Annotated in this window: 109 protein-coding genes and 1 tRNA gene (2 of these 110 only partly in view); 60 read left to right on the top strand and 50 right to left on the bottom strand. The window is 38.6% G+C overall.

The genetic code is table 11. The features are described 5' to 3' along the window. Positions 1-394 carry the 5' portion of a hypothetical protein gene (locus tag B4Z90_RS24985; protein ID WP_286803623.1) on the bottom strand. 71 nt of this gene lie to the left of the window's left edge, so 394 of the gene's 465 nt are visible here — the first part of the coding sequence; the start codon lies at positions 392-394; its stop codon lies beyond the left edge, outside the window. Positions 395-556: 162 nt separating this feature from the next. Further along, on the bottom strand, positions 557-802 hold the full coding sequence (locus tag B4Z90_RS24980; protein ID WP_286803622.1) for a helix-turn-helix domain-containing protein: 246 nt from the start codon (positions 800-802) through the stop codon (positions 557-559). 105 nt (positions 803-907) lie between these two features. Here B4Z90_RS24980 and B4Z90_RS24975 point away from each other — a divergent pair, with 105 nt between their 5' ends. Together B4Z90_RS24975 and B4Z90_RS24970 are read left to right on the top strand one after the other, a co-directional pair. Further along, complete coding sequence (locus B4Z90_RS24975) at positions 908-2,065, top strand: energy transducer TonB (RefSeq protein ID WP_286803621.1); 1,158 nt, start codon at positions 908-910, stop codon at positions 2,063-2,065. 115 nt (positions 2,066-2,180) lie between these two features. Then, complete coding sequence (locus tag B4Z90_RS24970; protein ID WP_286803620.1) at positions 2,181-2,723, top strand: hypothetical protein; 543 nt, start codon at positions 2,181-2,183, stop codon at positions 2,721-2,723. A gap of 20 nt (positions 2,724-2,743) precedes the next feature. On the opposite strand, the gene B4Z90_RS24965 is transcribed toward B4Z90_RS24970, so the two are convergent. The 6 genes from B4Z90_RS24965 to B4Z90_RS24940 all read right to left on the bottom strand — a co-directional run bounded on the left by B4Z90_RS24965 (position 2,744) and on the right by B4Z90_RS24940 (position 8,314). Continuing rightward, the gene (locus tag B4Z90_RS24965) at positions 2,744-3,532 is read right to left on the bottom strand and encodes a rolling circle replication-associated protein (protein ID WP_286803619.1); all 789 of its coding nucleotides are present in this window, start codon (positions 3,530-3,532) and stop codon (positions 2,744-2,746) included. Positions 3,533-3,664: 132 nt separating this feature from the next. Further along, the gene (locus B4Z90_RS24960; protein WP_286803618.1) at positions 3,665-4,936 is read right to left on the bottom strand and encodes a tyrosine-type recombinase/integrase; all 1,272 of its coding nucleotides are present in this window, start codon (positions 4,934-4,936) and stop codon (positions 3,665-3,667) included. 109 nt (positions 4,937-5,045) lie between these two features. Next, positions 5,046-6,146, bottom strand: a complete 1,101-nt coding sequence (locus B4Z90_RS24955; protein ID WP_286803617.1) for a Nif3-like dinuclear metal center hexameric protein — start codon at positions 6,144-6,146, stop codon at positions 5,046-5,048. Beyond that, a complete protein-coding gene (locus tag B4Z90_RS24950; RefSeq protein WP_201639951.1) occupies positions 6,136-6,621 on the bottom strand; it encodes a hypothetical protein in 486 nt (161 codons plus the stop codon). The genes B4Z90_RS24955 and B4Z90_RS24950 overlap by 11 nt, the downstream gene beginning before the upstream one ends. 22 nt (positions 6,622-6,643) lie before the next feature. Next, positions 6,644-7,399, bottom strand: coding sequence for an alpha/beta hydrolase (locus B4Z90_RS24945; RefSeq protein ID WP_286777418.1), 756 nt, complete (start codon positions 7,397-7,399; stop codon positions 6,644-6,646). A gap of 204 nt (positions 7,400-7,603) precedes the next feature. Then, positions 7,604-8,314 (bottom strand): SAM-dependent methyltransferase, encoded by a 711-nt coding sequence (locus tag B4Z90_RS24940; RefSeq protein ID WP_070562678.1) that lies wholly within the window; start codon positions 8,312-8,314, stop codon positions 7,604-7,606. A 149-nt stretch (positions 8,315-8,463) separates the two neighbouring features. Here B4Z90_RS24940 and apaG point away from each other — a divergent pair, with 149 nt between their 5' ends. The 4 genes from apaG to B4Z90_RS24920 all read left to right on the top strand — a co-directional run bounded on the left by apaG (position 8,464) and on the right by B4Z90_RS24920 (position 14,782). Next, positions 8,464-8,850, top strand: a complete 387-nt coding sequence (apaG, locus tag B4Z90_RS24935) for a Co2+/Mg2+ efflux protein ApaG (protein WP_046673176.1) — start codon at positions 8,464-8,466, stop codon at positions 8,848-8,850. A 355-nt stretch (positions 8,851-9,205) separates the two neighbouring features. Continuing rightward, positions 9,206-11,071: an ABC-F family ATP-binding cassette domain-containing protein gene (locus B4Z90_RS24930; protein WP_286803616.1), complete on the top strand. Its 1,866-nt coding sequence runs from the start codon at positions 9,206-9,208 to the stop codon at positions 11,069-11,071. A 93-nt stretch (positions 11,072-11,164) separates the two neighbouring features. After that, positions 11,165-13,024 carry a tRNA uridine-5-carboxymethylaminomethyl(34) synthesis enzyme MnmG gene (gene mnmG / locus B4Z90_RS24925; protein ID WP_070562672.1) on the top strand — a complete coding sequence of 620 codons (1,860 nt, stop codon included), beginning with the start codon at positions 11,165-11,167 and terminating at the stop codon, positions 13,022-13,024. Positions 13,025-13,102: 78 nt separating this feature from the next. Further along, positions 13,103-14,782, top strand: coding sequence for an Ig-like domain-containing protein (locus B4Z90_RS24920; RefSeq protein WP_286779519.1), 1,680 nt, complete (start codon positions 13,103-13,105; stop codon positions 14,780-14,782). 48 nt (positions 14,783-14,830) lie between these two features. Here the strand turns inward: B4Z90_RS24920 and B4Z90_RS24915 are convergent, their stop codons facing one another. Both B4Z90_RS24915 and nadB read right to left on the bottom strand, forming a co-directional pair. Next, on the bottom strand, positions 14,831-15,337 hold the full coding sequence (locus B4Z90_RS24915; protein ID WP_286803615.1) for a gamma carbonic anhydrase family protein: 507 nt from the start codon (positions 15,335-15,337) through the stop codon (positions 14,831-14,833). A 5-nt stretch (positions 15,338-15,342) separates the two neighbouring features. Beyond that, entirely contained in the window at positions 15,343-16,935 is a 1,593-nt protein-coding gene (nadB, locus tag B4Z90_RS24910) for an L-aspartate oxidase (protein WP_159333483.1), read from the bottom strand. A 3,158-nt stretch (positions 16,936-20,093) separates the two neighbouring features. On the opposite strand from nadB, the gene nadA reads away from it, so the two are divergent. After that, on the top strand, positions 20,094-21,089 hold the full coding sequence (nadA, locus tag B4Z90_RS24905; protein WP_070562663.1) for a quinolinate synthase NadA: 996 nt from the start codon (positions 20,094-20,096) through the stop codon (positions 21,087-21,089). Positions 21,090-21,314: 225 nt separating this feature from the next. After that, the gene (gene thiL / locus B4Z90_RS24900) at positions 21,315-22,367 is read left to right on the top strand and encodes a thiamine-phosphate kinase (protein ID WP_159333484.1); all 1,053 of its coding nucleotides are present in this window, start codon (positions 21,315-21,317) and stop codon (positions 22,365-22,367) included. Positions 22,368-22,400: 33 nt separating this feature from the next. On the opposite strand, the gene B4Z90_RS24895 is transcribed toward thiL, so the two are convergent. Next, positions 22,401-23,189 carry a segregation and condensation protein A gene (locus tag B4Z90_RS24895; RefSeq protein WP_159333485.1) on the bottom strand — a complete coding sequence of 263 codons (789 nt, stop codon included), beginning with the start codon at positions 23,187-23,189 and terminating at the stop codon, positions 22,401-22,403. 159 nt (positions 23,190-23,348) lie between these two features. Here B4Z90_RS24895 and dxs point away from each other — a divergent pair, with 159 nt between their 5' ends. Together dxs and dnaA are read left to right on the top strand one after the other, a co-directional pair. Then, complete coding sequence (dxs, locus tag B4Z90_RS24890) at positions 23,349-25,277, top strand: 1-deoxy-D-xylulose-5-phosphate synthase (RefSeq protein WP_159333486.1); 1,929 nt, start codon at positions 23,349-23,351, stop codon at positions 25,275-25,277. Positions 25,278-25,822: 545 nt separating this feature from the next. Continuing rightward, a complete protein-coding gene (dnaA, locus tag B4Z90_RS24885; protein WP_046672557.1) occupies positions 25,823-27,247 on the top strand; it encodes a chromosomal replication initiator protein DnaA in 1,425 nt (474 codons plus the stop codon). Between the two features lie 149 nt (positions 27,248-27,396). Here the strand turns inward: dnaA and B4Z90_RS24880 are convergent, their stop codons facing one another. From B4Z90_RS24880 to B4Z90_RS24850, 7 genes are all read right to left on the bottom strand, one after another. Then, positions 27,397-27,798, bottom strand: coding sequence for a hypothetical protein (locus tag B4Z90_RS24880; protein ID WP_070562646.1), 402 nt, complete (start codon positions 27,796-27,798; stop codon positions 27,397-27,399). 54 nt (positions 27,799-27,852) lie between these two features. Beyond that, positions 27,853-28,236, bottom strand: coding sequence for a hypothetical protein (locus B4Z90_RS24875; RefSeq protein ID WP_112375167.1), 384 nt, complete (start codon positions 28,234-28,236; stop codon positions 27,853-27,855). A gap of 346 nt (positions 28,237-28,582) precedes the next feature. Further along, the gene (locus B4Z90_RS24870) at positions 28,583-28,951 is read right to left on the bottom strand and encodes a hypothetical protein (RefSeq protein WP_286803613.1); all 369 of its coding nucleotides are present in this window, start codon (positions 28,949-28,951) and stop codon (positions 28,583-28,585) included. Positions 28,952-29,112: 161 nt separating this feature from the next. After that, entirely contained in the window at positions 29,113-30,162 is a 1,050-nt protein-coding gene (lpxK, locus tag B4Z90_RS24865; protein WP_070562637.1) for a tetraacyldisaccharide 4'-kinase, read from the bottom strand. Then, entirely contained in the window at positions 30,159-30,629 is a 471-nt protein-coding gene (locus B4Z90_RS24860; RefSeq protein ID WP_070562634.1) for a gliding motility lipoprotein GldH, read from the bottom strand. Before B4Z90_RS24860 ends, lpxK begins: the two co-directional genes overlap by 4 nt. Before the next feature lie 53 nt (positions 30,630-30,682). Then, complete coding sequence (locus B4Z90_RS24855) at positions 30,683-32,056, bottom strand: PSP1 domain-containing protein (protein WP_172462425.1); 1,374 nt, start codon at positions 32,054-32,056, stop codon at positions 30,683-30,685. 10 nt (positions 32,057-32,066) lie between these two features. Next, complete coding sequence (locus B4Z90_RS24850) at positions 32,067-33,209, bottom strand: ATP-binding protein (protein WP_070562628.1); 1,143 nt, start codon at positions 33,207-33,209, stop codon at positions 32,067-32,069. A 209-nt stretch (positions 33,210-33,418) separates the two neighbouring features. On the opposite strand from B4Z90_RS24850, the gene dnaN reads away from it, so the two are divergent. The 9 genes from dnaN to B4Z90_RS24805 all read left to right on the top strand — a co-directional run bounded on the left by dnaN (position 33,419) and on the right by B4Z90_RS24805 (position 40,700). After that, positions 33,419-34,540 carry a DNA polymerase III subunit beta gene (gene dnaN / locus B4Z90_RS24845; RefSeq protein WP_046672565.1) on the top strand — a complete coding sequence of 374 codons (1,122 nt, stop codon included), beginning with the start codon at positions 33,419-33,421 and terminating at the stop codon, positions 34,538-34,540. A gap of 13 nt (positions 34,541-34,553) precedes the next feature. Further along, positions 34,554-35,216 carry a DedA family protein gene (locus tag B4Z90_RS24840; protein WP_083295820.1) on the top strand — a complete coding sequence of 221 codons (663 nt, stop codon included), beginning with the start codon at positions 34,554-34,556 and terminating at the stop codon, positions 35,214-35,216. A gap of 27 nt (positions 35,217-35,243) precedes the next feature. Beyond that, on the top strand, positions 35,244-35,891 hold the full coding sequence (locus B4Z90_RS24835) for a DedA family protein (RefSeq protein ID WP_286803611.1): 648 nt from the start codon (positions 35,244-35,246) through the stop codon (positions 35,889-35,891). Positions 35,892-36,058: 167 nt separating this feature from the next. After that, positions 36,059-36,631: a CAP domain-containing protein gene (locus B4Z90_RS24830; RefSeq protein WP_070562622.1), complete on the top strand. Its 573-nt coding sequence runs from the start codon at positions 36,059-36,061 to the stop codon at positions 36,629-36,631. 95 nt (positions 36,632-36,726) lie between these two features. After that, positions 36,727-37,590 (top strand): YicC/YloC family endoribonuclease, encoded by an 864-nt coding sequence (locus B4Z90_RS24825; RefSeq protein ID WP_286803609.1) that lies wholly within the window; start codon positions 36,727-36,729, stop codon positions 37,588-37,590. Between the two features lie 2 nt (positions 37,591-37,592). After that, complete coding sequence (gmk, locus tag B4Z90_RS24820) at positions 37,593-38,162, top strand: guanylate kinase (RefSeq protein WP_070562620.1); 570 nt, start codon at positions 37,593-37,595, stop codon at positions 38,160-38,162. 4 nt (positions 38,163-38,166) lie between these two features. Next, on the top strand, positions 38,167-38,742 hold the full coding sequence (gene nadD, locus B4Z90_RS24815; protein WP_070562618.1) for a nicotinate (nicotinamide) nucleotide adenylyltransferase: 576 nt from the start codon (positions 38,167-38,169) through the stop codon (positions 38,740-38,742). Positions 38,743-39,044: 302 nt separating this feature from the next. Beyond that, positions 39,045-39,800 (top strand): hypothetical protein, encoded by a 756-nt coding sequence (locus B4Z90_RS24810; protein ID WP_139144915.1) that lies wholly within the window; start codon positions 39,045-39,047, stop codon positions 39,798-39,800. Between the two features lie 60 nt (positions 39,801-39,860). Further along, entirely contained in the window at positions 39,861-40,700 is an 840-nt protein-coding gene (locus B4Z90_RS24805) for an SUMF1/EgtB/PvdO family nonheme iron enzyme (RefSeq protein WP_083295818.1), read from the top strand. Positions 40,701-40,726: 26 nt separating this feature from the next. On the opposite strand, the gene B4Z90_RS24800 is transcribed toward B4Z90_RS24805, so the two are convergent. Genes B4Z90_RS24800 through kduI form a run of 3 tightly spaced genes read right to left on the bottom strand, consistent with a single transcriptional unit; the run spans position 40,727 to position 43,465 of the window. Then, complete coding sequence (locus tag B4Z90_RS24800) at positions 40,727-41,491, bottom strand: SDR family oxidoreductase (RefSeq protein ID WP_172462444.1); 765 nt, start codon at positions 41,489-41,491, stop codon at positions 40,727-40,729. Between the two features lie 5 nt (positions 41,492-41,496). After that, positions 41,497-42,618 carry a DUF4861 family protein gene (locus B4Z90_RS24795; protein WP_070562610.1) on the bottom strand — a complete coding sequence of 374 codons (1,122 nt, stop codon included), beginning with the start codon at positions 42,616-42,618 and terminating at the stop codon, positions 41,497-41,499. 1 nt (position 42,619) lies between these two features. Next, positions 42,620-43,465, bottom strand: a complete 846-nt coding sequence (kduI, locus tag B4Z90_RS24790) for a 5-dehydro-4-deoxy-D-glucuronate isomerase (protein ID WP_070562607.1) — start codon at positions 43,463-43,465, stop codon at positions 42,620-42,622. 585 nt (positions 43,466-44,050) lie between these two features. On the opposite strand from kduI, the gene surE reads away from it, so the two are divergent. The 8 genes from surE (at position 44,051) to B4Z90_RS24750 (ending at position 52,318) form a co-directional block, all read left to right on the top strand. Continuing rightward, a complete protein-coding gene (surE, locus tag B4Z90_RS24785; RefSeq protein WP_046672576.1) occupies positions 44,051-44,851 on the top strand; it encodes a 5'/3'-nucleotidase SurE in 801 nt (266 codons plus the stop codon). Further along, complete coding sequence (locus tag B4Z90_RS24780; RefSeq protein ID WP_070562604.1) at positions 44,841-45,101, top strand: hypothetical protein; 261 nt, start codon at positions 44,841-44,843, stop codon at positions 45,099-45,101. The genes surE and B4Z90_RS24780 overlap by 11 nt, the downstream gene beginning before the upstream one ends. Before the next feature lie 48 nt (positions 45,102-45,149). Further along, entirely contained in the window at positions 45,150-46,019 is an 870-nt protein-coding gene (locus B4Z90_RS24775) for a menaquinone biosynthesis family protein (protein ID WP_070562601.1), read from the top strand. Between the two features lie 257 nt (positions 46,020-46,276). Beyond that, the gene (gene secA / locus B4Z90_RS24770; protein WP_286803607.1) at positions 46,277-49,564 is read left to right on the top strand and encodes a preprotein translocase subunit SecA; all 3,288 of its coding nucleotides are present in this window, start codon (positions 46,277-46,279) and stop codon (positions 49,562-49,564) included. Positions 49,565-49,584: 20 nt separating this feature from the next. Beyond that, positions 49,585-50,043 carry an SPOR domain-containing protein gene (locus B4Z90_RS24765; protein ID WP_088159759.1) on the top strand — a complete coding sequence of 153 codons (459 nt, stop codon included), beginning with the start codon at positions 49,585-49,587 and terminating at the stop codon, positions 50,041-50,043. Between the two features lie 13 nt (positions 50,044-50,056). Next, entirely contained in the window at positions 50,057-51,247 is a 1,191-nt protein-coding gene (locus B4Z90_RS24760) for a M20 metallopeptidase family protein (RefSeq protein ID WP_286803605.1), read from the top strand. A gap of 7 nt (positions 51,248-51,254) precedes the next feature. Beyond that, positions 51,255-51,833: a hypothetical protein gene (locus tag B4Z90_RS24755; RefSeq protein WP_070562597.1), complete on the top strand. Its 579-nt coding sequence runs from the start codon at positions 51,255-51,257 to the stop codon at positions 51,831-51,833. Further along, positions 51,830-52,318, top strand: coding sequence for a GNAT family N-acetyltransferase (locus B4Z90_RS24750; RefSeq protein WP_070562594.1), 489 nt, complete (start codon positions 51,830-51,832; stop codon positions 52,316-52,318). Before B4Z90_RS24755 ends, B4Z90_RS24750 begins: the two co-directional genes overlap by 4 nt. Positions 52,319-52,327: 9 nt before the next feature. On the opposite strand, the gene B4Z90_RS24745 is transcribed toward B4Z90_RS24750, so the two are convergent. Then, positions 52,328-53,632, bottom strand: a complete 1,305-nt coding sequence (locus B4Z90_RS24745) for a M20/M25/M40 family metallo-hydrolase (RefSeq protein ID WP_286803603.1) — start codon at positions 53,630-53,632, stop codon at positions 52,328-52,330. Between the two features lie 247 nt (positions 53,633-53,879). Between B4Z90_RS24745 and B4Z90_RS24740 the strand changes: the two genes are divergently transcribed. From B4Z90_RS24740 to B4Z90_RS24730, 3 genes are read left to right on the top strand one after another with little or no spacing between them, the layout of a single operon-like run. Further along, positions 53,880-54,194, top strand: a complete 315-nt coding sequence (locus B4Z90_RS24740; protein ID WP_070562591.1) for a rhodanese-like domain-containing protein — start codon at positions 53,880-53,882, stop codon at positions 54,192-54,194. A gap of 1 nt (position 54,195) precedes the next feature. After that, positions 54,196-54,495, top strand: coding sequence for a hypothetical protein (locus tag B4Z90_RS24735; RefSeq protein ID WP_046672585.1), 300 nt, complete (start codon positions 54,196-54,198; stop codon positions 54,493-54,495). A 1-nt stretch (position 54,496) separates the two neighbouring features. After that, entirely contained in the window at positions 54,497-54,727 is a 231-nt protein-coding gene (locus B4Z90_RS24730; protein WP_070562589.1) for a DUF6358 family protein, read from the top strand. A 32-nt stretch (positions 54,728-54,759) separates the two neighbouring features. Here B4Z90_RS24730 and gcvT read toward each other — a convergent pair whose 3' ends face one another. From gcvT to B4Z90_RS24700, 6 genes are all read right to left on the bottom strand, one after another. Beyond that, a complete protein-coding gene (gcvT, locus tag B4Z90_RS24725; protein WP_070562585.1) occupies positions 54,760-55,842 on the bottom strand; it encodes a glycine cleavage system aminomethyltransferase GcvT in 1,083 nt (360 codons plus the stop codon). A gap of 80 nt (positions 55,843-55,922) precedes the next feature. Further along, positions 55,923-56,741 carry a DUF6929 family protein gene (locus B4Z90_RS24720; protein WP_046672588.1) on the bottom strand — a complete coding sequence of 273 codons (819 nt, stop codon included), beginning with the start codon at positions 56,739-56,741 and terminating at the stop codon, positions 55,923-55,925. Beyond that, positions 56,735-57,427: a pseudouridine synthase gene (locus tag B4Z90_RS24715; protein ID WP_070562582.1), complete on the bottom strand. Its 693-nt coding sequence runs from the start codon at positions 57,425-57,427 to the stop codon at positions 56,735-56,737. Before B4Z90_RS24715 ends, B4Z90_RS24720 begins: the two co-directional genes overlap by 7 nt. Position 57,428: 1 nt before the next feature. Further along, a complete protein-coding gene (locus tag B4Z90_RS24710) occupies positions 57,429-57,797 on the bottom strand; it encodes a DUF4359 domain-containing protein (RefSeq protein WP_070562579.1) in 369 nt (122 codons plus the stop codon). Positions 57,798-57,937: 140 nt separating this feature from the next. Beyond that, positions 57,938-58,435: a DUF4112 domain-containing protein gene (locus B4Z90_RS24705; RefSeq protein WP_070562577.1), complete on the bottom strand. Its 498-nt coding sequence runs from the start codon at positions 58,433-58,435 to the stop codon at positions 57,938-57,940. A 2-nt stretch (positions 58,436-58,437) separates the two neighbouring features. Continuing rightward, positions 58,438-59,154, bottom strand: a complete 717-nt coding sequence (locus B4Z90_RS24700; RefSeq protein ID WP_046672592.1) for an SIMPL domain-containing protein — start codon at positions 59,152-59,154, stop codon at positions 58,438-58,440. Between the two features lie 162 nt (positions 59,155-59,316). Between B4Z90_RS24700 and B4Z90_RS24695 the strand changes: the two genes are divergently transcribed. Continuing rightward, on the top strand, positions 59,317-59,508 hold the full coding sequence (locus B4Z90_RS24695) for a cold-shock protein (RefSeq protein ID WP_046672593.1): 192 nt from the start codon (positions 59,317-59,319) through the stop codon (positions 59,506-59,508). A gap of 175 nt (positions 59,509-59,683) precedes the next feature. Then, the gene (locus tag B4Z90_RS24690) at positions 59,684-59,878 is read left to right on the top strand and encodes a hypothetical protein (protein ID WP_046672594.1); all 195 of its coding nucleotides are present in this window, start codon (positions 59,684-59,686) and stop codon (positions 59,876-59,878) included. A gap of 151 nt (positions 59,879-60,029) precedes the next feature. Here B4Z90_RS24690 and B4Z90_RS24685 read toward each other — a convergent pair whose 3' ends face one another. From B4Z90_RS24685 to B4Z90_RS24675, 3 genes are all read right to left on the bottom strand, one after another. Then, complete coding sequence (locus tag B4Z90_RS24685; protein WP_070562574.1) at positions 60,030-60,518, bottom strand: DUF805 domain-containing protein; 489 nt, start codon at positions 60,516-60,518, stop codon at positions 60,030-60,032. Positions 60,519-60,750: 232 nt separating this feature from the next. Then, positions 60,751-61,473 (bottom strand): DNA repair protein RecO, encoded by a 723-nt coding sequence (gene recO, locus B4Z90_RS24680; RefSeq protein WP_070562569.1) that lies wholly within the window; start codon positions 61,471-61,473, stop codon positions 60,751-60,753. Then, entirely contained in the window at positions 61,457-61,708 is a 252-nt protein-coding gene (locus tag B4Z90_RS24675) for a hypothetical protein (RefSeq protein WP_046672596.1), read from the bottom strand. Before B4Z90_RS24675 ends, recO begins: the two co-directional genes overlap by 17 nt. Positions 61,709-61,925: 217 nt before the next feature. On the opposite strand from B4Z90_RS24675, the gene rpmB reads away from it, so the two are divergent. The 9 genes from rpmB to B4Z90_RS24630 all read left to right on the top strand — a co-directional run bounded on the left by rpmB (position 61,926) and on the right by B4Z90_RS24630 (position 70,519). Then, a complete protein-coding gene (rpmB, locus tag B4Z90_RS24670; RefSeq protein WP_046672597.1) occupies positions 61,926-62,159 on the top strand; it encodes a 50S ribosomal protein L28 in 234 nt (77 codons plus the stop codon). 76 nt (positions 62,160-62,235) lie between these two features. Continuing rightward, entirely contained in the window at positions 62,236-62,418 is a 183-nt protein-coding gene (gene rpmG / locus B4Z90_RS24665; protein ID WP_002998409.1) for a 50S ribosomal protein L33, read from the top strand. 51 nt (positions 62,419-62,469) lie between these two features. Further along, the gene (locus tag B4Z90_RS24660; protein ID WP_070562566.1) at positions 62,470-62,631 is read left to right on the top strand and encodes a DUF4295 domain-containing protein; all 162 of its coding nucleotides are present in this window, start codon (positions 62,470-62,472) and stop codon (positions 62,629-62,631) included. A 139-nt stretch (positions 62,632-62,770) separates the two neighbouring features. Further along, a complete protein-coding gene (ftsY, locus tag B4Z90_RS24655) occupies positions 62,771-63,733 on the top strand; it encodes a signal recognition particle-docking protein FtsY (protein ID WP_046672598.1) in 963 nt (320 codons plus the stop codon). Between the two features lie 18 nt (positions 63,734-63,751). Next, positions 63,752-65,089, top strand: a complete 1,338-nt coding sequence (gene rimO / locus B4Z90_RS24650) for a 30S ribosomal protein S12 methylthiotransferase RimO (protein ID WP_070562563.1) — start codon at positions 63,752-63,754, stop codon at positions 65,087-65,089. 362 nt (positions 65,090-65,451) lie between these two features. Further along, complete coding sequence (gene bshC / locus B4Z90_RS24645) at positions 65,452-67,041, top strand: bacillithiol biosynthesis cysteine-adding enzyme BshC (protein WP_070562559.1); 1,590 nt, start codon at positions 65,452-65,454, stop codon at positions 67,039-67,041. A gap of 340 nt (positions 67,042-67,381) precedes the next feature. Next, positions 67,382-67,675, top strand: coding sequence for a carboxypeptidase-like regulatory domain-containing protein (locus B4Z90_RS24640; protein ID WP_254667657.1), 294 nt, complete (start codon positions 67,382-67,384; stop codon positions 67,673-67,675). Positions 67,676-67,798: 123 nt separating this feature from the next. Then, on the top strand, positions 67,799-68,605 hold the full coding sequence (locus B4Z90_RS24635) for a hypothetical protein (protein WP_254667656.1): 807 nt from the start codon (positions 67,799-67,801) through the stop codon (positions 68,603-68,605). A gap of 36 nt (positions 68,606-68,641) precedes the next feature. Continuing rightward, positions 68,642-70,519 carry a hypothetical protein gene (locus tag B4Z90_RS24630; RefSeq protein WP_286803600.1) on the top strand — a complete coding sequence of 626 codons (1,878 nt, stop codon included), beginning with the start codon at positions 68,642-68,644 and terminating at the stop codon, positions 70,517-70,519. Between the two features lie 151 nt (positions 70,520-70,670). Here B4Z90_RS24630 and ctlX read toward each other — a convergent pair whose 3' ends face one another. Then, on the bottom strand, positions 70,671-71,621 hold the full coding sequence (gene ctlX / locus B4Z90_RS24625; protein WP_070562556.1) for a citrulline utilization hydrolase CtlX: 951 nt from the start codon (positions 71,619-71,621) through the stop codon (positions 70,671-70,673). A 575-nt stretch (positions 71,622-72,196) separates the two neighbouring features. Here ctlX and gcvP point away from each other — a divergent pair. From gcvP to B4Z90_RS24610, 3 genes are all read left to right on the top strand, one after another. Next, positions 72,197-75,070 (top strand): aminomethyl-transferring glycine dehydrogenase, encoded by a 2,874-nt coding sequence (gene gcvP / locus B4Z90_RS24620; protein WP_286803598.1) that lies wholly within the window; start codon positions 72,197-72,199, stop codon positions 75,068-75,070. 205 nt (positions 75,071-75,275) lie between these two features. Further along, positions 75,276-75,932: a hypothetical protein gene (locus B4Z90_RS24615; RefSeq protein WP_286709765.1), complete on the top strand. Its 657-nt coding sequence runs from the start codon at positions 75,276-75,278 to the stop codon at positions 75,930-75,932. Positions 75,933-76,158: 226 nt separating this feature from the next. Further along, positions 76,159-76,986 (top strand): N-acetylmuramoyl-L-alanine amidase, encoded by an 828-nt coding sequence (locus tag B4Z90_RS24610; RefSeq protein WP_286709764.1) that lies wholly within the window; start codon positions 76,159-76,161, stop codon positions 76,984-76,986. Between the two features lie 72 nt (positions 76,987-77,058). Here the strand turns inward: B4Z90_RS24610 and idi are convergent, their stop codons facing one another. The 7 genes from idi to B4Z90_RS24575 form a co-directional block, all read right to left on the bottom strand. After that, complete coding sequence (gene idi, locus B4Z90_RS24605; RefSeq protein WP_286709763.1) at positions 77,059-77,598, bottom strand: isopentenyl-diphosphate Delta-isomerase; 540 nt, start codon at positions 77,596-77,598, stop codon at positions 77,059-77,061. Positions 77,599-77,674: 76 nt separating this feature from the next. After that, positions 77,675-78,988 carry a nicotinamide mononucleotide adenylyltransferase gene (locus tag B4Z90_RS24600; RefSeq protein WP_201639933.1) on the bottom strand — a complete coding sequence of 438 codons (1,314 nt, stop codon included), beginning with the start codon at positions 78,986-78,988 and terminating at the stop codon, positions 77,675-77,677. A gap of 79 nt (positions 78,989-79,067) precedes the next feature. Beyond that, positions 79,068-79,610, bottom strand: a complete 543-nt coding sequence (locus B4Z90_RS24595) for an NUDIX hydrolase (RefSeq protein WP_201639932.1) — start codon at positions 79,608-79,610, stop codon at positions 79,068-79,070. Then, positions 79,610-81,346 (bottom strand): phospho-sugar mutase, encoded by a 1,737-nt coding sequence (locus B4Z90_RS24590; RefSeq protein WP_286803597.1) that lies wholly within the window; start codon positions 81,344-81,346, stop codon positions 79,610-79,612. The genes B4Z90_RS24595 and B4Z90_RS24590 overlap by 1 nt, the downstream gene beginning before the upstream one ends. A gap of 32 nt (positions 81,347-81,378) precedes the next feature. Beyond that, positions 81,379-82,062, bottom strand: coding sequence for a hypothetical protein (locus tag B4Z90_RS24585; protein ID WP_286767693.1), 684 nt, complete (start codon positions 82,060-82,062; stop codon positions 81,379-81,381). 17 nt (positions 82,063-82,079) lie between these two features. Continuing rightward, complete coding sequence (locus B4Z90_RS24580; protein ID WP_286803595.1) at positions 82,080-82,844, bottom strand: enoyl-CoA hydratase/isomerase family protein; 765 nt, start codon at positions 82,842-82,844, stop codon at positions 82,080-82,082. A 36-nt stretch (positions 82,845-82,880) separates the two neighbouring features. Further along, the gene (locus B4Z90_RS24575; RefSeq protein WP_286803593.1) at positions 82,881-85,553 is read right to left on the bottom strand and encodes a carboxypeptidase-like regulatory domain-containing protein; all 2,673 of its coding nucleotides are present in this window, start codon (positions 85,551-85,553) and stop codon (positions 82,881-82,883) included. A 124-nt stretch (positions 85,554-85,677) separates the two neighbouring features. On the opposite strand from B4Z90_RS24575, the gene purD reads away from it, so the two are divergent. From purD to B4Z90_RS24560, 3 genes are all read left to right on the top strand, one after another. Next, a complete protein-coding gene (gene purD / locus B4Z90_RS24570; protein ID WP_286803592.1) occupies positions 85,678-86,952 on the top strand; it encodes a phosphoribosylamine--glycine ligase in 1,275 nt (424 codons plus the stop codon). An 89-nt stretch (positions 86,953-87,041) separates the two neighbouring features. After that, positions 87,042-87,113 (top strand) — tRNA-Glu (locus B4Z90_RS24565). Between the two features lie 308 nt (positions 87,114-87,421). Continuing rightward, on the top strand, positions 87,422-88,732 hold the full coding sequence (locus tag B4Z90_RS24560; protein WP_286775220.1) for a site-specific integrase: 1,311 nt from the start codon (positions 87,422-87,424) through the stop codon (positions 88,730-88,732). Positions 88,733-88,821: 89 nt separating this feature from the next. On the opposite strand, the gene B4Z90_RS24555 is transcribed toward B4Z90_RS24560, so the two are convergent. Further along, positions 88,822-89,439, bottom strand: a complete 618-nt coding sequence (locus tag B4Z90_RS24555) for a hypothetical protein (protein WP_165309385.1) — start codon at positions 89,437-89,439, stop codon at positions 88,822-88,824. 319 nt (positions 89,440-89,758) lie between these two features. On the opposite strand from B4Z90_RS24555, the gene B4Z90_RS24550 reads away from it, so the two are divergent. Both B4Z90_RS24550 and B4Z90_RS24545 read left to right on the top strand, forming a co-directional pair. Continuing rightward, complete coding sequence (locus B4Z90_RS24550; protein WP_165309386.1) at positions 89,759-89,899, top strand: hypothetical protein; 141 nt, start codon at positions 89,759-89,761, stop codon at positions 89,897-89,899. Next, entirely contained in the window at positions 89,896-90,090 is a 195-nt protein-coding gene (locus B4Z90_RS24545) for a DNA-directed RNA polymerase subunit alpha C-terminal domain-containing protein (protein ID WP_165309387.1), read from the top strand. Before B4Z90_RS24550 ends, B4Z90_RS24545 begins: the two co-directional genes overlap by 4 nt. 180 nt (positions 90,091-90,270) lie before the next feature. On the opposite strand, the gene B4Z90_RS24540 is transcribed toward B4Z90_RS24545, so the two are convergent. Both B4Z90_RS24540 and B4Z90_RS24535 read right to left on the bottom strand, forming a co-directional pair. After that, entirely contained in the window at positions 90,271-90,552 is a 282-nt protein-coding gene (locus B4Z90_RS24540; RefSeq protein ID WP_286775221.1) for a hypothetical protein, read from the bottom strand. A gap of 31 nt (positions 90,553-90,583) precedes the next feature. Then, complete coding sequence (locus tag B4Z90_RS24535) at positions 90,584-91,609, bottom strand: hypothetical protein (RefSeq protein WP_286803591.1); 1,026 nt, start codon at positions 91,607-91,609, stop codon at positions 90,584-90,586. A 425-nt stretch (positions 91,610-92,034) separates the two neighbouring features. On the opposite strand from B4Z90_RS24535, the gene B4Z90_RS24530 reads away from it, so the two are divergent. The 4 genes from B4Z90_RS24530 to B4Z90_RS24515 all read left to right on the top strand — a co-directional run bounded on the left by B4Z90_RS24530 (position 92,035) and on the right by B4Z90_RS24515 (position 95,334). After that, on the top strand, positions 92,035-92,724 hold the full coding sequence (locus B4Z90_RS24530) for a hypothetical protein (RefSeq protein WP_286803589.1): 690 nt from the start codon (positions 92,035-92,037) through the stop codon (positions 92,722-92,724). After that, entirely contained in the window at positions 92,721-93,809 is a 1,089-nt protein-coding gene (locus B4Z90_RS24525; protein ID WP_286803587.1) for a hypothetical protein, read from the top strand. Before B4Z90_RS24530 ends, B4Z90_RS24525 begins: the two co-directional genes overlap by 4 nt. 401 nt (positions 93,810-94,210) lie before the next feature. Then, positions 94,211-94,951 (top strand): MauE/DoxX family redox-associated membrane protein, encoded by a 741-nt coding sequence (locus tag B4Z90_RS24520; RefSeq protein ID WP_286803585.1) that lies wholly within the window; start codon positions 94,211-94,213, stop codon positions 94,949-94,951. Between the two features lie 26 nt (positions 94,952-94,977). Then, entirely contained in the window at positions 94,978-95,334 is a 357-nt protein-coding gene (locus B4Z90_RS24515; protein WP_286803583.1) for a hypothetical protein, read from the top strand. A 52-nt stretch (positions 95,335-95,386) separates the two neighbouring features. Here B4Z90_RS24515 and B4Z90_RS24510 read toward each other — a convergent pair whose 3' ends face one another. Genes B4Z90_RS24510 through B4Z90_RS24500 form a run of 3 tightly spaced genes read right to left on the bottom strand, consistent with a single transcriptional unit; the run spans position 95,387 to position 101,409 of the window. Next, positions 95,387-96,775 carry a RagB/SusD family nutrient uptake outer membrane protein gene (locus tag B4Z90_RS24510; RefSeq protein WP_286803581.1) on the bottom strand — a complete coding sequence of 463 codons (1,389 nt, stop codon included), beginning with the start codon at positions 96,773-96,775 and terminating at the stop codon, positions 95,387-95,389. 8 nt (positions 96,776-96,783) lie between these two features. Next, positions 96,784-100,002, bottom strand: coding sequence for a SusC/RagA family TonB-linked outer membrane protein (locus B4Z90_RS24505; RefSeq protein WP_286803579.1), 3,219 nt, complete (start codon positions 100,000-100,002; stop codon positions 96,784-96,786). 18 nt (positions 100,003-100,020) lie between these two features. Then, a complete protein-coding gene (locus B4Z90_RS24500; protein WP_286803577.1) occupies positions 100,021-101,409 on the bottom strand; it encodes a TlpA family protein disulfide reductase in 1,389 nt (462 codons plus the stop codon). A gap of 653 nt (positions 101,410-102,062) precedes the next feature. Here B4Z90_RS24500 and B4Z90_RS24495 point away from each other — a divergent pair. Further along, positions 102,063-102,446, top strand: a complete 384-nt coding sequence (locus B4Z90_RS24495) for a helix-turn-helix domain-containing protein (RefSeq protein WP_286774733.1) — start codon at positions 102,063-102,065, stop codon at positions 102,444-102,446. Positions 102,447-102,724: 278 nt separating this feature from the next. Here the strand turns inward: B4Z90_RS24495 and B4Z90_RS24490 are convergent, their stop codons facing one another. The 5 genes from B4Z90_RS24490 to B4Z90_RS24470 all read right to left on the bottom strand — a co-directional run bounded on the left by B4Z90_RS24490 (position 102,725) and on the right by B4Z90_RS24470 (position 106,543). Then, on the bottom strand, positions 102,725-103,072 hold the full coding sequence (locus tag B4Z90_RS24490) for a helix-turn-helix domain-containing protein (RefSeq protein WP_286774734.1): 348 nt from the start codon (positions 103,070-103,072) through the stop codon (positions 102,725-102,727). A 465-nt stretch (positions 103,073-103,537) separates the two neighbouring features. Beyond that, positions 103,538-104,515, bottom strand: a complete 978-nt coding sequence (locus B4Z90_RS24485; RefSeq protein ID WP_286774735.1) for a DUF5712 family protein — start codon at positions 104,513-104,515, stop codon at positions 103,538-103,540. A gap of 5 nt (positions 104,516-104,520) precedes the next feature. After that, positions 104,521-105,075, bottom strand: a complete 555-nt coding sequence (locus B4Z90_RS24480; RefSeq protein WP_286774736.1) for a BfmA/BtgA family mobilization protein — start codon at positions 105,073-105,075, stop codon at positions 104,521-104,523. Positions 105,076-105,377: 302 nt separating this feature from the next. Further along, positions 105,378-105,656, bottom strand: a complete 279-nt coding sequence (locus B4Z90_RS24475; protein WP_286774737.1) for a helix-turn-helix domain-containing protein — start codon at positions 105,654-105,656, stop codon at positions 105,378-105,380. Positions 105,657-105,787: 131 nt separating this feature from the next. Next, a complete protein-coding gene (locus B4Z90_RS24470; protein ID WP_286774738.1) occupies positions 105,788-106,543 on the bottom strand; it encodes a hypothetical protein in 756 nt (251 codons plus the stop codon). A gap of 121 nt (positions 106,544-106,664) precedes the next feature. Between B4Z90_RS24470 and B4Z90_RS24465 the strand changes: the two genes are divergently transcribed. The 6 genes from B4Z90_RS24465 to B4Z90_RS24440 all read left to right on the top strand — a co-directional run. Next, complete coding sequence (locus B4Z90_RS24465) at positions 106,665-107,360, top strand: hypothetical protein (RefSeq protein WP_286774739.1); 696 nt, start codon at positions 106,665-106,667, stop codon at positions 107,358-107,360. A gap of 593 nt (positions 107,361-107,953) precedes the next feature. Beyond that, on the top strand, positions 107,954-108,559 hold the full coding sequence (locus B4Z90_RS24460) for an RNA polymerase sigma factor (protein ID WP_286774740.1): 606 nt from the start codon (positions 107,954-107,956) through the stop codon (positions 108,557-108,559). Between the two features lie 48 nt (positions 108,560-108,607). Beyond that, entirely contained in the window at positions 108,608-109,798 is a 1,191-nt protein-coding gene (locus B4Z90_RS24455) for a FecR family protein (protein WP_286774741.1), read from the top strand. Between the two features lie 316 nt (positions 109,799-110,114). Beyond that, positions 110,115-113,375, top strand: coding sequence for a SusC/RagA family TonB-linked outer membrane protein (locus B4Z90_RS24450; RefSeq protein ID WP_286803576.1), 3,261 nt, complete (start codon positions 110,115-110,117; stop codon positions 113,373-113,375). A 32-nt stretch (positions 113,376-113,407) separates the two neighbouring features. After that, entirely contained in the window at positions 113,408-115,210 is a 1,803-nt protein-coding gene (locus B4Z90_RS24445; protein ID WP_286774743.1) for a RagB/SusD family nutrient uptake outer membrane protein, read from the top strand. A gap of 3 nt (positions 115,211-115,213) precedes the next feature. Continuing rightward, positions 115,214-115,343, top strand: partial view of a DUF6454 family protein gene (locus B4Z90_RS24440; RefSeq protein ID WP_286774744.1) — the 5' portion only. 809 nt of this gene lie beyond the right edge of the window; 130 of the gene's 939 nt are visible here — the first part of the coding sequence; its start codon is at positions 115,214-115,216; its stop codon lies off the right edge, out of view.

Genomic DNA, 115,343 nt, shown 5'->3' with positions numbered 1-115,343 from the left:
GTGTCTTATCAGGATTAAAAATGGATGTTATCCCTTTAATCACCCCTTCCTGAATATGTTCTTTAATCACAATCAACGCTTTATTATCTATAGAAGAGGAATCACTATCAATTAGGCTATCTATATCATATTGCTTTATCTCTTCGGTTATTACATATCCTTGTTCAATATAATTTTGATGCGACCTCTCGATTTTTTGGATTGCCTTGCGAACCATTTCAAGGATGGTATTATAATGTACTCCCCTAAATGGAGTAAAATCATCCTTATAATCTAAATGTATCTTCTCAAAATGCTTTAACCTTTCTAAAACATATAAAGCATTTGAATTTTCTATACGAAGATCATGTACTATCTCGAAGTAAAAACCAACAGTGGTACTTAAAATATACATATCATATAATATTATTGTCGAACTTCCATAACAACATATATCCCAATCATATATATACTTTTAATATAGAGCAATTCTTTTAAAAACGCTAAATAAACAACAAAGACATGTTTATCTAGACAAAAGCTCTATTTCTAAAAATAACCCCCTTTTCGCACACACTTATATAAAATATGTCTCTGGCAAAAAATCCTTTGGAGAACATTCAAAAATCTTTGCCAATTTATTTAAATGATTAAGATTATACTTTGCTGGATATTTAGGGCTTTCAACATGACCAATAAACCCAATGGATAAATCTAATAAATAAGCCAATTGAGCCTGGGAAATACCTCTTTCCTCACGCATAAATTTAACTTTACGAATCACGTATAGTTCTATTTCTGACTTATTTTTCTGATCGCTCATTGAGCAACCAATAAAAGCAAAAACTAACTTTTGATCACTTATAAATATATAAGTGTTTTATATTATTTAGTACATTTACTCCATCAAATTAAAATCTATTTTACTATGAGATGTTTAACATTGCTATTTATCTATTTTAGTAGCACACTAATTGCATTTTCGCAGATTAATTATCAAATCAAGGATGCTATTGGATTATTGATAAGCAACCCACAATTTATTGAAAGCGCTATGCAATCCGATGGTTATCAATATACCGGAACAGAAATGGACAAATTCCACACTTATAAAAAATTGGACAATCCACTATTCGAATTAACCTATACTTCTAACAATGATCGTATAAATGTGCTTAATTGGTCAGAAGATCTTAACCAAGAAAATTATAATTCCATAATAACAGAATTAAAATCACTTGGGTTTTCAAAATTTGGGAATAGTCTCAAATCAGAGCACTTCAATACAGCTATGCTTTCTTTCGAAAACCTTCGGATGAACTGTGTTATCTCTATGATTCAAAAACAAAATGAGAACTTAATTACCTTAACGATTGGGAGAAAAGACAATAATAAACCCCTGATATGTCCAAATCAATTGACAACATTTCAAGGGAGAAAAATATTTACAGATGGTTTAGAAGGATGGAATCTAGACATCACAATATCTGGAGAACAAATTTCTATTAAAAACACCCCTCATCCAAATAACGCAGATGCCAAAAGAGAACATCATTCCAATTTTATTATCAAGGGATATATAAAAAATGGAATCATCTATTCAACAATACCTGAAGAGGGGGCAAAAGAAATTCATCCATCTGTTTACAAATACTTCAAAGGAAACATGTATGAATCAAATATTGAAAATGGTTACAACAAATATTCTGTCGATAATAAGGTCTCAAAGCCGAAAATACCTATAATTGCGAGAAACAAAACACTGTCTATTGATAATGTGATAGATAAAGATACATTTCTCGTTAATTCGGCTGAAATTCCGGCAGAACCAAAAGAAGGAATAAAAAGCTTAAAAGCCACACTATCTAAAATAATATATTCTACACCCAAAAATCAGGGCACACCCCAACTATTATCTATCTACTTTATTGTTGAAAAAACTGGAAAATTGAGCAACTTTAAAATATTAAAAACTTCCTCGGGAAATATTGGTGAAAAATGTATTGAATATTTGAAAACTACCGAATTTAGACCTGCAATACAGAATGGAAGAAGTGTTCGGCAAGAGTATTATATACATTTATAAATGACTAGGAATTATAACTTTATCACAGAAAAAACACATTGAAATCACCAAATTAGATAATTATTCATAACTTGAATGATTATTAAACTATTAAATATCATTAAAACATATGTGCATGGACCTTCCTCAAAATTTTTGGACCGAAGTTTTACCTACGTGGATTCAAGCTTTGGCAGCTTTCATAGGTATACCATTTTTAATTTATAACCTAATTTTAGTAAATAAGCAATTATCACTTCAGAGGAAAGAACACATAAACTCTCATAGGCCACAATTAAGAATTAGTAGCATACAAACCGAGAACAATATAACTTATATAAATATTGAGGTCTCTAATAACGACGCTGTTAACATCTATATCGAAGGCTCAAAAATGGAAAAATATGAATTAATTGATTTCGGAGAATTTTATAAAATACTTTTCCCTAGAGTTGATAAAGGATCTTCATTCTCAATCAAATACAGATTAAAACAAGAGGTAATTGCCACTCAAGAGAAAATAAATAATCAATCTGAATTTATGAAAGAACTTTTAGCATATCATGGCATGAGTTTCAATCTAAGATATGAAAATGATTTGGGACATAGCTTCAGATCAAGAATATTTGGAACTGCCTTATTTCAATCCTTTCAAATTGAGCATGAAAAATTTGTATAAATTAGTATGTTACTATTACTTTAACCTATATTCTCAAATTTCACATCCCACTGGATTAAATTTCTTTCATGGAAATCAATATCCTTCGTGATATAATTTAATACCTTCGCTACACCCTCTTTTCCCTTCTTGATTTTAAGCACCTTGCTTATTCCTAATTTCCACTTATTTTTAAGGTATATATGAACGTTTTTAATATCCTGGTCTATTATATTAAAAGCAATATGAGCGTGCCACATTTGGCTGCTATTTCGCTCATATGCAACAACATAATTTGAATATACTTTTTTGCCATTTCTTGACAATGAATTAATGAAGTTTTTCACATATTGCTGCAATTGGATAAGGCTAATATTTCTTTGACGTCCAACATAATCTTGTTGAATGAAATCATTATAGTCATTTAAACTATATACACTTTCTTTGTTATTCAATCTGAATGATGGATCAAATGTCAATGTTTGAAAGAAATTAAAATCACACTTATCAAGAAGAAAACTAGCAAATGTATGTCTACAATCATTATTTGACATCATTCCTATAGATTTATCAATATCCTTCTTATATTGTTCAACCTTTCTTTCATAATACCGATGATTTATGTCTTGCTTTGCTTTTTTCCTTTCATCTTCATTCAGATATTTAGGTTTTGCTCCACATTTCAAATTTCTTGTTTGCACTTTTACAACATTGGTTTTAACACGTTTTGTTAATACAACCTTTGCTTCATCAGTGGATAATGTCGTTACATAATCATTATTGTGCTTAATGTTTATAATTTTGTGATTTTTTAAAAGCTTATAAATCATTTTATTCTGATTTAATCTTACAGATATTATATAGCTCTCTTTATCAAGATAACTACCCGCTTTTTTTAAAAATCGTTTTTTATATCCGTTAAAAAAAACGGATCTGACGCTTTGAATTTTTTAAATAACTTATTATAAATCAACAAACTCCGGCAACAAGGGCTTATAATCCCTACCATACCATTTTGCTATTTCGGTATCTTTATGACCTGTCAATTGGATAATCTGCTCCAATGACCATTTTTTCTCTCTGAGATAAACAACCCCGGTATGCTTATAACCATATAATGTATTCTCGCCATATTTAAAAATCTGAATAAGAGAATCATCTTTTTTATATGCTTTTGCAATTTGCTTTTCATTAAAATGCTTAAACTTCTGAATGTAATCCATAGTTTCACTTTGATTATCAGCAAATAACCTATATTCCTTTTTGTGTCCTCTAACACTATTAATATACTCAAAACCAAACAGATAACTATCTTCATTCACCATATTATTATCCTTAAAGTTCATAATCAAGGAAGCAATTCTAGGATGCAATTTTACAACGACGGCTCTTTTGGTCTTTATCTTTGATGCTGGAATATTTATTACACCTGCTTTCAAATCAAAATCTTTGAATTGTAATTGTGTAAGGGTATTTGGTCTATGCAACGAATAAAATATAAATTGCGTGAACACACTTAAAATCTCACTGCCATAATCTGCAATCTGCTGAAAGCTTTCTTTTATCAAAGAAGATGGGATAGCTTTATGCTTCACTATATCATCCTTTTGAATAGGCTTTATAACCTTTACAAGATTTTTTATTTCAATTTCTTCAATTTCAATTAGCCATTTAAAAAACATCCTATGTAGAGTCAAAATATCATTGTACCAATTGGCTTTGGGCTTTTTATCCTTTAAAGATTGAAAATAATCGATATATAATTGCTTATTGAGATCACCTATTCGGATATCTGAAATACCACTTGATTCCAAAAACTTCTTAAAGGCATTAATTTTTGATGTATATTGTACGATTGAAGCGCTACTGATCTTTTCTTTCTCTTTGAATTTTATGAAATTATTAAGAAAATCAACTAGCTTCTTTTCATTATTGGGCACACTAAAAGCCTTACTTTCGGGGACAAATACCCTTTCTTCAATACAAGTTTTAAAATAAGCAATACATTCATTAACAAGATTTAATCTTTCAGTTGTCCTTCTCTTAATTTCTTTGGCCCCTAAGCCTGAATAATCAATATAATAGCGCTTATTAAAACCAGATGAATATCTTATTTCCTTTCTTAAATCACCAATGTAATAATAAAAGAAAACAAACCATTTATTACTGGAATTCAATTTTCCAAGCTTTGGTTCTGAAAATCTGTATTTTACGTTTTCCGAAAGGGGATTCATTTTTAAAATAATATTACGTCAAAAATTACATCAACTAGCACTTTTTTAAAACAAAAAGGGGGCTTAAATATGCTTTAAGCCCCCATAAATATATATAAAAACCGTTATTCTAAATGTAGTATTTTATAGGATTTGTATCTATTTCTGTTGTTAAGGTTGCAAAGTTAGGAAATTTTTTCGTAATAATGTCGTACAATAATTCTTGCGTAAATTGTTCGCTCTCAAAATGTCCCGTATCTGCAATCACGATTTCACCTTCAGCATCAAAAAATTCATGATATTTATAGTCTGCTGTAACAAAAAAATCAGCACCAGAACGTTTGGCTGCACCGAGTAAAAATCCCCCCGAGCCACCACAGACCGCTACACGACTAACTTTTTTATCTAATAAGGCTGTATGACGAATGACATTCAACCTCAGTTTGTCCTTAAGATAAGCTAAAAATTCCAATTCAGCCATTGGTTCAGCCAAATTTCCAATCATTCCTGCACCGATTTCAGCAGCCGTATTTTGAATATCAAACAAATCATAAGCTACTTCCTCATAAGGATGAGCTTCATAGAGTGCCAAAAGTAACTTTCTTTCAATAGATTTCAGGTAGATAACCTCAATTCGTGTTTCCTCAACACGCTCTTGAACACCAATCTCCCCAAGGGTAGGATCGGCCCCCTCTAAAGGTCTAAAACTACCATAACCCGCCGCATTAAAACTACATTGATCATAGTGTTTTCCGATTTTACCTGCGCCCGCATCAAACAATGCCTGTCGGACATCTTCAACATGACTCCTAGGTACAAAAAAGACCATTTTTCGCAATACATTTGTTTTAGATTCCAGTATAGCCTGATTTTCTAATCCCAATTTATCGGCAATTTTCGTATTCACTCCACCGGTAACATTATCTAGATTTGTATGAATGGCATATAATGCAACTTTATGTTCAATTGCTTTAATAACCGTACGCTCCACATAATTTTTCCCATTAAATTTTTTTAGCCCCCTAAATACAATGGGATGGTGCGAAATAATTAAATTACACCCTTTATCAATGGCTTCTTTTACAACATCTTCTGTGCAGTCCAACGAAATGAGCACCTTTGTAATCTCTCTATTGGCGTCGCCCACAATAAGGCCAGCATTATCATAAGACTCTTGCAAATCTAAAGGAGCCAATTGCTCCAAATAGTCAATGACTTCTTTAATTTTCATGGTCTACAATTACCTCCTTTTCTCTAAATTTATTATGTTCCTCTAAAATTCTTCTATTCGCGTTAATTTCAAACCAATAATTAGCCAATGTCACAAAATGCATAATGATCAGTACACCAGAAATAGAAAGTGGGAGCGGAATATTTGTCGCCAGGTAAATCCACGCATATAGTGATCCTTTCCTAAACGTAGGGTTTTCCTCCACAGCTATTTTTCGATCATAAAATTCATTGATCAAAGAATCCCTTAGACGCGAAGCAACCTGAAAATTCCAATAAATATTAACCAGCGGAATTGCAGCTAACCACGATTGGTTGGGCGTCATTAATCTATTTTCTTTGGCGACCAATTTTAATGTCTTTCGAATTGTATTTGCAAATAGAAGCCATACGATAATACGTATGGCAACAATACCCATAGCGGTATAAATTACTTCAGGCTTACTTAACTCTCTTATTAATTCCTCTTGCGTCATTGAACTATTTATTGCTTATTTATTATTCCTGTTCCAACAAATCTACTAATTCTTTCAACTTTTTTATTTGTGGATTATGATCTCCAACAAATTCGACTGTTTTAAAACCTATATTTTTTGCCTTCCTATAAAACGGGTAAAAATCATCATCCTCAATTGTTTTGCCATCCTCATAAGTCAAAATGTAAGTACTTGGAATTTTAAGTCGTTTCGGATTTTTTAAACTGATCTTGTCTGTCATTGTTCTTAACGGGTGGGGGACATCCCTAGGAAGCTTCTTAATGTCCTTCACCCAGAAAGGAAAAATATAACCATCCTTTTCTAATTTTAACAGTCCATTTGCTGCACTGGATTTACCCATTAAGTTCATTACAGATTGTTGATCCTCCGGTAGTATAGCATCCAAGTAAACCAATTTACGGATTCTATCCGGAAGACTATCTGCCACAGCCGTGATAATCATCCCACCATAACTATGTCCGACCAATATAATATCATGGAGATCCTCAAACAGGATCGTATTCACAACATCATCGACATGCGTTTGTAATCGGATAGAAGTATCTGCTAAATGATAACGCTCACCCAGGCCTGTTAGTGTGGGTCGGTACACCTCATTTCCCTTTTTAGCTAACTCAACCGTCGTATTTTTAAACTGCCAAGCACCACCCCAAGCTCCATGGACAATAACATATGTAGAAGACTGTGCAGCAAGATCTTTACTGAATCCAAATAATGAAAACAAAAACATAATAGACAATAATCTACAGTAATTCATCGTGTTATATATTAAATCATTCTAGACGGTTAACAAACTCTATTCAGCATTTATTCTGATACCCTGGTTCACATATTGATTAAAAAACAAAATGTAAGCACTCACTTACTTTATTAAAACATACTTCACTCATGTAAAAACAGCTTTTAATTTCATCATTAAACTTCATCAATGAAAATAGGGTAGGGGGGAGCTCTAAAAACATCATGCATAAAGTAAAAAAATAGTCGGCTTTTTATGATAATCATACGATCGTTTTCGCCACTCACCAACTGTCAAACTTTGTATATTTTCGTCGGCAGCTGTTACATTTGACGCAACACAGAGTAAGGTGGAAGGTTTACATATTTTTAGTAGATCGGCTAAAAGCTGATTATTTCTAAATGGAGTTTCAATAAAAATTTGCGTCTGCTTTTCACGTGCTGATTGCTGTTCGAGATTTTTAATCTCCTTAGCTCGATCAATTTTATCGATAGGCAAATAACCATGAAAGGCAAATTTCTGACCGCTAAATCCGGAAGCCATAAGTGCCAGTAGAATAGAGCTTGGTCCAACAAGAGGAACTACCTTAATACCCAATTGATGTGCCCGTGCTACAATAGAAGCTCCAGGATCAGCAACACCAGGACATCCCGCCTCAGACATTAATCCAACACTTTTGCCTTGTTTCAAGCCTTCGAAAAAATCATTTATATTTCCCTTGTCCCGCACATGTTTTCCATAATCATGGATCGTTAATTCGCTCTGCGGAATCTTTAAACCTGCAAGTTTTAGAAACTTGCGCGCCGTTTTTTCGTTCTCTACAATATACTCGTCCAATGAATTGATTGTTTCCACTAAATACGGAGTAAATGACTGGAAAGCTGCGTCATCACTCAATGGAACAGGAATTAAATATAAGATACCATTTGCCATAATACAAACCTACTAATTAAGGTCCATTTGGCTATACTAATTTTAAACTTAGCATTATTTAACCTTTTAAAATGATTATAATTTAGATTTTTAAACTCATTATTAGTATTTTAGCGTAAATATTCATTGCAACAATAAACATCATTCAAATGATCACACAAATTACAGAAGGCGTAAAAATCTCCGTTGAAACCATCTATCAATCGGAGTATTCGAATCCGGACCGTGAACATTTCATGTTTGCTTATCATATCAGCATAGAAAATCTCAGCGATTACACGGTTCAATTGATAAGTCGCTATTGGAAAATTTTTGATGCAAAAGGAGACTATAGGGAGGTATCTGGAGAAGGAGTAGTAGGCGAACAACCTATTATAGAACCTGGTCAGACTCATCAATACACCTCAGGTTGCAATCTCAATAGCGAATTCGGATTCATGGAAGGATATTATAATATGATCCGAACACTGGACAACGGCAGCTTTCAAGTTGAAATACCACGTTTCAATCTGATAGCGGATTACGCATTGAATTAATTTTATCAGGGCAGTATCATTATTGCCAATTAATCAAATAACGAAGCTTTTTTCGCATCGAATAAGAAACTAATTCTTTATTTTTGCGAGCATTCCAAATGAACAAGCGAACCTTTGGGACTTCGAATTATCATTTTACCCAATGGCAAAGGCTAACATTTGATCATATGCCACCCAATAGATTACATTAGTCAGCAATCAAAACGATTATTGATTCAATATATAAATAACTGACAATCAATAGAAATATAACTAAAATATTGATTATCAACACGATATAAACTACCAAGAGAAGAAACCTACTGGTAGTGTTTTGGCGTGTAAATTGACTGAATATAATTTAGGGTGATATAACGTGAGTATTTTAGCTACAGAACAAGTAAGCCATTCCTTCCATGATCGATGGCTTTTCAAAGATTTACATTTCGGTCTCCAAAAGGGAGAACGTGTGGCCTTGGTCGGAATCAATGGCACAGGTAAATCAACCTTACTCGCCATTTTAGCAGAGCGAATCTTACCAACCTCAGGAAAAGTTGTAAAAGAAAAAGGTATAAAAATTGGTTTCTTAGAACAGGATCCTGATTTCACAGGATTAAAATCAATCAACGATTTTATTTATAGTACAGACAACGATCAACAACGTCTTATCCGTGAGTACGAGGAGCTGTTATTGGAAACTGATATCGATCAGAAAAAATTAGAAGATCTTACAGAAAAAATAAGTTCATTGAATGCCTGGGAGTATGAGCATAATATTAAGACGATTCTTAATCGTTTAAACATTATGGATTTCCATCAAGATATCAAAAGTTTATCAGGGGGCCAACGAAAACGCCTTGCGCTAGCAAAGCTTTTGATAGACGAGCCGGATATTTATATATTAGATGAACCCACCAACCATTTGGATATAGAGACTATTGAATGGCTTGAAAAACTACTAACAACAGGTAGCAAAACCGTTCTTTTAGTAACGCACGATCGCTACTTCTTGGATAATATCTGTACGGAAATTCGAGAGCTGGATAGGGGCAATCTCTTTACCTATAAAGGTAACTATTCTTATTTTCTGGAAAAGAAGTCGGAACGTGAAACTATTGATGCGGTTATGGTTGAGAAAAGCAGAAATCTACTTCGCCGTGAATTGGAGTGGATGCGTCGTCAACCACAGGCACGTGGTACCAAATCCAAATCACGTATTGAAGCATACTATGACTTGGAAGAAAAATCTAAAGCAATTAAAGGAAACGACTCGGTACAACTCAGTGTGAAAGTAAGCAGGCAGGGCTCAAAAATACTCGAACTAGAACATGTTGCCAAACGTTATGGAGCAAAAGAAATCATACATGATTTTTCATACACCTTTAAAAAAGGTGATCGTATTGGTCTAGCTGGAAAAAATGGTACTGGAAAATCAACCTTTCTTAATTTAATCACGGGAGAAGAAAAACCTGATAAAGGGTCTATAGCGGTAGGGGAAACCACAGTATATGGCTACTATAAACAGGGCGGATTGGAAGTAAATGAAACCGATCGAGTATTAGATGTTGTAAAAAATATAGCAGACTATATTGAAATGGCAAATGGGGAAGTAATCACGGCTTCACAGCTGCTAACCCACTTTTTATTTCCTCCTGAAAAACAATTTGGTTTCGTTAACAAATTAAGTGGGGGGGAGAAAAAAAGACTTCAATTAATGCGTGTTTTAATGAAGAATCCAAATTTTTTAATTCTGGATGAACCATCCAATGATTTGGACATTGATACATTAAACGTGCTGGAAGATTTTCTTGACAACTACAAAGGAGTACTCATATTAGTATCACACGACAGGTATCTATTAGATAAATTGACGGATCAACTTTTCATTTTTGAAGGAAAGGGGATCGTGCAGATATACAACGGAAATTATGCCGACTTTAAACTTGAACAGGAAGAAATCCAAAAATTAGAAAAGGAAAAACAAAAAAGGATAACCCAAGAACAGGTAAAGCCAATTGTAAAAGAGGAAAAGAAAAAACTCTCGTACAAGGAACAATTGGAATATAACAAACTAGAAGAAGAAATCGAAAAACTGGAAACACAAGTAGCGTTAAAAACGGAGGAACTAAACCAGGTAACAGATCATCTAAAACTTTCTTCCTTAGCGGAAGAAATTCAATCTATCCAAAAACAGATAGACGATAAATCCGAAAGATGGTTATATCTTGCTGATTTTATGTAAAATTTCACCACAGGTTTCACGTGGAACACAAAGAAAACGTAAATTTACAAAGAAATAAAAACACCACGTTTCACGTGGAACAAGAATAGAAAAATGTTTAAAAAATATAATGTAATTGTCGTTGGTGCGGGGCATGCCGGATGTGAGGCAGCGGCGGCAGCAGCTAACTTAGGTTCGTCCACTTTACTCATCACAATGAATATGGGAGTAATAGCGCAAATGAGTTGTAACCCCGCTATCGGTGGAGTAGCCAAAGGACAGATAGTAAGAGAAATTGATGCTATGGGCGGATATACTGGTATCATAGCAGATAAATCAACCATTCAATTCCGAATGTTAAATCTTTCGAAAGGTCCTGCCATGTGGAGTCCGCGGACCCAAAATGACCGAATGCGGTTTGCAGAAGAATGGAGATTACAACTCGAGTCTCTTCCTAATTTAGATATGTGGCAAGATACCGTAAAAGAAGTTATCGTAAAAAACGGAAAAGCTTGCGGTGTCATCACTTCGATGGGAATAGAAATAGAATCGGACGCCGTGGTACTGACCAATGGAACTTTTCTAAATGGTGTAATTCACATTGGGGACAAGAAATTTGGAGGCGGTAGAACAGGAGAGAAGGCAGCCACAGGTTTAACCGAACAACTTGTTTCCCTTGGTTTCGAATCAGGAAGAATGAAGACAGGTACTCCACCACGTATAGATGGAAGAAGCCTCAACTATGCATTAATGGAAGAACAGTGGGGCGATGAAAAAAGAGGGCGGTTCTCCTATACAGATGTAGAAATACCAACTGAACAACGCTGTTGTTGGATTACCTATACAAACGATAAGGTCCACGAAATGCTACGCACTGGGTTTGAAAAATCACCCATGTTTACGGGACGTATCAAAGGATTGGGACCACGCTATTGCCCTTCAATAGAAGATAAAATAAATCGTTTTGCCGAGCGTGAAAGACATCAGATATTCGTGGAGCCCGAAGGCTTCAAAACAGTGGAAATTTATGTCAACGGATTCTCCACCTCATTGCCAGAAGACGTACAATTGAAAGCTTTGCAATTGATCCCAGGCTTTGAAAATGCGAAAATGTACCGCCCAGGTTATGCCATAGAATACGACTACTTTCCACCAATGCAATTGGATCTAACCTTGGAAACCCAATTGGTGAAACATCTATTTTTCGCAGGACAGATCAATGGGACAACTGGCTATGAAGAAGCCGCTGCTCAAGGTTTCCTAGCCGGGATAAATGCGCATCAACGCATCAATGATGATAAGGAACTTATTCTAAAACGATCCGAATCCTATATAGGTGTATTGGTCGACGACCTCGTAACAAAAGGAACTGAAGAGCCGTACCGCATGTTTACATCAAGAGCAGAACATCGTCTACTTCTACGCCAGGACAATGCTGATATTCGCCTAACCCCATTAGCTTACAAATTGGGATTGGTAGGAGAAGAAAGACTCAAAAAAGTGCAAAACAAAATTGATAACTCCAATAAAATAATCGAGTATCTCAAACAAAATTCGACCAATGTCGAAAAGATGAATACCGTATTAGCCGAAGTTGGCTCAAGCGCACTTCCACAAAAAACAAGGTTGAGTAATGTTCTTGCAAGACCACAAGTTGGTATCCAAGATATTCTGAAAGGAGACGAAGGCTTTGCACACTATGTATCCCAATTCGATAATGATACCATTGAACAAGCAGAGATCAATCTCAAATATGAAAGCTATTTCGATAAAGAGATGGAAATTGTCAATCGCATGAAGAAGATGGAAGATAGAGAAATTAATCCTGATTTTGACTACAGCCTATTAACATCGCTATCAATTGAGGCAAGACAAAAGTTATCTAAAGTTAAACCACGTACACTGGGGCAAGCTTCAAGAATCTCAGGCGTTTCGCCCTCTGATATCACTGTATTGATGGTCCATATGAGTTAAACAACTGAAAGCTAAATACTTATACACTAAACATCACAAAGCTTAAAATAAGCGATTTAAGACAATATTCTATTTTTTATGACAACTTCTTTAAGAGAAAATAAAAGTGGTTCAGAAAGGCTAAAAAGTAGCTTAAAAACAAGATTACTTATTTTAAGCATGTTTATTATGCTTATTGGCTTGTCCATACAATGTGCGAGCATACAACAGCCCACGGGGGGGCCAAAAGATTCTATTCCTCCGAAGATACTATTGGAAAGCCCTACGAATTTTTCGAAGAATTTTACAGCTAAAAAAATAGTGATCACGTTTGACGAGTATATCAAGCTGGCAAATCAACAAAAGGAATTCAGTATTACGCCAGACATGGGAAGCAATCCAGAAATCAAGGTGAAGAAAAAAAATCTAGAAATTACCTTACCTGATTCCCTAGAAAAGAATACAACCTACAGCATATACTTCGGTAAAGGACTAGTTGATTATAACGCTGGAAATGCATTGGTCAATTATGCTTACGTATTCGCGACAGGAGATAAAATAGATTCACTCAGTATATCCGGTAATGTAAAAAGTGCTATAACGAAAGAGGTCCAAAAGGATGTTAAAGTCTTGTTGATCCCCATTAGCCAAGACTCGATTTTTGGTAAAAAGAAGGCGAATATATTCACGACAACGGATACTGCAGGTAACTATAAACTAAACAATCTAAGAGAGGGAACTTATCGCATTTACGCACTTCAAGAAAAAAATAACGATAGAATCTATAATGGTGCTGATGAAGAAATAGGTTTCCTAAAAGACTCTATCGTGCTAGAGCGAGACTTGAGCAATATCAACTTGGAGATCTTCAAAGGAATCCCAAAAAAGTTTAGAACCCAAGAGAAGAAATTTGAAAAAAATGGAAGTATACTTCTTGTTTTTAATAGAAGAGTCGACAAGCCCAAACTTGATATCCTAAATGACGAAGTAAACAACAAGGATAAAAAAGTACGTTTTTCAAAGACATCAGACTCGGCTACTTTGTTTATTCCAAATTTAAAAATAGACTCCCTAAAGCTTGTTCTGACAGAAAATGAAAGACCATTGGATACCATTCTCATTAGAAAAGGGAATGTAAAAATAGAGCAGACAATTGAGCCTATTTTTACGCCAAATAATGGACGGGTCGATCGAATTACACACCTTCAGGTATCTGCTTTCACACCGATCAAAAATATCGATAAAACCAAGTTAAAATTCAAAGAAGACTCATTGGTCCGGACCAATTACCAACTAGCCGTAGATACAGCAAATACCAATATCTACCATATTCGCTATAATTGGAGAAAAGAGAAAAAGTACCAAATCGAGTTTACAGAAGGCGCTATAACAGGCTATTTTGGCGAACAAAACAAAGAGAAAAAGCTCGATTTGACCTATGACGATAGTGAAAACTATGGGGATCTGACATTTGATTTTACAGATCTAGATAGCAATACAACCTATTTGGTTGAGTTAATCAATGAGAAAAAAGATAAGGTCTATCGCGTCGACAAAATAAACATGAACACCCCGGCTGTTGTATACAAACAGTATCCTGGAGGAAAGTATAGTATACGTGTGATACGCGACGACAATAATAATGGAATCTGGGACACTGGAGATGTCGAAAAGAAAACTTTTCCTGAACCTGTTGTATATCTAAATAAAGTATTTACGATACGTGCTAATTGGGAACAGAAAGATAGTTTTTCATTGAGTGGCCTCAAAAAAAATTAATTGAGGCCATTCTAAAATAACTTATTTAATATTGCTAATTCGATTAAGCTAAAACCAGGAACTGTACAGAACATAATTATGTGGTAGTTTCTGCAATAGATCTTTCTGCTCTTCAGTAAGTGCTTTTATCTTTTTGGCAGGTACTCCAGCATATAGAAATCCCGATTCACAACGAGTATTTTCCAAAACTACTGCACCAGCTGCTACAATAACATTCGATTCAACAATCGCATTATCCATAACGATAGCTCCCATACCAATGAGTACATGATCTTCCAAAATACATCCATGTACCATAGCCTGATGCCCTATACTTACATAATTTCCGATCGAAGTACCGCATTTCTTATCGGTACAATGTATAACCGCTCCATCTTGAATATTAGTATAATTACCGATACGAATATAATTGACATCTCCGCGTATGACAGCATTAAACCATACCGAACAGTGATGTCCAATCTCCACATCGCCTACAATCGTTGAATTGGGTGCTAAGAAGCATTCTTCGGCTATCACCGGAGATTTATCCAAAACAGATAAAATAAGTGCCATATTCCTTAAAAAATTGTATCCTGTAATACTTCCGAATGTTTCGGATAGTCCGTTGTATAATGCAATCCCCTACTTTCTTTCCGTAACATAGCTGATTTTGTCACGATATAAGCTACTTGAATAACATTACGTAATTCACACAGTTTAACAGAAAGCCTTGTATTTCGATAAAATTCTTCGGTCTCCTCATACAAGAGATGTAGCCGTTTAAGAGCTCTTTCAAGCCTAAAATCGGAACGGACAATGCCAACATAGTCACTCATAATCTTTTGGCACTCGCGTAAATTATGACTTACCAAAATATCCTCATTTGAAAGAGAGGTTTTAGAGTCATCCCATTCGGGGACATCAACAATATGGTTAATCAATCCTATCGACTTTGTGGCATCCAGGAAAATACGATGTGCATAAACAAGCGCTTCAAGAAGTGAATTAGAAGCTAATCGGTTTGCCCCATGTAGGCCAGTAGAAGAACACTCTCCGCAAGCATATAAGTTAACGAGGCTACTGCGTCCAAAATCATCTACATAAATGCCTCCACAGAGGTAATGCGCAGCCGGTGTAACTGGTATAAAATCCTTCGCCATATCCAGTCCGATCGAAAGACACTTTTCATAAATATTTGGAAAATGCTTGATAATATCTTCCTTATTCCGATGCGTGATATCAAGGTACACATAATCTATACCAGATTTCTTCATCTCGGCATCAATAGCTCTAGCAACGATGTCTCTTGGTGCCAAAGAAGCACGTTCATCGTACTCCTCCATGAAAGATTCACCATTGATCCTTCTTAAAATACCTCCAAATCCACGTACGGCTTCAGATACCAAAAATGCAGGAGAGTCCTTTGGATTGTATAAAGAAGTAGGGTGAAATTGCATAAACTCCATATTACGTACCTTACCTTTTGCCCGATACACCATAGCAATACCATCTCCAGTCGCAATAGTTGGATTTGTTGTACTTGAATAAACATGCCCTGCTCCTCCAGAAGCCATCACAGTAACCTTACTCAAAATCTTATCTACTAAATGTGATGAGGTATTAAAAGCATAAATTCCATAACAGGTAACGTCTTCCCTGTTCTTATCCACGTATTCCCCCAAATGATGCTGTGTAATCAAATCAATGGCAAAGTAATGCGTTACGATTTCAATGTTGGGATCACTATGTGCTTGCGCCAATAATGCACGCTCAATTTCATAGCCAGTTATATCTTTATAATGCAAAATACGATGAGCGGAATGTCCCCCCTCTTTTGCCAGATCATATAACCCCGACTCCTCCTTGTCAAATGATGTTCCGTATGAAATAAGTTCTGCAATCCGTTCCGGTGCTTCTCTCACTACGTTTTCCACAATTTCAACATCGCATAAACCATCCCCAGCAATCTGAGTATCAATGATATGCTTTTCAAAGCTATCTGACTTATCCACAACGGCAGCCACTCCCCCTTGCGCATATTTTGTATTAGACTCATCCTCATTGGACTTAGTGACTATCAATACTTTACCGAATTTCGATGCTTTTAAAGCAAAGCTTAATCCAGCAATACCTGATCCAATGACCAAAAAATCTACCTTTCTATCTGCCATATAAATTAAAATTCACAAACTATCCCCAAAAGTGACGATTCAAATTAACGAAAAATGTGGAAAACGTGTAAATAAAAGGTTAAATAAAAATGAAAAGTATTTAACAATTCACAAATCTCCTATTTTCAAGCCTTATTTCTAAAATTTTTCCGCACAAAAATCTAGAGATTTCCACATTTTCTAAACAAAAACTATTCAACAAAAATATATGGAAAATAAAAAATAAGATAATTTAGAATTTTAAAAATCAGGTCTTTAATGAATAAATTCTGTTGAAAAATTGTTGAAAACTCTATAAAAACCTAAAATCAAAATCGAAATAACCTAATTTATACCACTTTTCCACACCATAATAAACAATAAGAGATTTTCTATTTTAAATAATTAGTATTTATTGAAAAAAAAGATTGTGGAATACGTTCGAAAATCTTTGTTTAGTTTTGTCAAGTTCGATTAGAAGCGGTTAGATTTCGATATTCGGGAATTATAAAGTCCCCTATTGAAATATTTAATTCTAATTGAGTTTATTTTATTTTTTAAATTTCCTATTGACTTTTAAAGCGCTTTAGGATTGACTATTTATTTTATTTTTTTTGTGTATGGATTTAATCTAGTTTCAGCGCGTTATTTATAATTTTTTTAAAAAAAATATAGGTTTAAGTCGTTTTATACTTGGATATTTTCCCGTGTGGGATCTTATTTCAATTTTATCGCTTTGTAACCGATAGAAATCGGCTCAGAAAAGTTTTAATTCTAATTTGGATGCTATGAGATTTTAATATTTCTGTCTTTAGAGCAGATAAATTCTTTTATTGAATTCTAATTGTTGCTAATCTTTGCTTTTAAAATTGATATGAAAAAGGCAATTTAATTGATTTTGATATTTGGATTTTAAACTGTTTGAGGTTTGCTTATTTGCGTATTTTTTTCAAAAATATGTGAATTTTGCTTTCTCAACGAGGTAAAATTGGCGTCAAAAATTTCTGTACTTTATCAGCAAAGTTTTCAAAAATGGAAATTGAGAGGTATTTGGTTATTGGAATTTTTTATTCCTGGATCTGCCTGTTTATATTCAGATTTGGCTACGATATTTGTTTGGTTTTCGGGGGATTGAATTTTAAACAGAATCTCAAGGGGATTGTTTAAAAATATACCTGTTTAGAATTGGATATTTTTTAAAAATTTGTTTTCAGGGCTTTTTAAGACATTCTATAGCCTTAAATAGTAAATTTTTTAAGATCTAACTGAAATTCGAAGATTGACTTGTTAATAATTTTGGAATGCAGATAATTTCTTCAAATAATTTATTGCAGAACAAACAATCTTACTATATTTGCAGCCCAACATCGGTTAAATGGAGGAAATATCCAAATTTAGATCAGTGACATTAGAATATTTTGGATTATTGCTATCTGGCAATTTTTTAGATCATTCTCAGGGTTTATTTTTCTAAAATTAAGCTCTTATAGATTGAATATATTTTGTTGATTCGTTATTTGTATGGAATATTTAATTCTAAGCGAGTTTGTCGTTTTTAAAGCGCTTTATCAGTTGCATATTTAGTATTTTTTTTAATATTATCTATATATTTGAATCTCGAGTACTATAAATCCGCAAATTTTAATGCAAATTTTAGAAATGGCTAAATTTTGAATAATTTATTTTTTATTTTATATGAATTAATATCTTTTAAGTTATACATTTTGAGTTTATTGTAATTTATGCGATAGTTATTGCCAGATGATTATTCTAGCGGGATATACGCTCCGATTGTGTTATATTGAGTTTAGAATAGAGCTATTTAAAGGATTTTTATCTAGATACAAGGTATTATTAACTTTATTTTGTGTTATTTCGACTGAATTTGTGATTGCTGTAAAATTTCCTGTAATTAGATAGCAAAAAAAGTTTTATTAAGCTTCTTAGAATTAAATAAAAGCACTACTCTAGATCACAGCGGTCAATTTTTAATTCTCATCCAGTTTATTTTGGATACTATACACATTATTTTAGTCGGATTTCAATTTGCGGGAATTAGTGCCTTTTAAAGTCGCTTCTACTCGACTCATTTGATCTTTTTATAAATATCTAATTCTTATCGTGTTTATTCTGAATTATTTTATTCAACCCTATTAGGCCTGATCCGATAAATTTATCCCTGTTATATTCCTATATTCATTTTTACAGGCTAATAATTCTTATATATGCTATTCTCGACGGGTTTATTTTGGAAATAATGCCTCCTATTGGTTATTTGCGGCGTATTATGATTTAGGAAAATTGATTTTGGTCCTACGCTGGTCATCGTTGCTGTATGAGTTGGCAAATGAGAATATATAAACTTCAGCTACTCGCGATTAGAATGCCATATATTGGTTAGGCAGTGATAAAATATGCTATAGACGATTCTAAGAGCCTTTATTTCATTTTCGGTGCTATTTTTATGCTTTCCGTGCTGCACGTATAGACAATTCTCTCAAAATTTGCGAAAATAAACTCGCTGAGAATTTGATATAAAATTATATCAATCCAAGATTTATTAATCTATCCTATACGGCCTCAAAACCGTTTTCTTATCTGAAATGTTAATAAATAAAGCTTCCTTTTGTGCCATATTTTTCATTGTTTTGTAATATGCCTAAAAACGTTTCTTAGGCTACGAAAGTAAGTTATGGATGAAACTGATTTTCGAAGATCGAAATAATGTGAAATAAACCCTTTCAGTTTTTGTTATAAACGAAGAGCTTGAATAGTTTTCCAAATATCCAAGTCTAAAAGAGTTTATATGGGCATAACACTGTATAATTAAACTGTATATAAATTAATTTAACTATTAAGGTTTGTTAATGTTTGTTTTGCATGATCAAGTACATATATTGCTGTCAGTTCTACAAAATCATGTAATTGGACAAAAGTCGCCATTGTTCGATCAAATTTACAAACTTACATTATCCAATGAGCTCGACTTAAAAAACACGTTGTAATCTGTTACTAATTAATAATAGGTTTTATATCAGTGTTTTATTCACTATAATCTACTAATGGATCAAATGGAAGCGAGAGCTATATTACCACGACTTGATTAATTTGCTTTTAATTGACTTTTATATATATAACAATGCTTATTTTTGTTGCTCATAAAAGTTGAAACTACTCGCATGGAAATTGTAAATTATGAGCTTCAAGCAAAAGGTTATATCGATGCTCCGATTGATCCCTCACTGGATTTGATTAAAGAGATCCAACGCTTAAAGAAAGAAAAGAAGGCTGTCATCTTGGCTCACTATTATCAAGAGTCTGAAATACAAGATATAGCAGATTATATAGGAGATAGTCTTGGCTTATCGCAGGAAGCTGCGAAAACCGATGCAGATGTAATTGTTTTTGCTGGAGTACATTTCATGGCTGAGACGGCTAAAATACTTTCACCGACGAAGAAGGTTCTTTTGCCAGATGCTAAAGCCGGTTGTTCATTGTCAGATTCATGCCCACCACATCTTTTTGCTAAATTTAAAGAGCAATATCCTGATCATTTGGTGATTACCTATGTAAATTGTACGGCTGAATTGAAAGCTCTTTCAGATATTGTATGCACATCAAGCAACGCTGTTCAGATTGTTGAGAGTCTTCCGGAGGATCAGAAAATCATTTTCGGTCCAGATCGCAACCTAGGTGCATATGTTAAGAAGAAAACAGGACGTGACCTGGTACTTTGGAATGGAGCTTGTATGGTGCATGAAATTTTTTCTCAAGATAAAATTGACCGTTTGAAAAGCGAGCACCCCGAGGCTAAGTTTATTGCCCATCCAGAGTGTGAAGATCATATACTCGCGATAGCTGATTATGTGGGATCGACTGCTGGAATGCTTAAATTTACCCAAACAGATAAAGCCCAGGCTTATATTGTTGCTACAGAATCAGGCATTCTTTACCAAATGCAAAAAGCGAGTCCACATAAGACTTTTATTCCTGCTCCTCCTAATAATGCCTGTGCATGTAATGATTGTCCGCATATGAAGCTTAATACGCTTGAAAAGCTATACAACTGTCTAAAGTATGAGTCCCCTGAAATTCTTCTTACTGAGGATGTGATTCTTCGTGCACAACGTCCTATTGAACGTATGTTGGAAATATCAGCGCGCTTAGGACTATAGATTTGTTGTATTTTGCTACGATTAGCTATCGTAGATTATTGATTTTTAACGTAATACAAACAATTTTTATGAATGTTTGTCCTAGCTTGTAATTAAGACGCTTAGCTGGATAAGCATATAAATTCATTGGACTTATAGCTATACTTGTTTTGTAATGCCATCTTAATGCATCAGTCAAAGATGATTATCCGGCATTACCTATATTAAACTTTTAAACTTTTTAGCATGTTTGATTTTGATAATACCGAGCGGACCAATCTAGAGGAAATGGGCGAGTTTGGACTGATTGATTATATAAGTAAGGCTGTTGAATTGACAGAGAAATCCACTGTGAAGGGGATTGGGGATGATGCGGCTGTTTTAGATTTCGAAGGTAAGAAGACTTTGGTATCGACTGATCTATTGTTGGAAGGGATTCATTTTGATCTTAGGTATGTACCATTAAAACATTTAGGTTATAAAGCTGTTCAAGTCAATTTGAGCGATATTTATGCGATGAATGGAATAGCTTCTCAAATTACCTTTTCAATCGGTATGTCCTCTAAATTTCCATTAGAAGCCGTAGAGGAAATTTATCAAGGAGCTTTGATTGCCTGTAAGAAGTATAATGTCGATTTAATCGGGGGTGACACTTCGGCTTCAGCACAGGGGCTGGTTATTTCTGTGACAAGTATAGGCTATGCTGATGCAGATCAGATCGTTTATCGTAGTGGAGCACAGGAAGGAGATCTATTGTGTGTGTCCGGTGACCTCGGTGCAGCTTATATGGGCTTACAACTCTTGGAACGTGAGAAAGAGATTTATTTAGAAAATCCGAATGTACAACCTGATTTGGAAGGAAAGGATTATATCGTTGAACGCCAATTGAAACCTGAAGCCCGGAAAGACATTGTTGAATTATTTGCCAAGCTAGGGATCAAGCCCACAGCGATGATGGATATTTCGGACGGGCTTGCATCTGAAATTCTTCATATTTGCCGACAATCAGATAAAGGATGCCGATTATATGAGGAAAAAATTCCATTGGATCAGATGACTTATGATACGGGGCGGGAATTTGGCATTGATCCAACCGTAGCTGCACTTAATGGTGGTGAGGACTATGAGTTATTGTTTACAATAGCGCAATCGGATCACGATAAAATTAAGAATTTACCTGATATTAGTATTATTGGTTATATGACGCCAAGATCGGGAGGTTGTGAGATGATTTCCAAATCTGGGAATCTTTATCCGATAACGGCACAAGGCTGGAATGCATTTAAGAAAAAAGATTAATACGAAAAAGACCTGTTCAAAACAGGTCTTTTTTTATGCTTCTTCTTCCTCAAACAGGAGTTCCTCCGTCTCATTTGGATCTCTTTCACCTACATTGAAATTGTTATAGCCTAAGCCCACTTCGATCTGTAATAATCGCTGCTGGAGCATTTCGAGAATCGCTAAAAAGTTATAGACGAACTGTATTTTATTTTCTGAGTTTTTAAGAATTTCTTGAAAATCTAATTTTTTATTGATTTCAATCAGTTCGGCAATTGCTTTCTTCTGTTGTTCAATGGTGTATGGATATTTGACAACTGTATGGGTTACTTCAGGGGGACGATTACGGAATTGATACATCATTTGCTCGTAAATCATCATTAGACCATAGAGGTCGAAGCTATCCAAATTTTCTCCGGTAGAATCTAATTTTAGTCTTTGATGGATATCATAGCGTATGTTGCCTCGGCTGTATAGTTTGAGACGATTTTCTTCCAAGACTCTCAATTCTTCACAGGTCTCTTTAAATTGCTTATAGAGAATAAGTTTTTGAACAAGATCTTCTCTTAGATCGATTTCATTTTCATTGTCGTCCAGATCCAGACGAGGTAATAGCATTTTAGCTTTGATACGCATCAGTGTAGAAGCAACAAAGATAAACTCGCTTGCCATTTCCATATTGAGCGCTTGCATTTGGCTCACATACGATAAAAAATCATCTGTAATCTTTGAAATCGGTATATCGTGGATATTTAGTTCATCCCGTTCGATAAAAAATAATAATAAATCAAAAGGTCCCTCAAATTGAGGAAGCTTGATTTCGTAGCCTTCTTCTACTTGCATATCTTATACAAATTTACATATAAAATCTTTTGGAATAACTTCGATACAAACTATTCATTATTTTATTTGTTGTTCATCAATATGTAAATGCGATTTATTTTAAAGATTAAATAAAATTGTCGTTACTTTGTACGAACATATCATGTAAATAGCAGTACTATGCAGTTTGAGGCTGGAGAACTATTAAGTAAAATAAACGATCCCTCTGATCTTAAAAAGCTAAAGGAAGACCAATTAGAACAGTTAAGTCAGGAATTACGTCAATTTATTATTGATCAGGTTTCGGTTAATGGTGGTCACTTTGCAGCAAGTTTGGGAGTCGTCGAGTTAACGGTGGCGTTACATTACGTAATGAATACCCCATACGATCAATTGATTTGGGATGTAGGTCATCAGGCTTATGGGCATAAAATCCTAACGGGGCGTCGCGATATATTTCATACAAATCGAATTGAGAACGGAATTTCGGGTTTTCCTAACCGTTTTGAATCTCAATACGATGCATTTGGTGTTGGACACTCGTCAACATCTATTTCTGCAGCATTAGGCATGGCAGTCGCTTCCCAAATAAAGGGTGAAAAGGATCGTCAGCATATCGCGGTTATCGGTGATGGTGCCTTGACTGGTGGAATGGCATTTGAAGCACTTAATCATGCCGGTATTTCGAAATCAAACCTTTTGGTTATTCTGAATGACAACTGCATGTCCATTGACCCTAATGTAGGCGCATTGAAGGAGTATTTGACAAGTATAACAACCTCCAAGCGCTATAATCGTTTTAGAGACGATATCGCAGCTGTATTGACCAAGATTTCGGAAGTTGGTCCAAATGCACTTGGTATTGCCAAAAAATTGGAAAAAAGCATAAAGGGAACTTTATTAAAAAATGCCAATCTCTTTGAATCTTTAAATTTTAGATATTTTGGACCGGTTGATGGGCATGATGTCAAGAAATTGGCTAAGACCCTTGAAGACCTTAAGCATATACCGGGGCCTAAATTATTGCATGCCGTCACCATCAAAGGAAAAGGTTTTGCGCTAGCTGAAAAAGATCAGACGAAATGGCATGCTCCAGGTCTATTCGATAAAATTACGGGTGAGATCAAGAAGTCTTTGAATGATAAACCGGTAGCACCTAAATTTCAAGATGTTTTTGGACATACTTTAGTTGAGCTTGCGGAAGAAAATGATAAGATTGTGGGGATCACGCCTGCAATGCCTTCTGGTTCTTCCATGAACATTATGATGAAAGCTATGCCTGGCCGTGCATTTGACGTTGGTATTGCTGAGCAGCATGCAGTTACATTCAGTGCGGGACTCGCAACACAGGGATTATTACCATTCTGTAATATCTATTCGTCGTTTATGCAACGCGCTTATGATCAAGTCATCCATGATGTTGCATTACAAAATCTGAATGTTGTTTTCTGTTTGGATCGTGCGGGAGTGGTCGGTGCGGATGGTGCGACACATCATGGCGCTTATGATATCGCTTTTATGCGCTGTGTTCCAAATATGACGGTTTCTGCGCCGATGAATGAGGAAGAGTTACGAAATTTAATGTATACAGCGCAGTTACCCAATAAAGGTCCGTTTGTTATTAGATATCCTAGAGGAAATGGTGTTATGCCAGACTGGCGTCGCCCATTTACAGAAATAGAAATAGGAAAGGGGCGTCTTATATCAGCAGGTGAGGAGCTTGCTATCTTAAGTTTTGGAGCGATAGGAAATGAAGCTGTTAAAGCGGTACAGCAGTTAAATGAACTGGGAATACATCCAGCGCATTATGATCTTCGATTTGCTAAACCATTGGATGAAGCTTTGCTTCATCAGGTCTTTCAGAAATTTGATAAAATTATCACGGTTGAAGATGGAAGTTTACAGGGGGGCATAGGTTCGGCTGTATTGGAGTTTATGGCCGATCACGGATATCATAGCCAGGTTGTTCGTTTGGGTATTCCGGATAAGATCATTGAGCATGCTGAACAAAATGCACAGTGGAAGCATGCACACTACGATGCTGATGCTATCGTATCAGAAGCCAAAAAACTTTGCAATGGAAAATTGACCAGCTCAATGGTCGGATAAGAGCTATACATTTGAAAAATGAAAAAGGAGATCNNGATCTCCTTTTTCATTTTTCAAGGGTAGGGATGTTTGAATTTAGAACTCATCTCATCTGTTACAATTTGTTTTTTTCTGTCCTATAATCCGCATTGATTTTTGTTTTAAGGTTGTGCGTAAATAACTTTAATAGTCCTCTGACAATGATGTTAAGTTGGCTTTAAATTCTTATAAATTTAATATTAAAAATATATGAACTAAAGATTGTAATTAGCTATTATTTTGGTTAATTTAGATTTAGACCTTAAGGACTGATAGGTAGTAAGTTTGCTACTTTTTTTGTTCTTTTTTTTGAAATAAATTTGGAATGTTAATAATTATTTTTAGAGATCAATTTTAGCGCTAGTTTTCCACAATTTTACACGGTAAAATACTGATATATAATGTATTATCAATTATTTTATATTTTAGTTTTTTAGCTGATTTTTTTTTGTCATCTTCGTTCTCAGAGAAAGTTATCAACATATTTTTTGTCGCGTATTGTAAATCAACTTATTAACAATTTTAGAATGGAAAAAACGTATTCAAGTGTCTGGAATAATTGTCTTTCGATTATCAAAGATAATATACCAGCACAAAGTTTCAAGACCTGGTTTGAACCTGTGAAAGCAGTCCGTTTGGAGGGTGACGTTTTGACTATTCAAGTGCCTAGCTTATTTTTTTATGAGTGGTTGGAAGAACACTATGTAGGAATTCTTCGCAAGACCGTAAAGAAATTCCTAGGAGAACAAGGTAGATTGGAATACAATATTGTAGTGGAGAAGTCTTCAGCTTCTCATCCTTATACGACTAATCTTCCATCGAATGGCAATGGAGCAGAAGGGAAAAGGCAATCTATCCCTGTGCCGGTATCTTTAAATAGGGATATCAAAAATCCGTTTGTTATTCCTGGATTGAAAAAATTGCAGGTTGATCCGCAATTGAATCAAAACTATACATTCGAAAATTTTATCGAAGGTGAGTGTAACCGTCTTGCTCGTTCTGCAGGATATGCTGTGGCGAATAAACCGGGTGGTACTTCATTCAACCCTTTGATGATTTATGGTGATGTTGGTTTAGGAAAGACACACCTTGCCCAAGCAATCGGAAATGAAATCAAGAGAAATCTTCCCGATAAACTGGTCATTTATGTGTCTTGTGAAAAATTCTGTCAACAGTTTGTGGATTCATTGAAAAATAACACAATCAATGACTTCGTTAACTTTTATCAAGCAATGGATGTCATCATTATGGATGATGTGCATAATTTTGCTGGTAAAGAAAAAACACAGGATATTTTCTTCCATATTTTTAATCATTTGCATCAATCTGGAAAGCAGATTATTTTAACTTCAGACAAGGCACCTAAGGATTTAGCTGGTTTGGAGGAACGTTTGCTTAGTCGTTTTAAATGGGGGTTATCTGCAGATATTCAGATTCCTGATCTTGAGACGAGAATGGCAATTTTGAAGAAGAAGATGTATTCTGACGGTATTGACTTACCTGAAAATGTAGTGGAATATGTCGCAACACAAATCGATAACAGTGTTCGTGAATTGGAAGGAGCTATGGTTTCATTATTGGCTCAATCTACATTGAACAAGAAAGAGATCGATTTGGGTTTAGCAAAATCGATGTTGAAGAACTTTGTGAAGAATACCCATAAGGAAATTTCAATGGATTTTATTCAGAAATTAGTTTGTGAATATTTTGAAGTTCCTGTAGATATGGTAAAGTCGAAAGTTAGGAAGCGTGAAATCGTGCAGGCCAGGCAAATTTCGATGTATTTAGCAAAAGCTCATACCAAATCTTCACTAAAATCGATCGGAGCTTTCTTCGGAGGAAGAGACCACTCGACAGTCATTTATGCATGTCAAACCGTAGAGGATTTAATTGAAACTGACAAGAAATTTAAGACTTATGTAAGTGACATTATGAAAAAATTGAAATCTTAATGTCAATTACCGTAAGCAGTAAACAAAAGGGGCTGTCCAAGATGATTGGATAGCCCTTTTTTAATGCATTTAAGCTCTTGTAAGGTATTAAAAAACCTCTGGACATAATCTAGTCTAGAGGTTTTTCATTCTTAATAGAACGATTGTTGTTATTGATTGCTCTGTCCGTTGCCGGATTCGTTTTGTTCAGTTTTTTCTTGAGTCGCAGGAATACTTACTGGGGGTCTCTCTGTGACATATTTCTGATAAGCTGTCTTTTGTTCATCGGTGAGCAGTTGTGCTATCTTAGTATCGGATTCACCTTGAATTTTGGTTATGCTTTCCTTTTTGGCATCAGCTGTAGCTGTCGCGTCCTGGATAACGGCTGCAATAGCCTTTTCTTGGTTTAATACGATGGTTGACACAGCTGTTTTTTGCTCTTCGTTTAATGTTAGCTTTGTCACTAATTCGGTCACCACTTTGGTTGCATTCTCTTCTGGGGTTGTTTGTTGTGCAAATGTTAGGCTCATTGCTAGAAAGAAACCTATACCTGTTAAAAATAGCTTTTTCATGATGTTTAATTTTAGATGAAATTATTCAATGTTTATTCTCTATTTTTTTCACTATTAACGCGTGGGGTCAGTTGTTACTGGTTGTTTTGTCCCAGGGGCTGATTTCGCCGGTCTCTCAGCAATTATTTTTTGGTAAAGTGCTTTTTGATCCTCGGTTAGCAGCTGGCTGACTTTGGTGTCTACCTCGCTTTGAAGCTTATTTAGTGCTTCATTTTTTACTTCAGCAGAGGAGCTACTGTCTTTTGTTATCGTTTGCTCGGTTTTTGCCTGATCCAATAATATAGTTGATACTGCAGTCTTTTGCTCATCATTCAGATTCAGTTTCTGAACAAGTTCAGTTGTTGCTTTTGCCGCAGTTTCCTCCGGAGTACCCTGTTGGGCAAATGTTAGGCTGAGGGCCAAAAAGAATCCGATTCCTGTTAAAATTAGCTTTTTCATATCTATTGTATTTAAAAAGTTACAATTAAACTGTTTTACTATAAAACTTTGAATTGGTATTTATATTGTATTAAAGTTGTTACTTTAACAAATTTTTAACACAGGATAATGTGTTAATAGATTGTAAAACAATACGTTGGTTTTGTTTAGGATAAACAAAACAAGGTAACGATGATTTATCCGATGCCGGATATCTTGTTCGGCGCGATCACCTCGTGATGATTAAAATATACTGCATTGACTAAGACTTGTATGGGTAAATAATGGTATACACAAAATAGATACAAGCAATAAAAAAGGCCCCTGTACATAAAACAAGAGCCTTTCTTTAAAAGAATTTTAATCATTAATTATCGGAACGTTTAGACATTCTTTCCTTCATTTTTTCTTGTTGTTCGTCAAATAACTTACCTTGTTCGGGACTAAGCCAAGATTTGATCTTAGCTGTTTGTATTTCCTGAAGCTGTTTGAATTTTTCCATATTTGCCTTGCGATCTCTGCCATCGTTTCGAAGAGCAGCCCGTTGTTGCGCTTGGGTCAATGTAAGGTTATAGATCGAATCCTTTTGTGTTTGATTGAGGCTAAGTAATTTGTCAAGATGCTCTACACGCATTTTAGCTTGTTCCTCAGGACTGCGTTGTTGACGTTGTTGCGCAAAAACTCCTGTAGCGCTTAATAATAAACAGGCTACTGCCATTAAAATTTTCTTTTTCATCTTTGTATAGTTTATATCATGAATGCCAATCATTGTAATTGTGCACTCTATTTGTTTATTGTCCATCCCTATGGACCGAAAAGACTTTTAAATAGTTTCGTTTACCTATTGAATATAAATTTGAGGAAAAAGTCTAGTATAGCAATTTATCTTAACAAAATTTAAGGTTGATTAACACTTTGAGCTACTGCATTATGGATTGTTTTAAGGAATAGTTCTTTATGGATAGGATCATGAAATTGTAGGCCTATTGGAAGATAGGCCAAATCAATAGCCGCCAATTGTTGTTGAAATGGTTTTAACCGCTGAAAGTCTTTTTCGGTAGTCAACAGCATTTTGTTACTACTAGCTAGGCTTCGGTAGGATTTTGTAATTTGTTCAATATCTGATTCACTAAAAGTATGATGATCCCCAAAAGATAGGTGTTTGACCAAATTTGCCTTCTTTTTGATATAATCCACGAGCGGTTGCGGTTTGGCAATGCCTGTAACCAAAATAACATCGCTGTCGTTGAAATCGATCGTATTTCCGACGCTGTCAATGGCTTGAAAGTAATTTATATGGCTAAAAGTAATTAATGCGTTCTTATTATAGCGTCTGATTTTATGTTCTATACGCTTTTTATCAGGGTTCGAGAGATCTATTGGACATTTGGTAATTGTTATAATCTGCGCCCGTTTGGCTTCAATCAGTAAGTCCCTAAAGTTTCCTGTAGGAAAAACAAACATGGGACTACCAAATGATAAAAAATCAAACAATAGAATATTAAAAAGCGGCGATAATTTTCGATGCTGATAGGCATCATCCAGAATAATCAGTTGATGATCTGATTGAAGTTTTTCTATTCCCGTACAGCGGTCTTCACAAACCGCAACGGTAACCGATGGAAATTTATTTTTGAATTGTAAGGGTTCATCGCCAACATTGTTTGCTAGCGAATCGGTCTTTACCAAATGAAATCCGCTAGTCACCCGCCCATAGCCTCGACTAAGTATTGCTGTTTTATACTGATCTTTGAGGCTCGAAACAACAAATTCAGTCATTGGGCTTTTTCCTGTACCTCCGACAGAAAGGTTACCGATTACAATCGTGGGAATTTCAAATGACTTTGAGCTGAGCAGCTTGAAATCGTATAGTCTATTTCTTAGCCATACGATTAAGCCGTATAGGATCGAAAAGGGGAATAATAGATAACGTAAAAAAGCAATCATTTTGGAATAACCGTTAGTCCGACGTCGGTGATTTCTTTCAACGGATTTTCTTTCATATTCTGCATGATGGAAATAGTATACATACCTGTATCCGGAAATAGGTAATCTTTATGGATTATGGATTGGTTATTATATAAGCTCCCTGAGGATTTTCCGAGCCATTTTCCATCGGATCGAGCCATTTTTATTTCTTTGCGGAAAATAGATTGCTTCTTATCTGGACCACGTTGGTAGATCAGGATAAAAAGGTTCGAAAAGGCATATTCCGGTGTATGACGGACATCCATTAATACATCATATCGTTTGGCTTTATCGCTAATATGAAATTGAAAGCTAGACGGTGATGTATTCAACCAAGCTTTATTATCAATGGGTTTGTTATCATTTATAATGGAAGTCTGTTCACAAGAACCCCCTATGCAAATACATAATATACCAATAAGAAATGGTGTGCGTTTGAGTCTCATGTTTATTTATAAAAAGAATATGCCTAATGGGTTAAAATTAGGCATATTTTTTTTTATTCTGCTTTTGGAGCAGCATTGTTGTTATTACCTTTGTTTTTATTCCGATGGCGGTTAAAACGTTTCTTTGGTCTATTCCCACCTTCTTTATTGTCTTTATTCACCGTAGGTGCTGTAGAATCGTTCGCTACCTGAGGTTTTCCCCCTTGTTTGGGTGGATTTGGGTCCGACTTTTCAGTCTTTTGTCCAGCCTTATTTTCCGGTTTGACTGTGTTGCTTTTTGATTTTCTTTTTTTCTTTCTTTTATTCCGATCATCAAGTCGCGTTAAGCTATCTTGGCCGACCACATTTTCATAATCGTAGTTGATATTTTTCTCTTCTCTGACTTCATCGTTATCTACTGCACTCGAAATAGCTTCCGGTTTGATTCCCTGCTTATTCATTTCGACAAGCTCTTTGACTTGTTGAACGGGGATGGCAATCCAATTTTCAGCTCCAGGAAAAGAGAACCACATCATTTTCTTGAAGATATCGGTCTTTTGAAGATAAGCAACTCCTTTTTGTGTTTCGATGCGGTCGATATTATTTGGGATGTCTTTTAAAGCATCCATGTAGCTATCCAATTCATAATTGAGACAGCATTTTAATTTTCCGCATTGGCCCGCTAATTTTAACGTATTCAACGAAAGATTTTGATAACGTGCTGCCGATGTAGAAACCGTTTTGAAATCCGTTAACCAGGTTGAACAGCAAAGTTCGCGACCACAGGAGCCGATGCCACCGAGGCGGCTAGCTTCTTGTCGCATACCTATCTGGCGCATTTCTATGCGTATCCTGAAAGATTCGGCCATTTTTTTGATAAGCTCACGGAAATCCACGCGGCCCTCAGCTGTGTAGTAGAAGGTAGCCTTGGTTTTATCACCCTGGTAGTCAACATCAGAAATCTTCATGGACAAACCCAGGTCCAAAGCCAGTTTACGGGCTTTGTGCATCGTTTCCCATTCGAGATCTTTTGCTGCGTTATACTTCTCTACATCCATTTCATTGGGCTTCCGATAGATTTTTTTAGTTACCATTTCTGGGGTAACATTGTTCTTTTTTAATTGTAGTCTGACCAATTCACCTGTTAAGGAGACATGTCCGACATCATAGCCACCGGTAGAAGGTTCTACGACCACCATTTCCCCCATTTCTAGGTAGGTATTGTCTACATTAATAAAGAAATCTTTTCGTGATCCCTTGAATCGTACTTCGACGATATTAAATGGTTTATAGTTTGAAGGCATATCCATATCGGAAAGCCAGTCATATACATCTAATTTATTACATCCGCTAGTCATGCAAGAGCCATTGTTCTGACATCCTGCTGGTGTACCATTTGTCGTGGTAGTACCGCAACCTCCGCCGGATGAGCAACTGCCACATCCCATAGTTTTCTATTTATATATATTGAGTTCCTTTCGGAAACGTTTTGTACTTGTATATTAATGTTAACTGCAAAGATAAATCTAAAAATAATATTTTGGGATTTGCATTTCTTTCTACAAAATAATGTGTTTCCTCAAATAGATTTATTGTTGCTTCAATTTGTTCAACGGTATAGTGTACTGCAAATTTCTGAACAAAATCCAATTCTTTGGCCGGTAAGAACACTAAACTGGAAAGCCCTTCTTTGATTAATATAATTTGACGCATCATATTAATTGCATAAAAAAGAAAGCTTTTTTGGTTTTCTCGCCCCATTTTTGAGAGTTCTTCTTCCACTAACGAGATCATATTGGTTCCAGCATCTGAAACAATGAAACGCAACCAATTGACTAAAATGCCAAAATGATTATTTGTTTGCGATTGAATTTGATTCATGGCTTCTTGCAGGTTTCCATCCGCTATAAACGCAATTTCAGCTGATTCCTGATCCGAAAGATGATATACGCTCTTGAGATGTTGTGCGACCTCCATGTGATCCAACTTCTTTATTTTGACCAATTGCGTACGTGATATGATCGTATTTAATATTTTGTCCTGATTTTCTGCAACTAGAATAAAGAGCGTTTTTTCGGGTGGTTCTTCGATTAACTTTAACAGCGCATTGCCTTGTGTGTCCAAGTATTCGGGCAACCACATAATTAAAACTTTATATTCCGCTTCAAAGGACTTTAGGCTTAATTTTTTGATGATACCATGCGCCTCTGCAATATTGATATTCACCTGTTTATTGTCCGCATCCAACTGATTGCGCCAATATTCCAGTCCCATGTAGGGATTGGATAGAAAAGATTTTCGCCAGCTGTCCGCATAATCTGTTGCTGTATCTTCCTTATGCTTGGCTATAAAAGGATACGACATGTGAAGATCAGGGTGGATCAGTTTGCTATATTTTCGACACGATGGACATTCGCCACAACTGTCTGTCAATTGCCGGTTTTCGCAATTCAAAAACTGCGCATAAGCATAAGCAAGAGCAAGGCTGCCTGAACCCTCAGGACCAAGAAATAATTGCGCGTGACTCACACGGTTTTCTTGAACTGTGCGAACTAAATGTTCCTTGATGTCTTTGTGCCCAATGATCTCTTTAAACTGCATACAATACTGCTATTATACAAATGTAATAAATATTGTGATTTATTGGGCCCAATTTGCTTTCTATACTTTTGGCGCTGTGCTTATTAATTGAAATACAATTGCTTATTTGAACGATTGAAATCGCCTGATGTGGAAAGAAAGGCGCCCATAAAACTGAAAAATATTGATTAATTTGTGTATTATTGCACATAATAATTAGTATTCAGGAAATGAGATTCATTGTATCAACATCAATTTTATTAAAGCAGTTACAAGCTATCAATGGTGCATCCAGTACAAGTACTGTTTTGCCAATCTTGGAAAACTTTCTTTTTGAAATAAAAGACAATAACTTGACTATTTCTGCTACGGATCTGCAAACAAGTATGGTTACTTCTTTACAGATCGAAGCAAAGGAAGAGGGAAGAGTAGCCATGCCGTCGAAGATTTTGATCGAGACATTAAAAACTTTGCCAGATCAACCAGTAGCATTTTCAGTAGACATGAATACCTTGGCTATTGAGATCAGTGCCGGTGATGGGAAATATAAATTGAGTGGAGAGAATGCTGACGATTTTCCTAAAATTCCTTCAATAGATAATGGTTCAGTCATTCAGATGCCAGCGCCTATTCTGTCTGAAGCAATCAGTAAGACGATCTTTGCCGTCAGTAATGATGAGTTGAGGCCTGCTATGTCTGGTGTTTTGGTCCAATTAGCTGAAAAGAATGTGACTTTTGTCTCTACTGATGCGCACAAGTTAGTGCGTTATTCAAGAACGGATATCGGAGCGGAGAAACCCGCATCCCTTATTTTACCGAAAAAAGCACTTTCTTTACTTAAATCTTCATTGCCATCCGATGATATTACAGTATCTATTGAATATAATCAAACCAATGCATTCTTTAGTTTTGGTAATATCAATTTGATCTGTCGGTTGATTGATGAGCGTTATCCAGATTATGCTGCTGTAATTCCTCAAGTCAATCCAAATAAGTTGACTGTCGATAGACTATTGTTTTTAAATACATTGAGACGGGTGGTGATTTTCGCTAATAAAACCACACATCAGGTTCGCCTGAAGATCTCGGGTAGTGAATTGCATATCTCTGCAGAAGATCTTGATTTCTCGAATGAAGCGCATGAACGTTTATCCTGTCAATTTGAAGGCGATGATATGGAAATTGGTTTCAACGCTAAATTCTTGGTCGAGATGTTAAATAACTTGGAAAGTGAAGAAGTTGTTTTGGAGATGAGTACGCCAAATCGTGCTGGTTTATTGATTCCGGCTGTATCTGAAGATCATGAAGATATTTTGATGTTGGTGATGCCGGTTATGTTAAACAACGCTTAATCGTCTTTTCGCTTTGGAAATAGTTACGCATCTTATTGACTTTATTCTCCATATCGATAAACATTTGGTTGAAATAGTCAATGATTATCAGACTTGGACATACCTTATTCTGTTTCTCATCATTTTTGTAGAAACTGGAGTGGTTGTAATGCCTTTTTTACCAGGAGATTCGTTGTTGTTTGCTGCAGGTATGCTTGCCGCACAACCGAATGATCTTAACGTATGGTTGATGATTCTCATTTTATTGATCGCCGCAGTTTCTGGAGATTCCTTAAATTATGCTATCGGTAAACATTTTGGTATGCGCCTTACAAGATTTAAGCTCTTTGGTAAACAGGTTGTCAAAGACGAGCAAATTGCCAAAACACATTCTTTTTATGAGAAATATGGCAGTAAAACAATTGTTATCGCTCGCTTTGTACCAATCGTACGGACCTTGGCGCCTTTTGTTGGTGGTATTGGAAGGATGAATTATGGTACTTTCATTACCTATAATGTCGTAGGTGCCGTCTTGTGGGTGGGAGGTATAACCCTAGCAGGATACTTTTTAGGAAATATCCCTATTATAAGAGATAACTTCTCGAAGGTCGTATTGATTATTATTTTTATATCCATATTGCCAATAATCTTCGAGCTTGTAAAAGAAAAGATAAAAACTAAAAAGGGAATCCAATAAGATTCCCTTTTTTTATAGATCAAAAAAATGGAATTCATTTCACAGCTTATTGATTTTATCCTGCATATCGATCAGCATCTATTGCAACTGATCAATAGTTATGAAAATTGGACTTATCTGATTTTGTTTTTAATCATTTTTGCGGAGACAGGATTTGTTGTTACCCCATTCCTCCCTGGTGACTCCGTTTTATTTGCCTTGGGAGCAATCATTGCCCGTCCGGATTGTCAGCTTTCCTTACCATTATTTATAGTCATTCTTATTTTTGCCGCTATCTTCGGTGATTTTGTGAATTATGAAATTGGCAAATATTTTGGAGTTCGGGTTTTTAAGCCTGGATCAAGGTTATTTAAACCGGCTTATCTGCAAAAAACGCAAGATTTCTATGCTAAGCATGGAACAAGGACTATTGTATATGCCCAATTCGTACCGATTATAAGGACTTTTGCACCATTTGTGGCAGGCATTGGCCGTATGCCCTATACAACCTTCGGGAAATATAATATACTTGGGGGCATATTATGGGTTTCATTATTTATTTTGGCTGGCTATTATTTTGGACAAATACCATTTTTTAAGCATAATTTTTCCCTTGTTATTTTGGCGGTTATCTTTATTAGCTTAATACCCATGCTTATACAGTTTTTTTCGCAGACAAAAACAAAAAAAGATTAAACGTTACATACTAAATGCAGTCTTTTAAGGTTAAAGGATTGGTACGAAATATCCCTATCAAAAAGTACAAACATTGCCTATAAACAAGAGGTTAGACTCTATAAAAGCGAAGGGGAGACGATAGTTTGGATATCTCGTCAGCTCACTCAAGAAGATATTATTTACGTATGAACTATTTGGTTTTAGCATTTACCCTGCTTTTTACACAGTCTATTTTTGCCCAACGTATCGTTGTCGATCATCATCAGGCGACCGAGGCCTATGAATTACTGAACAAAATCCGTACGAATCCAGAACGGTATAAGAAAGAGCTGAAGCTCTTCAACTTGCAGAAGATTAAACGGACCAAACTCAATTGGAATAAGGAGTTGGCGGAGGTTGCAGTTTATCGGGCAAAAGATATGGCCAAGCGCTCCTATTTTGACCATGTTTCACCTGAGGGGTATGGACCAAATTATTTCATTGACGAAGCCGGATATCAACTTAACCCAACATGGCTGTCCAAACGAAATGCAAACAATTTTGAGTCTATTGCGGCCAACCGATCTAGTGCTACCGCTGGCATTAAGGCTCTAATTATTGGAAAGGAAGCTCCGGGTTATCATCATCGCACACATTTACTGGGCATGGATCAGTGGAATGCTTCGCTATACGATGTCGGAATTGGTTACGTCGAGTGTAAAGGTGCCAAACCTTATGAAAGTTATTTAGTTGTTATCATAGCCAAGCACGACTGGTAGATAAATGAAAGGTAATTTGGGGAGTATCAGCAATTAATCGACGCAGGGTATTCAATTTTTACTGAAAAGTCATACCTTTGCATATGATAAAATCCATGACAGGATATGGCACGGCTTCCGCTGATAACGGTAAAGTTAAATATAGTGTCGAAATAAAGTCCTTAAATTCAAAATTCCTTGAATTAAATCTTCGCTTGCCCAAAGTTGTTTCGGACAAAGAATTGACCCTGCGCACTGAGAGCAGTAAACTTATTGAGCGTGGTAAAGTGAACATGAATGTAACTGTTGAATACACGGATCAAACGGCGAAGGCATCTTCTATTAATGCTGATTTACTCAAAAAATATTACAGTCAATTGCAGCAGATCGCTTTGGAACTTAACGATACCAATGTCAATCTGTTTGAACTGGCGTTAAATATGCCTGAGGTAATTACCAATAATGATGATTCCGTTGATGACGAAGAATCCAAAGTATTGATGGATGCTTTCTATGATGCGGTCAAACGTTTTACTACATTTCGTGAAGACGAGGGTAATGTGCTTGCTGGAGATTTAAAGAAGCGCGCGGAGCTTATTTTAACTTACCTTGGAGAAGTAGAGGCCTTAGAAGTAGAACGTATTCCTTTGATCAGACAGCGTATTGAACAATTTTTAAATGATACGGTGGGTAAAGATAATGTGGATCAGAACCGATTTGAACAGGAGTTGGTTTACTACATTGACAAATTGGATGTGACCGAAGAAAAAGTCCGATTGCGCGCCCATTGCAATTACTTTTTAAAGGCATTTGATTCTGCGGATTCAAACGGGAAAAAATTGGGATTTATTTCACAAGAAATGGGGCGGGAGATCAATACCTTAGGTTCCAAAGCTAACCATGCCGGCATTCAACAGATCGTGGTCAGAATGAAAGAAGAATTGGAAAAAATAAAAGAGCAATTGCTCAACGTATTATAAGAATGAGCGGTAAATTAATTATATTCTCGGCACCATCGGGAGCTGGAAAAACGACAATAGTAAGAGATCTTTTAAGTAAACACGGTGATAAGATTGAATTTTCCATTTCAGCAAGTACACGTGATCCAAGAGGGCAGGAGGTAAATGGAAAGGACTACTATTTTATGTCGAAAGAAGAATTTTTGCATAAGGTAGCAAAACAGGAGTTTATCGAATTTGAGGAAGTATATTCAGGGACTTTCTATGGTACTTTGCGTTCAGAAATTGAGCGTATTTGGAAAGAAGGTAAACATGTTATTTTTGATATCGACGTTGTCGGTGGATTACGTTTGAAATCAAAATTCCCAGAACAGGCAATTTCTATTTTCGTACAACCGCCATCATTGGAGGTGCTTAAGGAGCGTTTGACAGGACGTGGAACGGATTCGGAAGAAAAGCTGAAAGAGCGTTTTGCGAAAGCAGAATTGGAACTTACCTATGCCAATAAATTTGATGTCATATTGAACAATTTTGATTTAGCTACAGCATGTGCCGATGCGGAAGAAATTGTCATGGGATTTATCAATAAATAAGTTCATGCGAAAGATTGGTTTGTTTTTTGGTTCTTTTAATCCGGTGCATATAGGGCATTTGATTATAGCTAACTATATGGCCAATTTTACTGGACTTGACGAAGTTTGGTTTGTGGTCTCTCCACAGAATCCATTTAAAAAGAAGTCCACCTTAGCAGACCCTTATGACCGTTTGGAAATGCTAAATCTGGCTTTGGAAGACTGTGATCATTTGAAAGTAAGTGACATTGAATTCCATTTGCCAATACCATCGTATACCATCGATACCTTAACGCATCTTAGCGAGAAATATCCAAACCGGGAATTTGTGCTACTTATGGGACAAGACAATTTGGAATCGCTGGAAAAGTGGAAGAATGCGGATATTATCTTGCGTGATTACCAGATTTATGTTTATCCTAGACCAGGGTTCGATAATGAAAAATTTAAAGATCATCCCGCTATCACGATGACCGACACCCCACTAATGGAATTATCCTCTACCTTTTTGCGAAATGCAATCAAGGAAAACAAGAATATTCAATTCTTTACACCTAAAAAGGTGATTGAATTTATTGATAAGAAAGGTTTATATTCTTGATATAAATGGAAGTAAATGAAGCATGATATCCCCGGGTTTTATTAAATCCGGGGATTTTTGTTTGTAGCTATCTCAAGAAAATATTAAGGAATAATTTTTTGCAGGAATAATATTTCACTTTTAAGCTCAGATAAGACGATCTTTAATGAATAATTAAAATAGCCTGGAAATAAAAGCAATCATTCGTGAGAACCTGTTTTTTTACCTATCAGGCTTGTTTAGTTAGCGGTATGAGTCTCAAGTTTAATTCTGGGCTTTTTGGGGAGGTTTATGATAGAGAAAAATATATTAATTCGTATGCTATGAGAAAAATCGTTTTATTGTTTATGTGTTTCGTGTATTGGGGGACCGGTTTGGCACAGACGGATAGTGCGGATGACAATAGTCTTTTTATAGATCCTGCTGCTATTGAGCTGCGGAGCAAAATGACCATACCGCCTTACGGTTTGGACAAAGTAAAAGCATTAATTTCAACAATAATCCCCGAAGAAGATAAGGAAACAACAGATGCGGGAATAAATGCGATTTCAGCCGTTGATTTTAAAAAGCTAACGCTGCGTGAAAAGTTCACCTATACCATGATTCATGCCGAGCTATATGCGCAAAATTGTGCTATACCCGAGTACCAGACACAGATCGACAAAAAAATATTTGCTACATTATTGGACGGCTTTAATGAATCCTCTTGGTCGCAAAGACAGACTGATTTTTTGCAGGAAAATAGGGATTCGGTGATGAAGCTTATTCAGGAATCTGTTGTCCGGAGCAAACGGATGGGGGTAAATTATAAGCATGCCATAGTGGAGATTAATGGCTGGCAGATGATCCCTTTTATTGTTGATTATGCCAAGAAAACACCAAAGGATAAAGATGCATTGACGTTGCTGTTATTACTGATGAAACGTGGTGAATACAGTGAATTTATAAAATCCAGTTCATTTAAAAAGTTGTATGGAGAGGACAGTAATTATTATTCGTATCTAAATTACAACAAAGAAAATGAGGCGCTGATCTTTAGTCGGGCGCTTAAATATTACGATGAGAAAAAAAGCAAGTAGTGCAGTTGGATTTTTAGTATTCGAAACGTCAAATTTGTATTATAACAAACGGCAAGGAGAATGAGGAAATTATTCTATTTGATAGGATTGATTGTTTTACATCTCCAATGTGAAGCCCAAGCTGGAAACTATATCCAAATTCCAGCTGGAGACTATCATTTGGGCGATACAGCAAGCTTAGATAATCCCAAAAGAACAGTGCATATCGAATCGTTCTGGATCTCGAAATTTGAGCTGACGAATGCCGAATTTGAAAAATTCGTTCAGGCAACGGGTTACAAGACATTAGCAGAACGCTACCATAATGCCATGGTCTTTGAGCCTGGCCTGGCGGAGTTTCGCTGGTTGCAGGATAGTACGGCCTATTGGCGCTTTCCGAATGGTGTAATTCGTGGCGGAATTGCGGCCAAGATGGATCACCCAGTTACCTGTATCTCTTATAAAGATGTGCTGGCCTATTGTACATGGGCAAATTGTAGATTGCCATCTTTTGATGAGTGGGAGGTGGCAGCTAGAGCCGGAAGCGAAGACTATTATTTTGAAGGTTTCAGTAAAGAGAATATGGGCGATTATGCAAATGTATGGCATGGTAGAGATCATTTGAAAGCTGATTATTCCGATGGTTATCTCTATACTTCTCCGGTCGGAAAATTCAAACCCAATCCATGGGGACTTTATGATATCTTTGGTAATGTATTTGAATTTTGCACCGGAAAGCTCGAAAGAGATGGCGACCGCTCTATTGCACATGCCCGTGGAGGGTCCTGGTGGTGTAGTAAAAATAGCTGTGCCGCTTTTAATACCGTATATATAGGTTCAGTTAGTCCCAATGCATCTTTTAGTAATCTGGGATTTAGAATTGTAAAAAAAGCCTTTACTCCTGAGAATAAAGACTTTTAAAACAAACTCATCGTAAAGATTGACTTTTATCTTCCCATCCAGCCACCATCGACTGTTAGGATGGTTCCATGAACATAATCGGAAGCTTTTGAAGCGAGGAATACAGCTGGCCCCTTAAAATCTTCTGGAGTTCCCCAACGTCCTGCAGGTATACGGTCCAAAATGGACTTTGAGCGTTCGGGATCGTCTCTCAGAGCCTCGGTATTATCCGTGGCGATATACCCCGGAGCAAACCCGTTTACGTTGACACCTTTGGAAGCCCACTCATTTGCAAAAGCCTTTACCATGGATCCTACGGCACCTTTTGAAGCGGCATATCCTGGAACATTGATGCCACCTTGGAAAGTTAATAAAGAGGCTGTAAATACGATTTTTCCAGTTCCACGTGAAATCATGTCCTTTCCAATCTCGCGCGTCAATATAAACTGTGCATTTTGATTGATTTCGATGATTTCATCCCAGTATTCATCAGGATGCTCAGCGGCAGGTTTTCGAAGTATATTTCCGGCATTATTAAAAAGGATATCAATCGCAGGATGCGCTGATTTTACCTTTTCAATAAACGCGTAAAGCGCTGTCCGTTTGGCGAAATCACACTGGTAGGCATAGAAATTTCTGCCTAATGCTTTTACGGATTTTTCTACTGCGGAGCCTTCAATTTCCAATGACGCCGAAACGCCTATAATATCTGCCCCAGCTTCAGCCAATGCTTCGGCAATTGCCTTGCCAATTCCCCTTTTGCAGCCTGTTACCAAGGCTACTTTCCCACTTAAGTCAAAAGATTGCAGTATGGACATTATTTTGAATATTTTATTGTTAATGGTTGATCTAAATTGTTTTTGAATGTTTTTACATAAGACTGCCATTGCTCAAAATTCCCTATTTTGCCAGCTTTATTGAACGCAGCACCCGCAAAATAAACTAAGGGTTTATCATTTTTGACGGTGGTTGCCAGTAAAAATTGTTTTGGGCTATCTTTGAACACATACTTTACTTTTGGTAAAATAACGGCTGTTCCTGTAATTTTATCTCCTTCTGCAGGCTCCCAATAGGCTAAAATGCCATTCTTTACATCATTTAGAATTTGAGGTTTTTCCTCTTTTCTTTTAGCGATCCCCACAACAATTGGCGTAGCGGCAGCGGTTGTGTTTTTGATGGAATAGCTTATCTTGTTCAATTGACTCCCAGCGTCTAAAGAAACTGTTTTTTCGACTTGTAGCTGTTGACCCTTTACATTTTCCGGTTCATAAATAAGTTTGAATGTGGATCGTAGCGGACCATTGTCCAAGACCTCGTATTGACGATAATGCTTATGGTAAACGACCTGTTCGTCAATGAATGGCGTTGCATCGCCGACACCTAAGGTTTGTCCGACGGAATAATAATCTAATCCTTTGCCATGATCGGCATGATAGTCCCCAGTTTTATACCATTCGTCAACAATAAGATCATTGCTACGTTTTGCCCAGAAATCAAAACCTTGTGCATCCTCAGAGCTGCCTTCTAAAGCTTTTCCATAGGCTCTAAACGCTGCAATATCGTTTTCCCATGCAAAGTCATCTTTTCGTTCAGGGACGTATCTCGCATAAGTCTTTGGAGTGACAGTTGCGGGTTTATTTCCATTAACCCCAAAGGTTGTTGAGCTTCTAGGAGCAACGGTTATTTGAATCAAAATATTTTGTGCCGTCGGTTTTCCTAGTTTTTCAAGCTGATAGGCCAGTTCCTTTTTATCCTTGTCCACAATAGTAAATACACTGTTTTTTAATGCGAAGTGTTTTTCAAATGTGGTATAAGGGATACTGATCAACTCTGTTCTTGCGCTAGCGGAAGAGTTGTTTACAGTAATGGTTTTGTTGTTCTGCGCAAAAGCAACCGTTGAAAGCCCTAGCGCTAAACTCAATACGAGTGCTTTTTTCATATTACTTCAATTCTGTGATGGCACATTTGTCCATATCATCATAATCTAAATTTTCACCTGCCATTCCCCATATAAATGTATAATTGGACGTTCCAGCTCCTGAGTGAATTGACCATGGCGGTGAAATTACAGCCTGATCGTTGTGTATCCAAATATGGCGGGTTTCATCGATAGGTCCCATAAAATGTGATACAGCCTGACCTTCAGGTAATTCAAAGTAGAAATAGACTTCCATACGACGATCGTGGGTGTGGGATGGCATTGTATTCCATACAGATCCGGGTTTTAACTCAGTCATGCCCATCTGTAATTGGCAGGTTTGTACCACTTTGTTCAATAACATCTGGTTGATCGTACGGTGGTTGGCAGTTTCCAATGAACCCAATTCTAGTTTATTCGCATCTTCTTTCGTTACCTTTTTAGTTGGATAGCTGCAATGTGCAGGTGTAGAGTTTAAATAGAATTTTGCTGGTTTTGCAGCATCCTGGCTTGAAAAATAAACTTCCTGAGCACCTTGACCGATATAAAGGGCTTCTTTGGTATTGAGATCATAAATAATGCCGTCAACTTCGACTTGACCGTTCCCACCGACATTGATAATACCCAACTCTCTTCTAGAAAGGAAGTAAGGTTCTTTTAATAATGCGGGAATGGTGTCTAATTTGATTTTTGAGCTTACAGGCATTGCTCCACCGGCCATATAGCGATCGTAGTGGGTATAGACAAAATTAATTTTGTCTGCTTCAAAAACTGTTTCAATTAGAAAATTCTCCCTTAATCCTTGTGTATCTAAAGTTTTGTATTCCTTTGGCCCTATTGCATAGCGGGATTCAAAATTAATGCTCATAACTGAATTATTATTTTTGTTTGAATGCTAAATTTAGGGCTAATATTTGTCAATTGCGATACAATCTTACGCAAACGATGTCGTAGTGATCGGTTGGTTTTCCGAAAGCGGTAGCAACTTTAAGATAATCGACATGGCTATTATGACTGCAATATACTTCGACCAAATTCTACTTAATAACAGTTTTTAACCAATTTTTAAACAGTAATCAGTCAGTATTCCTTCAGTGTTCACTGAATGATCACTGAACAAGCACTGAACGAGCACTGAACAAGCACTGTCAAAACATCGAATTTGGTCACCATCTGATCCTCATTTGATGCGCCCAAATCTCATCGCTCTTTTCCGACTTCCATGTGTTCGTTTGAACCGCTGTTTTCCACAGTTGCTTTTACTGTTTGGCGTCCTAATGTGCGGCCTTTGCAGATAATAATTACCTGTTGTGTCAATATTATTTACATCTCGGTTTCAGATTTACTAACTTCGTGTATGGTAAAGAAGAAATTCCCATATTCTAAACGCATAAACACGGACCGAGAGGACTGGGGGTCCCTTATGACCATCTAAAAAGCAAATTATTTACATATGAAACCCAATATTTTAGTTGTTAACGATGACGGTATTACAGCGCCAGGTATTAAGGTGCTGTTGGAAGAGATGCAGAAAATCGGAAATGTAGTTGTCGTTGCTCCTGATTCGGCACAATCTGGAATGGGGCATGCCATTACACTTGGTAGGCCACTACGTTTGGATAAAATCAATTTATATGAAGGGGTTGAAATGTACCAGTGTTCAGGAACGCCAGTAGATTGTGTAAAACTTGCTGTAAATAAAGTTTTTAAAGGGCAAAAGCCTGATATATGTGTATCGGGGATCAATCATGGGCTCAACAATTCAATCAATGTTTTATATTCCGGTACGATGTCTGCTGCGGTAGAGGGGGCCATTGAAGGGATTCCTTCTGTGGGGTTTTCGCTTGACAATTTTTCTCACGATGCGGATTTTAGCTATTGCAGACCCTACGTGATTTCTATTGCCGAGCAGGTGCTGGCTAACGGTCTCCCTAAAAATACATTGCTGAATGTTAATTTTCCCCAAACAGCAGGTTTTAAAGGTATTAAAATTTGCCGACAGGCAGGAGGACATTGGGTAGAAGAATTTGATGAACGTATTGATCCACACAATCGTGATTATTATTGGACAACGGGTAAATTTGTCTTGCAGGACAGAGGAGAAGATACCGATAGTTTTGCATTGGCCAATGGTTATGTATCTGTCGTTCCGACACAGTTCGATATGACGGCACATCACGCCATTCCAGAATTGAATTCATGGAGCTTTGATCATTTGGGAAATACAAGGGGAGGCGATAAACGTGAAAAATAATAGCTGGATCGGATTGGGTATCGGTATTGTATCTCCAGTATTGGCTTATATTTTAGTACGTTTTACGGATCTTGAACTTCATTTTTTACCCGAGAAGCCTATGGCCATCTACACTATAGCTGTATTGGTTAATTTAGTGCTTTTACGTTTTGCGTATCGATCGGGGAAAGATCACCTGGGAAAAGGAATTATTGCAAGTACTTTTTTGGCTATGATACTATACCTGATCACGCATAGAATTACAGTTTGATTAAAATTCATAAACCCCATCTGACCGACGGGAAAAATTTTGTACAACATGAAATTAACATTAGGATTTTCTCCATGTCCAAACGATACATTTATTTTTGATGCATTGATTCATCATAAGATAGATACCAAAGGACTGGATTTTGAGGTGGAATATCAAGATGTGGAGACCTTGAACCTGAAAGCTTTTCAAGGCGATCTTGACATTACCAAGCTGAGCTATCATGCCTTTGCCTACGCTGTTGAAGATTATGAGTTGCTCGATGCAGGGAGTGCTTTAGGATTTGGTGTAGGGCCTATGCTGATTACGAAGGATCCGAAATTAGCAAAATTGCTGCAGCAAAAATTAGATCGGGCCGAAAGTTTAGATGGGTTTGATCAATTGAAAGTAGGGTATCCAGGGAAATATACCACGGCTAATTTTTTGTTAAGCCTGGCATTCCCCGAATTAAAAAATAAAGTAGAACTTGTTTTTTCGGATATTGAAGGAGCTTTACTGGATGGATCCATCGACTTAGGGTTGATTATTCATGAAAATAGGTTCACCTATGCCGAAAAAGGACTGCATAAGGTGGTGGATCTGGGTGAGTATTGGGAGAAGACGACAAAATTTCCGATTCCTCTTGGAGGAATTGTCGTAAAACGTAGTCTGCCACAAGAAGTGAAGGAGACGTTGAATACGATTTTGAAAGAAAGTGTAGAATTTGCATTTGCCAATCCGAAATCTGGGCTTGAATTCATTCGTGCACATGCACAGGAAATGAGTGAAGAGGTGATGTACAAGCATATTGAACTTTATGTCAATAAATATTCAGTAGCATTGGGGCTTGAAGGACGTGATGCAATTACGAAGATGTTTGAAAAGGCACAGGAACTGGGATTCATTCCGCATTCAGACCGTAAGTTGTTTTTATCATAAATTGACTGTCGGTTTAAAGCTCATATTGCTCAGAAAAACTTCACGTCAAGATGGCGTAAAAGGGGATAAATAGGTAGAGGATTCTTGCAGGCTGTAAGGAACTGACATTTTCAATAAAAATAACGTAAAAAAAATGGATGTAAGCTGTTAGATATCATATCTAATAACTAAATTTGCCCGATTAGTGTCAAATTGTCTGCAATTTTACTTTGGAGTCATTATTGTACAAAATCTTAAGTTGAGATAGAAAAAAAATTATGTTAAAGTTTTTAAGTAAATTATTTGGAAGTAAATCCGAGAGAGATATCAAGGGAATTCAGCCTGTGGTAGACCAAATCAAAGCTGAATATGAGAAGCTTTCAAATCTAACCAATGACGAGTTACGTGCCAAGACCGTTGATTTCAAAGAAAGAATTAAAAATTACCTAGCCGATATTGACCAAGAAATTGACACGCTTAAAAAAGAAGCGGATCAAGACGAGGACGATATGGCAAAGAAAACTTCTATTTACGAGCAAGTGGACAAATTGTCCAAAGACCGTGACAAGAAGTTGGAAGAGGTATTGAAGGATATTTTGCCGGAGGCATTTGCCGTGGTAAAAGAAACTTCAAGACGTTTGACAGAAAACGAAGAATTAGAAGTTACTGCCAACGATTTTGACAGAGAATTGGCTGTTTACAAATCAAACGTTATCATCAATGGTGATAAGGCGATTTGGAAAAACAAATGGATGGCTGCAGGTACTGAGGTCACTTGGAACATGGTACACTATGATGTCCAATTAATCGGTGGTATTGTATTGCACAGTGGTAAAATTGCCGAGATGGCAACCGGTGAGGGTAAAACGTTGGTAGGAACATTACCGACCTATCTAAATGCTCTTTCTGGTCAAGGCGTACACATTGTAACGGTGAATGATTACCTTGCTCGTCGTGACTCGGAGTGGAATGCTCCGTTATTTGAGTTCCATGGGCTATCTGTTGACTGTATTGATAAACATCAGCCGAATTCCCCGCAACGTCGTAAAGCTTATCAATCGGATATCGTATATGGTACGAATAACGAGTTTGGTTTCGATTATCTACGTGATAATATGGTTCAGACTCCGGACGCATTGGTGCAAGGAAAATTACACTTTGCCATGGTCGATGAGGTTGACTCCGTATTGATTGATGATGCCCGTACACCATTGATTATCTCAGGTCCGATTCCTCGTGGCGATGAACACGAATTCTACCAATTAAAACCACGTATCGAGCGTTTGGTGCATGTACAGAAAGCGTACATCAATACCGTCTTGAATGATGCTAAAAAAGCGCTGGCGGCAGGTGATTCTGACGTTGAAGGCGGCGGTTTGGCATTATTAAGAGCGTACAGAGGTTTGCCTAAAAATAAAGCATTAATCAAGTTCTTAAGCGAAGGCGCTAATCGTTCGATCTTACAAAAAGTAGAAAACTACTATATGCAAGAGCAAAATAAAAATATGCCTAAAGTAGATGCAGAACTTTATTTTGTGATTGATGAAAAGAACAACCAAGTAGAATTGACAGAAAAAGGTATCGAGTTGATTACAGCAACAGGCGAAGATCCTTCATTCTTTATTTTACCGGATGTTGGTACTGAGATTGCCGAAATTGAAAAGTCTTCGTTGACTTTGGAAGAAAAGGCAGCTCAGAAAGAAGATATGTTGCGCGATTATTCGATTAAAGCAGAGCGTATCCACTCGATCAACCAGTTGTTAAAAGCATATACCTTGTTTGAAAATGATGTTGAATATATCGTTGATGAAGGTAAAGTGAAAATTGTCGATGAGCAAACAGGTCGTATCATGGATGGCCGTCGTTACTCAGATGGTTTGCACCAGGCGATCGAAGCAAAGGAGAATGTGAAAGTAGAAGATGCGACACAAACTTACGCAACGATTACATTGCAAAATTACTTCCGCATGTACCACAAACTTTCGGGTATGACGGGTACAGCGTCGACAGAGGCCGGTGAGCTTTGGGAAATTTACAAATTGGATGTGGTAGAAATTCCGACAAATCGTGGAATCCAACGTGATGATCGTCAAGATTTGATCTATCGTACGGCCCGTGAAAAATACAATGCTGTAGCTGAAGAAATCCAACGATTGACAGAGCAGGGACGGCCAGTATTGGTCGGTACCACATCGGTTGAAATTTCGGAGTTATTGAGCCGTATGCTTCAATTACGTAAGATCAAGCATAACGTATTAAATGCGAAGTTACACCAAAAAGAAGCTGATATCGTCGCTGAAGCTGGACGCCCAGGACAAGTAACCATCGCGACGAATATGGCTGGTCGTGGTACGGATATTAAATTGACCGAAGAAGTTAAAAAAGCTGGTGGTCTTGCCATTATCGGTACCGAAAGACACGAATCTCGTCGTGTTGACCGTCAGTTACGTGGTCGTGCCGGTCGTCAGGGAGATCCAGGTTCTTCGCAATTCTTCGTTTCTTTGGAAGATAACTTAATGCGCTTATTCGCTTCAGAGAGAATCTCTAACATCATGGTGAAAATGGGTGTTGAAGAGGGCGAGGTGATGCAACATAGTATGTTGACTAAATCCATCGAACGCGCACAGCGTAAAGTGGAGGAGAATAACTTCGGTATCCGTAAACGTCTATTGGAATACGATGATGTAATGAACTCCCAACGTACCGTAATTTATTCGAAACGTAAAAATGCTTTGTTTGGAGAACGTTTAGACGTGGATTTGAACAACATGATTTTTGATGTTGCAGAAGAAATTGTCGTTGAAGCAAAAGAGCAAGGTAATTACGAAGATTTCCAAATCGAAGTAATCCGTATTTTTGCGATCACACCAGAAATTACAGCAGAAGAATTTGCACAGGGTAAAATTGAAGGCTTGACTGATCGTCTATTTGAGCATGCAATTAACGCTTACCACCATAAAATTGAGGCCGTTGGTGCTTTGACAGTTCCTGTATTGAATAATGTGTATGCGGAAAGAGGTCAGATCGTCGAAAATGTCGTTATTCCATTTACGGATGGTATCCGTGGCATTCAAGTTTCGGCGAATTTGAAAAAAGCCATCGAAAGCAACGGTAAAGAAGTTTTCAAATCTTTTGAAAAAGGAATCGTATTGGCATTAATCGATGAGGCTTGGAAAGAGCACCTGCGTGAAATGGATGATTTGAAACAATCGGTTCAAAATGCTGTTTATGAACAAAAGGATCCGATTATCATTTATAAAATGGAGGCATTTGATTTGTTTAAATCGATGTTGGCTTCAATGAATAAGGATGTCGTTAGCTTTATTTTCAAAGGAGAGATCCCTGGTCAAGAACCGACTTCTATGCAAGCGAGACAAGTACAGCAGGCTCCAGTAAAAACGATTGAAACGAAAGCTGAATTGGCTTCGCCTACAGGTGTGAGTGAGGAGGATGTGAATGAAGGTCCAAAAGAACCTGTTCGTAACGAGAATACTGTTGGACGCAATGACGAATGTCCTTGTGGTTCAGGAAAAAAATATAAAAATTGCCACGGCGCAAATAACTAATCGATAAGAAAGGTTAAACTATGCTGAAGAGAGGATTGATTTTCATACATGCACTTGTGTTGTTTGCGCTAGTTCAGGTAAACGCACAAGAAAAAGGTGGAGTAATTGTAACCAAAGATTCATTGATTACACAGCTTCAAAATTTCAGGGCAGCTATGGGGATCAATCCTGTCGAAAGCAAAGCGACAGTAGTTCCTGCTAAACCCGTTGTCCGCTCAGCGGCGACGCGGGTCAAAGTAAGGGGATTCCGTGTACAGATCTTTGCTGGATCGAATCGGAATCAGGCATTTTCGGAGCAGACACGTTTCCGAAGTATGTATAAAGATATTGATACCTATATCACCTATGATGAACCCAATTATCGCGTCAAGGTAGGTGATTTTAGAAGTCGCTCTGAAGCAAATGCCTTCATGCGTGAATTACGTCAATATTTTAGCAACGTCTTTGTTTTTTCAGAGAACGTTTTTGTATATCAATAAATCAATCAACCTCATGGCAAGTACGAAAGAAAAAGTCCTGGCCTTAGCTCATCAATATTTTGAAGATACGGTTTCCAACCGTAGACATCTTCATCAGAATCCTGAACTTTCCTTCGAAGAATACAATACCTCGGCATTTGTAAAAAAGCAATTGGATGAATTGGGAATTCCTTATGAGGCTAAAGCTGATACGGGGATTGTCGCTTTAATCAAAGGTGACCTACCCTCAGATGAAGTTATCGCGTTGCGCGCAGATATGGATGCTTTACCAATTCAAGAAGTGGAGGGGCGTTCATATGGTTCCAACACCCCAGGAGTGATGCATGCCTGTGGCCATGATGTACATACCTCCTCACTTTTGGGGACAGCTAAAATATTGAATAGCCTAAAAGCCGAATTTGGAGGAACGATCAAATTGATCTTCCAGCCTGGCGAAGAGCGCTTGCCAGGAGGAGCTTCCTTAATGATCAAAGCGGGCGCTTTGCAGAATCCTGCCCCCTCAGCCATAATAGGTCAGCATGTGATGCCCCTTATTGAGGTAGGCAAGGTTGGTTTCCGTGAGGGAAAATATATGGCTTCCTGCGATGAACTGTTTATGACAGTCAAAGGCAGGGGCGGGCATGGTGCGCACCCGCATCAAAATATTGATCCAATTGTTATTACAGCACAGATCATTACCGCTTTGCAGCAGATTGCTAGTCGTTTTGCAGATCCACGTACACCGACTGTGCTATCTTTTGGAAAGATTATGGCCAACGGAGCTACAAATATTATTCCTGACCAGGTTTATCTGGAAGGTACATTTCGCACATTTGATGAGGAGTGGCGTGCTGAAGCACATGCGCGCATGGTAAAGATTGCTGTGAGCATTGCTGAAAGTATGGGAGCGACTTGTGAATTTGAAGTCCGTAAGGGCTATCCTTTTCTAATCAATGAGCCCCAATTGACTAAAAGTGCACGGACATTTGCAGAAGAGTATCTCGGTAAGGAAAATGTGGTAGACTTAGATCTATGGCCTGCCGCGGAGGATTTTTCCTATTATTCACAAGAAATTAATGCTTGTTTCTATCGTTTGGGTACAGGTAATGCAGCACGTGGTATCTCTTCAGCTGTCCATACGCCGACCTTTGACGTGGATGAGACTTCTTTGGAGATTAGTACGGGGTTGATGGCATACATTACCTTGCGTAGGCTCGGTTATTAAATTATATATGTCATCTCATCACATTGTTCGAGAGAATCAGGAACCTGCATTACTGATTGAAGACCTTTTCCTCATCGACGAAGAGGGCTTGGGGCAGCTGCTGGAATGGAGCCCCACAATTGTCATTGAGGCGGAAACCATCGATTTATTGGATGCGCGTGGTTATAAGTTCGATATCGTTTTTACAAAAAAATCCATTAACGATTCACAGGAAAATTTAAAGATCATTTCCTATGATAATGATTTTCTAAAGACGGCTATAGAATACCTGATAGCACATCAATACAAAGCGGTGAATATCCTGACTGATCAGCTTGATGTGGCTTATTACCAGCCCTATCTGGAGCAGATTAATATTGTGCTTATCTCTAAAGGAGTTCGCTATTGTTTTGTGACAACAGGCTTCACCAAATGGAAGCCTACAGGGGAAAGAATCCGAATTGAGGGGCTTGATGCTGATGAAAAAAACACGCACGAAGGCTTGATTAAGATCAATGACAACGAATACGAAATGGAAAAAGACGGCTTATTTGTCCTTAAATTTTCCCATATAAAATACATTTTAATAGGAGAAAAGATTGCATGATAACAATAGAATTGGCAGAACAAAGCGATATCAGAAGCATTTCAAATATGGCGCATAGTATTTGGCCTGTTACTTATGGAGAGATACTTTCACAAGATCAAATTGACTTTATGCTCGAAAAAAGCTATACCGTTGAGGGACTTGCAGAAAGTATGGTTAATGGCCAATTTTTTTATGTCTTGAAAGAAGATGGTATCGGTCAGGGATTTATTGCCTTGCGAACTCTTGAGGATCGTGTACGTATTGAAAAGCTCTATTTGATGCCCAATGTGCAAGGAAAAGGCTTCGGAAAGGCGCTGATAGACTTCGCTTCAGAAAAAACCATCTTAAAGGGTAAAGGGATTCTTGAATTGAACGTAAATAGAAATAACCCTGCTTACCATTTCTATTTGAAGCAGGGCTTTGAGATCATTGAAACGATTGATATTCCTTATTATGATTATGTTCTAAACGATTATGTCATGCAAAAAGAAGTAAAAGCTTAGGCCTGTCGCCTAATCTTTTAGTTTTTCGACCCGTGAAGGTGTTTGTTTGCCTGTTACAATTCCGGAGGTGCCTATGGCGATCGCTTCTATACTGGAAATGATATTCTGAACATTCAATGTAGACACTTCATCTTTTACGGTATGGTAATATTCATCCTTATCCATTTGGGATGTTGAAAATGAATGCGCAGGCACACCTTTGGCTGCCAATACCGCATTATCGCTTCGATAAAAGAGATTTTGTTTGGTATATGGATCAGGATAGAATCGGAAATTTGTATTTTTTAAATTTTCCTGCATTAATTCACCAAGATTCGACTGATCGTATCCTGTAATATACACTGTATTGGGACCGAATTTGGAATCTTTTCCGATCATTTCCATATTGATCATAGTGACTACCTGGTCAGCATTGATGTGGTTGGAAAAATATTTTGAGCCATACATGCCCAGTTCTTCTGCCGTAAAAGGGACGAAAATAAGGGTCCTTTCATTATTATTTTGTTTTTTGTAGTAATCTGCCAGGGTTAACATTGCGGTCACACCTGAGGCATCGTCATCGGCGCCATTGGCAATAGAATCTTGGCCTACTGCCTGAAGGATGCCAATATGATCGTAATGTCCCGAAAAGATAACGTATTCGTTCGGTTTACTTTTCCCGGGGATTATTCCTGCCACGTTAAACAAGGGGAAATTTTGAAGCTTCCGTTCAATATGAATTTGAAAAGTTTGGGGTTTCTCCGCTGTTAAAAGGTAGACAATTGATGGTTTTTGTTTGGAGGGGTCCTCTATAAATTTAGGAGAGTTGAGCATTTGACCAAAACGCACAAAATAGCTTTCAAAGGAGGGGTCTACCAATACAAGTGTATTTTCTTTGGCTAGAGAATGTTCTCTAAATACTTTCGCAAAATCATCGCCCGATTTTATTTCGACGATGTTAAGGCTACTTCGATTATCCCACTGTAAATCAACGTGGTTTCCAAGTGAAATAACATGGTCAGCTGGGATCAGCTGCTTATTGATGGTTGCGGATTTGCTTACCGGAGAGATTTTATCCAATTGGAATGTTTGCCTGTAATTTTGTTCTGCGTAGGGGCTAAGGCCTATTCTCTTCATTTCGGCAGCGATAAAATCTGCAGCTGGTTCGATGTCTTTTGTCAAAGCCGATCTCCCACGCATATCGTCAGCGGCTAGGGTATTGAGTATGCGGCTCACATCTTGGCGTTCCTGCTCGGAAATAACTTGCTGTCCATAGCTTACTGCCGAGAGTGCAAGTAAAGATATAGACAGTATAATTTTAGGTATTGAATTCATATAAAGCTTAGTAAAGTCTGGGTGAAGATAAGGAAAATTCTACAAGCGAATTGTGCAGACAATAAACTTCCTAAAATGATCCATTTCAAATGATCCGATGACAGGCAAAACCCATCTAAGATTTCTAATGCCGTTAATACACTAAAAATTGAGGCTACTCTTAGCAACATCGACTGATTTTGAGCATCCAGGAAAGCGAACACTTTCGGAAAAAATGTAGTATATTTGACTATTAAATTGTTTGAAAATGAAAGAAGTATCTGTACAAGAATTAAAGAATAAAATCGATAACAACGAAGATTTTCAGTTGATAGACGTTCGTGAATCCTTTGAGTATGAAGTATCCAATTTAAATGGATTGAATATTCCACTTTCAGGTATACTGATCGAAGCTGATAAGATTGCGAAAGATAAACCTGTTATCGTACAATGCCGTTCTGGAAAACGTTCTGCACAGGCGATTATGTTATTGGAACAACAGGGTTTTGACAATCTTGCAAATTTAAAAGGCGGAATTTTAGCTTGGAAAGAGGAAATCGATCCAGAGTTAGACGTTTATTAAGATGAAAAATTTGGAGCATCAGACTAAGCAAGCTTTCTTGTTTAGTCTTGCTTTTTATAGCGTAGCTATTTTAGCGCGATTATTTAACCTTGGTATATTCCCCATATTAGGTAGCCTTTCCATTCTATTGTCTCTCCTATGGGTAATATTGGTTCTACGGGAAATCATGCTTTCGAGGACAATTTCTAACACAGAAAGGATGCTGATGGCTTTGACGATTGTTTTATTAAACATTGTTGGTGGAGCATTCTATTTCTTTGGCGGATGGAGACAGCGGGTATTGGGATTAATAAAAAAGTGATATGTTAAAGTATTTTTTTCTAAATATAGTGTTGAGTTTGGCTATTGTATTTTTAGTTTACAGTGGTTTTGAAGGGTATAAGGCCGGCAACATGCTGGTAACGGGATTATCCATCGCCTTTTTGGTGGTTTTGATCTATCTCCGTGTTGTTTTAAGCAAACGGGTTCGATCACTTATTCAGCAAAAAGAAAGCGGTAAACAACAACTTATTACAAAACAAAAGAAGAAGTAATAAAAAAAGCCTGCTNNAGCAGGCTTTTTTTATTACTTCACAAATGGTGGTTTTGTTACTTTTGCTTTTATTTTTTGATTACGGATCAGAATGAAGATCTCGGTGCCGTCTTTTGAAAAGGCTGTGTCCACATAACCTAAACCGATTGATTTTTTCAATGTTGGTGATTGTGTACCTGAAGTCACACGTCCAATTACATTTCCATCAGCATCAACAATTTCGTAATCATGACGAGGAATGCCTCTGTCAATCATTTCGAAACCAACGAGCTTTTTCTTTAGACCAGCTTCTTTTTCCGCTTTAAGCGCCGCAGAATTCACAAAGTCTTTTGTAAACTTCGTTACCCAGCCTAAACCGCCTTCTAAAGGAGAGGTATTATCGTCGATGTCATTTCCGTATAGGCAGAAACCCATTTCTAGACGTAAAGTATCACGGGCACCTAAACCAATAGGTTTGATTCCATAAGCTTTACCGGCTTCGAAAATAGCATCCCATACTTTTTGGGCATCTTCATTGGCCACATAGATTTCAAAACCTCCAGCTCCCGTATATCCTGTTGCAGAAACCAACACATTCTCTACGCCCGCAAATGTACCTTTTGCAAAGGTATAGTATTCCATTGGAGCTAATTCGATGTCGGTAAGCGATTGAAGTGCATCTGCAGCCTTAGGACCTTGTACCGCGAATAAGGAGGTTTGATCAGAGATATTCTTCATCTCCACACCAGCTGTATTGTATTTGGAGATCCAGTTCCAGTCTTTCTCAATATTTGACGCATTCACAACCAAAAAATATGTCTTATCGTCTATACGGTATGTTAGGAAGTCATCAACTACACCGCCAGTTTCATTGGGGATATAAGCATATTGAACTTTGCCATCGTATAATTTTGACACATCATTGGAAGAGATTTTTTGAAGTAGATCCAGGGCTTTTTCCCCTTTTAGGATGAATTCACCCATGTGGCTTACATCAAAAACTCCTACACCTGTGCGAACTGTTTCGTGCTCATCATTGATGCCTGTGTATTGTACGGGCATGTTGAAGCCTGCAAAGGGAACCATTTTTGCTCCTAAAGCAATGTGCGTCTCCGAAAGGGCAGTATTTTTTAACATAAAAATTAAGTTTTAATCAGCTACAAATTTAATAAAATATACGTGATTCCTCACTGTGAATCCATTTTAGAACAATCGATTTAATTGCTTACCCGGAGCGAATAGATGGTCATATAATCATCTTCGCTATCGGTATCTTCACATAGCAGGAACATTAGGCCTTGGGCCGTTTCCTCTTTCAATGTGATTCCTTCAAATTTATGCTTTTCGGGAATTTCGAATGTCTCGGGTTTGCCGGAAAGATCGGAAGGTATTTTTCCAAGAAGAGAACCACTGATCTCTCCATCCAGATAAGTCGATTTTGCATTTTCGGCGGTAGCAATAAAATAGATTTCATTTCCAACCAGGGTGGCATCTGAGAAACCTGTCGAGATGCCATTGAGCTTGGGTAGTTCAATCGGGATACAGCGGGATTGTTCGGCAGCAAGCGGATGATACTCTAAAATGGCATTTATGCCTTTAGGGCCATTTCCCCGGTTAAAAAATAAGATCTTATCTTTTAAATGAACTACGCCTTCAATATTGAAGTCTTCTTTGGAAATATTGAATTTTTCCATTAAGGAAGAATAGATGTTACTGTAGTCTTCCTGAAGGACTGTTTTGCCGTCCCAAATAAAACGAGTGTTTCTGTTTGGGGTAGAACCAGAGCCATAAAGATAATAGCGGCTTCCATCGAAAGTGATCGATTCCAAATCCATTTTAGCTGCTTTAGCCCTATTTTCCATCGGATCAGACTGCCGTAGTGCCGTTTTAGACAACTTTTGGTCTGTGATACTATAGCTGTAGATATAATTGCTATTGTCAGAAACGATATGGATTTGCCTATCCTGATAGACAATACCAGAAGCTGCGGTAATACCGGATATGCTGATAAAGGCTTCGAGAATCAATTTTAACATATCGCGTTGAGGTTTAATATTTCCAATACCCGGATGAAATCGGGTTGTAGGGGTGCTTTGATATGAACGTCTTCGCCCGATAAAGGATGTTTAAAGGTCAGTTCCGAGGCATGCAATAGCATGGTATCCATTTGGTAGGCTTCTTTCCAGAACTTGTTTTGTTTGTTGCATCCGTGCGGACGATCGCCGATAATGGGATGAAAGATATGCGCAAAATGGCGACGTAACTGATGCATACGACCCGTAATTGGGTTGGCTTCGACGAGACTGTATCGTGCTGTCGGAAATTTTCCGAAGGGAACGGCCAACTCGCCTTGAGCAAGTAAGCGAAAAGATGTTTGTGCTTCCTGAACGGTGCCATCGTCCCTTTTTAAGGGATAGTCAATCAGGCCTTCTGCTGGCGCGAAGCCCCTCAGAACAGCGAGGTATTTTTTGTCGATCTTACGCTCCTGAAAACTTTTTTGTAAGTATTGGTCCGTCTCCTTATTTAATGAAAATAACAGAATGCCTCCGGTCTTCCTGTCCAAACGATGTGCGGGATAAACGGTTTTTCCTAATTGGTCCCGAAGGAGCTGTAGGGCAAACGCTGAAGCATCGCGCGCAATAGCAGATCGGTGCACCAATAGTCCATGTGGTTTATTGATTGCAACGATGGATTCGTCTTGATAAAGTATTTCTAAAGGCATGTTAAATCTTTTTCAATGCAGCAATAATTTCGTCGGCCTTTTCATCAATTTTTGGGCTCAGCCAGATGTATTTAAAAGCTCCGCCACCGATAATCTGTTCTGTACCCTGCCATTTTATTTTGGTTAGCGAAAACAAATAGTAGTTGTCGACCACAACGGAACTTTGGATAAATTTATCGACGATGTCATTTCCGAAGAGCTGCATCCCCAATCCGAAAAACTCTTGATCTTTCGCATGAAGCTGGCTTTTCAATAGCTGTTCAGCTTTCGCGCGTACAACCTTTTCGTGTTCCTCTTTGCTTGGGTTAGTCAAAATTGCGGCCAGCATGATGACGATCAAAATCAGTGCAAATATTCTTTTTTTGCTCATTTTAAATTTGAGATTAAGTTCTGGATGTCATAACACGATGACTATCGCGATCAAAATTATTAAATAGATATTAGATATGGGCAACTGTTTTAAGAGAAATGCGAAGGATTCTGCCCTATAGGTGAAGCAAGGAGGTTTATTTAGGATCCGAGGGTATTCAATAGCGAGAATGCCCAAGAGAATAACGTCCAGATAAGATAAAATGTAACACCGATGAATAAGAAGAAGACCGTTAGAATACTGATGATTATACCGATACCCGAGCCTGAATGCTTGCCTTCGTAGTAATGTTGTCGTAATAATTTGATGTTCTTTTCATTGGCCTTGCTAAAAAAATCAAAAAAGTTTCCGAGGAAAGGAATGCTACCCAAAACAGCATCAATCGAGATATTGAGTAACATGCGTATGACTAATTTTGGACTGGCGCCGTTACGCCACATGGCTATGACAAGAACCAGAGAGGTTCCGAAGCCCGCTATCGCGCCACCTAAGGGGATGAGATTCAAGACTGGATCAAGTCCGAAGCGAAAGTTTCCAATCTTGAATTGATTATCCATTAACCAAGATATTCGGTCAATCCAACCGAAATCTTGGTCAATTTGTTTTAATTTATCTGCTGGAGTTTTTTCCCTATGCATGATTACAATAACTCAAATGAAGCGCTGATTTCACTCGTAACTTTCATCGGTCTGATATTTAAATCTAACCCACTGTCACCAGCGCTGTCTGCTGCTTCGGCCATAGCACCTTTATACATGGCATTACGCATCATCGGTTGTACGCCAAATATAATTTGTTGTGGTGTTTCAGATAATACGATCGCTTTACCAATTTTTTGGCCTGCGGCTTCTGCCAAAATTTGAGCATTGACTTTTGCATCCAATACCGCCTTGGTTTTTAAACTTTTTTCCAACTCCTTTTTCTTTGAATAATCATATTCGCTAATATAGGTGCTTTGGATACCGGCTTTGTCAACACCGTCTAATAGTTGGCCCAAATTGTTCAAGTTGGTTACCTTAATACGGTATTGTCTGGAGAGCAAGATATCGGTGTCTTTTTTCTTTTTATCCGGAACATTATAGCTCCAGATATTCTGGATGGTAAAATCTTCTTTTTTTACACCCGCTTTTGTCGCCGAATCGAACAGATCTTTTTCTAGCTTTTCTATTGCGGCCTTTTTCTTCGTGTTACCGTTCTCATAAAACTCTTTTAGGGTAACATCAATATAGATAATATCTGGTGTTACTTCTTCTTCTGCACGGCCTACCGTAGATACAAATTCTTTATTAACCATTTGTTGCGCGTTTACTTGGGTCATCAAACCTAAAAAGGCTAGTCCTAATAGTATTTTTTTCATATTTTTCGTCTTTAACTTTTTATAATAATACGATTGCCATTATCGCATTGCTACAAGATTGGAGCCAAAGTTTATGAAAAAGTTTAACGGATAAAAAAAATAAAAAGGTTAAGATTTTTGATTTTATTTCTCTACCTTTAGGGAAATTAATAATATAGTGCCATGCAAGAAGGTAAAGTAAAATTCTTTAATGAGACCAAAGGTTTCGGTTTCATCATCCCTAACTCAGGCGAGAGCGAAATTTTTGTTCACGTTTCTGGATTAGTAGACAAAGTTCGTGAGAATGACAATGTATCTTACGAAGTTGAACAAGGCCGTAAAGGTCTTAATGCGGTAAATGTAAGAGTTATCTAATTAGATTCAAGATATATTTATTGTGAAAAGGCCTATGCGAACAGCATGGGCTTTTTTATTTTATGGGAAATCTGGCTCTTAGAAAAGGATATTCTGCGACAGGGCGTGTTTACTTGCTTGAGTAAATAATTTGGACTGATAATTATAATAGGGTATTTAAAAATAGTTAGTGAAGATGAAACGTATTCTAGTATTGGGGCTGTCTGTTGTTATTGCGCTATCCATGTCGGCCTGTTATTCTGCCCATCATCACCATGGTCATGGCCGTGGTCCGAAAAGAATGCCTCCTGGGCATGCTAAAAAATACTATGGTGAGCAGTCGGCACGTGATTTTGCTCCGGGACAACAAAAGAAAAAACACAGACATTAATTTTTTATTGGATTGCATTCGACGAGCGTATACATGTTTGTAGGCTATCGAATATTTTCTTTTGACGACCATTGATGTGGTATAGAGAAGAAGCAAAATAATATAAAAAAAGCTTTCACAATTGTGAAAGCTTTTTTTATGCTGTTAGCATCTAAGCAAAAGGATCTTTATCAGGTGCTGGTGGCGTAGGATTTGATGGTTGTGAACTTCCAAATGGGTCCTGTGGCCGAGAAGAACCGAAGGGATCTTGGCTTTGAGTAAAAGGATGATTTGTTACGTTTTCCATCCCTTTGGGATCTGGACCATATTGATTTGAAGCCTTGTCGCCTTCCAGTACCAATAAGTAAAGCAGGTAGATCCAACCAATAAATGGAATCAATGCAACTAATATAAACCAGCCTGATTTATTGGTGTCATGTAATCTTCGGACCGTAACGGCTATTCCAGGAATTATTAAAGCTAAACTTACTAAACCTGAGACATACGTAAATAAGCTTGCAATTTGTCCAAGTATTGCAAATATTGCGCTAATGATGAGATTTGCAAGGAAAAACATCCAATATTCCTTACGGCGAGCCCTTCCTTCAAAGTTGGCATAGTTGTCTCGAACAACCTTTAAAAAGTTTTCTTTAAGTTCCATATTTTAAGACTTTTTTAGGTGAAAATGATTCTAGTAAATCAAAATGTTATTTCAATTTTTTTACAATAAATGTACCAAGAATTTATCCGAGAGATCAATTATTATAAAAGGGTAAGTGTTTGGAAGAGCTACAGTTGCTGCGCTTGCGCAAAAGAATAGCCGCGTTCATCCGCCTGTTTTGGATCTAAAGGCAGCATAGAATTCGCTTTCAAAGGAGAAAGCTGTGCGTAGCTTATCTAAATATTTCTTCGAGTATATAGAGCGATTTTATTTCTTTAAAATTTGTGCGGTGGAGACGATAGAAGTCGAGCACTTTTTCCAGCAGGAATTGTCGATCAGAAGCGGTCATTTTTATGCGGTCACAATTCGAATATTCGGATTCGATTAAATTTCTGAAAATTGACGTATGTGGTTCCTGTAATACAAGCGGGTGTTCAGGAAGGCTATCGGAGAAGGTAGCTTCATGAAGATTAAAATAAGGGTGGGCCTGTTTTGATTCAGCGGGATAAAACCCGAGAAAGCGGGTTAGCTTGATTAAAAAAACAAGATGGAAATTGGCCAGATTTAAATGCGTTTCATCTAGCCAACGTACAGACTGATGGATGAATTCAAAAAGATAATCGTCATTTTCTTGTTCCTTCAGAATTTTATAGAGTATTTCATTCAGAAAAAGTGCGAGCGAGCTTTTAACAATATCATAAGGTATTTCTTGCAAGACAGGGACTTGACGCGCTTCGGAGATCCGCTGTAAAGAACCATTATCTTTATGTGTAGCGACAATTTCCAGTAAATGTAAGGGTTGAAGAATATTGGCCTTGATCTTTGCTTTAGGCTTCCTTGCGCCCGTGATGAGATAGGATTGCATCCCAAACTGTTCCGTGTATATCTGCGCAACAAGGCTACTCTCCGAATAGTTGGTTGTTTTTAGGACAATACCCCTAGTTTTGATCAGCATCTCCTTCTTTCTCTTTTTTATGCGATTCTTCGCGCATCTCCATAATGGCATTTCGGTCTACTTTACGAATCATGCGATAGATCAAAGTCAGGACACCGATACTAAATACAATAACTCCGACAAGCATAGCAAGTTTATACCAGTTGGAGCGTTGTTCCATGAGGTAATATCCTAAGATTACAAGTACGACACCAATGATTATTTCCCTTAAGCCCTTGCGAAGATATTTGTTCATAAATGTGAATTGTTGAAAACTATTTTTCTTTACAGAGCAAATATAATACAATAAAATCCTTTATTTTTGCCCTTACCCTTCCTGTGTAGAACTATTTTTAAAAATAATTCCAATTATCTTGTTGCTTATCCAAAAAAAAATATAGATATTTGCAAACTCTTTGCAGAGAGTGCAAAGGATTAACATATTGTAATAAAGACAACAAAAAAATAATATCATGTCAAGAATTTGTGATTTAACAGGCAAAGCGGCGTTAACAGGAAATAACGTTTCTCACTCAAACGTTAAAACTAAACGTAAATTCTATCCAAATTTACAAACGAAACGTTTTTACATTCCAGAAGAAGATCGTTGGATTACGTTGAAAGTATCTACTTCTGCTATCAAGACTATCAATAAGAACGGGATTACAGCAGCGATCAATAAATTTATCGTTAAAGGGTCAATCTAATTGATTGTCGCGCCTGTTACATTAAGATTATTCATGAATTTCAATCCTATAATAGGATTCAAAATAAAGTAAAACAATGGCTAAAAAAGGAAATAGAGTACAAGTTATCTTAGAATGTACTGAACACAAAGAAAGTGGTCTTCCGGGAATGTCTCGTTACATCACTACTAAAAACAAAAAGAACACAACTGAGCGTTTGGAATTGAAAAAATTCAACCCAGTATTGAGAAAAGTTACTGTTCATAAAGAAATTAAGTAAGTCACACATCTTAGCACTTGAAAGAGAGGCTAAGTAAAATATTAATATACCATGGCAAAGAAAGCAGTTGCATCGTTACAAAAAGGTGGCGGTAAAGAATTTACAAAGGTTATTATTACTACTAAATCTGCAAAAACTGGCGCGTATACTTTCAAAGAAGGTATGGTTCACAACGATAAAGTGAAAGACGTCGTTGCTGCAGCTCAAAAATAACGAGTAGCATTTTCCTTTTTTAAAGTTTTTCTTTAAAAAGAATTCGATAAAAATAGCCGTTTTGGTATCCTACCGAAAGGGCTTTTTTTGTTGAGGACATTTGTTTATATTTGAACATCAATTTTCACTACTACACTCCATGGGATTATTTGATTTTTTTAAGAAAAAACCACAAACACAAGAAGAAGAACAGGCCTTAGACAAAGGTTTGGAAAAAACAAAAGAAGGCTTTCTTTCCAAGATTACAAAAGCTGTCGTTGGTAAATCAACAGTAGATGACGATGTGCTGGATAATCTGGAAGAGGTTTTGGTTACTTCTGATGTTGGGGTTACGACTACCTTAAAAATCATTGATCGCATACAGGCCCGTGTTGCCCGAGATAAGTACGTTTCTACTTCTGAGCTCAACAATCTCCTGAAAGAAGAAATTCAAACGCTACTGGCAGAGAACAATAGTGCTGATTTCGAGAATTTCAATTATGGCGATCATAAACCATACGTTATTATGGTTGTAGGTGTCAATGGGGTTGGCAAGACAACGACTATTGGCAAACTGGCTCATCAGCTGAAACAAGCTGGAAGCAAAGTTGTATTGGGGGCAGCGGATACCTTTCGGGCGGCTGCTGTTGATCAACTTAAATTATGGGGTGAGCGTGTTGGCGTGCGTGTTGTCGCTCAGGCCATGGGCTCGGATCCTGCTTCAGTGGCTTATGATACCGTGAAATCGGCAGTAGCAAATGGCGAAGATGTGTGTATCATTGATACCGCAGGCCGTTTGCACAATAAGGTTGGGCTAATGAATGAGCTCACGAAGATTAAGAATGTTATGCAAAAGGTTGTTCCAGGTGCACCACATGAAATCTTGTTGGTCTTGGACGCATCAACAGGGCAAAACGCCATTGAGCAATGTACGCAATTTACACAGGCAACCGATGTGAACGCTTTAGCATTGACGAAACTCGATGGAACGGCGAAGGGCGGGGTGGTTATTGGTATATCTGATCAATTTAAGATCCCGGTGAAATATATTGGTGTAGGAGAGAAAATTGGTGATCTTCAGTTGTTTAACAAAAAGGAATTTGTCGACTCCCTTTTCAAATAGAGTCTACCGTCTAATCATATGAAGACAAAATACGCGAAACCAGCCCCTTTGATAAATAAACCACGTGTCAATGTGGTAACCTTGGGCTGTTCGAAAAATATTCACGATAGTGAAGTCCTGATGGGCCAGTTAAAGGGCAATCAGATGGAAGTCGTGCATGAAGCATCCAATATACAAGCGAATGATATTGTCGTAATCAATACCTGCGGTTTTATTGATAATGCCAAACAAGAATCAATTGATGCGATCTTACAATATTCGGATCTAAAAGATCAGGGTAAAATCAACAAAGTGATCGTTACAGGTTGTCTTTCTGAGCGATATAAGCCGGAGTTACAGGCTGAAATCCCCAATGTTGATGCCTTTTTCGGTACGAACGATTTACCGGAGCTATTGTCATCCATTGGTGCTGATTATCGACACGAGTTATTGGGTGAGCGCTTATTGACAACACCTTCGCATTTTTCTTACTTTAAGATCGCTGAAGGTTGTAACCGACCATGTTCTTTTTGTGCAATTCCCCTGATGCGTGGTAAACACGTTTCTAAATCCATTGACGATCTTGTCAAAGAGGCAAAATTTCTTGCGTCGAACGGCACGAAAGAATTGATTCTGATTGCACAAGACCTGACCTATTATGGCTTAGATATTTATGGAAAGCGCAATCTTTCTGATTTAATGCGCCATTTGTCAGATGTTGATGGTATCGAATGGATCAGACTGCAGTATGCCTATCCTTCGGGTTTCCCAATGGATATTTTGGACGCAATGAACGAACGTTCGAATATCTGTAATTACTTGGATATGCCACTACAACATATATCTGATCCGATGTTGAAGTCTATGCGAAGAGGTACAACAAAACAGAAACAGATTGATCTTGTCAACGCAATACGTGACAAAGTTCCAGATATCGCTTTGCGTACAACATTAATTTGTGGTTATCCAGGTGAAACTGAACAGGATTTTCAGGAGATGTTGGATTGGGTTGAAGAAACCCGTTTTGACAGATTAGGGTGTTTTACCTATTCTCACGAAGAAAAGACGCACGCACATTCTCTGGAGGACGATGTGCCACAGGAAGTAAAAGAAGGACGGGTGGAAGCCATCATGGAAATACAGCAAGGTATTTCGTACGATATCAATCAGTCTAAAGTCGGTAATACCTATAAAGTACTGGTTGATCGGGTAGACGGCGATTACTTTATTGGCCGGACAGAATACGATTCTCCGGAGGTCGACAATGAGGTCTTGATTCCCGCGGTAGATTCTTATGCACGCATTGGTGATTTTGTTCAGGTAAAAATCGACCGAGCTGAAGATTTCGATCTATATGGTGAGATTGTAAGGAAATAAGTATAAAAGCTTATAGATGATAATATAAACAAACGGGCCTCCCTTAGTCAAAGGAGGCCCGTTTGTTTATAGGCAATTGTCAGTAAAATGATATAATTTAAAAGCGGGACAAGCTTTTTGTGAAAATTCACTATTTTGTCGGGGCAAACTAGATACATTTGTAAACGTACAATCCCCATTTTAAACAATCTATAGCCGTTTAAAATCAGATTCAAGAAAGCCTGTAGTTTCAGGATGAATCAGCCTTCTGATTGAAATTGAAAATAGGTTCTATTAACGGAAAAGATTCACTGCCATGTCAGGTTGCTTTGGGGGATTTTCGTTATCAATTAAGAATAGAGAATAATTAATAAAATTTGCAGATGAAGGCAACTTATATTGAATATAGTGAAACAAATAGCTTCTCCAAGACTTTATTAGCCTATTTGGCACATGATGAAGCCTTAAAACCTTTTGTTGGGAATTGGCCTACCTGGGCTGGTTTTGAAAAGCAATTGAACGAAAAGAAGAAATTTGAACACAGGGAAATTCTTGTTGAGCGTCTTAAAAAACAATATGGCGAACTATTAAAGGATTCTCCTGCTGTAGCGGCCAATATAGAACTGTTGCTCGACCAAAATTCCTATACCATTACAACTGGGCATCAGCTCAATATTTTTACGGGGCCTTTATATTTTATTTTTAAAATCATGACGGCAATACGTTTGTCTGAAGATTTACATGCCAAGCATCCTGATAAAACGTTTATTCCAGTATATTGGATGGCAACTGAAGATCATGATTTTGAAGAGATCAACCACACCAGAGTCTTCGGTAAGAAAATTGCTTGGGATACTCCTGCTGTTTCTGCTACGGGGCGAATGGATACCGCAACAATCGTTGATGCTGTGAAGCAGTATACCAATATTTTAGGGCTTTCCGAAAATTCGACCAGGCTGACACGCATTGTAGAAGAAGCCTATTTGAACCATGATCGATTAGCAGATGCAACACGGTATATGGTCAATGAGTTGTTTAAGTCTTACGGTCTTTTGATCGTCGATGCAGATGACCGGGAATTGAAGGAACTGTTCAAGCCAATTATTAAGGAAGATATCTTCTCTGAAAAAAGCTTTAAGGCAATAACAGCGCGATCGGAAGAGTTGGAATCAAATGGTTTCTCTACCCAAGTGCATGCCCGTGAGATTAATTTCTTTTATTTGACGGACGAATTTAGAGAGCGTTTAGTACTGACTGCTGACGGCCGATACGAAGTATTGCACCAGCATATTTATTTTACCAAAGCAGAGCTGGAGCAGGAGATCGAGTGTTATCCAGAGCGTTTCAGTCCAAATGTGGTCATGCGGCCGATGTATCAGGAAATTATACTTCCCAACCTTGCTTATATTGGCGGTGGCGCCGAAATGGTCTATTGGATGCAGTTAAAATCCAACTTTGACCAATATCAGGTAGATTTTCCAATTTTGATCCCTCGTAACTCAGCAATGATTACCGAGGACAACGTTGCAGCTAAGTTGTTTCGTGTTGATCTTACATTTAAGAGTATTTTTCGGCCGGCAGAAGTGCTGAAAAAAGAGTATGTTCGACGTCATACCAAAGAACGACTGAATCTCAATGACGAATGGATGGAGCTGAACGCCATTTTTGGTAAGATAAGGTTAAGAACTCATAAAATAGATCCAAGTTTGGGTCCTAGCACTGAAGCCGTAAAAGCACGGTTAAAGAAAGCGATCAATAATTTGGAGAAAAAGCTGATGAAAGCTGAGAAGCGGAACCATCAGCATGCTTTAACGGATATTGATAACGTGAAGGAAAAGCTTTTTCCGGGTGGAGGACTGCAGGAGCGCTCTGAAAATTTCGCTTTGCTTTATGTCAAATATGGTGATAGCCTCTTTAGGGACCTTTACAAGTACTTTAATCCATTGGATTTTAAGTTTACAATTTTATATTAGAAAGTCAGCTTCGGCTGACTTTTTTGTGATATTATTGGGCAGAAAGAATTTTCAGTTTGCGTTCTTTTTGTTACTGTCTGCTAAATCATGATGTTTGCAGTATCGGGATATTTCTATCCCTATCTTAAAATACTTTTGTTGCCTTTTCCGGTATTGTCTTTTTTTCCTAAAGAAGTTTCATTTTGTTTATATACACGTTGAAATGCTTTGTTTATAATTTCATAATATTTCGTTTAGCTCCTGTTAACAGTTCCGATGTAGTTTTGCTTTCATTATCACAACCAACAACTAAATGAAAGAATTTCTTCTTACAACGTGTGCCATCGCACTTTGAACAGGGTTGTACGCACAAACGACCCAAGCGGGGTTTTCCGGAAAGATTACGGACGAGAACAACAAAGGGGTTCATGGTGCTTCCATCGAAGTACGGAATGAATCGACCGGTTTCACAACGAAGACCTCAACCAATGCAAATGGTGATTTCAACTTTAAGGAGTTGCCTTTAGGTGGTCCCTATACCGTCAAAGTAACTTATATAGGTTATGGCGAACAAGTTCGTTCGGGATTTAATTTAAATCAGGGTGATATTGTACGCTTGACCATTCCTATTCAAAACACGTCGAATGTATTGTAAACTGTTGAATTAACAGGAATAAGTACGCTGAAGAATAAAATAGAAAATCTAGGTGCCGCTACCGCGGTTACAGCCAAGGATATCGCGAAGTTGCCTGTCAACGGCCGGAATTTTACGTCGCTAATGGATTTGTCTCCTTTGAGTAAGGGCGATAATATCGGTGGCCAGTTGGGCTCTTCTACCAATTTTACCATCGATGGTATGAATGCCAAAAATCCGACTTCTGCAGGTTCGACAACCAGCCGTAGCGGCGCACCTTTCTCCATTTCGATAGAAGCAGTCCGGGAATTTAAAGTGGTCACCAACCAGTATGATGTGACCTACGGAAGAGCGGGCGGTGGAACCGTTAGTGCGGTGACCAAACAGGGAACAAATCAAACGCACGGAAGCGCTTGGCTTTATTCAAGGGCCGATTGGTTGTCCAGTCCCTACGATATCAGAGGAAACAAACGAAGCAATGATTTTTCTACCTATCAATATGGATTTACATTGGGCGGTCCGATCATTAAAGACAAATTACATTATTTTGTTGCATGGGATCATCAACGGGATGCCCGCCCACTGATTATTGCGGATATCAATTCTCCCGCAGATGAAAAACGTTTCAATGTTACTCAATCTACCTTAGATGAGTATATTCGGATAGGTCGTGAAAAATATGGATTGAGTAATGATAGGCAATATGGTTCTTTCGATAAAAAACGTAATTCTGATGCTGTTTTTGGTCGTATAGACTGGCAGATCAATGAAAAGAACTTATTGACAATACGCAATAACTTTACAAGTGACCTCAATAAACTTGGTCTGGAGGATAATACCGCTATCAATTTATATGAATCATACGGAAATGACAAGAATATTGATAACAGTTTTTTAGCAACTTTACGGACTTCCATTTCCCCCAAGCTTACTAATGAACTGAAATTGTAACACCTGTATACTTTTCAAAAAAGTAGTCCTGGCGACATGTTGCCTAGTCAAAACATTCCCCGTGCCATTGTTGAGAATGTGGTGTCTACCATTGATGGAAGTAATCTGTCGACCAACATCCAATTAGGCGGTCATCGGTTTGCCCAGGAGTCCTTTAAGAATAATGTCGTACAGTTGGTCAATAACTTGTATTATAGCACAGACAATATCAATTATACTTTTGGTGTGGATTTGATGTATACACATGCAAATTCGATTTACGGAAGTGAAGTCAACGGACGTTTTCATTTTAGGGACGATGCGACCAATACGGCATTGCAAAATTTTGCAAACTTAAAACCTTACGCATTTTACCGGGAAGTTCCCTTAGTGGCAGATCCAACTGTTATTGGAAAGATATTTAATGCTGGTGCGTATGGACAGTTGCAGACTAAATTGGCAAAAGGATTGGATTTGGTTGCGGGACTACGATTGGATTATGGTCATTACCCAACCTCTCCACTGAATGAAGAATTATTGAAAGAAGTGGGGGTGCGTACAGATCACAAGTTGAAATCCTTTGTAGTACAGCCGCGTTTCCAGATGACTTGGGATGTGAATGAAGAAAGAAAAGATTTTTTCCGTGTAGGGGCAGGTATCTTTGCATCTGATATTAATAATTATATGACCATCAATAATTTAACTTTTGATGGGAAGCATTTCGCAACGGTAGATGTTCGCGGTAACGATGTACCTACGCCTAATTTTGTGGGGTACAGACAAGATCCGTCAAAAACGCCAACCTTGGCTCAATTTCAAGTGCCAACGATCAATACCTACGGAGCTGATGCGAAAATACCAGTGGTGTACAAGGCCAATGTTTCTTACACGCACTTCTTTACCGAAAAATTAAAAGCAAGTCTTTCAGGATATATGAATCTAGGACGCAACAACTACATGTATGTTGATCGTAATATGGTTCAAGATCCGTTCTTTAGATTGGCGAATGAAGATAATCGTGGGGTATTCGTACCGGCGACGGCTATTGTAAATGGTGTTCCAGATTGGAAACAGGGAAGGATTTCCAATAAGTTTGGACGCGTGTTAGAACTGAACTCTGAGGGAAAAGTAAATCAGTTTGCAGTTGTATTGGATGCAAGTTATCAGTACTACAAAGATGGATCGATTTCTGTAAGCTACACGTGGAACGATGCGAAAGATAACACATCCTACAATGGAAATGTTGCCAATACAGCGACCTTATCGCTGGCGGTAAAAGATGATCCAAGAGATTTGAGTAAGATGAGCTATTCGAATAATCAATTCCGAAACAAAATTGTTATTTATGGTACACTACCTACATTTTATGGTGTCAGTGTAGGGGTTCGTTATTCGGGAATTGGTGGAACACGCTACAGCTTACTTGCTGGAGGTAACATCAATGGCGATTTTGTATCCAATTCGAATGACTTGGCCTTTATTTTCGATCCCAATAGTACAAACACACCAAAAGCTTTGGCTGATGCCATGAATACCTTGTTGGCGAATGGTGAAGCCAGTCAAAGTCTGAAAGATTATATTAAAAAGTATGAAGGTAAGATGGCGGAAAGAAATGGTGGTATTAATGGTTTTTACGGTTTGATTGATTTAAGAATAGCTAAAAAATTCAACCTCTACAAAACGCATGCTTTGGAGCTTTCTGCAGACGTATTCAATGTCGCGAATCTCTTTAAGAAAACCTGGGGAGTCAATGAATCTTTAGGTAACCAATCGTTGTACGCTGTATCAAAAACCGCGGCAGCAAATGGTAATCCCGAAATCCCCGCATTCGATCCCGTGAAGCAGCAGTTTAATTATAGATTGAACAACTCTGGTATTGTGTCACCTTCAGGAAATCCGCTCCAATTCCAATTGGGATTGAGGTATTCGTTCTAAATTGGCTGGAGAAATTAGATTGTTTTAGAAAAGGTAATGCCCCTTGGAGCAATGGCTTCAAGGGGCATTTTATTTGTTTATTCGTAAGCCTAAAGTGGTAGAGTAGACCTGCTAAAAGGATGTTTTCCGCTAGCATCGTGATATTTGATGGCTAGCTCAGTATTTTTTCTTTCGGAAGAAAAACTTCGGCCATCATGTGGCGTACACTTCCACCACCACAGGTCTCGATAACATGTAGATCCTGATGGATGATTTTACCATGCTTTTCTAATTGCGCTGTTTGGTATAAAGTCAATGAGGATAAAGCCTGATTGCTCAGGACAATAAACCGATTCCCATATTTGTTTCTCACTTGGAGGCAGTTTGCCGCAAAAGATTCGAGTTGGTTCTCGTTGATTTCAATGATCTCCTTGCCTGTATCTTTCAAACTTTTCAGTAGGGTTTTGAGCTCGGCGGGATCGTCAATTGCCTGCGGACATAAGATGGCAAAGTCTTCGCCTACGGCTAGCACCACATTGGTGTGATAGATAGGTCTCCGCTCTCCATGGACAGTTTGGAAGGCGTGAAATACAACAGGTGTATAGTTTTCAGTTCTGCAATATTCATCGAGCATACTTCTGTCCGCCCTTTCGGATAAGGCACAGTAGGCTATACGGTGAGCTCGGTCCAAAACGAGTGCGCCAGTGCCCTCCAGATATTGTTTATTGTTTTCGGCTTCACTGAGATCCTTAGTCAGTTTTACATAATAACCGTTTTGCTTCAATGGACCTTCGAAATCCAATAAATGTTCTTTTCGACGATTTGGAGCAAACATAGGATAGAAAATTATTTTTCCATCCTGATGAAAGGAGACAATATTATTGGGGAATATACTGTCGGGGCTTTCTGATTTTTCGTCGTCCTGAATGACAGTCACCAAAATTCCATGTGACTTCAATTCATTTACTAGCGCGTCAAATTCTCCTTGCGCTTCTTTGTTGACTTCTTCTGTACTGAGATTTTCGATATCCTTTTGGAAAAAGTTGTTGACCGCAGTCTGTTCATTTTTACGGAAGACAGAGGGTCTTACTAAAAGAACGCTGTCTGTTACCTGTTTTCTCATGGTTTATAATCGTTACTTCGCTGTTTTATATTCGTTAAAAAGAAATGATATTCGTTTTTTGTGATAATTTACATTTGTCAAAAGAGATGCTTCCCTAGCTGGATAATGTTTTCTTTGTTAAGATTTCTGATCGCAACATACCCTTGATATCAGTTGTTCTTAGCAAAAAAGTGTATATCGTTATTTCGAAGTCACTTTACAATTGGTACATATACTAATTTATTGAAAATTCATGGGCATTGCAAAAAAGGATAGTGAAGTAATGAAAGAAATGCGGGGGTGAAATAGCAGATAACCCTATCTTTTTTTAAAATTGTGGCAAGCGATTGTTGTATTGTTTGTTATATTTATAATGAACAACTTGTATGTTTGAGGTTATTCCAAAAATTAATTGACAAAGACAATCGATTGCATTTCGGTGGCTCAGTAAAACTGACTTTTTATCCACTTTTTTGCTTCGTTTTCAGTCATTTATTTTGCTATCTTTGCTCATCCAAAAAACGACTGTTTATAAGAGAGTTAATTGCCTAATTATTATGTCGCTAACTATCTATAAGCGTTAACTTTTTGCACACATGAGCAATATACACTTCCAAGAAAAATTCGAAAGTCGCCACAATGGCCCAAGTCCAGTTGAAGCGAATGAAATGTTGGCTAAATTAGGCGTTTCGTCAATTGACCAGCTTATTGACCAAACGGTCCCTTCTCAAATTCGTGCTCCAAAGCCTTTAAATCTTCCCAAAGCATTGTCTGAGGTAGCCTATTTAAAGCGTATTGCGGAAATCGCTGAGAAAAATAAAGTTTTTAAATCTTTTATTGGTCAAGGTTACTACGATGTAATCCTTCCGGGCGTCATTCAACGCAATGTATTTGAAAACCCAGGATGGTATACGCAGTATACGCCTTATCAGGCGGAGATTGCACAAGGTAGGTTACAAGCTTTATTGAACTTCCAGACTGTAATTTGTGATTTCACAGGTTTAGAAATTGCCAATGCCTCTTTGTTGGATGAAGCTACGGCTGCAGCTGAAGCCATGTTTATGCTTTATTCAGCTCGGAAAAATAAAGATGCTAATGTTTTCTTGGTGTCGAACAATGCCTATCCGCAGACGATTGATGTATTGAAGACCCGTGCTTTGTCTTTTGGTATCGAGCTTAAAATTGCGGCTATTGCTGAATCAGAATTAACAGACGATGTATTTGCTGCATTTGTTCAATATCCTGCTGCTGATGGCTCCATTGTCGATTATAAATCATTTGCGGCTACAGCTCACAGTAAGCATATTACCGTGTGTGCGGCGGCAGATTTGATGAGCTTAGCATTATTAACGCCTCCGGGAGAATGGGGTGCAGATGTTGTTGTTGGTAATTCGCAACGTTTTGGTGTACCGATGGGCTTTGGTGGTCCTCATGCAGCCTATTTTGCGACACGCGACAGCTTTAAACGTAATATCCCTGGTCGTATCATCGGTGTTACTTCCGATTCAAATGGAAAGTATGCATTGCGTATGGCTTTGCAGACTCGTGAACAGCATATCCGCCGTGATAAAGCTTCTTCAAATATTTGTACTGCACAAGCTCTTTTAGCGATTATGGCTTCTTTCTATGCCGTATACCATGGCCCTGAAGGAATCAAAAATATAGCATCACGTATCAATGCATTGGCCAACCTATTGGATCAAGCAATACAATCATTGGGTTATACGCAATTGAATGCAGCTTATTTTGACACACTACGTGTAGACTTAGGTGCACATGCTGGTGCTTTGAAATCTGAAGCATTAAATAACGAATTAAACTTCTATTACAATGGTTCGGAAGTTTCAATTGCTATCGACGAAACAACGACATACGAAGATATCAAGACAATTGTCAAAGTATTTGCTAAAATTCAAGGTAAAACATTGAATGACGTAGATTTCGATGCATTGGAAGAGAATTTAGGTTCTTCAATTCCTGCCGATTTAGTACGTACTTCTGCCTACTTAACACATCCAAACTTTAATAGCTATCATTCTGAACATGAGATGTTGCGCTATATCAAATCTTTGGAAGCAAAAGATTTATCGCTTTGCCACTCGATGATTCCATTGGGGTCATGTACGATGAAATTGAATGCTACAGCCGAAATGGTACCAGTTACTTGGGCGAGATTTGGTGGTTTGCATCCATTTGCTCCTGCAGATCAAACTTCTGGATATATGCAAATGATTGGCGAATTGAACGATTGGTTGTCTGAGATCACTGGTTTTGCGAAGATGAGTTTCCAACCAAATTCAGGAGCACAAGGGGAGTACGCTGGTCTGATGGTTATCCGTGCTTACCATGAGAGCCGTGGTGATCATGGGCGTAATATCTGTTTGATCCCTGCTTCTGCACACGGAACCAACCCGGCTTCTGCTTCTATGGCAGGTTTAAAAGTGGTCGTTGTGAAATGTGATGAATTAGGAAATATCGATATTCCAGATTTAAGAGCGAAAGCGACTGAACATGCTGCAAACTTGAACTCACTGATGGTGACTTATCCTTCTACACACGGTGTATTTGAAGAGTCGATCATTGAAGTCTGTGAAATTGTTCATGCAAACGGCGGTCAGGTTTATATGGACGGTGCGAACATGAATGCACAGGTTGGATTGACAAGCCCAGGGCATATTGGTGCCGATGTTTGTCACTTGAACCTCCATAAAACATTCTGTATTCCTCACGGTGGTGGAGGTCCAGGTATGGGACCTATCGGTGTTGCGAAACACTTAGTTCCTTTCTTACCTAATCACGAAGTGGTTTCGACTTCTGGTGAAGAGGGTATCTCTGCTGTTTCTGCAGCTCCATTTGGTTCGGCATCGATCTTGCTTATTTCCCATGCCTATATTTCAATGATGGGTGGTGAAGGTTTGACAAATGCGACAAGAACAGCAATATTAAATGCAAACTATATTAAAGCGCGTTTAGAAAATGCATATCCTGTACTTTATTCAGGTACTAACGGACGTTGTGCACACGAAATGATCTTAGATTGCCGTGGATTCAAAAACTTTGGTATCGAGGTTGCAGATATTGCAAAACGTTTGATGGATTATGGTTTCCACGCACCCACTGTTTCTTTCCCTGTTGCAGGAACATTGATGGTTGAGCCTACTGAATCAGAGTCTAAGGCTGAATTGGATCGTTTCTGTGATGCATTAGTTGCTATCCGTGAAGAGATCGCAGCGGTTGAAGCAGGAGCGGTAGATCAAGCTAACAATGTACTGAAACATGCACCACATACCGCTTCGGTTGTAACCGCAGATGAGTGGGACAGACCCTACAGCCGTCAAACAGCCGCATACCCCTTGGAGTATGTAAGAGAACGTAAATTCTGGCCTTCGGTAGGTCGTGTAAACGACTCTCAAGGTGACCGTACATTGATTTGTTCGTGTCCATCTATTGAAGAGTACGCCGAAGCATAGTCTCGGTAGCTATAATATAATGAAGGCCTCTATATTCGTATAGGGGCCTTTTTTGTGCAATCTGTTCAGGTGCATGAGTAAAAGAAAAATAGAACGGTACTCTGGTTAAACTTTACCGTCGAAGGATCGTATACAAACAGATTTTAAAATTTAGATTAATTATATTATTTTGTTCTTTTTGGCGTTTTAATTAAAACTGATAATCATGAAAAGACAATGGAAAGTAATGCCTGTTCTCTTAGGACTGGGCCTTTTGGTCGCGAGCTGCGGCAACAGCAAATCCAGTGAAGGGAGTGAAGATGCTAAGGAGAAAGAGGCTGGGATTTCGGATGTAGTTAAAGGAGTATCCAACTTGGATAACCTGAGTGATGGAGCAAAAAAATTGGAAGACCTTCAAGCCAAACTTAAATCCGAAAAACCATTAAGTTCGGAAGAGTTGAAGGCTTTTTTACCGGAAAGCTTAGATGGTTTAAAAAGAACTTCCTATTCTGGCGGATCCATGTATGGGGCAGAGGTTGTATCTGGAGAGGCGACATATACTGTAGATAACCAAAAGGAAATTAAAGTCAATATTATTGATGGGGCGGGCGAGACAGCTTCGGCAATCGTGGGCTTAGCGCAAATGGGCTTCATGGTAGATTCAGAGAAAATTACAGATACTGAAATAGAAAAAACTGGCGAGTTTGAAGGCAAACGGGCAAAAACAACGGATAGCAAAGGAGTGGAAGGCTCAACGGCGAAAAATTCCGAAATAAGTTATCTCGAGAAAGATCGCTATTTAATTACCCTTCGGGGAAATGGGTATAGCCTGGACGAGCTAAAAGGTTTTTTGCCAAAATTAAACCTCAGCGCACTAAAATAATAAAAACGTAATTATTCTATAAAGAAGAAATGCATAGTTGATAGGGAAAAGCTCAAACATTGGTTTGGGCTTTTTTTAAAACTGTATTGTCCCAGTTTAACAACCAACATTGTCCCACATATGCATGAGAAAAGAGCGTTTGGAAAATATCCCGGACAATAAGATGGACTTAATAAATTTGCTTTTGTTGGCAAATTTGCTTTAGTTTGCGTTGAAACATTTCGTTATGAAAATTGTAAAATTATCAATCAATCTTCTTGTCGCGACAGCATTGCTTGCGTCCTGTGCGGGGGGGAAATACGCAAAGACTGAAAAGGTATATAAGAAGCAAGCAAAAGAATTGTCAAAACTCTATAAACAATCGCCTGTTACCGGTCAATTGGAGAAGGTGAATGTCAAAGATCAACAATGGATCGCCTCGATTAATTTCGGTATCCGTAAGCCCAATTTTGTTGTTATTCATCATACAGCACAGGATTCCTTGGGACAGACCATCCGTACATTTCATTCCGCGAAAGCAGGTGTAAGCTCCCATTATGTGGTCGGTCGGGATGGGAAAGTAGTGCAGATGGTCAATGACCTCTATCGTGCGCATCATGCAGGGTTGGGGAAATGGGGCAATGATACGGACCTCAATTCTTCTTCTATTGGCATTGAGCTAGACAATAATGGGACCACTGACCCTTGGACTGATGCACAGATAAATGCCTTGACGCAGTTGCTGGCCTATTTAAAAACGACTTATAGAATTCCGCAGGCAAATTTTATTGGACATATGGATCTGGCACCAACTCGAAAAAACGATCCATCACGTTTTCCTTGGAAAAAACTGGCTGATCAAGGATTCGGTTTTTGGTATGAGGACTATTTAGAGACGCCGCCAGCAGACTTTAATCCGAAAATGGCATTACGTATCATCGGATACGATGTGAGTAACCTGGATGCAGCAATAAAAGCATTTAAGATTCACTACATTCAGCAGGACGTAAATACAGCGTTCATGGGAGAGAATGACCTTAAGATTCTTTATTCCATCTATAAAAAATTCTTATAGTGCTTCACCAAACGAAAGAAAAAAGATCCTGCTTTTTAAAAGGCAGGATCTTTTTTGTATGGTATATGACCGTTATAATTTGTTTTTATATATACTGAAATACGTATCAAAAGCACGTTCATAGATGAGTTTGAACCAGGGCGTAAACTGCTGGGGTGCCTGTTGTATTGCATCTTGAATTTCCTGCCGATTCAAGTATTTTGTTTCGGCAACTTCTTCTTCGTTAAATTCTGGAGTTCCATTAAATTTTCCAAATAAGACATAATCGAATTCATGCTCCGTAAGTCCGTTGTCAAATTGAGCCTTATAAACGAACGAGAAGGTATCTTGAAGGTCCATTGCTGTAATGCCCAGTTCTTCCATTAAGCGCCTTTTGGCGGCCTCTACGTTAGTTTCTCCCAGACGCTGATGCGAGCAACAGCTATTGGTCCAAAGTCCGCCACAGTGGTATTTACTTAAAGCTCTTTGTTGCAGCAGTAATTCATCTTGATCATTGAACAAAAATACACTAAAAGCACGGTGCAATAGCCCTTTTTCATGGGCTTCATATTTCTCCATGCTACCAATCATATTGTCATTGCTGTCAACCAGGATTACATTTTCTTGCGTCATAAGGCATAAAAATAAAGATAGCCCAATTTAAGAAAATTGGGCTAGATAATGAATTTAAATTTTGCAGACGATTTGCTTATACGGTTTTTACAAATTTCTCGTCGTAATTTTCAATATCGATGATATAGCCGTTTTTAATTAAGAATTCAAACAAAGGTTTGGCTTCTTCAGAAACGGGCATATTGTGCGTCGTAATAATCTTATTTTCTTTTTTCAAGAGATAAGGATATGCATAGAGTTTCACATTTTTGTTGAACATTCCAGAGATATAGGAAAGGAGTTCATTTGTGTATAGCTCTTTATTATAATTATCTGAATTGAAAATGTTCTTTAAATTGTAAACGTTGGTTGCAATTCCAATGTTTTTGGGCTTAAAGTTGCTTATAAACTCTGCTAAATGATTATTTCTTCTAAAGTTGCTCACGATAATATTATTGCCTGTTGCACATAATTCGTCAGCTCTAGAAGCAAATTCTTGAAGGTCCTCACCTGTAATTTCATGCGTGTCTTCCAGGACATTTCCCATCAGCACCTCAATTAATACAATGGTGTCTGCGTCAGTTGCACCCGTATTTTTTTTGAACTGTTCAACGGCAAGATTGAAGAGATCAAAGTTTGGAAGGGATTTCTGACGGTATTTGGTACGAAGTAAAATAATGTTCTTTTTGTACAGATAATCTTTGATTTGTACTGCTTTGCCATCAGGCTGGAATATTGCGGCTTTAGCAAATCCCTTTGCGATCAGGTATAAGTTGATGAGACGTTGGTTGACGTTTTCAAACAGCGGTCCGTTTAATTTAACCAGGTCAATCTCAACGGAACCAACAGAAAGGTTATCGACCAATGATTCGATCATGGTCTGCACATTGTCTGTATAATAATAAGCTGCAAATAACAGGTTAACACCAATGATACCTAAAACTTTTTGTTGTAATTGGTTGTCGCTGTCTAGCAGTCTTACATGGACAATAATATCATTTGTAGGGCCTCCCACTTCATGCTGGAAGCGAAGTCCGATCCAGCCATGAGGTTCATTTGTCTTCGTGAAATTGAGCGTTGTTACGGTATCTGCAAAGGCAAAGAATTTTTTGTTGCAGTATTTATCGCCATGAAGCCGTTGAGTAAGAAGATCGAATTCATGGGAGAGCATTTTCTTTAAACGTGTTCTGCTGACGTAACGACCATCAGCCTCTTCACCATAAATCGCATCACTGAAAGCCATGTCGTAAGCCGACATTGTTTTAGCAATTGTGCCTGATGCTGCTCCTGCGTTGAAAAAGTTACGTGCGACTTCCTGTCCAGCACCGATTTCTGCAAAGGTTCCATAAATCTCTGGGTTCAGATTTATTTTCAGGGCCTTTCGTTTGGTTTCAAAAATTTCTCTTGCCATGACGCAAAGGTACAAAAATCAGCATGCTAGTGAAAATTAAAAGTATGAATGAAAAAAACAGAATAAAATTAGGCTTGTTTTATAACAAGCCTAATTTATTAAAAGCATAGAATAGTGCACTCGCATGGAGTGCCTGGTTGAATTTGTTGTCCAGTAGCATCCTTTTCGCTTCTTCAAGCGGTATACGATAGACTTCGATTTCTTCATGTTCATCTAAGTCCTGTTCCTGAACTTTTTTGCCGCCTGTCATCAGATAAGTATAAGTGATATTGCCACTTGTCGCCGGATTGGCATAAAGTGTGGCGATCTCTTCAATCTGATCAAATTGATAGCCTGTTTCTTCAAGCATTTCACGCACAGCGGCATTTTTAGGATCTTCTCCCGCTTCTGTTGTCCCTGCGGGAATCTCCAATGCAATAATGCCGGCTCCATGGCGGTATTGCTTAATGACCAAAAGCTCGTTCTGCTCAGTGATTCCGATCATATTGACCCAATCGGGATACTCCAGTACGTAATAATGATCATTGATCCGTCCATCCGGAAGCTCACAAGTATCTCTGCGCAGCGTGGCCCAAGGCTCTTTACAGATATATGCAGAGGATAATAGTTTCCACTTGTCCATTAGCCTACAATATCTTTCATCATACGGTCAACCTTCTCTTCCAAAACAGTTTGCACATCGACATAATCTGCCGTATCCGTTAAGTTTTCTTTTACAGAACAGTAAAATTTAATCTTGGGTTCTGTTCCTGAGGGTCTGGCAGAGATCACATCGCCATCTACTGTAATAAATTGCAACACATCAGACTTTGGTAACGAGATTGCTCTTCGCTCCCCTGTACTCATATCTGTGGTTTGGGAAAGTTGGTAGTCCCTGATTTCTTTGACTTTTATTCCTCCCAGTATCGTTGGTAGATTGTGACGTAGGCCATTCATCATGGCTTGAATTTCTTCGGCACCAGCTTTTCCTTTTTTTGTAAGAGAAATGAGCTTTTCTTGATAACAGCCAAATTCTTTGTAGATATCTAACAGGACTTCGTAAACTGTTTTTCCTTTTGTTTTGAAATAGGCGGTCATTTCGGCTAGGAAAGCACAAGAGTTTGGAGCGTCCTTGTCACGCACTAAATCGCCTACTAAGAAACCATAACTTTCTTCTCCGCCCACAAGATATTGTGCTGAATCACCTAAATTGGTAATCAATTCACCGATATATTTGAAGCCAGTAAGGGTTTCATAGTGTTTTACACCATAGTGATCTGCAATATCGGCTTGTAAGTTGCTGGTGACGATGGTTTTTACAATATATGGATTCGATCCGAGTTGTTTTAGCTCATTTTTTGCGCTTAAGACATAATATATCAGTAGACTTCCGATCTGATTACCATTGAGCAGTTGGAATTCGCCCTTACTATTTTTTACGGCAATACCTACACGATCGGCATCAGGGTCTGTTGCTAATACAAGATCAGCATCAATTTCTTCTCCTTTTTTCTTTGCTAAGGCCATCGCATCTTCCTCTTCGGGGTTTGGATAGATTACTGTTGGAAAGTTGCCATCAGGGGTGGCTTGTTCAGCAACGACTGAAACATTTTCAAATCCCCAGGCTTCCAGCATTTTAGGGACAATAGTAATTCCGGTTCCATGTATCGGCGAAAAAACAATTTTCAAGTTTTTTTGAGCGAGTACCGCTTCAGGATGAATACTTAATTTTTTATTGGCGTCAATATAGAGCTGATCAATTTCATCGCCGACGGGAATGATATTGTGTGTGTTCCCTTCAAATTTAATGTCGTTCACAGCATTGATTGCGTTTACTTCATCGATTACATTTTTATCATGTGGCGCAGTCAGCTGGCATCCATCATTCCAATAAGCCTTATAACCATTGTATTCCTTTGGGTTGTGCGAAGCCGTTAGCATAACACCACTTTGACAGCCGAAATGGCGGATGGCGAACGACAGCATTGGGGTCGGGCGCAATGCCGTGAACAGATGTACCTTGATGCCGTTGGCTGCAAACACGTTGGCAACCAGCTGGCCAAAAGCCTGCGAATTGTTACGGCTGTCATAAGATACCGCTACTTTAATCTCCTGATCTGGGAACTGTTTCTTTAGATAGTTGGCTAATCCTTGCGTGGCTTTGCCGATCGTATACTTATTCATACGATTAGAGCCAACGCCCATAATGCCTCTTAAACCTCCGGTTCCAAATTCAAGATCCTTGTAAAAAGAATCCGTAAGTTCCGTCTCCTCATTATTGTCGATTAAATCCTGAACTGCTTTTCGAGTTCCTTCATCATAACTTGGGGTTAACCAATCTTCGATTTTCTTTTGTATGTCCTTATCTAAATTTTTCATTATCGTTAAGTTTGGTTAAAATTTACAAAATACTATGCGTCACATCCGGCATAAGCGCGGTCTATGACTGTAATATACCATTTTTCTCCCTCTTTTGTCACATGAAAAACAAAGGGTTCCTCATGCTCATTGGAGGTCATAATGGCTCTATAACTTCTGGATTCTATATTTCTTAGTCGCTGTAATTCAGTATTACTAATTTTGGCATCAAGAATTTCATTCATGAACTTTGCCGTTTGAGATAGTTCATTCGGGCGGGATTTTTTATCATAATAGAATCCGGATTTATCCCACTTCATCGTACCACAATCAAAAATAGGTAGTTTTCCGGACTTCAAAGGGCCCTTGTACGTTAACTTTTCATAAGAATGATATTCTGGCACAGGTTTAGAAAAATTAAAACTGTTTTGGTGTACATAAGAGTCAAGTGCGCCGGGACGGTAGATCATATAAATTCCCAATTTGGGATGTACATAGGAATTTATTGTTTTACTGTCCTGTTCTGCATATGCCTTGGCAAGTTTCTCCAATACCTCCTCCAGCGTTTCGGAGTTCTCTTTCTTTACTTCCTTTTCAGTCGTGTCAGGTTTTTGTAGGGTATCCACAGGAATTGAATCCTGAATGATTTTTACAGCCTTATCCTCTTTTTTGCTATTTCTACAGGAGATCGTGCTAGCAGTGAGACAAATAAGAATAAAGAAAAAGAGATTTCTCATGATGATTTTGTTTAATATTACTTCTTTGAAGTCAAGTTTTCAATGATTGACTTTAAAATAGAGCGCGTTGACGGAAGCCACCATTGTTCGAGGATGTGCTGGATTGTCTCTTCTCTATTCTCGCGCAATTTAAGGATTATTTCCTTTCGGAAGTTCAATTTGGATGTCTGCCATGTCTTTTGGTTGAACTGCGTGATCTGTTTTAATTTTTTTGCTGCGGTATTGAAGAGTATATTAGCGGGAACAATGTCATCAATAAGACCCTGTGTTTTTGCTTCTACAGGAGAAAGCAATTTAGCTTCGAGCAAATTCTGATACGCATTCCGTTTTCCAATCCAAAACGCATAAAGCTGAAATATACTTTCAGGGACGATTAGTCCGACAGGAATCTCGTTAAGACCGATCACGAAATTCCCTTCGGCCATAATCCGATAATCACAGCAGAGCGCCAGTACGCAGCCCCCAGCGGGGCTATGACCAGATATTGCAGCAACTATTGGTTTTGGAAAAGCGGCGAGTAGCGATGTCGCTTCCAGAAATAAATTCCAGAATTCGCGAATTTGTTCTTCATCATATTGGAATAGGGTAATTAGATCAAGTCCTGCGCTAAAGAAGTTTTCCTTGCCAATCAATATTGCACCATAAATAGCTTCATTTTGCTGGGAAGATTCCAAGGTATCTATCAGTTCCTTCAATAGCTGTGTGTCTATGGCGTTTGACTTTCCCCTGTCGAGGAAAATGCTTAAGATATGATCTTCTATTTTGGTTTTAATATGTTCCATAACCTTGTTTCTAAATTTAACGATTTGTTTGCTCTGCTATTGTGGTTTTACCGCTATTAAATATTCGAGATGAGCAATTTTGCCATCCATACTTATTCCCTCAACGGTTAGTTTGTAGGTTCCGGGTTCGTCAGAAGTGAAGAATTCGAAATGTGTTTTCCCATCTTTTGGCGTGATCAGATTCGGTTCCCAGGCGATTGTTGTCCTTAGGTCGCGTGTAAGCTTATTTTGGATTGTTGCATCGTATTGGGGTTTGAAAAATGTTCGAGGCACATATAACCCTTTTGGCGTGATGGTTACAATGCCTGTGGGGGTATACGATGAGGAGATGGCATCTCCCGATTTACTGGTAATCACGATAACACCGTTGCCCCCATACATGCCATAAATTGCCGTGTTTCCAATACTACGCAAGACTTCAACACTCGCAATGTCGGCCGTGTTGATCATATCTATTTGTTCGGGTTCAATATACATTCCATCGAGAACAACTTGCATCGGACTATTCATCGATCTTGTGCTATAAGGGATACCATTTCGAAAAATAACACCATTTAGCCGTCCATTGAGGCATTGAGCAAATGTAGCACAGCCGGATAATTCGTCTGCAGAGATGACTTGATCGGCGTTTCCTGGCCCATTCAGGTTTCTGGAGTTTTTGTCGGCTTTAGTTGTTCTTACCCTGTTGACCTGTACCTCTTCCAATCGGATACTTTTTTCTATAATACCAGCCGCTTCCAATTCGCCAAGAAACTGTTGACTATTTTTCAGTTGTGTAAGCAAGGTGCTATTGATGTCGTTAAGCAACAAGGGTTGATCTTTACTTGCATTAGGTGGTGGGGTGAGCGGGTTGTCGATAACAATATCAACTCTTTTTTTCTCTTTAGGGCCATCACCTGTCACAATAAACTTGACACTGTCTGCAAATAAAAGTTCGTCAAATGAAAATCGGCCATTATTATCGGTCAGTGTATCTATACTCAGCAACATGTTGCTCGTCGGTATAATTGTTACTTTGGCATTTGGAACGACAGCCTTGCGGGCCGTTTTCTTGATGGTCCCAGCTATGGTAAGCCCTTTTTCAGGAAGGAACGCAGCGGTTGCTGTACTTGTATAATTCTTCCAGTCCAACTTGCGCCAACCTTGGATCAACATAAGATTGTCCAGCTCTGTCAGTCTAATGTTCGTTAAATCCTCAAAGTAATAATTGGGACGTTCAATAAAGCCACGAAGATCAGATTTCAATAGGAGCTCCGAGACAATAGATGAATAATAACGGTTTGTCGTGGAATCAACCTTGCTGAGGTTTACCACTGATGCGGAAAGCGCGGCAAACCTAGTGGTGTCACTATCATCATATTTAACGGAAAGATTAGCAATCACTTTATCGCGTGTTGTGAAGCTAAGCTTGTTGAGTTCTACGGCGACAGGAAGTAAGGTCGATGTCGTATTGTAGTTAAACACCAATCTTTCCACAATAGGAACCATTTGATCTGTTAAGATGGATAATTGTAAAACTCCAGAAGGCAGGTTTTTTTTGGGGATATTGAATAAGATCTCCGTTCCATTTAATTTCTGCTTAGCGGCATGAAGTACAAGGCCATTGTATTGGGCTACCAGATAAATATCTTTGCCATTGACCAAGTCTGCAGTAGCGGAAAGTTGCGCTGCAATCTTATCCTTTAGTACCGAATTTACGGTTAGAACATATCCGGAATTCTGTACAGGCGGTAATGACGCACTTGTTGACGATCCATCTTCGAAGAGGGCTGTAGCGACGTATTTTTTTCCTGTCTGTAAGACGAGCGGGATACTTCCCATTCCCAGTGAATTTGTTTCAAAATCGGCAACTGTTGTTTGATTTTCCTCCACAACTTTTATTTTTGCTTTTTTTCCTAAACCATTAGGGCTAAGGATTTTGAACCCAGTTTTGGATAATATGTTGTTGACTAGTTCGCCACTTTCGGGGAAAATTTGGATGCTATTTTGGTTGTTTGGATCCGGGATGACAAAACTTTTTAGAATACGTCTTTTATCCAGCGAAAGAAATTGTAAAGACAGTGTCCCGCCTTTAAAATCATCTTTCAATTCCAGCGCTATTGTTCCATTATCGTTTGATTTCAGTCGGCCGGATTTCTCTTTATTGTTGTTCGGTTGTAGGGTATAACTGATGTTGTTATTAATCAGCGGGGCTCCCTGAATGGTTTTCAGATTAATCTGGAACATGTTTTCTGTTCCGTTTTTGACCAGTTCACTTTTCGTTATGATATGATCAGATCGACCATTTGTAATGGGGACGACGCGTTCATAGAAATTGGCTACAGAGTCATTTTGCATCCATCGGGTAAATGATCTAACGCGGTAGGAGCCTTCTTCCAAAGTGTCCGGCAGATTGAAGTCGCCTATACTTAGACCGAGTGTAATAGGAATTTTGATACTCTTAATGATCTTATTGGTGGGAGAAATCAATTCTACATTAGCAATTTTACTGATGTTGCTCAAATAATTAAAAGGGGCGGTGGTACAGTAAAGTTTAAACCACATGGTTTCGCCAGCCGAATAATCATTTTTGTCCAAATGGAGATAAATCTTTTCCTTGATGTGCCGTTCATGGTAAGTATCCAGTTTCTGCAAGGTCTGATCGATCTGGGCCGACGCCAGCGAAGTGAATAGCAGGCAGCTTACTAACAGCAGTAATTTAGCGTACATATGACTAATGTTTTATGAAAATTAGAAAATATTTTTCCTTTAATCAATTTATAAATCAAAATATTAGTCTCATTTTAAACGATCTGATACCTTAAAATTAGCATAAAAAAAATATCTTTGTGTTATGAATATCCTAATAATCGGTTCAGGAGGTCGTGAATCCGCCTTCGCCTATAAGTTGTCGAAAAGTCCACGTTTAGATCAATTGTTTATTGCTCCAGGAAATGCTGGAACAGGTGCGTATGGTCAGAATGTAAATATTAAAGTTACTGACTTTGCTACTATTGCTTCCTTCGTTTTGGAGAATAACGTGCAAATGGTGCTCGTCGGTCCAGAAGAGCCTTTGGTAAAAGGTATTCATGATTACTTTTTAAATCGGGAAGATTTAAAAAATATCCCGGTAATAGGGCCGCAACAGGAGGGGGCTCAATTGGAGGGCTCAAAAGATTTTTCGAAGCAATTTATGGATCGCCATGGCGTACCTACTGCCGCTTCAAGATCGTTTGATGCAACATCATTGGAAGATGGATTGGCTTACCTTGAAACGCAAAAATTGCCGATTGTGCTTAAGGCTGATGGTTTAGCTGCAGGCAAAGGAGTGTTGATCTGTGAGACGCTGGAAGATGCTAAAGCAGAGTTAAAGGCGATGATCGCAGATTCAAAGTTTGGAGAAGCTAGCCGAGTTGTGGTTGTTGAAGAATTCTTAAAAGGAATTGAATTGTCTGTTTTTGTTTTGACAGATGGGAATTCATATAAAGTGCTTCCTTCTGCAAAAGATTACAAACGTATTGGAGAGGGGGATACAGGCCTAAACACGGGTGGTATGGGATCGATATCTCCGGTTCCTTTTGCAGATGAGACATTTTTAAATAAAGTAGAAGAGCGTATTATCAGACCAACAGTTGAAGGACTTAAAAAAGATGGCATTCCATATAAAGGATTTATTTTCATCGGTTTGATGAATGTGGAAGGAGAGCCTTATGTCATCGAGTATAATGTTCGTATGGGAGATCCAGAGACTGAATCTGTATTGCCGCGTATTGAATCGGATCTGTTAGATTTGCTGGAAGGTGTTGCACAGGGTAATCTGGAGCAACGTTCCTATACGGTATCTCCTAAAACTGCCGTAACTGTCATGTTGGTTGCGGGAGGTTATCCTGGAGATTATGAGTCGGGAAAAGAGATCGCCAATATTGAAAATGTCAAAGAATCCATCGTATTTCAAGCAGGTACGAAAGAAGTAGATGGTAAGATTGTTACTGCAGGTGGACGTGTAATTGCTGTTACCACATTGCAAGATTCGCTGTTCGAAGCCCTTCAGCAGGCAACTGCAGATGCCGGAAGGATATATTTTGAAGGTAAATACTTCAGAAGAGATATCGGTTTCGACCTTATTTAAAAAATATTTAAAATTATTTTTGGAATACTGATTTTAAGGTCTATATTTGCAACTCCAAAAACAACAATGTTATTGGAGTTGCATTAAAAGGCCCGTTCGTCTAGGGGTTAGGACGCAAGATTTTCATTCTTGAAACAGGGGTTCGATTCCCCTACGGGCTACAGATCTAAAAGTCAAAACATACAAAAGCCTGCAAATTAAATATTTGCAGGCTTTTTTGTTTTTCAGTATCTACAAAACTTACACGAATTCCCAATAAAAAAGTGAGTCATTCAGTGAGTCATTTTCTCCAACATGGCTACTCACTGAAACATGTTTAATATTTTGATTATCAGCTTATTCAAAGATTAAACATCTTGATCCGTTTTAGTTGCAAGGCTAATTTTGCATCGCTGAAATCTGTTTTTCAGTGGTGATGCAGAGCTCGCCGCAAAGGCGGCTCGGTTTGTTTCACTTAAATGATGTTGTCATGAGTACAAATTATTCCTTGCTCTTCTATCTGAAGAAACCCAAAAATTATGTTAACGGCCCCAAACCGATCTACATGCGGATTACCGTAGATGGTATCCCAAAAGAAGTCTCCACAGGGCGAGAATGCGATCCTTCGAAATGGAGTTCCAAAGCTAATCGTATGAAAGGCACAACAGAAGTTGTCAAAACCATGAACAGTTACCTTGATACCCTAGTCAGCAAAGTAGGTACGATCCATACGGCCATGACGGCTGCCGCAGAGGAAATTACAGCAGAATCCATCAAACTAAGGTATCAGGGAAAGGATATTAAGCGAAAGCAATTCCTTGATGTATTTAGGGAACACAATATGCAGATGGAAGCATTGCTCGGCAATGGATTCAAGCCCAATACGCTCAAAGGGTATAAGACCTCTTTATTGCATATTTGTGGATACCTTGAGAAAGAATACAGGTCGCAGGATATTGACACAAGAAAGATTGACCATGCTTTTGTCGCAGGGTATGAGTTCTTTTTGCGTGCCACGATGAGCTGTTCTGCCGTGTCGGCAGCAAAATACATGAAGCACCTTCGCAAGATCATCAAGATCTGTATTGCGCATAGATGGATAACGGACGATCCATTTACCTTTTATAAGATCAAGGCGAAAGCTAAAGAAAAAGAATTTTTAACCGATGCGGAACTTCGGAGGATAGAGGGGAAATTATTCAAGATACCAAGACTTGCACATGTCCGTGATATCTTTGTCTTTTGTTGTTACACTGGACTTTCCTATGCAGACGTGAGGAAACTTAAATGGACCGATATTGCTGAGGGAGTGGATGGAAAACTCTGGATCTTCACAAGCAGGGAGAAAACCGAAACATCATCAAATATTCCGCTATTGCCCAAGGCTCTTGAAGTCATTGAACGGTATCGTACCTATCCACCATGTGTGGCAAAGGATATGGCACTTCCTGTGCTGAGTAATCAGAAAATGAATAGCTATCTCAAGGAAATTGCAGACCTATGTGAGATCACCAAAGAACTGACCTTTCACAAATCACGCCATACGTTCGCCACTTCTGTGACACTTGCCAATAGTGTTCCTATTGAAACAGTTTCAAAGATGCTTGGACATACGGATATCAAAACCACACAGCATTATGCGAAGTTATTGGATAACAGGGTTGCCGTGGATATGGAAAGACTGGAAAGAAAAATCGAGAATAAACCGGCCTCTGCAAATCAAGCTAAAATCGCGGAGCGATGTACCCCTCAGGCATTTACTTTTATAAAGACAGACCATAACGGGAGAAATATTGCTTAATAACAAAAGGAAGCGGTACATCGTGTATCGCTTCCATATTAAATAAAAAATATGTTATCCTTCCTCAGTAGAGAAATAGCCGTCCTTCTCTATTCTCTTGAAAAGAGCATTATTACTTTGGACCGAAAACTGTCCTTGCCGCCATAGCTGATTTCCTGCTGTAATTTTAGTGAATTTCTATCAAGAGATACATCCCACCAATCTATATCCGTCCTGAGCTTTGGGTAATAATCTGCGAGGGAATCGACAATTCCTGTCGCAGGGCTTCCCCATTTCTCTACCCATGCGGATGGGTCAAATGTCCTGGTTTCCTTGAGCAAGAGACGGTTTCCTGCGAGCTGATAATAATATTTGCGGTAATAAATAGGTTCTCCGGTCTGGATGCTCCCATCTTTAATAATTACATCTGCGCCCGGGAGATTCCATTCTCCGCCGTCGCCGGCACTACTTGAACCGATAAAATACGGTACCGTTAACCGTAGAGAAGCACTGTCACGCCCGTCAAAACTAAGATATTCGTAAGGGAGGTTGTCTATCTGAACATTACTGCTCCCATTCTTATCACCGATTGAAAGGGTCGTTTCATAACTTTTTAACTTCCATTTTCCTTTCAGACTGTCAGTCATATCCTGCCCAGAATTTTCCTTTTTGCAGGAAACAAACAATAGGGAAAAAATGAACAAAAGGATCAATTGGTTTCTCATCATGGCCTAATTACGGTTTGAATAGCTAAAATAAATAATTTAAAAATGAGTCCAAAATCTATGGAGATTTAGTTTTCAAGCTGCGGTAGTCGGGATAGAAGATTTTATCAATGTGGGGCGCTTTTGATAGATATAATTGTGAAGGGATTGTCCGAAAAGTTTAAATAATCGAGCAAATCATACTCTTGGATATGGTCTAATGGCAGTTGGTCGAATAAATTTGGAATTATTATTCAAGTTGACCTAATTTGAATGCTGATTTTTGAACAGAACGACGGTCAGAGCAGATGGCCATTAACTGATGACCAAATAATCTGAATCCATGAAAGAACATGAAATTGATATCTATCTGGATGGTGTGAAAACGAGGGTCGACCTTCGAAAGATGGATTATACCTCACTTCGGAACCTTTCCCTGAAACTGCAGCCATCCTGGGTGACAACGACTATATCCATGAGATGATCCTTGAAAGCGATCTTTATTATTTCTGGCAGGAGATCAGTTCAAAGACTGTAGGTGCTCTCCAGAAGCATGGGATAGTGACGGTTGCTGAACTGATGGCCTTTTCGTATGAAAAGCTCGCTGCAATAGATGGACCGGGAAACAAATCCCTTTCCGAAATTGTATACTTCATCAAGCAGCTGGGAAAATAGAAAGCTTTTAATTCCGGGTTTTGAAAACTTCCTTGAAATGCGTAATTTGATATTGTTTTTCAAACAATCCCCATAAACTAATCCTTAAGCGGCTGCCCCAAAAAGGGTGGCCGTTTTACTATTTAGACTCCGCCGTGGCCGTTTCAATCGGGGATGAGGATCATGGTATGGGTAAAGCTTTTATAAGTCTGAATTTTCTTCCCCATTATCCCTTCTCCATTTTTTCTCGGTATAGGAGTTAAAATTTGATTTTTTCCATTTAGTCAGGTGGTAGCCCCTGCAGTATGTGCAGTAATATGCTCTCCGCTGTACAGGCTGTCCCTGCCTGTGCTTGATGCGACGGCCTGTTTTGTCCCTTTTGAAAAAGTAGTTCCACTTAATATCGAGCATGACGAGCCGGGCCTCTATCCAGGAAGCAAATATCACCTTTCCGGTTTCCCTACATTTCTTGTTGGTTCCCATATAAATAGCTATTTTTTTACCTATTCATGTATTACTCCTTTTCTATTGGTACCTGCAACATGACCCATTCCCTGATATGTTTTGCAATCTTATCGGAAACCTCAAAATCATATCGCCCCTCAAAAGGTGTTTTTAGCACAATACGCAGCCGGCCCCGTTTCAACCCATGACAAGCCTGGATCATATCTAATGGTATGGCCTTATCCCGGTCTATCTTCTGTACAAAGCCCTTCGTAATATTTACAACTTCCTTTAAGCTGCGCTGCTCGCCACAGGTCAGATTTTCATTCATCGCATTTTTCAGATAAAGGCTGACGATGCTATTTTTAAACGTAAAAATCCCTAAATCTTTATACAATATCTTTTGTGACAGGATTTTATTATTGAGCAAGAATACTTCCTTCTCCACATCAATGGATTTGACCTGTACTATGTCCATTTCACCCATAGAATCGACATCCTTATCTTCCTCAGCTGTTTCCAGAATCTCCTTCAGTTCTTCTAGATCCGGAGAAAACAACTCGAACTGCTCCTCAAGATTTCTCATTTTTAACTGTTGCTGCAGGATAGTTTCCTTCTGTTCCAAAATCAACTTTCTCTGCCTTTGATTAATAGCGACATAGAAATAGACTGTATAGCCCATATTCAGGACCAAAATTCCGCTAAATATGACCATTAAAGGAAATAGCAGCCATTCATCCTTAGCCAGCTGATCGGGGCCTATAATCCAGAACAGCAAAAGTGATGGTAATATGCAGCAAAATAACAATTGGCTAGCGGCGCGTTTTTCTGGGCTAACCAGCCAGTTTTGCCTTTTGTCCAATATCACGATAACCAATCGTATATAAAAGAAAACTATCGCTACAATCAATACAAAAAATAGATAGCTATAGGTGACAGGCCAGTCTAAAAGCCATTCCGCCAAAGCTCCACGGTACCCCAGATACCAACAGAATCCCCCAAAAACGAAGGATGCGATCAATTGCCAAATCCCATCGGGATACTGCACGGTCAATTTTCTATTATCCAGAGATCTATTCTCATTAAAACTTTTCATGTACAAACGACATTTAAAAAAATGCTATCAAAACCTACATATTTATCAGATTTATATCTTCTTTCTGTATATCTTTCGCCTATCAGGTTCATCCGACATTACCTAGCAACCTATCGCCGGAGAACTGCCGCTAAAAACTCCCCTGTTGAGGAAATTTTTGTTATATAAATTTAGCCAATTATTTATTAAACAATATCCGTCTACCTTAAATCGATGCTTTTAGGTCCTTCTTTGGTTCAAATAATTCCCCTGCCGGATGAAAATTTATTTCTGTATTGTCTTAAATTCCTCTTTCGTTGTAAGGAAATCACCTCTCATTGTAAAAAATTGCCCCTCATTGAAATGATGGGGATATTCACTATTATTTCGTGCTATAGTGGGTAAATTTAAAGAGTAAAACTTCACTGATTATTAAACCATAGATCATGAGGACGATAAAGAAAATACCATTCAGCCGTAATTATGTATTTATTGCGATAGCTGTATCGATTACCTTGTATGGGCTTTTTGGAGCAACGACGCAAGAGCAGTGCTTGTACAGCATCGGTATTCTGGTATTGTTCATCCCTTTTTTGGAAATCCGAGGCCAAGAGCGCATCATGCAGCTTTTTGTTATCTTTTTTGTCTGTATCCAGGCCAGTAGTATTGCTTTATTTGACCGTCTAACTTATCAGCTACTGATCAGCTCGCAACCGTTTTGGGTCGCTGTAAAAAAAGGTATACCGATGGCTTTTATTGTCTGCGCCATGGCACATCTGTTTTTCTGGAGAAAAACAAATGTTTTCAAACTTTATGGGATCCAACTTCCCATCATGATCATTGCATGTACCTGGTATATCCGTATGCTGCTGATCATAGCTAATTGCCAGCATATCCCAAATGCTAAAGCTGTACGCATACCTGCCATTGTTATCCAAAAATGCCCCGCTTGCTGTGACATATACGAACTGTGGTTTTCGTTCAGGTATGAAGGCCAGGAAGAAAAGGTATCTATTAATGTCAATCCTCAACTACATGAAAAGACCAATGAAGGAGATTCACTCATACTTCAAATGCACCCCGGTATATTTGGCTGGCCATGGTACCATAAAGATATCAAAAGGAGGTACAGATGATCGTAAGTTTACAGCAACTGACAATGCTCATAGAAGCCTTGGTTTATCTTGATAACAAAGATATTCCAAACCATTTGGGTGAGATCACCGAGGCCTGCAATACTAATTTTGCATTGGCACTACAAGCCCATCGGGAGATTATTCAGGTAAATAATGCACGTCAGGCTATCCAAATCTACCATACTCAATTGTTGCGGCTACACTCTTTGTTGTATAGCTTCTGTAACGTGCATAAAATTGTGAGTACTACAGCACTATTTGCCCTGGAAGAATTACTTGGGCGAATCGAACATCTCTTTAAAAAAGATATTGATCCCTATACGCAGCTGCCGGAGCATTATTACCTGCGGATGCATGAATATGTATATGCAAATATGCCCTCTATTCTTGATAAGCTAGCTCAAAAAAACATACCGCAAGCCTATCTCGCAGAGATCCTTTCGGCTATGGACAGCCTATTTGAAAATGGCAAGATCCCCTATATTCAATACCGTCATCGGGATTACCTGTCACAGGTGATTGAATCGCTGCGCCAATTGGCCGACGACAGGCGTCAAAGTAAAAACTGGCATTATCGCTTTTTGGTTCTGATGATCAACCTGAATTTTAACCATATGGGATTTTTCAACCGATGGAAAGAATTATATACTTCAGATCCTTCGTTTATGGATGCCCTATTGCGTTTTCCCAAACACTTCTCTTGTATCCCGGACTTCGCGTATGATAGCAACCGTAGGAGCCTGCTGAAGTTGATGCGTGCGTATATAGAGGATGAAAAAAATTCTCCATCAGCAACAATGCAGGATTATCCCCAACAATTTATTCAAAGCAATTTTAATGGCAAAGAGCTCAAACTTTGGATGCATATAATTGTCAAAGCGAATATTATGTGGTCTTCGGAGAAAAAAGAAGTTGCCGAGGTGTTTTCCAGGCTTGTCAAAACACGTGAAGGCACCTTACTTTCTGCGCATAGCCTGACCAGGATGGACAAAAGCGCTGAGTTTCATACAGCGCTCCGTATCCGCAAGGTATTGAATACGATGCTTGACGAACTGAATAGACAGTTTCCAGGATTAAATAAATAAAACACAAAAATTAAATAAACAGGGGGTATTCCACCGCTACACCTACTAAACGTGTTCATTCTACCCATCAAAAACAGTTCTAATTATGCGATAACCGACTGTTTCCCCAAGAATTTTCTCCCCAGCTTTTTGCCGCATAATACATCTTCATTACATCCCACAATTCATTTAGATCGAATAGAAGCAGGTGCACTTTCTAAATTAACCATTTCACTACACCTGCGCCGGCCTATTTTCCATACTACCTTTGTTTTACAGCGTACCAGAAAGTAGAAGCTGACACTCAAGCAGGCCGCTATATCCAATGGAGGGACAGGTATGGCGCCCTGTTTTTGAAACGAGGAAAAATAATAAAACAAGAGAAAGAAATAATAAATACTGCAATACAAATAATAAAGACTATGGAAGGGAATAAAACTGGCAACATTATATATAAGGTCATCCGGGCAGCGATGGTACTTTTTTGGGTCTATGTAGGGATGGAGAAACTCTGGCAGCTCGGTGCATTCAAGATCGCCCTGGAGCAGCAGCCCCTGATCAGTTATCTGGCTCCGGTACTCTACTGGCTACTTCCGCTGGTGGAAATCGGTATTGGCGTATTGCTGGGAATGCCATCGGTCAGGTTGCGCGCTTGGGGATGGAAAGTTTCGACGATACTGATTCTCGTTTTTAGTATTTATATCGGTCTGGGGGTATTGAATGTATATGACAGGAAACCCTGTATGTGTACCAGCTTTCTCAGTAATATTTCCTGGACAGCACATTTGGTCTTTAATCTCATTATTCTTGGCTTATCGATAACTGGATGGTTATTGCATCGTACTGTCGTCAGATCTGGTGAACGGACACTGACAGAGAAAATAAACGTCGCATTATTCCTGATAGGTTTTATGACAATAGGAGCCATTACATACGGACGCACACACTTTAAGCGGACAAATGATAGCTGGTATACACCGAACGGCATTTACGATTATAGGGAGCCCAATACTGCCGGTGGCCCCTCAAAAGGCTTATTGGCATCCACATACGATCGGTGCACAGAACCGTACCGACAATTATTTACCAAATGTTTGCAGGCTAGCAGCTTTACTAATCAATTACTGGCTTGCAGTACAGAAAGGAGGGTAGCGTTATGCTAACCAAATTTTTAAACAATTATGGCTACATGATATTAGGAGGAGCCATGATTATCGGATTCTCAGCATTTAAAGGTGCTGAGGCTTATACAGGAAAAAGTTTAGCTCCTGTAACTGTTTATTTCAACGGAGATCCATTGAATGCATCTCAGGTTGCTGATGAGTCGCGCTGGACGACTACGCCAAATGGGCATAGTTGTAATCCGACGAACAACAAAGCCTGTTCGCTTCCAGTTGACAATACAGACTTGAGCGGATCGGCTTTAGATCCAGCAAAAATATCAATGGATGCTATTCCCGGTGCAGCTGGTGCTGCTTCAGGTTATATTCCGCAGCGAACTGGAGGGTCGAGTTCGACTCCTTTCAATCCCGTAAACCGAAACTAAGCAGTCTCTAAAATACCAAAGCTCCAATTTTAATGGGGCTTTGGTTATATAATTAAAGTGGATTTTGTTCCATTCCTGTCAAGCGAATAATATCATCCGGCAATGGCAAAGCATACCGGTTTGCATTCGGCTCCAACCGATACTCCTTTCCGGCCAAAAACCTCCTTTGTACGATATTCGCCCCTTCAAGATTCAGTCGTTTGATGTCCATCCACCTAAGGCCCCTAAAGATCAACTCTTTTCGTCGCTCTCTTAATATTAGGTCAAGTACATCGGTTGCGAGAGTCAACTGATAACGCTTAAAAGTCCCGGCTTTATATCGTGTGGCCAATAGCTTATTGAGATCTACCTGCGCTTCCACTGGCTTGCCAGCACGCGCCAGGCATTCCGCCCGGATAAGATAGACTTCATCTACTGCAATCCCGCCAAATGGCGATACCGTTTCCCAAGCGCTGGAAGCCACTGCATAATTGCCCTTAAACGACTGATAACCGCTCGGACCGGGTTTAAAATAAGCCTGTTTTCTTAGATCATCTGTCTCAAAAGAGAGATACAATACTGTGTCCAGCTGAGCTATACGGATCAAAGGAGTGCCATTGGAAGTCTGTTCATAATAACCTACGATTTCCTTATTGTACCGCGAAAACGGATTTGTACCTGTCAGATCGACCTGGGCAGGATCATTATAGTCCATCAGGTCATTTTTGATCTGGAGCATTCTATCTGCATAGTAATAGGCTGAATCATATTTGGCCATCGAAAGGTAAGCCCGGGCCAGTAAACCATAAGCCGTCGCTTTTGAGGGGCGCATCACATGTGCACTCTTCTGTTGCAATAGATCAGAAGCAGCACGTAGGTCGTTCAGCAAAGTATTGTAACAGGCCAATACCGAAGAGCGCTTTGATTTGTCGTTCATATCCGAAGAGTTTCGCAGCACAATCCCAAGATCCGATGCAGCCGTCTTACTTTGATAAGCCTTGGCATAGTTCCAAAGTAAGGATAGGTACTGATTGGATTTTGCAAGGAGTGCCGCCCCCTTGATTCCATCATAGTCCGCTGCATTAGCAGCTGTTCGCTCGATCTTGCCCAAACGCTCCAAAACCAAGTTGGAGATATACACAGGCGCATAGCCCGCCGACCAATCGTTGCTAAAATTATACAGATTATTCCGCCAGGTATAATTTAACCGGTCCATATCCGTCTGCATATCCAGGACCGACTGCTCCAAAAAATAATCATCTGCTGAGATCTCTCCCATCGATCCAATTCCCCGGTTCATCGTAAGTGTATTATCCAGCAATTTTTGCAGGTCTTCCAGCGTTTTGGGAATCACCAATCCATCATTGGATTGAATGTCCAGATACTTGCTACAGGAACTATGCAATAACAGCATGCCGATGATACCTAGTAAGATTGACATGGTCTTATTTATCTTTATCATAATTTATTTTAATATTCCAGTGTAATACCCAAAGAAAACTGCTTTGATGGACGCAGCCTATAAGCAAATTCAGGGTCAATATTTTCCTTGTTGGCACACCATATCATACCTAAATTGCTGGCATTAGCAAACAGCCGAAGATTCACTTCCCTGGCCATGACCTTATAAGATTTTCTCCAGCTGAGATTGATGTATTCCAGCCGTAGGTGATCCCCCTTGAGTACATTGATGTTTGCCCTTGCGTAAAAAGCATCCGCATCGGTTGATACCGGATAATTCATGGCCGGTACATTCGTTATCTGTTCGTCACCGGGCTTTTGCCAGCGGCGCTCAAAATCCGGGTAGGCTATCCCGGACTGAAACAAAGTATAGTAACCAGTGGTAGGTTTATTGAAATAGTATCCGCCCTTGAAGCTCAAGTTGACTGAAAGGTCAAAATCACGATACGAAAAGGTATTGATCAGGTTACCAAAATGGGTTGGCTTGGCAGAGCCGATATAAGTGATCGTCTCGTTGCCCATTGGGTTCATAGATGCCGATCTAAATATGGCGGTATAATCTGAACTTGCCTGACCATTCAACAATCCCTGTGGCATTCCCTGATTATTCAGCCCCATCCATGTGTATGCAGCAAGCGCATTGAGCGGACGACCGACGACAGGATTGATCCGATTACCATCAGCCAGAAAATACACTAAACCTTCATTCAGATTACTATAATAGGCGATCGTTTTATTTTTATTGATCCCTAGCAAAAGATTGCTGCTCCACCGCAATGAGCCGGCTGTATTTATCGAATTCAGTTTGATATCCCAACCCTTACCCTGCATTTCGGCCACGTTCTTTACAATTGTTCCACTATTGCCCCATGTCGTATAATCATAGGCTGTTTCTCCGTATAGGTCTTTCCCGTATTTCAGGTAGTGGTCTATAGACCCCGACAAGCGGCCTTTCATTAATGAAAAATCAGCGCCAAAATTGAGCATGCCCACTTTCTCCCAACGCAGCGACGGATCGTTCAGACCTGAAATCCCCAGCATAGGATACAACGTATTTCGGTCTGTCCCACTCCCCGCAATAGGTTCGGGCGTCTTACGCAGATCAACATTCCCACTATAGCCATACGTAACCCTAAACTTGAGCGCATCTATCCACGCCACCTTAAAAAACTCCTCACGATCCATTTGCCAGGAAGCACCCACAGACCAGAGCGGCGACCATTTATCGTTGGTGGTTGCTCCAAAGATATTGGCGCCATCTTTTCTAAAACTTGCCGACAAGCCGTATTTATCACGGTACAGATCAGTCCAGTTGCTATAGAGTGATACAAAACGATTTGTCGTTTTTGTAAACATAGGCGCTCCCACAATGTTTAGATACAGATTGTCCGGTACCGTGGCAAATGCTGTCAGGTAATCCACCGGCATCGAAGTGAGCGGTACCTCATTATAGCCGTATGCCGTATTTGAACTTCCCGACAACTGATTTTCGCGGGCTTCTGCCCCGACTATACCTTGAAGACGATGCTGGCCGAAGGTTTTGTTAAAATCCAGCTGTGTCCTTGCTGTGTAAGATCTGCCCTGCTGCTGGTCCAGTGCGCGAATGGCTCCCATAGGTACATTATACTTGCGCTGCCCGCTTACCGGATCAACAGTCATAAATTGATTGATTTTTAAACGCGTAAAATAACTATCCTTTTCGTGCAGGCTTTCATTCTCCGCGCGCTGATCCTGCCACTGAAAGCCCAAGTTGGCACTTAAGAAGTCAAATAATTGGTAGCGTAAACCAGCCGTCGCAAATAATTCATTGAGATGACCTGTCTTGCGGTCATATTTATAATCCTGTAAGGGATAGTATCCCCAATCCAGATAGCCATCTGCATAATGCTGATCGAGATAAGATTTGCTGTACATGCTTTCAAAAGGTGTTTCATTTCCTGCAGCATCCCTAAAATAGAGATATGGCACAGCTTTCCCCACTGTATTAAAACTTGAATAGTCCGGTTTTCCAGATCGGTCAAGCTGTTGGGTAAAATTGACTGTAAGATCCAATTGCATCTTTTCTATAGGTCTGTAGCTATTGGAAAAGAGCAGGTTTATTTTTCGCATGCGTGCATCCAGATTTGTCCGGTCTGTCGTATAGCCTACGCCCAATCCATAAGCGTTTGAGTTGCTACCCCCATTGATATGCAAGGAAAGCTGATTGGAAAAAGCGGCACCGTAAAAGCTATCTGCAAAATTGCGGCGACCGTCCTGAGCTGCAAGCCATTCAACCGTACGCGCCGAATCGGTTGCCGTAATCAGCCCCTGTTTTCTACTGTTAAGCAAATTGATGACGGGAGTCATCGCATAATAGGGCAGATAGTTGAGGAAAGTATCATAATATCCACCGTCAAACAACATGCGCTCTACTTCGATAAAATCTCGGGAAGAGGGTTGGTAGAGCTGATTCAGATCAGGCTTCTGCCGGATGATTGAAGTATTACTGAACGAGATCTTCGCCTGCCGAGCCAAGCCGATACCTCCTTTTTTGGAGGTCATGACAATTACCCCATTGCCCGCCCTTGCTCCCCAGATAGCACTAGCGGCAGCGTCTTTTAATATCGAAACAGATTCAATGTTATTTGGGTCTATATTTCCAATTGCACCCTCGTAGATAAAACCATCCAGCACCACCAGCGGGTCAAGGTTACCATTTATTGTACTCAGCCCGCGCACTGAAAAATTCAGTTTCTGCAGGTCGGGATTATTGATCGGCTGGTTATCAAAGCGGATACCGGCCGTCACATTATTCAGACGCTGCAGCACATTTAACCCCGTCTGCTGTCCCAGCAACCCGCTGGAAACAACCTCGACTGCCCCTGTTATATCACGCGCCTTTACGGTCTGATAACCTGTACTGACCAGCGCCTCATCAAGTTGGTTTACCTGTCTCTCCAGAAACAGAGGCGTTTCACGATCAAAGAAACTTACCGCCACCTTTCTCTCTATAAATCCCACACTGGAGAACACCAGTGTATCTTTCAAACTCTGCACCTTTATTTTAAATTTTCCATCCGGGGTACTACGACCGAGCGTACCCTTTCCCATCAGCCGGACCGTTACTCCCCCGAGCGGCTGTTTGTTTTCACCCGAATATACCTGGCCTGATATCATCAAATTATCTTGCTGGGCATGTGCAATAAAATTACAACACAGTATAAGAGTTATTAAATAATATATTTTCATAACAATAAGTCTTTCGAATTAATAAATACGGCTGATGTAGGGATATTCCTTTTCCTGCTGCTGCTTGGTCAACACAATACCCTTACTGGCCAAAAAAATCAGCTTCTCTTCCACAGGCATCCTTTCAAAACCCACTGGAAAAGTGAGGTCGATCTGCATGTCTTCATTCCTGTTATAGGAAACTGGCAGGTCAACATACTGATGCAGTAGGCTCAGCAAGGTTATCAACGGAAAGTTTCCAAAGGAAATTGGCCCTTCCTCGGTTTTTTCATTGACCAAATGCATACCGCCTTTGGATTTCAGATCCGAAATATTGTCCAAAATTTTGATTTTGTAATAGGATACCAGGCCTGTTTTCCTCTCTATAGTGAGGTGAAAGTAGTCTTTAAAAGCTTGCTGAAAATAGTGCTCAGCCCTGCCTGGCGAGATTGTATCCGCTACAAAGAGCTGATAGCTGTATTTGTACTGGCGGAGCGAACCGCCCAGTATCATTTGTTGGATCTTATCCTTTAACCCCTCTTCAAACACATAGTCGGTACTTTCAAAACCTTTCAATTCATTTTTAAAAGCAATTCTTAGCATAAAATTGAAGGCCGCATTAACCATTTGATAGTTGGACTTGCCATTCTTACAGGCGACATTTGGATAAGTTGGTAGATAATCGGGTAAATAGCCAGTTATAGCGGACAGAAATTTAACACCTGTCGTATCAAAGATCGGCGGTGTTTCCATTGCAGCATCTTTATTGCGAAATGTGCCCCTCAGCTGTAAATCTGCTTTTTTATTTTGGAGAATAGCTTCGATATTTTTTATGCTGACTTCATCCGGCAATGTATTGCCCAGAAATGTACCATCCGGATTGATCCAGGTAATATTCGGTATGGTATTATGCGGAAAAAGGTTTGTTAGTATTGTATCATCCAATAAGGCTGGCAGTTTGATTTCAAAATTGTACTTTTCCTTGTATCGATCCAATACAAGCTTAATCCTGCGGGGAGTATCCTTGTTTCTTTTGCTATTTACCAATACTACTGTTAGTTCCTGTGGATATCGCTTTTGGATTTCCTCCATGTGTGGAATATTTTCGATACAGCTCGGACAGGTGGTGGCCCAAAAATCCAGTAAGATCAGCTTACCTTTAAGCTCTGAGAGCTTTATTGTTTTCTTCTTCCCATTGAAATAATTCAATTCGAGCGACTGGTTCCATACAACCTCAGGCATCTTATCACCCGGCTTTAAACCAACAAGATGGGAGAGCCCATCGACCCCGCTGTCCTTGCGGGGCGTCTGAGCCGATAAACTAAACATAGAAACAAAAACGATTATAAGCGCTAATAATGGACGGTTCCACTTTTGGCACTGTGCCTTTAAAATATCTTTTAGTATCATTAGTATGAGTGTGATCATAATAGGGTCTGTTTATGGTCGAAAAATTAGGGCATAGTTTAGCCATTACGCAGATAGCGTTTATTTTTTCGATGAAAATTGGTCTGTTATTTAGAGGGTTATAAAAATAGCCGCTCCCAGTCCCTTGGAAAATTTATGACGGATTCGGTTGGAACAGTAAGGGAGCGGTATAGGGTTATCTCACCGGTTTATTCGGGCGGACAAGCTAAATTTTGAAGTAATTGTTTTTTATAATTCATGGCTCATTAAGTTTTGAGCCGTTTCAGTACCGATCAAAAAAACGTTGGGTCGGGGCTTATCGAATTGCCCAAGCTCCCATGTAGGAATGGGGAGTGACCCGAAGATCACTCAAGACGCAATCAATAAGTGCCCCGACCCAACGCAAATGCCTTGGTGTCGGGTGCTCACTTACTCCTCGCGTCCTTGAAATTTCCTACATTGCTTGGACGAGGCTCTTTATGTGAACACCCTCTAGAGGGTGCAAATATAATATTTCTTTTTTTGTGCTACTTTTTAATATTTCATTTATTCAATATATTTTTAAAAAGAATTTTACCTTTTATAAAGGTCGGAATTTGTATTTCAAAATTACGTCTACTTTTAGTATCTTTAAGGATACTTTTAGTGTCTATTTAGATAAATAAGTAAGAAATATGGGAGCTATACAATCAAAAATCAAACGGTTCAGAGAGGCTGAGGGTACTACACAACAAGAGATGGCAGACAAACTGCACATCCATGTGAAAACTTGGCAGAAAATTGAGAATGGAATTACTCGTCTAGACCTAGAAAGATTAAAACAAATTGCTAATGTTTATGACATACCAGTTGAAGATTTAATTAATACAGATGATAGCATTTATATTAGTGAAATAAAGGACAATAAAGTAGGTTTCAATAATTCACATGTAACAATAAATGATAAATCGGAAAATGAAACCAAATTATATGAAAAACTACTTGATGAAAAGGATCGTATAATAGAGATTCAATCCAAACTTATCACCGAATTAGAAGAAAAATTAAAAAATAAATAGATTCAATATCTTATTTAAGGACTGAGAACTTGGCCTTTATCTTTTGGGGTAGGGGGCTTTTTTTGTACAACTATTTTAAGGTTTGTGACCTTGAGAATATTGGCACATTTCCTGTATTGTTAATCGGTTAGGCCACCAAAAGGCAAGATGGTACAGTTGGGGCAAAAGATGCTTCGAAGAATTCCGTGTATGTATGCATGTATACCCTTGCCTTTTGTATTGTGCTAATATGGGGTTGCAGGAAATATTTAGGCAGATAAGAATTTTATTTTACACTCCTACAATTTTTTATATCCACTACCATTGTATAATTGTTCGTAAAGGTCAATGACCTTTTTCTGAAGTTCGATTACTTCACTATCGCGTTGTTGCAACTTTTGAGATAGCGCATTGACTTCATTAACATACTCTTTATCCTCTTCGGAATCAGTAGTAGATAGTAGTTGAACAACTGTCAAATTAAATAACTTTGAGATTTGATTTAGTCGAGACAGATTCACATCTGTAATTCCTGTTTCAATCTTAGAAAATGCCGGAATTGAGATATCCAATCGTCTTGCAGCATCTTCTTGGCTCCAACCTTTTTGATGTCTAAGTAATCTAATTTTTTTTCCTAATGCATTCATTCAAAAATTTTTTTATAACAAAATAGTGAAAAATAATTGACAATAAAATATTTCGCAGCTACTTTTTACCTGAAATTTTTCAAAGCCTTATGAACTAGCTTCGCCTACATATTCGCTGAGTTTTTTTGTAACGCCTGATATAATTTTTTCTTCATTCAGCCGAGTTTTTGTTTTTTCAAAACCTAAAAACCTTAATAAAGTAAGTGTAATTTAGACAGAGCTGTAATTATATAACTTTGGAAAATCGGCATATATTCTTGCGTTTTCACTGCGTAAGCCACCAAAGGCAAGATGGTACAATTGGGCCAAGGGCGCTTGCGACGGAATTCTGCGCGAGAGGGCGTTTATATACCCTTGCCTTTTTGTACCATCGTGGGTAAATTTGCTAGGGCAGATGACAATGTAGTTTGCCTACCGGATCATTTATTTTAATTTGGATACTGATAGATCAATATCGAAAGCCGATTATCTACGCAGCCCCCTCTTTTTCTTTTTCCGTTTTCTTCTTCTTTCTTCCTCATCGGCAACCGTACCCTGACCTCCAAAATCCTGAACTGGATCCAGAAGAATATCCAGAAGCACGAGGCTGTTTCCGATCAACGAAGCTGCTATCCCTCCCAGCTGTTGAAACATATCACCTGCAAGGTTAGAGTCTATTGTTTTGGTCTGGCCTTTTTCCATCGCAGGGAATCCTCTGTTTTCCAAAAATCTTTCCAGCTTATGAAGTTCTGATTTTTGTGCGATACTCCCATTCTTCATAACATTCGCATACTTCAGTGTCTCTTTTAGTTTGCGGTCAAAGCCGAACATCCTGTCAAAGACAGTTTCGCCGCACTGCTTAAAGGCCATCTGGTCAAACTGTCCGAGCTTTTTGGAATGTTCTACATTCCTGCCCCGGGATCTGTTCTGTGGGCTCAGTTTGATACGGTTTGTGATGTCCTTTCGGCTGACAATTACCTGAATGTGCATCTGTGGGTCTTCTTTGCGCTGGCCAACTTTTTTCGTACCATTCTTGACCTCCCGATCCTTATGGGTATAGTAGCGGTAGTTTTCCAGTTTGGCGAACCATAACAGATCTTTGTTGTTTTCTATTCCCGGCCGTTTAAAATTGTGCGCATATTCATCCATGACCCGTGCCGCATATTCCTTTAATTTTTCTTTTGCTCCATTCGCGCCATAAGTAGCGAGCAGGAAATCGATCTCTTTTCTGCTGGGACTGATATTGAGCAGGAAGAACTTACTGTCCTCCCTGCCCAATTTGGCAATATTGTCATCAATCCCGATGCGCACCTCATGGGGTTTAATATCATTCCGCCCTCCATTGAACCAGTGTTCGGGTCTTTTACTATCGGGCGGACGGTTTTCTTTTTCCAGATAGGCGACAAGATCGCCACAGCTTCCCTTATTATTCCTTGTTTCGGAATCCGTGATATTTATATACATAGCAGCTAAAGTTTATCCAGTGCTTCCCTGACCTGTTTTGCAAGTTCCTCTTTTTTTGCGTTGGATACCGGCCATCCCAGTGTTTCCCGCTGGGCAATATAATGTTCAAGGATCCTCTTGAAACCATCCTTTAATTCCTGCCTCTGGGTAATCCCCAGAAATATCTTTTTAAGGACTTTATCCAGACTTCCGAGATATTCCGTATTTGCTTTCAGAAATTCAGAGGATTTCTGCTGTTCATCGGAAATCAGGTCAATTATACCAGATTGCTGTCTGGAGACAGCACCGAGCTCGTCCAGCATGGAATACAGGGGTACCAATAGATCGGTCTCCTGTTTTCGGATAAAAGAAAGGATACGATTTACTCCACTGGAGAGCTCTTTTTTCAGGACCTCATCATTCAGGTCAACAGGGTCTTTTTTGCTCCTGTAAAAATAATCGACCATCTCCATCACCAATTGCCGCTTGGTCCTACCCAGTTTACGCGAGAGCAGCGCCAGACGACCATCCACTTCCACCGGGAACCGGACAGACCGTGTATTCTCATCTGATCTAGCCATTGCTACTAGAATTATAGTCGATGATGAAACGAAACCTGCTGGCCTTTGTCGGGTGCCAGGAGGGGATGTAATCCACGTAGCCATAAAGGATGAGATCGGAAAGGCATTTGTGATAGGTCGCAATGGACTTTATACGTGAAAAATGCATCAGCTTTTTACGGCTGGAATGAAAGAATTCCCCGGAACTCTCTTTCTGGTGATAATAGAACATTGCCAGGAGCAGTCCGATGTGCGATGGAAGCAACCTGCTGTCTTTTGCAGTTTGCTCTAAATATGAGCAAAAGTAATGATCCTGCATACAGTTATCCATTGCCTTTACCTCCTTCCATCATTTTATTGACATCACTGCTGCGATAGTACATGCTACCTCCGATCTTTTTAAATGGGAGGATTCCAGTGATCCGTAGGTTCTGCAAGGTTCCGGGAGATATATCCAGTTTCTTTCTGACCTCCCTGCTTCGGAGCCATTCCTTATCTCCGAAGCCAGCTGGGGTTTCTCGTTTTAGAACCTGTGTGATCTCTTCAAGTAGTTCTTTCTTGAACTGCTGTAAGTCTTCTTTTGTCAGGATGTCAAATACCATAGTATACCAATTTTGTGAACAATACCGGTTCGGCTGTTGTGCCTCGCCATTGCTACAAAATTGGGTACACGAAAGGCTGTTTGGATGACCATCGGACTCCGCTGGTCATGTTCAACATTCGAACAGGATCGCTATTGTCCCTGTTTTATGGGTATTATCTGGAACAGTTTTTTGTCGTCAGGGATTTTGACGCCTTTCATGGAATCTTTTGGATCTTTCTGTACAAAATAGTTACGCACGGTATTGACCGGTATATGTTTGCCATTGTAGACGAAATATTTTGAGACCATTTTATAAAAAGGGCTTTCGTGGTCGCTGATTAGTAGCTTCCTTCCACTGGGAAGCTTCAGATCTCTCATCTGTTGGAGCAGGTCTATAAAAGTGGGAAGATGATCATCTTGTATCATCGGTTTGACGGATACCTCGTATTTTTCCAGATCGGTCAGTTTGTTTCTCAGAATTTCGAGTTCTGACTGCAATCCCGAGATCTGTTCATCCTTTTCCTTAATCAGCAGATCATTTGGCCTGATGTTCCATTTGTCTCGTGGAGCGAGAAAATCCAAAAATTCATTCAGTTTTCTGATGTTAGAAATATGGAGGGAATGCTTTGAGGAGAAAGGATCCTGTCCCTTAAAATAATCAATCCGATCGGAAACGATATGCCACACATGGGAAAAGAAATCTTTTTCCGAGCGGTTTCCGCCGGAAAGGTAATAATCCAGATGGTACTGATAATAATCTTGAAATACATTCTCTTCCAGATCATAGACCTTCAAAAGAAAATGATTGTCTTCATACCCCATTTTGAGGCCCAAAATGTTTCCTAGTTCAAAAGGGTGCGGATTTAAGTCAAAGGCTTTTCTTGCTTTAAAGTAAGTTGCTGTCATATAACGAATTTAATAAAATCATCACAATGAATATGAATCAATTTTTTGGATATGAATATTATTATTTGAGGTTACTCAACTAATAGTGAACAATGATTAAATTTGGTAAACTTCCAATATTATGCATGATTTAGATAGATTGAAAACTTTGATCGGACTGTACCAGAAGGAGGCTAAGGACCTAAAAAAGTTTATTTCTACCTGCCTTAACGATTGGGATTATATGATGGCAGATTGTTATGCTCAGAGGCTGGGGCAGGTCAATAGGGAGTTACAGATATTGCAGACAATTCTTGATCCCAATTATGGCGATAAACAGATCCTGATTAGACAGATTGCCCATTATAAAAAGAATCGCTCATTGCCGGGCCAAAAAGATTTAAGGGAGCTTTACGGACGGTGGATAAGAGACGCTGAAGAAAAATTGGAGCGGATGAACAACCTTACTGTCCCAGAATCTCCATTTTCAAAGACTTTGGAGGAAATATTGGAAAAACTGACGCAAAAGGAAGTTAGCAAAGTCATACTGATGCTCAATAGTAAACAGGATCTTGGGATCATAATTACCAGAGGGAGAAAGTTAATGCTACGTATTCCTAAAATAAAAACTCTGAGGAGTAAATACGCCATTTGGGATTATCAGATAGGGCTACTACAGCAGATGGGCTTCCAATGGGACTCAAAAGAAACATTGTTGTATCTGGAATTGGATCCTAGCAACTCAATCAAACAGGTGATGGAATACCTGTCAAGGATTGTGTTCAAAGTTTTCACGTTTGAGGAGATGAAAGGAAAAAGCTATATCAGTTATTGCTAAAAGACTGCTTATATTCAGATAGCCAGATGTATATTTATCTATATTGCTAGCATATTAGATATATAGCCTATGGATTTGTTTGCCTAGCGTATACAATCAATCTAAGTATACTGTCCAGTATACTAAAAAGAGACTTAATGCTATCATTAAGCGAAGAGAGTATCCCCGGAGGATACTCTAAACCCCATTTGCAGCGCATTGGGCAAGAAAAGTAGGGCTTTGCCCAACTTCTGCTTGCTCTATTGTATCGTCCTATTATAGGACATCACCACACATGTAACAGAAAGATTTCCTATAAAATATCTCCAAGTGTTCCTCCTCTAATCGCTAAGGTCAATTCCTCAGTAATATCGAATTTCGTCTCAAGCGTTGCAATTATACCAGAAATGGCAGATTTTGTTGTTCCAGTCACACTAACTATATAAGCCCTTTATATATGCAAGCTAAAATGACAAGCCTCTCCGGATTATTCGGTTGGTCTACTCTGGTTTTTCGAATAGAAATACACTACTGTAAAACTACAGGTGGATGAGATATTATCCTTAATATAAATTTAATAAACTGTGATATGATTCTTTGATTAGTTTTGTGGTATGAAACAGATGTCTGACCAAGAATTACTCTTCCTACTTCAGAAAGATGACCAGAGTGCTTTTTCGTGTCTGATGGATAGATATACGGAGATATTGGTTCGACATGTTTCAAGGAGGTTGAACTCTGTCACAGATGCTGCGGAAATTGTACAGGATATATTTTTATCCCTATGGAATAAACGCCGAGATATTTATACGGCAGAAGATTCACTTTATCCATATCTTTTTAAAGCGGCGAAATATGAGGTTATAAACCGAATGATAAAAAATAATCGTATGGTTGTTAACGAACAGCTCCTAGCACAAAGCTACAAGATTTCATACACTTCTTCTATCGAAGAAGATATGATAGCAGAGGAATTAAAGCAGATTTTATATCAAGCTGTTGACAAAATGCCAGAAACGATGAAGACAATATTCTATCTGAGTAGGGAAGAGTGTTTAAGTGTAAAAGATATTGCTTTAACGTTGTCTTTATCCGAACAGACAGTGAAGAATAATTTGACTTCGGCCTTAAAACATCTCCGTTTTGTAATTCGTCGAAACCATTATTCTACCTTACTTCTGATAAGTTTTACAATTCATATTAATAATACTATTTCATAATAATTTCTTAACAGTACCTGTGTCACTTTTTATTGGTTATACAGGTGAATGGAAAAGAACAATACACAAAGTCAGGCAAAGGCTTTATTAAGAAAATATCTACATGGGGATTGCACACCTGAGGAAGAAATGAAGGTGTTAAATTGGTATCAATCCTTAGATAAGTTAAGTAATATAGATGTGTCCGATGTTGATTTTCAAATACAAGCAAAAAAAATCAAAAGGGACACCATTGAATCGTTAAGTCGGAAGCGAAATACTCCACTTCAGTTGCTGTTTCAAAGACATCGGTATTTCTTACGAATAGCTGGAATATTTGCTGTCTTTATTATACTAGGAATTATAACCTTTAACTATTATAGGTCATCACATATAAGTCAAACTCATGTAGCTTCAGTTGTTCATCCTGAAGCAAGAGATATATTGCTTCCAGAAGATAGCTTACCTTCGCTCAGGTTGCCAGATGGTCGGATTACCTATCTGGGTGGAAATTTATTGTTAAACGATAAATCGATCGATGTATCGCTCATTAAGGAGGAAAATGGAACTATTCTTTACAAAGTTCAACAAAATTCTAATGAGAAATATCTTTCTAGTTTAACCAGAGAAACTATCATATTTTCTAGCCCTAAAGGATATAAAAGTAAGCTTTTATTAGCTGATGGATCAACCGTATTTCTCAATAGCGGAGCTTCTCTGGAATATCCGATTGTCTTCAAAAAAGAATCTAGGAATGTCAAGTTAATTGGCGAGGCATATTTTGAAATTGCGCATGCTATGGATAGACCTTTCTATGTAGAAACCCAACAGGCCAAGATTAAAGTTCTTGGTACAAAATTTAATGTCAGGGCATATTCAGATGAGGTTACGACAACAACGAGTTTGATTCAGGGAGCGATCCGGTTGATAACTCCAAAGAGTAATGTAATATTAAAACCAGGGGATCAGTATTCAACAAATGAAAATGGCTTTAGTATGTTAAATAAAGGAGTCGATCTGAGTGATGTAACCAGTTGGAAAGATGGATACTTTAGTTTTAATGATGCAAAAATTACAGATATTCTTGAGCAATTAGGACGATGGTATAACATTGAAGAAATCAACATTGTTAAGAATTCAGAAGAGAAAATAACGGGAACGTTTCAACAGAGTAACTCTTTACGCGACGTATTAGATCGGCTAGAAGAAGTAAGTGATATAAAGTTTGAAATTAAAGGAAGGAGGCTTATGGTCTTATAGAATAACGGTGTAATATCATTAACGAGCAGACCAATAAAAAGAGCCAAGAACAGGGGCAATCGTTCTTGGCAAAAAAGTGTTGGTCTTAACAAATAATTCATTGATTCGGAATTTTTATTATAGCAACAAACAAATGTATAAAAAAAATAATAAACCATATTACCCGAAATGGGGATATATAATTCGCCTGTGTGTACTTATGAAATTGGCTTTTCTTTTGATTTTGTTATCAACATTTAATGTTCTAGCAAATGTTTCAGCACAATCTCTATCGCTTCATGTTAACGGAGGGAACCTTCGAGCGGTAATGCTTGAAGTGAAAAAGAAGACAGGATATGATTTTCTATATAATAGCAAGGCTTTAAAAAACTCCAAGCCTGTTTATGTGCAATTAAGCAATGTCTCATTGGAGACAGCACTAGACGAAATAGTCAAGGGCCAAAATCTGGCATACAAGATTAAGGGATCAAATGTAATTATTTCTGAAAAAAAGAACTCGAACTTTTTTGGGGAAGTTCAAGTGCGCGAGATCTCGGGAATTGTAAAGGATCAAAAAGGTGTCCCAATTGTGGGGGCTAATGTAAGTGAATTTGAAAAACAACATAATCAAGTGAGAACAGATGATGAAGGTAGATTTCGAATTAAGGTTAGTCAAAATAGTACCAGATTGTTAATTAGCAATGTAGGTTATAAGAAAGAAATAGTTTTCCTATCATCAGGTAGTTTTGTAAATATCACACTTAATATCGAAGTAAGTGGGTTAGATGAGGTTGTGGTAATTGGGTATGGAACACAAAGAAAAAGAGATGTTACAGGCTCTGTTCAGAATGTCAAAATAGAAGGCAGTCCGATGGCCGATCTTCCTTTCGCGAATCCTCTACTAGCACTTTCTAGTACTGTACCGGGAATTCAAGTGGCTCCTCAGTCTTTGGCGGGACAAGATCCATTAAGTAGCATGTCAATACGAGGTGAAAATTCGATAGACAAGAACGCAACCGGACTCAATAAACCGCTATTGGTCGTAGACGGTATAATTTTTAATGGATCTATAAATGAAATTAATTTTCAGGATGTAGCAAGTATTGATGTACTGAAAGATGCTAGTGCCGCAGCAATCTATGGATCAAGATCAGCAAATGGTGTAATTTTAATTACAACAAAAAAGGGAAATTCGGAGAAACCGTTAATCTCTTTAAATACATCCTATGCATTTCAGGATTGGTCAAGAAAGCCCGCTATGCAAGATGATGCAGATATAATTTTAAAGAACCGCTGGGATTTTTTGGTCGGTAGGGGAGATATTCCAAAAGATGCTCAATTTGATGCGTTTCGAGTGTTAAATGCAACCGAACAAAAGGCTTATGAACAAGGTATATTTACCAACTGGCTGGACGAAATCACTCAATTTGCTCCAGTACAAAATTATAATGTCAGTGTGTCAGGTAATTCAAAAGTTGTAAATTATTACTTGTCTGCAGGTATATTCGACCAAAAAGGGGTGATTATGAATGATCGCTATAAGAAAAAGACGTTCATGGGTAAAACCGAGGTTACAATTAATCCTTATATTAAGATTGGTACGAAGGTGAATTATTTTGATGCAGACAATTCAGGTTTACGCCCTAAAATGCAAGAAGCTACCTGGATGAGCCCCTTCAGTTTTACTACTAATCCCACTGAGGGTTATGAGAACTGGATTCCTTCACACCCAGCTGGAGCTTCTGGAAGTCCCTTGATAGGTAGTGCGCTGAGGCCCGGACCAGCATACGCAACGAACGAACTTAGAGACCGGACAATTGATGGGACAGGGTGGTTCGAAATCTCCAATCCATGGGTTAAAGGTTTGAAATATACCTTTTCACTTAATGGTACTTCAAATAGAGGAGTCAACAACCAAATGTTTGATCCTCGATTTTGGGTAGATACACGGATTCCGGAGCGAATGGATAATTACAATAAACTTTATTTGGCGAATGTCTCTGGATATGCTCAAACAGCGGATAAAACAACATGGTTATTGAATAGTATTCTTTCTTATACGAATACATTTGGTAGACACCATATTGACGCTCTATTTGGATATACCAGAGATACTTATAAGTATGAACTTTTGAGAGCCAATGGGTCGGGTTTTGAAATGCCTGTCACCTTATTATGGGACGGTTTGCATTTAGCAAAATCACAAACCGTCTCCAAAACGCAAGAGCGTTATCAAAATGTGGGTACTATGGGGCGTGTTTCCTACAATTTTTCTGATCGCTATTTCTTTACAGGTACATGGAGACGAGATGGTTTTTCAGGATTTTCTGAGGGAAATAAATTCGGTACATTTCTCGGTGCTTCAGTTGGATGGAATTTAACCAATGAGTCATTCTTGAAACAAAAAGATTGGCTTCAATTATTGAAACTAAGACTGTCATATGGCGAAACAGGTAATCAAGGTATAAGTCCATATGCTACATTATCAAAGGTTGCTACAAGTTATAATGTGTATGGCGAGAATTCGCAGATAGATATTTATCCTACTTCTATGGGTAATAAAAAACTGACCTGGGCAACGACCGGAGTTCAGAACCTTGGGGTTGATTTTGCGCTGATCAACAACAGGATAAGCGGGTCACTTGATATATACAAATCTAAAACAACGAATCAGCTTCTAACACGTAGCATTCCGATCCTTACGGGCTATTCTACCGTATTGACCAATGCAGGTCGGGTGGATAACAAAGGGATTGAATTCAGCCTTTCTGGAAGGGTTTTAGATGGTGATGGTAAGACAGCTCTACGTTGGGAACCAAGTTTTTTGTTTTCATTGAATCGGAATAAACTAGTTGAATTGTATGGGACTTTTGACAAAAATGGAAACCCTATTGATGATATTGGAGGAGCCCCCGGAGGTGACGCCTATCTTGTAGGGAAATCTATCCATTCAGTCTGGGATTTAAAAATGTTGGGTATTGTACAACAGGATGATTCCGAATATATAGAAAAATATGGAGCAAAACCAGGAGATGTAAAGTTTTTGGATTATAATAACGATGGTAAAATTAATGCGACTGATAGACATTATCTTGGGGATAGAGATCCATTATTTACGATGGATTTAAATAATACATTAACGTACAAAAATTTCTCGCTTTATTTCAGTTTTAAATGGATGGCCGGAAATGATCAACATTTTTTAGGAAAGAATCAGTTTGGAACAATGTTGTCAACGAGCGTAAGTTCAAATGCACATCTTAGGGATGTAACTCCATATACCATTGAACAGCCAAATAATGAATTTCCTCGTGTTAACTGGTCGAATAGTTACTCCTATCAATTTTGGCGGGATCGAAGTTTTCTCAAATTAAAAGATATTGGTCTTTCATATAATGTGGATCCCCAATCGTTATCCAGAATAAAGCTCCAGCGTATGAGAGTTTATGTAAGTGCCAACAATGTATTCACAGCAACGAGATGGAACGGGCTTGATCCGGAAGATGGTGGCATTATTGCGGCCCAACCGGGGAGTAACTACAATTGGAGTTTTCCGGTGCTGAGGACGTTCTCTTTTGGAGCAGCTGTTTCATTTTAATTGATCAATTCATATAAAACGTTATTAGGATTATGACAACAATATTTAAAGTAGGGACAAAATCGTTAGTAAGAAATTTATTATCACTTTCTATTCTTTTAGGGAGCTTTGCCGTATCGTCCTGTAATGACGAAAAATTCTTAGAAGAAAAAGTTTACCAATTAACGACAGGTACAGCGTATGAAACGCCGGATCAGATAAACATGGCAATAGGCTATCTTCACAACCGGATGCAGTATTTGTCCTTTGGAAGAGGACCAGCGTACGATAACCTTTTTACGGGTAGTGGCCTTGATGGATTTGCACGGGTCGGGGATGAGTCATACATAACAAGTGACTGGTCACAAATGACATCTGTGAATGCTTTTACACAACATTGGGCAGATAATTTTAGCCAGATGATCAATTATTCAAATACAATTATTGAAGCTTGTGATAACTCTACTGTTAAATTTACTAGTGATGAGCAAAAGAATACCTTTAGGGCGGAGGCTATATTCTTTCGGGCTTTTGCTCACCGATGCCTTGCGGGAATGTTTGGTGATTGGGCTATTATTACTGAGGTAGCAAAGGAAGCGAAGACAGATTATATTCGTCACCCGAGATTGGAGGTTTGGAAACAATGTAAGGATGATCTTGAATTTGCTGTTAAATATCTTCCTATTAAGACTAGTGAATCTGGAAGGATTGTCCGCGCCGCCGCTGACCATCTATTAGCAGAGATCTATATTAGTTTAGGGGACCATTCTGATCAAAAAGAATACTATGCTGAAGCTATCAAAGCAGCATCACGGATCATTGATGGAACAGATGGTTCTTATCGATTGATGACTGAACGCTTCGGGAGTCGTCAGGCAGAAACTGGAAAAAACGTCTATTGGGATCTGTTCCGGGCTGGCAATTTTAATTATCAAGGAGGTAACTTGGAAGCGATTTGGGTCGTTCAATATGATTATAATAAAGCACTTGCTGGGACGGGGGGAGCTCCTTCGTCGCAAAATAGTAACCGATTGTTACTGGAACAGCAGTTCTTACCTAATTGGTATTACCTCAACAGGATGGAGACCGATGCTCAGGGAAATCGAAACTATATATTTGGTAAAGGTGCAGTTACTTTTCCAAATGGATCTTCCAGTGAAAATGGAAATGATCTTACTGGTTATGCTGAATGGAACACAAGGAATCGGCCAACGAACTATTTTTTCTACGATATCTGGAATCGAAGTGGAAAGGAAGATATTCGGAATGCCGAAGTAAATATCCAACGTCAGATGCGACAAGCAGGTGGTGAATTATGGGCCACTGTGTTTAATGATTTACGGAGACAAGGGAAAGGGAACCTTATTGCGGCAACCGATACGATCCACCACGTTTATCCAAGGGTATGGAAGTTTTCTTCCGACCAGCATATTAATGGAGATCCAAAACTTTATGACGCGGATATTTATCTTTTTAGACTGCCCGAGACCTACTTTTTGCGGGCAGAAGCTTATCTGAAACAGGGCAATACGCAATTGGCTGCGCGAGATTTGAATATCGTCCGGTCACGCTCACAGGCTAGAGCCGTGGAGCCTGCAGAAGTGAATATGGACTATATTTTGGATGAACGTATGCGTGAGTTATTCGGTGAAGAATTTAGGTTGGTTACTTTAAGTCGATTGTCAAGTAAAGAAAATCCGGTATTGGTAAATCGCGTGAAGAAATATGGTTGGAAATTTCCCAATCTTAGTGCCGGTCGACCTAATATTCAAGATTTCCAATGGATTTATCCGGTCCCTGAAACGATTATTAGTGCCAATACTGGTGCCGTATACACTCAAAACGAAGGTTACTAAATAATGAAAAATATTTGCTTAGGTCTGATTGTCACGGTCATAAATCTATTGTCTGTCATTTCCTCTTATGGACAGCTATTTCAAAAGAGGGATATTGAGAGTTTGATGCGTGTAAAATCAACAACGGCCATGG

It is taken from the genome of Sphingobacterium sp. UBA5639, from assembly GCF_002421245.1.
Lineage (GTDB): Bacteria > Bacteroidota > Bacteroidia > Sphingobacteriales > Sphingobacteriaceae > Sphingobacterium > Sphingobacterium multivorum.
This window is presented reverse-complemented; position numbering and strand designations above follow the sequence as displayed.

Coding starts and splice junctions, on each gene's coding strand:
- B4Z90_RS24980 (WP_286803622.1), bottom strand. CDS start 802: ATGAGCGATCAGAAAAATAAGTCAGAAATAGAACTATACGTGATTCGT.
- B4Z90_RS24975 (WP_286803621.1), top strand. CDS start 908: ATGAGATGTTTAACATTGCTATTTATCTATTTTAGTAGCACACTAATT.
- B4Z90_RS24970 (WP_286803620.1), top strand. CDS start 2,181: ATGGACCTTCCTCAAAATTTTTGGACCGAAGTTTTACCTACGTGGATT.
- B4Z90_RS24965 (WP_286803619.1), bottom strand. CDS start 3,532: ATGATTTATAAGCTTTTAAAAAATCACAAAATTATAAACATTAAGCAC.
- B4Z90_RS24960 (WP_286803618.1), bottom strand. CDS start 4,936: ATGAATCCCCTTTCGGAAAACGTAAAATACAGATTTTCAGAACCAAAG.
- B4Z90_RS24955 (WP_286803617.1), bottom strand. CDS start 6,146: ATGAAAATTAAAGAAGTCATTGACTATTTGGAGCAATTGGCTCCTTTA.
- B4Z90_RS24950 (WP_201639951.1), bottom strand. CDS start 6,621: ATGACGCAAGAGGAATTAATAAGAGAGTTAAGTAAGCCTGAAGTAATT.
- B4Z90_RS24945 (WP_286777418.1), bottom strand. CDS start 7,399: ATGAATTACTGTAGATTATTGTCTATTATGTTTTTGTTTTCATTATTT.
- B4Z90_RS24940 (WP_070562678.1), bottom strand. CDS start 8,314: ATGGCAAATGGTATCTTATATTTAATTCCTGTTCCATTGAGTGATGAC.
- apaG (WP_046673176.1), top strand. CDS start 8,464: ATGATCACACAAATTACAGAAGGCGTAAAAATCTCCGTTGAAACCATC.
- mnmG (WP_070562672.1), top strand. CDS start 11,165: ATGTTTAAAAAATATAATGTAATTGTCGTTGGTGCGGGGCATGCCGGA.
- B4Z90_RS24920 (WP_286779519.1), top strand. CDS start 13,103: ATGACAACTTCTTTAAGAGAAAATAAAAGTGGTTCAGAAAGGCTAAAA.
- B4Z90_RS24915 (WP_286803615.1), bottom strand. CDS start 15,337: ATGGCACTTATTTTATCTGTTTTGGATAAATCTCCGGTGATAGCCGAA.
- nadB (WP_159333483.1), bottom strand. CDS start 16,935: ATGGCAGATAGAAAGGTAGATTTTTTGGTCATTGGATCAGGTATTGCT.
- nadA (WP_070562663.1), top strand. CDS start 20,094: ATGGAAATTGTAAATTATGAGCTTCAAGCAAAAGGTTATATCGATGCT.
- thiL (WP_159333484.1), top strand. CDS start 21,315: ATGTTTGATTTTGATAATACCGAGCGGACCAATCTAGAGGAAATGGGC.
- B4Z90_RS24895 (WP_159333485.1), bottom strand. CDS start 23,189: ATGCAAGTAGAAGAAGGCTACGAAATCAAGCTTCCTCAATTTGAGGGA.
- dxs (WP_159333486.1), top strand. CDS start 23,349: ATGCAGTTTGAGGCTGGAGAACTATTAAGTAAAATAAACGATCCCTCT.
- dnaA (WP_046672557.1), top strand. CDS start 25,823: ATGGAAAAAACGTATTCAAGTGTCTGGAATAATTGTCTTTCGATTATC.
- B4Z90_RS24880 (WP_070562646.1), bottom strand. CDS start 27,798: ATGAAAAAGCTATTTTTAACAGGTATAGGTTTCTTTCTAGCAATGAGC.
- B4Z90_RS24875 (WP_112375167.1), bottom strand. CDS start 28,236: ATGAAAAAGCTAATTTTAACAGGAATCGGATTCTTTTTGGCCCTCAGC.
- B4Z90_RS24870 (WP_286803613.1), bottom strand. CDS start 28,951: ATGAAAAAGAAAATTTTAATGGCAGTAGCCTGTTTATTATTAAGCGCT.
- lpxK (WP_070562637.1), bottom strand. CDS start 30,162: ATGATTGCTTTTTTACGTTATCTATTATTCCCCTTTTCGATCCTATAC.
- B4Z90_RS24860 (WP_070562634.1), bottom strand. CDS start 30,629: ATGAGACTCAAACGCACACCATTTCTTATTGGTATATTATGTATTTGC.
- B4Z90_RS24855 (WP_172462425.1), bottom strand. CDS start 32,056: ATGGGATGTGGCAGTTGCTCATCCGGCGGAGGTTGCGGTACTACCACG.
- B4Z90_RS24850 (WP_070562628.1), bottom strand. CDS start 33,209: ATGCAGTTTAAAGAGATCATTGGGCACAAAGACATCAAGGAACATTTA.
- dnaN (WP_046672565.1), top strand. CDS start 33,419: ATGAGATTCATTGTATCAACATCAATTTTATTAAAGCAGTTACAAGCT.
- B4Z90_RS24835 (WP_286803611.1), top strand. CDS start 35,244: ATGGAATTCATTTCACAGCTTATTGATTTTATCCTGCATATCGATCAG.
- B4Z90_RS24830 (WP_070562622.1), top strand. CDS start 36,059: ATGAACTATTTGGTTTTAGCATTTACCCTGCTTTTTACACAGTCTATT.
- B4Z90_RS24825 (WP_286803609.1), top strand. CDS start 36,727: ATGACAGGATATGGCACGGCTTCCGCTGATAACGGTAAAGTTAAATAT.
- gmk (WP_070562620.1), top strand. CDS start 37,593: ATGAGCGGTAAATTAATTATATTCTCGGCACCATCGGGAGCTGGAAAA.
- nadD (WP_070562618.1), top strand. CDS start 38,167: ATGCGAAAGATTGGTTTGTTTTTTGGTTCTTTTAATCCGGTGCATATA.
- B4Z90_RS24810 (WP_139144915.1), top strand. CDS start 39,045: ATGAGAAAAATCGTTTTATTGTTTATGTGTTTCGTGTATTGGGGGACC.
- B4Z90_RS24805 (WP_083295818.1), top strand. CDS start 39,861: ATGAGGAAATTATTCTATTTGATAGGATTGATTGTTTTACATCTCCAA.
- B4Z90_RS24795 (WP_070562610.1), bottom strand. CDS start 42,618: ATGAAAAAAGCACTCGTATTGAGTTTAGCGCTAGGGCTTTCAACGGTT.
- kduI (WP_070562607.1), bottom strand. CDS start 43,465: ATGAGCATTAATTTTGAATCCCGCTATGCAATAGGGCCAAAGGAATAC.
- surE (WP_046672576.1), top strand. CDS start 44,051: ATGAAACCCAATATTTTAGTTGTTAACGATGACGGTATTACAGCGCCA.
- B4Z90_RS24775 (WP_070562601.1), top strand. CDS start 45,150: ATGAAATTAACATTAGGATTTTCTCCATGTCCAAACGATACATTTATT.
- secA (WP_286803607.1), top strand. CDS start 46,277: ATGTTAAAGTTTTTAAGTAAATTATTTGGAAGTAAATCCGAGAGAGAT.
- B4Z90_RS24765 (WP_088159759.1), top strand. CDS start 49,585: ATGCTGAAGAGAGGATTGATTTTCATACATGCACTTGTGTTGTTTGCG.
- B4Z90_RS24760 (WP_286803605.1), top strand. CDS start 50,057: ATGGCAAGTACGAAAGAAAAAGTCCTGGCCTTAGCTCATCAATATTTT.
- B4Z90_RS24755 (WP_070562597.1), top strand. CDS start 51,255: ATGTCATCTCATCACATTGTTCGAGAGAATCAGGAACCTGCATTACTG.
- B4Z90_RS24750 (WP_070562594.1), top strand. CDS start 51,830: ATGATAACAATAGAATTGGCAGAACAAAGCGATATCAGAAGCATTTCA.
- B4Z90_RS24745 (WP_286803603.1), bottom strand. CDS start 53,632: ATGAATTCAATACCTAAAATTATACTGTCTATATCTTTACTTGCACTC.
- B4Z90_RS24740 (WP_070562591.1), top strand. CDS start 53,880: ATGAAAGAAGTATCTGTACAAGAATTAAAGAATAAAATCGATAACAAC.
- B4Z90_RS24735 (WP_046672585.1), top strand. CDS start 54,196: ATGAAAAATTTGGAGCATCAGACTAAGCAAGCTTTCTTGTTTAGTCTT.
- B4Z90_RS24730 (WP_070562589.1), top strand. CDS start 54,497: ATGTTAAAGTATTTTTTTCTAAATATAGTGTTGAGTTTGGCTATTGTA.
- gcvT (WP_070562585.1), bottom strand. CDS start 55,842: ATGTTAAAAAATACTGCCCTTTCGGAGACGCACATTGCTTTAGGAGCA.
- B4Z90_RS24720 (WP_046672588.1), bottom strand. CDS start 56,741: ATGTTAAAATTGATTCTCGAAGCCTTTATCAGCATATCCGGTATTACC.
- B4Z90_RS24715 (WP_070562582.1), bottom strand. CDS start 57,427: ATGCCTTTAGAAATACTTTATCAAGACGAATCCATCGTTGCAATCAAT.
- B4Z90_RS24710 (WP_070562579.1), bottom strand. CDS start 57,797: ATGAGCAAAAAAAGAATATTTGCACTGATTTTGATCGTCATCATGCTG.
- B4Z90_RS24705 (WP_070562577.1), bottom strand. CDS start 58,435: ATGCATAGGGAAAAAACTCCAGCAGATAAATTAAAACAAATTGACCAA.
- B4Z90_RS24700 (WP_046672592.1), bottom strand. CDS start 59,154: ATGAAAAAAATACTATTAGGACTAGCCTTTTTAGGTTTGATGACCCAA.
- B4Z90_RS24695 (WP_046672593.1), top strand. CDS start 59,317: ATGCAAGAAGGTAAAGTAAAATTCTTTAATGAGACCAAAGGTTTCGGT.
- B4Z90_RS24690 (WP_046672594.1), top strand. CDS start 59,684: ATGAAACGTATTCTAGTATTGGGGCTGTCTGTTGTTATTGCGCTATCC.
- B4Z90_RS24685 (WP_070562574.1), bottom strand. CDS start 60,518: ATGGAACTTAAAGAAAACTTTTTAAAGGTTGTTCGAGACAACTATGCC.
- recO (WP_070562569.1), bottom strand. CDS start 61,473: ATGCTGATCAAAACTAGGGGTATTGTCCTAAAAACAACCAACTATTCG.
- B4Z90_RS24675 (WP_046672596.1), bottom strand. CDS start 61,708: ATGAACAAATATCTTCGCAAGGGCTTAAGGGAAATAATCATTGGTGTC.
- rpmB (WP_046672597.1), top strand. CDS start 61,926: ATGTCAAGAATTTGTGATTTAACAGGCAAAGCGGCGTTAACAGGAAAT.
- rpmG (WP_002998409.1), top strand. CDS start 62,236: ATGGCTAAAAAAGGAAATAGAGTACAAGTTATCTTAGAATGTACTGAA.
- B4Z90_RS24660 (WP_070562566.1), top strand. CDS start 62,470: ATGGCAAAGAAAGCAGTTGCATCGTTACAAAAAGGTGGCGGTAAAGAA.
- ftsY (WP_046672598.1), top strand. CDS start 62,771: ATGGGATTATTTGATTTTTTTAAGAAAAAACCACAAACACAAGAAGAA.
- rimO (WP_070562563.1), top strand. CDS start 63,752: ATGAAGACAAAATACGCGAAACCAGCCCCTTTGATAAATAAACCACGT.
- bshC (WP_070562559.1), top strand. CDS start 65,452: ATGAAGGCAACTTATATTGAATATAGTGAAACAAATAGCTTCTCCAAG.
- B4Z90_RS24635 (WP_254667656.1), top strand. CDS start 67,799: ATGGATTTGTCTCCTTTGAGTAAGGGCGATAATATCGGTGGCCAGTTG.
- B4Z90_RS24630 (WP_286803600.1), top strand. CDS start 68,642: ATGTTGCCTAGTCAAAACATTCCCCGTGCCATTGTTGAGAATGTGGTG.
- ctlX (WP_070562556.1), bottom strand. CDS start 71,621: ATGAGAAAACAGGTAACAGACAGCGTTCTTTTAGTAAGACCCTCTGTC.
- gcvP (WP_286803598.1), top strand. CDS start 72,197: ATGAGCAATATACACTTCCAAGAAAAATTCGAAAGTCGCCACAATGGC.
- B4Z90_RS24615 (WP_286709765.1), top strand. CDS start 75,276: ATGAAAAGACAATGGAAAGTAATGCCTGTTCTCTTAGGACTGGGCCTT.
- B4Z90_RS24610 (WP_286709764.1), top strand. CDS start 76,159: ATGAAAATTGTAAAATTATCAATCAATCTTCTTGTCGCGACAGCATTG.
- idi (WP_286709763.1), bottom strand. CDS start 77,598: ATGACGCAAGAAAATGTAATCCTGGTTGACAGCAATGACAATATGATT.
- B4Z90_RS24600 (WP_201639933.1), bottom strand. CDS start 78,988: ATGGCAAGAGAAATTTTTGAAACCAAACGAAAGGCCCTGAAAATAAAT.
- B4Z90_RS24595 (WP_201639932.1), bottom strand. CDS start 79,610: ATGGACAAGTGGAAACTATTATCCTCTGCATATATCTGTAAAGAGCCT.
- B4Z90_RS24590 (WP_286803597.1), bottom strand. CDS start 81,346: ATGAAAAATTTAGATAAGGACATACAAAAGAAAATCGAAGATTGGTTA.
- B4Z90_RS24585 (WP_286767693.1), bottom strand. CDS start 82,062: ATGAGAAATCTCTTTTTCTTTATTCTTATTTGTCTCACTGCTAGCACG.
- B4Z90_RS24580 (WP_286803595.1), bottom strand. CDS start 82,844: ATGGAACATATTAAAACCAAAATAGAAGATCATATCTTAAGCATTTTC.
- B4Z90_RS24575 (WP_286803593.1), bottom strand. CDS start 85,553: ATGTACGCTAAATTACTGCTGTTAGTAAGCTGCCTGCTATTCACTTCG.
- purD (WP_286803592.1), top strand. CDS start 85,678: ATGAATATCCTAATAATCGGTTCAGGAGGTCGTGAATCCGCCTTCGCC.
- B4Z90_RS24560 (WP_286775220.1), top strand. CDS start 87,422: ATGAGTACAAATTATTCCTTGCTCTTCTATCTGAAGAAACCCAAAAAT.
- B4Z90_RS24555 (WP_165309385.1), bottom strand. CDS start 89,439: ATGATGAGAAACCAATTGATCCTTTTGTTCATTTTTTCCCTATTGTTT.
- B4Z90_RS24550 (WP_165309386.1), top strand. CDS start 89,759: ATGAAAGAACATGAAATTGATATCTATCTGGATGGTGTGAAAACGAGG.
- B4Z90_RS24545 (WP_165309387.1), top strand. CDS start 89,896: ATGATCCTTGAAAGCGATCTTTATTATTTCTGGCAGGAGATCAGTTCA.
- B4Z90_RS24540 (WP_286775221.1), bottom strand. CDS start 90,552: ATGGGAACCAACAAGAAATGTAGGGAAACCGGAAAGGTGATATTTGCT.
- B4Z90_RS24535 (WP_286803591.1), bottom strand. CDS start 91,609: ATGAAAAGTTTTAATGAGAATAGATCTCTGGATAATAGAAAATTGACC.
- B4Z90_RS24530 (WP_286803589.1), top strand. CDS start 92,035: ATGAGGACGATAAAGAAAATACCATTCAGCCGTAATTATGTATTTATT.
- B4Z90_RS24525 (WP_286803587.1), top strand. CDS start 92,721: ATGATCGTAAGTTTACAGCAACTGACAATGCTCATAGAAGCCTTGGTT.
- B4Z90_RS24520 (WP_286803585.1), top strand. CDS start 94,211: ATGGAAGGGAATAAAACTGGCAACATTATATATAAGGTCATCCGGGCA.
- B4Z90_RS24515 (WP_286803583.1), top strand. CDS start 94,978: ATGATATTAGGAGGAGCCATGATTATCGGATTCTCAGCATTTAAAGGT.
- B4Z90_RS24510 (WP_286803581.1), bottom strand. CDS start 96,775: ATGATAAAGATAAATAAGACCATGTCAATCTTACTAGGTATCATCGGC.
- B4Z90_RS24505 (WP_286803579.1), bottom strand. CDS start 100,002: ATGAAAATATATTATTTAATAACTCTTATACTGTGTTGTAATTTTATT.
- B4Z90_RS24500 (WP_286803577.1), bottom strand. CDS start 101,409: ATGATCACACTCATACTAATGATACTAAAAGATATTTTAAAGGCACAG.
- B4Z90_RS24495 (WP_286774733.1), top strand. CDS start 102,063: ATGGGAGCTATACAATCAAAAATCAAACGGTTCAGAGAGGCTGAGGGT.
- B4Z90_RS24490 (WP_286774734.1), bottom strand. CDS start 103,072: ATGAATGCATTAGGAAAAAAAATTAGATTACTTAGACATCAAAAAGGT.
- B4Z90_RS24485 (WP_286774735.1), bottom strand. CDS start 104,515: ATGTATATAAATATCACGGATTCCGAAACAAGGAATAATAAGGGAAGC.
- B4Z90_RS24480 (WP_286774736.1), bottom strand. CDS start 105,075: ATGGCTAGATCAGATGAGAATACACGGTCTGTCCGGTTCCCGGTGGAA.
- B4Z90_RS24475 (WP_286774737.1), bottom strand. CDS start 105,656: ATGGTATTTGACATCCTGACAAAAGAAGACTTACAGCAGTTCAAGAAA.
- B4Z90_RS24470 (WP_286774738.1), bottom strand. CDS start 106,543: ATGACAGCAACTTACTTTAAAGCAAGAAAAGCCTTTGACTTAAATCCG.
- B4Z90_RS24465 (WP_286774739.1), top strand. CDS start 106,665: ATGCATGATTTAGATAGATTGAAAACTTTGATCGGACTGTACCAGAAG.
- B4Z90_RS24460 (WP_286774740.1), top strand. CDS start 107,954: ATGAAACAGATGTCTGACCAAGAATTACTCTTCCTACTTCAGAAAGAT.
- B4Z90_RS24455 (WP_286774741.1), top strand. CDS start 108,608: ATGGAAAAGAACAATACACAAAGTCAGGCAAAGGCTTTATTAAGAAAA.
- B4Z90_RS24445 (WP_286774743.1), top strand. CDS start 113,408: ATGACAACAATATTTAAAGTAGGGACAAAATCGTTAGTAAGAAATTTA.